We start from the raw sequence: 108,258 nt of genomic DNA on the forward strand, positions 1-108,258 counted from the left end.
GACCCGAGATGCCGCCTCCGACAACGCAGTAGCGGGCCGTCACAACGAGTGCACCAGCTCGACGGCCTGGGTGATGATGCCCGGATCGGTCGCGGGCAGCACGCCGTGGCCGAGGTTGAACACGTGGCCCGCGGCGCCGGCGTCCACCGCACGCCTGCCGTCCTCGACCACCGCGCGCACCGCGCGCTCCACCACCGGCCAGCCCGCGAGCAGCACGACCGGATCGAGGTTGCCCTGAAGCGCGATGCCGGGGTCGACGCGGGCGGCGGCATCGGCCAGCGAGGTGCGCCAGTCCACCCCGACCACACCGGGCGCTCCCCGTCCGGCGACCGCCTCGCTCATCGCGCCGAGGAGTTCGGCGGTGCCCACCCCGAAGTGCGTCATCGGCACGCCCGCGGGCGCGAGGGCGGCGAACACCCGTGCGGTGTGCGGGAGCACATAGCCGCGGTAGTCGGCGAGCGACAGCGTGCCCGCCCAGGAGTCGAAGACCTGGATCGCGTCCACGCCGGCGTCCACCTGCGCCTGCAGGAAACCGATGGTGACGTCGGTGAGCGCGGTCATCAGGGCGTGCCAGGTGTCGGGCTCACCCAGCATCATCGCCTTGGTGCGCTCGTGATGTTTGCTCGGACCGCCCTCGACCAGATAGGAGGCCAGGGTGAACGGCGCGCCGGTGAACCCGATCAGCGGCACGTCACCGAGCGCGCGCGTCAGCATCCCGATCGCGTCGGCCACCGGCGCAACCTGTTGGCGCTCGAGCGGTCTCAGGGCCGCGACGTCGGCGGCGGTGCGGATCGGGTGCTCGATCACCGGGCCGACGTCGGGCACGATGTCCAACGCGATTCCCGAGGCGCGGAGCGGAACGACGATGTCGGAGAACAGGATTGCGGCATCGACACCGTGCCTGCGCACCGGCTGCAGGGTGATCTCGGTGATCAGCTCGGCGTCGAAGCACGCCTGCATCATGGTGTTCTTCGCCCGCAGTTCGCGGTACTCCGGCAGAGACCGGCCGGCCTGCCGCATGAACCACACGGGCACGCGGTTCGGCTTGCGGCCGGCCGCGGCGGCCAGGTAGGGCGACTCGGGCAGCTCACGACGCATATTCATCGCGTCCAATGCTGCCACGCGGCGCGACGCCGGGCGTCGGGCGGATCAGCCGCGGGCGGCCTCCATGCTCTTGCGGACGCCCTTCTTCTCCACCAGCTGATCCTCCGACAGCGTGGGCGGCCACGGACGCGGGCCGATGCAGCGCGGGATGGTCTGCGGGCTGCCGCCGGGCGTCTCCGGCTTCTCCCAGTCGAACGTGACCGCGCGCCACGTCACCGGCGCGTCGAACGCGGCCTGCAGGCACTTGAACTTCGCGCGCGCGAACGACGTCCTGTCCCCCGCGAAGGCGACCTTGCGGAACGAGACGTCCTCGCCGGTGAACCGGGTGTCCTCGAACGACACGTCGACACCCTCGAGGACCGCCCCGTCGAAGGAGACGTGCCCGGCGCGGAACCGTGCGCCGGCGAAGGTGGTGGCCGGCGTGACGAACCGCGCCCCGTCGAACGACACCCGGTCGGCGTCGAACGCGGCGCCCTCGAACGACGTGGCCTCGCCACTGAACATCGCACCGTCGAAGCGCACCCGCCGGCCGCGGAACACCGCCCCGGCGAACGACGCGTCCTCGAACAGCACGCCGGTGAAGTCGAAGTCGTTGCCGGCCCATGACGCGTCGGCGTCGCGCTGCAGCCGGGCGGCGAGCACCCGCACGACCGTCTGACGGACCTCCCCGTCGTTCTGGCGGATGGCCTGCCTGCGGCTCTCCTCGATGTTCGTGGCGGGCGCGGTGGCGGTCCAGGTCGTGGTCGAGACGAGCTCGGCGAGGTGGTTGGCCCCGAACTCGGGGTCGTAGGGCAGCCGCAGGTAGCCGCACAGCACATCGATGCACTGCTGCCTGCGGGCGAACGTCGAGCTCTCGTCGGCCGCGGCGGCCAACGCGAAGACACCGGCGATACGCGTCGCCGCCTCCGCCTCACCCAGTTGCGCCGAGGCCGCGCCGAAGCGATCGGCGAAGCGGCCGCGCTCGGCGTCGAGCTGCCGACGGAAGACCAGCACCAGCAGCACCGCCACGGCGGCGCCCCCCAGGAGTGGCAGCGCGGCCCGCACCGCCGAGGCGGAGGTGTCGGCGGCACCGCTGAAGAACACCTCACCGGTGACCTTCCAGGTGAGCACCGCCGCCAACCCGGCGCCCAGGACGGCCGCCAGCACCACGGCACCGAGCAGCGGAGTGCGGGTGGAGCGCCTGCGGGAGGCGGTCAGGGTGCTGCGTAGTTCCCGCCGCAGCGTCTGCGCCGGATGGCAGATCCGCGCGACAGCCGCTCCCGCCAGCAGCGCGGCCACGACCGCGGACCCGACACGCAGCGCCCCGTACGGCAGCCCGGCGTCGCGCACCGGCGCCGCGACCGCGGACACCCCGAGCGCCCAGTGCACCGCCAAGCCCGCGGCCACCGCCACGACGGCGACCAGCACCGCGAGGACCGGCGCGGGGGTGTAGCGAACAAGCCGGCTACGCCGCCGCGGAGCGTCGGGTGGGCTCTGTCCTTCGGGTTCGACGTCGGACCGGTTCGGATTCGAGAGTTCTTCGATGGCGTCAGCAAGCCGTTCAGGCATGGTGATCATCGTCTCACCAACCGGCGGTTCCGCGGTGCACCAGTTGACGGGATCCGGGCACGACGGGGTTCATGATCGAATTCGGCGCGCCTGCCGACACGCCCGGCCGGATGGGTCTAGCGTCAAACGTCGTGACCGCAGGCGAACCGGCTCAGTTCCGTACGGCGGTGGCGGCGATGAACGCCACCACCGTGCGGTCGGAGATCGAGCTCGGTCCGATCCGGCCGCCGCAGCGGCTCGCGCCCTACAGCTACGCCCTGGGCGCCGAGGTCCGCCATCCCGACACGACGATCGTCCCCGAGCGTTCGGAGGGTGACGCGTTCGGCCGGCTGATCCTGCTGCACGACCCTGAGGGCGCAGAGGCCTGGGACGGCACGATGCGGCTGGTCGCCTACATCCAGGCCGACCTGGACTCCAGCGAGGCGGTGGACCCGCTGCTGCCCGAGGTGGCGTGGAGCTGGCTGGTGGAGGCGCTGGACTCGCGGGCCGAGCACGTGACCGCACTGGGCGGCACCGTCACCGCCACCACGTCGGTGCGCTACGGCGACATCTCCGGCCCGCCCCGCGCCCACCAGTTGGAACTGCGGGCGTCATGGACCGCCACGAACCTCGAGCTCGGCCCCCACGTCGAGGCGTTCTGCGAAGTGCTCGAGCACGCCGCCGGACTGCCGCCGACCGGGGTGACCGACCTGAGCTCCCGCACCCGCGCTTGACATGACCGAGGCGCTTCCCCCCGATCCGGACGACACCGACACGGGTCTCGACGCAGAAGAGGTCGAGCCCGAGGCGGTCCCGCTGCTGACCCCCGCCGACGGGGTGCCCGCGCTGTCGGTCAGCCGCTCCGAGATCGCCGCCGCCGCCGAACTGCTGGCCTCCGGACACGGACCGTTCGCCGTCGACGCCGAACGCGCATCGGGCTTCCGCTACTCCAACCGGGCCTACCTGGTGCAGATCCGCCGCGCCGGGGCCGGCACGGTGCTGATCGACCCGGTGAACCACGGTGATTCGCCGATCGACGTGATGGCGCCGGTGGCTTCAGCGATGGCCGGGGACGAATGGGTGCTGCACGCCGCCGACCAGGACCTGCCGTGCCTGGCCGAGATCGGGATGCGGCCGGCACGGCTCTACGACACCGAACTGGCGGGGCGGCTCGCCGGCTTCGAGCGGGTTAACCTCGCGGCGATGGTGCAGCGACTCCTCGGCCTGCACCTGATGAAAGGCCATGGCGCGGCGGACTGGTCGAAGCGGCCGCTGCCCGACGACTGGCTCAACTACGCCGCGCTGGACGTCGAGGTGCTGCTCGAACTGCGCGACGCGATCGCCGCGGTGCTCGAGGAGCAGGGCAAGACCGAGTGGGCCGCACAGGAATTCGAGCATCTGCGGACGTTCGAGGCGTCCCCCACCCGGCGTGACCGCTGGCGGCGCACGTCGGGGATCCACAAGGTGCGCAACCCGCGGGCACTGGCCGCGGTGCGCGAGCTGTGGACCACCCGTGACCACATCGCCCGCCGCCGCGACATCGCGCCCGGGCGGATTTTGCCCGACGCGGCGATCGTCAACGCCGCCACCGCCGACCCCGACACCGTCGAAAAGCTCACGGCGCTCCCGATCTTCGGCGGTTCGAAGCAACGCCGCAGCGCGCAGGTGTGGCTCGACGCGCTGAACCGGGCGCGGGAGAACACCGATCCGCCGGACGACGCCGAGACGTCGAACGGACCACCGCCATCGTCGCGCTGGGCCCGACGCAAACCCGAGGCCGCGGCCCGGTTGGAGGCCGCCCGCGCCGCGCTGTCCGCGGTGTCCGAGCGTGTCACGGTGCCGGCGGAGAACCTGATCACCCCGGAGGTGGTGCGCCGATTGTGCTGGGACTGGCAGCCCCCGGAGTCCGGCGACGTCACCGCCGCGGTCGAGGAGTTCCTCACCGAGGCACGCGTCCGCCCTTGGCAACGCGAACTCGTGGTGCCGGCGCTGGCCGACGCGCTCAGCAGCGCGGCGGCCCTGGATGACTAGTCGAGGCGCTCGCTGACCTCGGACTCCGAGACCGCCGTGCCGAGCGCCGCCACCCATCCGGTGATCTGGCGCGCGATGTTGCGATCGGTGATGCCGACGTCGGCCAGCACCTCACTGCGGGAGGCGTGTGCGAAGAACTGCTGAGGCAGCCCCACGTCGCGGCACGGCACGTCGATCTCGTCGCGGCGCAACGCGGCCGACACCGACGACCCGACGCCGCCCGCAACGCCGTTGTCCTCGAGGGTGACCACGAGCTTGTGCGCGCGGGCCAGCTCGCCGATCGCATCGGGCACCGGCAGCACCCAGCGCGGGTCCACGACGGTCACGCCGATGCCCTGGTTGCGCAGCCGCTCGGCCACCCCCAGCGCCATCGCGGCGAACGGACCGACGGCGACCAGCAGCACATCGTCGCCCATCCCGGCGGCGGGCACCGCGAGCACGTCGACCACACCCCGCCGTTCGACAGCTGGGATGTCCTCGCCCACATCGGCCTTCGGGAACCGGATGGCGGTAGGCCCGTCATTGACGTCGAGCGCCTCGCCGAGTTCCTCGCGCAGCCTGGTGGCATCGCGCGGAGCGGCGACCCGCATGCCCGGCACGACGCCGAGCAGCGACAGATCCCACATGCCGTTGTGGCTGGCGCCGTCGCTGCCGGTGACCCCGGAACGGTCGAGCACCATGGTGACCGGCAGCTTGTGCAGCGCGACGTCCATCATGATCTGGTCGAATGCGCGGTTGAGGAACGTCGAGTAGATCGCGACCACCGGATGCAGCCCGCCCATCGCGAGCCCGGCGGCCGACGTCATCGCGTGCTGCTCGGCGATGCCCACGTCGAAGAAGCGGTCCGGGAAACGGTCGCGGAACACCGACAACCCGGTCGGACCCGGCATGGCGGCGGTGATCGCCACGATGTCGCGGCGCTTGGCGCCGTAGTTGACCAGGGCCTCGGCGAACGCCGACGTCCAGCCCGGTCCGGCGACCTTGGTGGCCATCCCGGTCGCGACATCGATGACGCCGCAAGCGTGCATCTGGTCGGCCTCGTCGTTCTCGGCCGGCGGGTATCCCATGCCCTTGCGTGTGACGACGTGCACGACGACGGGCGCGTTGAACCCGCGGGCGTGCCGCAGCGCGGACTCGACGGCGTGCTCGTCGTGGCCGTCGATCGGGCCGACGTACTTCAGGCCGAGGTCGGTGAACATCACCTGCGGCGCGAGCGCGTCCTTGATGCCCGCCTTGATGCTGTGCACGCACTGGTAGCAGACCTCGCCGATGACGGGCAGCCCGCGCATCGCCTTGCGTCCGCTCTCCAGGATCCGCTCGTAGCCCGGCTGCAGACGCAGCGCGGCGAGATGATCGGCGAAGCCGCCGATGGTCGGCGCGTAGCTGCGGCCGTTGTCGTTGACGACGATCACCACCGGCCTGCGGGCGGCGGCGATGTTGTTCAGCGCCTCCCAGCACATCCCGCCGGTGAGCGCGCCGTCGCCGACGACGGCGACCACGTGCCGGTTGCGGTGGCCGGTGAGTTCGAACGCCTTTGCCAGCCCGTCGGCGTAGGACAACGCCGAACTGGCATGGCTGGACTCCACCCAGTCGTGCTCGCTCTCGCTGCGCGACGGGTAACCCGACAGCCCGTCCTTCTTGCGCAAGGTCTCGAACTCGTGGCTGCGACCGGTGAGCATCTTGTGCACGTAGGCCTGGTGGCCGGTGTCGAAGATGATCGGGTCGTGCGGCGAGTCGAAGACCCTGTGCAGGGCCAGCGTCAGTTCGACGACACCGAGATTGGGGCCGAGGTGTCCACCGGTTGCAGCGACCTTGTGGATCAGGAACTGGCGTATCTCGCCCGCCAGAGCACTGAGCTGGGACTGGGTCAGGTGCTGCAGATCAGCGGGGCCGCGGATCTGTTCAAGCATTCGACCAGTTTACGCACGGCGCACGGTGCGGGTCCTGTCGAGCCAGGACCTTCACAATCACGTCACAGTGCGCGCCGCACACCTCGGTACACTCGCCGCACGGTGTGCCGGGAAGTCTGGTCGGCACCGCGGATGCCCGCTCCGGGGCCTGCGGTTCGGTGATGTCGATGAGACGAGGTGTCGGCTGTGTCGCAGGAAATGCAGAAGGATCCGGGCGGATCGGCCCCGCCGCCGCGCTCACTGCTCGCTCGGGGGTCGTGGGCCGAGACGTCCCGGGTCGCCGACGTCCTGCGCAAGGAGACCGTGGGCGGCGCCGCCCTGCTGGTGGCGTCGGTGGTGGCGCTCGTGTGGGCGAATTCGCCGTGGTCGGCGTCGTACGCGGCGCTGCGCGACCTGCACGTCGGCACCGACCGGTTCGGCCTGCACCTGAATCTGACGCTGGGCACCTGGGCCGCCGACGGACTGCTGGCCATCTTCTTCTTTGTGGTCGGGCTCGAACTCAAGCGCGAGTTCGTCGCCGGCGACCTGCGCGACCCGCGTCGCGCCGCGCTGCCGATCGCGGCCGCCGTCGGCGGCATGGTCGTCCCGGCGGCCATCTTCGTCGCGATGACGTACTCGGTCGGTGACGGCGCCACCCGCGGCTGGGCCATCCCGACGGCCACCGACATCGCGTTCGCCGTCGCGGTGCTGGCGGTCATCTCGACGCACCTTCCCGCGGCGCTGCGCATGTTCCTGCTCACCCTGGCCGTGGTCGACGACCTGCTGGCGATCACCGTGATCGCGGTGTTCTACACCGAGGACATCAAGTTGTGGGCGCTCGCGGCGGCCGCCGTGCCGTTGCTGGTGTTCGCGGTGCTCGTGCAGCGCCGGGTCCGGTCATGGTGGCTGCTGGTGCCGCTCGGTCTCGCGACGTGGGTACTGATGCACGAGTCGGGCGTGCACGCGACCGTGGCCGGAGTGCTGCTCGGCTTCACGGTTCCGGTGGTGCGCAGCCGCGCTGCGGGTGGGCCGGACGCCGGCCCGGGCCTCGCGGAGCACTTCGAGCACCGGATCAGGCCGCTGTCGGCGGGCGTGGCGATCCCGGTGTTCGCGTTCTTCGCCGCCGGTGTCACGATCGGCGGGCTGCACGGGCTCACCGACGCATTGACCGACCCCATCGCGCTGGGCATCGTGCTCGGCCTGGTCGTCGGCAAGACCGTCGGCATCTTCGGCACCGCACGGATCCTCTCCGCCCTGACCAGGGCCTCGCTGGACAGCGCGCTGCGCTGGGTCGACGTCTTCGGCATGGCGATGCTCGCGGGCATCGGCTTCACGGTGTCGCTGTTGATCGGTGATCTCGCCTACGGCGACGACAGCGGCCGCGAGGACCACGTGAAGATCGGGGTGCTCGTCGGCTCGCTGACGGCGGCCGTGCTCGCGACGGTGGTGCTGCGGCTGCGCAACCGGCAGTACCGCGCGCTGCACGCGGAGGAGACCCGCGACGCCGACCGCGACGGCGTGCCAGACGTCTACCAGCGGCCCGAGGGCTAGGCCGCCAGCATCCGCCGCAGCGTGGCGAACTGTGCGTCGGTGAGCCGCCGCAGTCCGTCCGCCGAGAACCGGTCGTGCTGGGCGACCGTCCACTCGTCGAACAGCCGCAAGACCCCGACCGTCAGCCGGTACTGCAGATCCTCCGGCAGGTCGTCGCACACAGCGCCGCACCGGCGGCCTTCCGCCAGGGCGCGCCGCACCCAGTTCTCCACGGCCGCCAGCGCCCCGCCGACGGTGGTCTTCGCGCTGCCGGGCGCGTCGCCGTAGAAGAGCCTGCCCAGCAGCAGGAAGGCCTCGTGCTGCTCAGAAACCCGCAGGAACTCGGCGAAGACGTCGGCGACCCGTGGCCAGAACTGCGCGCCCGAGAACCCCGCCGGGTCGGGAACCGTCCACCGGGACGCCGCCTCGGTGATCAATTCCGCAGTCACGAATTCGAACAATTCGCTCTTCGACGCGAAAAGGTAGTAGAACGAGCTCTTGCCCATTCCGCAGTCGGCGATGATCCGGTTCAGCGACGCGCCCGCATAACCCGACTCGGCGAACTCCACCGCCGCCACCTGCACCAATCGTCGGCGTCGGGCAGCGGGCATGCGGGCGATCCGACCTGTCGGCATGCACCCGACAATACCGTGTACCACTCGGTCCACAGAATGGTAGCGTCGAGGTGCAGGCGAAAGGAATGTCATGGCTTTCACCCCGGTCCCCGTGGCCGTCCAGTACGACGAGGCTCGCGCCGACGACATCCGCATCCTGATCGTCGGCGCGGGCGTCGCCGGCCTCACCGCCGCCGGACTGCTGCGCCGCGCGGGACGGCACCCGGTGCTGATCGAGCGCTCGGCCGCGGCGCCGGACGCCGGCTACATGCTCGCGCTGATGCCGATGGTCGACCCGGCGATCGACGGGCTCGGAGTGCGTGACGGCTACCGGGCGGCCGGCATCGCGCTCGACCGGTACGCGGTCCGCGGCCACACGGGCCGCCCGCTGCGCGAGGACTCGCTCTCGGCGGTTCTCGACACCTTCGGGGACTACCGGGGCATCGGCCGGGGCGCGCTGCTCGAGGTGCTCAGTGCCGGCGGCTGTGCGGTCGCCTTCGGTTCGACGGTCCGCACACTGGCCGAGGGCGCGGACGGCGCGTCGGTCGGCATCGCCTCGGTCGACGGCGACCGGGAGTACGGGTTCGACCTGGTCGTCATCGCCGACGGCATCAACTCGACGACACGTGATCTGGTGCCCGGCAGCCGGCCTGCCGCCACCCTCGACACCGGGTGGGGCGGCTGGGTGGCATGGGCGGCTCCGGACCGCTCACCCGATCTCACCGAAGAGCTCTGGGGCGCGGGCTTCTTCGTCGGCTCCTACCCGGTCGCCGGCCGCATCGGCGTCTTCGTCGGCGGCGCGCGCGAGGACACCGCCGCGGGAGTCGACGCGTTCGTCGCCCGGATCCGGCGCTCACTCACCGTCACCGGCGCACGCGTCGACCACGCCCTGACCGCCCTGCGTGACGACCCCGACCCCTACTACTGGCCGCTCACCGACTGCCGGGCGCCGAACTGGACGACGGCCCACACCGTGCTGCTCGGCGACGCCGCCGCAGGATTCCTCCCGACCGCGGGCGTCGGCGCGGGCATGGCGATGGAGTCGGCGTGGCTGCTGTCGGCGCTGCTGCGGCGCGCCGACCGCTCGACGCTGGCCGGCGCGCTGGCCGCCTACGAGGCCACCCAGCGCCCGCGAGTGCTTGCCGCGCAGGACAATTCACGTCAGCTCGCGCGGCTGATGTTCAACCGCAGCCGCGGCCTGGCGGTGCTGCGGGAGGCGGCGACGCGGATGGTCAGTGTGCGGATGGCGCTGCGGCCCATCCGCAGGCTGCTCGCGCAGCGGCCCGACGTTCAGCGAGCCAGCACCGCGATGCACTCGACGTGATGGGTCAGCGGGAACGCATCGAACACCCGTAGCTGCTCGACGCGGTAGCCGTGACCGCGGTAGAGCCCGACGTCGCGCGCGAACGCCGCGGCCTCACAACCCACGTGGATCACCCGCGGCACACCCGCGGCGGCCAGCTGGTCGATCACCTCTCGGCCGGCGCCGGTGCGCGGCGGGTCGAGCACCGCCACGTCGGCCGGGCGCCGCTCGGCCGCCAGCGCCCGCCGCACCGAATCGGTGACCACCGACACCTGGCCCAGGTCGGCCAGCGCCGCACGCCCCGCCCGGGACGCACCGCGCGAGGTGTCCACGCTGAGCACCCGGCCGCTCTCCCCCACCGCGGCGGCCAGCACGGCGGCGAACACGCCCGCGCCGCCGTAGAGATCCCACGCCGTCATGCCCGGCTGCAGTGCGGCCCATTCGCCGATCAGCGCGCTGTAGTGCCGCGCGGCGTCCCGGTGGGACTGCCAGAACGCGGTGACCGGCACCCGCCACTCCCGGTCGCCGACGCGCTGCACCGCCTCGTAGCCGCCCTCGACCACCTCGGTGGCCGACCGGCCGCCGGTGCGCGGTCCGGACTGCACGACGTGGCGGGTGCCGTCGTCGTCGACCGCGACGTGCACGTGCGCCCCAGGCGGCCAGGCGCGGTCACCGAGGCCGTCGAGCATGCCGGGCGGCAACTGCGCACAGTTCAGGTCTTCGACCACGACCGAGCTGTGATATCGGTGAAAGCCCACCCGGCCCTCCGGCGAGGTGTCCAGCCGTACCCGCGTGCGCCACCCGGTGGCGGCCGGCGTGCCGACCGGCTCGGCGACCGGTTCGGTTCCCGCGCCGTCCTCGCCCCAGGTGTATCCACCCAACCGGGCCAGCTGGTTGGCGACCACCGCACCCTTCAGCCGGCGGGCCGCGTCCGGTTCGGCGAAGGCGAGGTCACAGCACCCGGCGCCGTCGACCCCGGCGATCGGGCACAGCGATGCGATCCGGTCGGCCGACGGCTCGATCACCTCGACTACGTCTGCGTGCCAATAGGATTCGCGACTACTGACCACCCGGACCCGGACCGTCTCGCCCGGCAGGGCGTAGCGCACGAACACCACGCGGCCGTCATGGCGCGCGACGCAGCTGCCGCCGTTGGCGGCCGGCCCGGCGGTCAGGACGAGTTCGCCGGGGTCCACCGGCGCGGCGGCGCTCACTCCAGGAAGCCCCTCCGGGCGTCACCGGGAGCCGACTGCGGCGCCAGCGTCTTCAGCCGCTCCGAGGAGCTCAGCTGCCATGGCACCGACGTCACCATCACGTTCGGCTCGAAGAGCAGCCTGCCCTTCAGCCGCAGGGCGCTCTGGTTGTGCAGCACCTGTTCCCACCAGTGCCCGACGACGTACTCGGGGATGAAGACGGTCACCACGGTGCGGGGCGACTCCTTGGTGACCCGTTTGACGTAGTCGAGCACCGGACGGGTGATCTCCCGGTAGGGCGAGGCGATCACCTTGAGCGGGACGTTGACGTCGCTGTCCTCCCACTTGTGCACCAGCGCACGGGTTTCGCCGTCGTCCACGCTGACGGTGATGGCCTCCAGCTGGTCGGGGCGGGTGGCCCGGGCGTAGGCCAGCGCGCGCAAGGTCGGCAGGTGCATCTTCGACACCAGCACGATCGCGTGGTTGCGGCTGGGCAGCACGATGTCGCCCTCCTCGGCCTCCTGCTCCTCGAGCTCGCGCGCCACCGTGTCGTAGTGCTTGCGGATCAGCTTCATCAGCACGAACAGGATCACCATCGCCAGGATCGCAATCCAGGCGCCGACCAGGAACTTCGTCACCACCACGATGACCAGCACGCTGCCCGTCGCGGTCAGGCCGATGCCGTTGATCACCCGGCTGCGCATCATCTTGCGCCGCACCAGCGGATCGGTCTCGGTGCGCAGCAGCCGCGTCCAGTGCCGCACCATGCCGATCTGGCTGAGCGTGAACGACACGAACACCCCGACGATGTACAGCTGGATCAGCGCGGTCACCTGGGCCTGGAACGCGACCACGAACGCTATCGCGGCCAACGCCAGGAACAGGATGCCGTTGGAGAACGCCAGCCGGTCGCCGCGGGTGTGCAGCTGGCGCGGCAGGAAACGGTCCTGGGCCAGGATCGACCCGAGCACGGGGAAGCCGTTGAACGCGGTGTTGGCGGCGAGCACCAGGATGAGCGCGGTGACCAGAGCGATCAGGAACAGCCCGATCGGGAAGTCGTGGAACACCGCGTCGGCGAGCTGGGCGATCAGCGTCTTCTGCTGATAGTCCGCAGGGGCGCCGCCGAGCTGCTCCAGCGGCCGCTCGGCCATCTGCACGCCGGTCTCCTTGGCCAGCATGATGATGCCCATGAAGAGCGTGACGGAGACGACGCCCAGCAGCAGCAGCGTCGTGGCGGCGTTGCGGGACTTGGGCTTCCGGAACGCTGGGACGCCGTTACTGATCGCCTCGACACCGGTCAGCGCCGCCGACCCTGACGAGAAGGCGCGCGCAACCAGGAACACCAGCGCGAAGCCCAGGATGTCGCCGTGTTCGGAGTGCATCTCGAAGTCCGCCGACTCAGCGCGCAGCGGTTCGCCGAACAGGTGGATCTGCACGAACCCCCAGACCAGCATGATCGCCATGCCGACCATGAAGGCGTAGGTGGGGATCGCGAAGGCGGTGCCCGATTCCCGGATGCCGCGCAGGTTGAGCGAGGCGAGGATGAGGATCGCCGCGACCGCGAACCACACCTTGTGCTGGCCGATGAACGGCACGGCCGACCCGATGTTGCTCATCGCCGACGACATCGACACCGCGACGGTCAGCACGTAGTCGACGAGCAGCGCGCTGGCGACGGTCAGGCCGGCGGTCGGGCCGAGATTCGTGGTCACCACCTCGTAATCGCCACCGCCTGACGGGTACGCGTGCACGTTCTGCCGGTAGCTCGCGATCACGATCAGCATCACGCCGGCGACGGCCAGGCCGATCCACGGCGCCATCGAGTAGGCGGTCAGGCCGGCGACCGACAGCACCAGGAAGATCTCCTCCGGCGCGTACGCCGTGGACGACAGCGCATCGGAGGCGAAGACCGGCAGCGCGATCCGCTTCGGCAGCAGCGTGTGCGACAGCCGGTCACTGCGGAACGGCCGGCCCAGCACGAGACGACGCGCCGCGGTCGAAAGCTTGGACACGAGGTCCAAGGGTAAGCCCAGTCTCGATTGGCGGTAGCGTTCGACGTGCGCGGAGTCGAAGTCCGTTTTCTCCGCCGGCGTGCTGGGTGAAAGGGACCGTCAGGTGCGTGTAGTGGTGATGGGGTGCGGCCGGGTCGGCGCGTCGTTGTCGGACAGCCTGTCGCGGATCGGCCATGACGTCGCCGTCATCGACCGCGACAGCACCGCCTTCCACCGGTTGAGCCCGGACTTCCCCGGCGAGCGGGTGCTCGGCATGGGCTTCGACCGCGAGGTGCTGCTGCGCGCGGGCATCGAGGACGCCGGCGCGTTCGCCGCGGTGTCCTCAGGCGACAACTCGAACATCATCTCGGCGCGGGTGGCCCGCGAGACGTTCGGCGTCGAGCGGGTGGTCGCGCGGATCTACGACGCCAAGCGCGCCGCGGTGTACGAGCGACTGGGCATCCCGACGGTGGCGACCGTGCCGTGGACCACCGACCGGTTGCTCAACGTGCTGACCCGGGAGACCGAGACCACCAAGTGGCGTGACCCGTCGGGCAACGTCGGGGTCGCCGAGCTCCCGTTGCACGAGGACTGGGTGGGCCGCCGGGTGACCGACCTGGAGGCCGCCACCGCGGGGCGGGTGGCGTTCCTGATCCGGTTCGGCAGCGGCCTGCTGCCCGACCCGAAGACCGTCATCCAGGCCGGCGACCAGGTGTACATCGCCGCGGTGGCCGGCCACATCGCCGAGGCGCTGGCCATCTCGGCGCTGCCGCCGAGCGAGGACAGCGAGGCACGATGAAGGTCGCGATTGCCGGTGCCGGCGCCGTCGGCCGCTCGATCGCCCGCGAGCTGCTCGAGAGCAATCACGAGGTGACGCTGCTCGAACGCAATCCCGACCACGTCGACGTCGACGCCATCCCCGCTGCGCACTGGCGGCTCGGCGACGCCTGTGAGCTCAGCGAGCTCGAATCGGTGCGCCTCGAGGAGTTCGACGTGGTGATCGCGGCGACGGGCGACGACAAGGTCAACGTCGTGGTCAGCCTGCTCGCCAAGACGGAGTTCGCGGTGCAGCGGGTGGTCGCCCGGGTCAACGATCCGCGCAATGAGTGGCTGTTCGACGAGAACTGGGGGGTCGACGTGGCGGTGTCGACGCCCCGCATGCTGGCCTCGCTGGTCGAGGAGGCCGTGGCGGTCGGTGACCTGGTGCGGCTGATGGAGTTCCGCAAGGGCCAGGCCAACCTGGTGGAGATCACGCTGCCCGACGACACGCCGTGGGGCGGCAAACCGGTCAAGCGCATGGAACTGCCGCGCAACGCCACGCTGGTGACCATCCTCCGCGGGGCTCGGGTGATCGTGCCGGAGCCCGACGAGCCGCTCGAGGGCGGTGACGAGCTGTTGTTCGTCGCGGTCGCCGAGGTCGAGGACGAGCTGCGCGACGTGCTGCTCAACCGCCCGAAGTGAGCGCCGCTCAGCGGTAGGCGGGCGGCGGCGTCACGCGGTCGTGGCAGTTCGCCGCGGCCTGCGGGGTGATCCGGTCGAAATCGACGCGATCGTTGCGGATGCCCACAGCCGATACCGCGCCCGCCACCACGAACAGCCCGGCGATCACCAGCGCGCCCTGCCGGAATCCGTCGAAATCCATTGTGCCGCCGATGATCACGCCGGTGAATGCGATGGCGATCAATCCGGAGACCCGCGACACCGCGTTGTTGACCGCCGAGCCGACACCACTCTGGGCGGGATCGACCGCGGCCAGCACGGCCGACGTCAGCGGTGACACCGTGATCGACAGGCCGAGGCCGAAGGCCACCAGTCCGGGCAGCATCTGGGTCCAGAAGTCGAACGGCTCGTGGGCGGTGGCCATCAGCACGGCCCCCGCGGCGGCCACCATTGGGCCGATCGCCATGTACAGCCGCGGGCCGTGCCGTCCCGCGAGCGCGCCGAACCGGCGGGCCAGCAGGAACGACAGCAGCGGCATCGGCAATGTGGCCAGCCCCGCCGCGGTGGCCGACAGCCCGGCCGCCTCCTGCAGGAACAGCGCGATGATGAGCGTGGTGAGCGACACGGCCGCGTAGAGGAAGACCGTCGCGAGGTTGCCGACGGCGAAGTTGCGCGCGGCGAAGATCCCCAGCGGCATCATCGGATGCGGCGTGCGGCGCTCCCACCACGGGAAGGCCAGCAGACAGACCACGCCGACGGCCAGGCTCCCCCACACCGCGGGATGGGACAGGCCGAGGCGCTGCTGCTCGATCAGGGCGAAGACCGTGCCGGTCAACCCGACCGCGGTCAGCACCGCGCCCACCACGTCGACGGACGCCGACCGGTCGGCGGTGGACACCTCGGCGGGCAGCCGGGCGGTCAGATAGAGCGTGATGGCCAGCGGGATCACGTTGACCCCGAAGATCCACCGCCAGCTCAGCGCGTCGACCAGCACACCGCCGAGCAGCGGGCCGACGACGAAGGCGGTGCCGGTCCACGCCGTCCAGGTGCCGATGGCGCGGGCCTGTGCGGCGCCGCTGAACCGGGCGTTGATCATCGCCAGCGAACTGGGCACCAGGAACGCCGCGCCGACGCCCTGCAGGCAACGGGCCGCCACCAGCAGCCAGCCGCTCGAGGCGAGCGCGCACAGCAGCGACGCGGCCGCGAAGACGACCAGGCCCCACCGCAGCACGGCGAGCCGGCCGAACTGGTCGGACACGGCGCCCGCGACCAGGATGAGCGCACCGAGTGCCAGCAGGTACCCGTCGACCACCCACTGCTCGAGGGCGAGCCCGCCCGCCGAGCCGGTTGCGAGGTCGGCGCGGATCGCCGGCAGGGCGAGGTTGACCACCGAGCCGTCGAGGAACGCCACGAAGGAGGCCAGCACCGCCACCGCGATCAGCGACCGGTCGGACCCCGTCGTCGTGGCCATGGCGTGCCCGCCGGCCGGTCAGTCGGTCCGGGCGTCTGCGGTGTCGGCGTCGTCGACGGACCCACCAGGATCGGGGGCGTCGCGCACGCCGTGTTCGGCGTGCAGGGCGCGCTGAGCCGCCCGGATGGCGAGGTAGGTGACGAGTGCGGCGACGGCCGTCAGTGGCCAGCCCATGGCGATGCGGGCGAAGCCCAGCCATCCGGTCTCGTCGGATTCGTAGAGGTGTTCCTGCACCACGAAGCGCGAGGCGAACACCAGCACCCAGAACAGGGTGGCGACGTCGAACGCCCGCACCGCCTTGCGAACGTCACGCCAGCCGCGGTCGTGGCCGTTGACCCAGCCCCAGATGTAGCCGACCACGGGCCGGCGGATGACCACCGAGAGGCCGAACACCGACGCCCAGAACAGCGACATCCAGATGCCCAGCAGGAAGTAGCCCTTGGATTCGCCCATCAAGTAGGCGATCAACGCGCAGAACGCGACGCCGAAGAAACCGGAGATCGCGGGCTGGGTGGTCTCGCGCCGCACCAGGCGCCAGATCAGGATCACGGTGGCCACGCCGAGCGCCGCGCAGATCGCGGGCACCAGACCGGCGGCCGAGGACACCGGCACGAACACCACGACGGGCAGCGACGAGTAGATCAGGCCGCTGATGCCGCCCATCTGCGCGAGCAGCGCCTGCGCACTCGTGGGCTTGCCCGGCGCGTCTCCGGGCGGGGTCAACTCCGGATCTCCGTGCTCACTTCTGGATTTCGTAGTGCGGGTTGTACAACGCCTTGACGCCGTTCTCCAGCTTGCCGATGCGGCCGTGCACCCGCAGGGTGCGGCCGGACTCGATGCCGGGGATGCGGCGCTGGCCGAGCCAGACCAGCATCACCGAGTCGGTGCCGTCGAACAGTTCCGCGCGGACGCCACCTGCACAGTTCTTCGAGTTGGCCTCGACGCTGCGCAGCGTGCCCACCATCGTCACTTCCTGACCGCGCTGACAGTCGATGACCTTCTGCGCGCCGGTGCCGGCAGCCTCATCGGAGAGTTCCTCGACGTCGAGTTGCTCGGGGTCCTCCGTCAGCCGTCGGGTGAGCCGGCGCAAATACCCTTCGGCGGTGGCCATGGTCTCTCCTGACTAATGCAGATCCACTCTGGGTCTACCCAATCCAACGCCACGGTAGACCCCTGCGTTCCCTTTTGCCATGTGGGGTGCACAGCGCCACGCCGACGTTGCGACAAGCGGTGTGAGCCGGTGCGCGACGTGCTTGACGCACCCGGCACGATCGTGGAATGGCGGTCGATCTGCGCGGGGTGACGACGGTGCTGCTGGCGGGCACCGGATCCGACGACGACTACGTCTACCGGGCGTTCTCCGCAGCCCTGCACGGGGTCGGCGCGGTCGTGGTGACGCCGCTACCTCGACCGGATCGGCTCGTCGACGGCTACCGCGAGGCACTGGACGACGCGGCGTGCTCGGGCCCGATCGCGGTCGGCGGGGTGTCCATCGGTGCGGCGGTCGCCGCCGCGTGGGCGCTGGATAACCCGGGCCTCGCGCTGGCTGTGCTCGCCGCACTGCCGCCGTGGACCGGCTCCCCCGAGACGGCGCCCGCCGCGGCCACGGCCCGTCATTCCGCGCATGTGCTGCGCCGCGACGGACTGGCCGCGGCCACCGCGCAGATGCGCGCGTCGAGCCCGGCCTGGCTGGCCGACGAGCTGACCCGGTCATGGGTGGGTCAGTGGCCGGATCTGCCCGAGGCGATGGACGAGGCGGCCCGCTACGTCGCGCCGACGTGTCCGCAACTCGAGCGGCTGGCGGCGCCGATGGGGGTGGCCGCGGCCACCGACGACCCGGTGCATCCGGTCGAGGTCGGCTTCGAGTGGGTGTCGGCGGCGCCGCGGGCGGCGTTGCGGACGGTCACCCTCGACGAGATGGGCGCCGACCCGGCGGTGCTGGGCGCGGCCTGCGTCGCCGCGCTGCTAGAAGCGTGATCTGGGCGCGCTGACGTTCGCTGGGCGATCGTTTGCGCGCCGAATTCGCGAGAGAACCTAGCCGCCGGTGATGGTGCGCAGCTGCTGCATCGCCGAGCCCTGGGCGCTGCGCCGTGCGACCGGCTCGGGCGGCGGCTGCTGCTGCTCCTCGGCCTCGGTGGCCGGAGGCTGCTGTCCGCCCGCCTGGGCGGCGGCCGCCGCGCGCAGCTGTGCGGCCATCGGCTCGGGCAGCTGGATCGGCAGCGGGGTGCGCACCGGCAGCGGTGTGTCGCCGCGACGGACCACGGTGTCGCGCAGAGCGGTGCGCGCCTCCTCGGCGAGCGCGTCCACCGACTCGGCGACCCCGTTCACGACGCAGCGGATCATCCAGCGGTAACCGTCGACCCCGATGAACCGGACGACCCCGCCGCCGGCCGCGCCGATCACCTCGCGACCCCACGGACCGTCCTGGATGCGCACGTCGGTGGAGTCCTTGCGCAGCGAATCGGCCAGCTCGCCGGCGACCTCACGCCACAGTCCCGTGGTCTTCGGCGCGGCGTACGCGGCGACGGTGAACCGCCCGTTCGGCGTGACCACCCACACCGCGCTCGGCACGCCGCCCTCGTTGAGCTCCACCTGCACCTGGCCGGCGGCGGGCATCGGGATCAGCACCGACCCGAGGTCGAGCCTTCCCTGCGCCGCGACGGCCGGATCGTCGAAGTCGTCGATGTCGAAGGGGCCCTCGAGGTCCGCCTCGGCGGCCTCGGCGGCCGCCGCGGCCTCCGAGGTCTCCTGCCCGGTGTCGCCCGTGTTCTTACGTTTACCGAATGCCATCACAAACTCGCATGTCCGCCGGAGGAACCGTGGCCGCCTTCGCCACGGGTGGTGCCTGCCAGACCGGCCTCGTCGAACGACGCCACCTCGACCAGATCGGGTAACTCCACCCGCTGCACCAGCAGTTGGGCGATCCGGTCGCCGCGGCGCACGACGATGGGGGTCTGCAGATCGGTGTTGATCAGTGCCACCTTGATCTCGCCGCGGTAGCCGGCATCGACCGTACCGGGACTGTTGACGATCGAAAGTCCCACGCGCGCAGCAAGACCCGAGCGCGGGTGCACCAGCCCGACCATCCCGTGCGGGATGGCGACGGCGACGCCGGTGGGTACGAGTGCGCGCTGGCCGGGGGCCAGTTCGACGTCCTGGGCGCTGAACAGGTCGACGCCGGCGTCGCCGTCATGGGCTCGGCTCGGCATCGGCAGGTCGGGGTCCAGGCGTACAACCGCCAGAGTGGTGGACACGACGTCACAGATTACTCTGGCCCGCGTGTCAGACACGCGCGCGACCACACAAACGGTGCGCTACCGCGAGCGGTTGTGGGTGCCGTGGTGGTGGTGGCTGCCCGGGCTCGGGCTCGGTGCGCTGATCGCGTACGAGGTGACCCTGGGCGTCCGAAGTCTGCCCGTCTGGCTGCCCTTCGCGGTGCTGCTGCCGGTCGCCGCCGCGGTGCTGGTGTGGTTCAGCAGGTCGGAGCTGCGGGTGGTGTCGCCCGGACCCGGTGCGACTCCCGAAGCCGGTCCCGAACTGTGGGTCAACGAGGCGCACCTGCCGGTCGGAGTCGTCGCCCGGTCCGCGGAGGTGCCGCGGTCGGCGAAGTCGGCGGCGCTCGGCCGCCAGCTCGACCCGGCGGCCTACGTCGTCCACCGGGCGTGGGTAGGCCCGATGGTTCTGCTGGTGCTCGACGACCCGGACGACCCGACGCCGTACTGGTTGATCAGCACGCGCCACCCGGATCGGGTGCTCGCCGCGCTGCGACAGGACTGAGACGACGTCAGGCAGCGCAGTCGCTGCAGATCATCATGCCGTTCTTCTCGCTGGCCAGCCGGCTGCGGTGATGCACGAGGAAACAACTCGAACAGGTGAACTCGTCGGCCTGCTTCGGGATGACCCGCACCGAGAGTTCCTCACCGGACAGGTCGGCGCCGGGCAATTCGAACGACTCGGCCGATTCGGACTCGTCGACGTCGACGACGGCCGACTGGGCTTCGTTGCGCCGCGCCTTCAGCTCCTCGAGCGAATCTTCGGAGACGTCGTCCGTCTCCGTGCGGCGTGGAGCGTCATAGTCGGTAGCCATCGTCCTCGTCCCCTCCATCAATCCTTGCAGCAGTGCTTTGTACCAGCGTCGAACGCATTCCCCAAACGATTCGTGCCCGCACTGCCACAGGTTCCAGTGTGATTTACATCACAATGCTCCGTCGGGAGCCCCGGCGCCGCAAGCAACCTTCGCTCCACCAGGCCTTAGAGTGCTAGACGTGGTTTCCCACATCACCGAGGGCACGGCCTTCGACAAGCACGGTCGGCCGTTCCGGCGCCGCAATTTCCTGCCCGCGATGATCACGCTGACAGCGCTGGCGGTGGTGACGATGGTGGTGTGGTCGATCGCGCTGAACCAGTCCACCGATGTCGCCCAGGCGGCGGTGTGCAACCGGCCACCCGCCCCGGCGCCCGGCGAACCCACGCCGCCACCCCTGGGCACCCAGGTGTCGACCGCCGACATGACCGACGTCGCGCCGGCCAAGCTGGCCGACACCCGGATCCGCGTCCTCAACGCCAGCGGCCAGGGCGGGCAGGCCGCCGAGGTGGCCGGCGAGCTGCGCGACCTCGGCTTCGCCCAGCCCGAGGCCGCCAACGACGCCGTCTACGCGAGCACCCGGCTGAACTGCCACGGCCAGATCCGGTTCGGGCCCTCCGGCCGGGCCGCCGCGGCGGCGGTGTGGCTGGTGGCGCCCTGTGCCGAGCTTTTCGAGGACGAGCGCCCGGACGCGGTGGTGGATCTGGCGATCGGCACCGAGTTCAGCGAGCTGAACGCCAGCGACAACATCGAGGCGGTGCTGGCCAGTCTGCGCCCGGACGCGACCGCGGCCGCCGATCCGACGCTGGTCGAGAAGATCCACAGCACCGGCTGCTGACCGGCGGCCTCAGCCCAGCCCCGCCCGGCCCAGCACATCCACCAGCTCGTCGGCCACCCCGGGCGCGGCGGCGACGACCAGGCCGGCCCCGCCCACCCCGCCGTCGGGCGGCGGCAGCGCCAGCCGGGCGCCTGCCTCGGCGGCGATCAACGCGCCCGCCGCCCAGTCCCACACGTTGACGCCGTCCTCGTAGTAGGCGTCGAGCCGGCCGTCGGCGACCATGCACAGGTCAAGGGCGCACGAACCGATCCGCCGCATGTCACGCACCAGCGGCAGCACGCGGGTCAGGATCTCGGCCTGCTCCCGCCGCCGCTGCGGGGCATAGCCGAAGCCGGTGCCCAGCAGCGCCATGGCCAGCTCGTCGGCGTCGCTGCACCGCAGGGGACGGGTCCCGGCGCCGTCGCGGACCTGCGCCCCGTGGCCGCGCGCCGCGGAGTACACCGCGCCGGCCGCCACGTCGGCGACGGCGCCCGCCACCGACTCGCCGTCGAGCTGGGCGGCGACCGACACCGCGTACGCCGGGATGCCGTAGACGAAGTTCACCGTGCCGTCGATGGGGTCGAGCACCCAGGTGATGCGTCCGGCACGGACCCCGGCGGCGCCGCCCTCCTCCTCGCCCAGCACGTGTTCACCGGGCCGCAGCACGGCCAGCCGCTCGCGCAGCAACCGCTCGGTCTCGGTGTCGACGATCGTCACCGGGTCCGTGCGGCTGCTCTTCGAACGCACCGCACCGCCGTCCGACGGGCTCGCGGCCGCCCCGAACACCTCGGCCCGGCGCCGCCGGACGAATGCCGCGGCCTCGTCGGCCAACTGGTCGGCCACCGCGCGCAGCGTCCCCGGGTCACTGTCGATTTCGGTCACTGCGCCATCGCACCACTTTCGGCGCGGAATGTCGCTGACCGGTTGCCCGACAGTCACGCGGGAGCATGGTCGAGCCGTTAGTGTGTGGGACGCGAGACGCTTGCCGGGTTCCCGCCGGCCGTGTGCTGAAGGAGCGCCCATGACCGCCACTGAGTCCCCCGTCGCCGACCCGGACGGCGGTGGCGATGCGCAGCGCCGGGGATTCGGGATCGACGTGGGCGGCAGCGGGGTCAAGGGCGGCGTGGTCGACCTCGACACCGGAGCGCTGATCGGCGAACGCTTCAAGCTGGCCACCCCGCAACCCGCCACCCCCGATGCGGTGGCCAAGACCATCGCCGCCGTCGTCCGCGAGTTCGGCTGGACCGAGAACCTGGGCGTCACCTACCCGGGCGTGGTGACCGACGGCATCGTCCGGACCGCGGCCAACGTGGACAAGGCCTGGATCGGCACGAACGCCCGCGAGGCCATCGCGGCCGAACTCGGCGGTCAGTCGATCACTGTGCTCAACGACGCCGACGCGGCCGGGCTGGCCGAGGAGCGGTTCGGCGCCGGCCGCGACAACACGGGCGTCATCGTCTTGCTGACCTTCGGCACCGGCATCGGGTCCGCGGTGATCCACAACGGCGCCCTGCTGCCGAACACCGAGTTCGGCCACCTCGAGGTGGGCGGCAAGGAAGCCGAACACCGGGCCGCGTCCTCGGTCAAGGAACGCAAGGACTGGAGTTACGAGCGGTGGTCCGAGGAGGTCACCCGGGTGCTGATCGCGATCGAGAACGCGATCTGGCCCGACCTGTTCATCGCCGGCGGCGGCATCAGCCGCAAAGCGGACAAGTGGATCCCGCTGCTGAAGAACCGCACCCCTGTGGTGGCGGCCACACTGCAGAACACCGCGGGCATCGTCGGCGCCGCGATGGCGGCGGCGGTCGACGTCACCACTACTGCCAAGTAACTTTTCGCCGGACACGCGCGGGCCTGCCGGATTTGCCGCTCGAGGCGGCGTTACCACACACTGTCGTTACAATGGTCGAGGCGGCCGCCTACCGAATAGCGGCGGGTAATCCCCAGTAGCAGATACAACGCCGCATTCGACATAGCAGACGCTTTCGGTGGCGCACGCCTGCGCAGACCGGAGTACGCACGACCGAAAGGGTGTACGTGGCAGCGACCAAGGCAAGCCCGGCAACCGACGAGCCGGTGAAGCGCACCGCCACCAAGACTCCCGCAAAGAGAGCCCCGGCGAAGACCGCCAACGGAGCGGCGCCCGCCAAGCGGGCGGCCGCCAAGGCCCCCGCCCGCGCGGCCAAGGCCGAGAACGGCGCGGCACCCAAGGCCCGGGCCGGCGCCAAGCCGGCCAAGGGACCCGCCAAGACGCGCGCGAAGAAGTCGACCGCCCCCGAGGCCGGTGCCGGCGAGGAGAGCCTCGTCGAGGACACCGACCTGGAGACCACCGACGACGTCGAGGAGCCCGGCGAGGACCTCGCGACGATCGACGAGCCCGAGATCGACCTCGACGACCTGGACACCGACGACGACGAACCCGTCGCGGTAGCCGACGCGGCGAAGACCCCCGCGGTGGCCCCCAAGGTCGAGACGGCCGCGCCCGTCGAAGAGGAAGAGATCTCCGAGCCGTCCGAGAAGGACAAGGCCTCCGGCGACTTCGTCTGGGACGAAGAGGAATCCGAGGCGCTGCGGCAGGCCCGCAAGGACGCCGAACTCACCGCCTCGGCCGACTCCGTACGCGCCTACCTCAAGCAGATCGGCAAGGTCGCGCTGCTCAACGCGGAGGAGGAGGTCGAACTCGCCAAGCGCATCGAGGCCGGCCTGTTCGCCACGCAGAAGCTGACCGAGCTCGCCGACAAGGGCGAGAAGCTGCCCGTGCAGCAGCGCCGCGACATGCAGTGGATCTGCCGTGACGGCGACCGGGCCAAGAACCACCTGCTCGAGGCGAACCTGCGCCTGGTGGTCTCGCTGGCCAAGCGCTACACCGGCCGCGGGATGGCGTTCCTGGACCTCATCCAGGAGGGCAACCTCGGCCTGATCCGCGCGGTGGAGAAGTTCGACTACACCAAGGGTTACAAGTTCTCGACCTACGCGACGTGGTGGATCCGCCAGGCCATCACCAGGGCGATGGCCGACCAGGCGCGCACCATCCGCATCCCGGTGCACATGGTCGAGGTCATCAACAAACTCGGCCGCATCCAGCGCGAGCTGCTTCAGGACCTGGGCCGCGAGCCCACGCCCGAAGAGCTGGCCAAGGAGATGGACATCACGCCGGAGAAGGTGCTGGAGATCCAGCAGTACGCGCGTGAGCCGATCTCGCTGGACCAGACCATCGGCGACGAGGGCGACAGCCAGCTCGGCGACTTCATCGAGGACTCCGAGGCCGTCGTCGCCGTCGACGCGGTGAGCTTCACGCTGCTGCAGGATCAGCTGCAGTCGGTGCTGGAGACGCTCTCCGAGCGCGAGGCGGGCGTCGTCCGGCTGCGGTTCGGGCTCACCGACGGTCAGCCCCGTACCCTCGACGAGATCGGCCAGGTCTACGGCGTGACGCGCGAGCGCATCCGCCAGATCGAGAGCAAGACGATGTCGAAGTTGCGTCACCCCAGTCGCTCTCAGGTGTTGCGCGACTACCTCGACTAGACGTCGCGCCGCCACCAACCTGGAAGCCGGGGGTGGTGGAACTGCGCTACTCGACCGCCCCACCCGTGGGCACCGACGGACCGGGGTTCTTGGGTGCGCCGTTCTCGACCAGGACCTGATCGGGGATGAGGATTCCCCCGGGCCTGCGGATCGGCGAGTCCGCGGCCGGCGGAGCGCCGCACATGCTGGTCGCTGCGTTCCAATCACCGCCGGACCTGTAGCAGCACCACTGCACGTGCTCGATGTACTCCTCGACGGTGGTGCTCGGCGGCTGATTACGTTCGCAGCTGTCGAAGTCCCCGATGTCCCACTCGCGGGGTTCGGCGCCCGCGGTCGGGATGACCGCCAGCAATCCGATTGCTGCGGCGCCGATGACCGGCGAGATCCAGCGATGTGCCCTACGACCCGTGATGTTCATGTCGACCTCCTGATGTGTTGTCTTTGTCTGTCTCCGATGATTGCGATGTCGGCACGAACCCGGAATCGACGACGAGCCACATTCCGCTGGCGATCGGTGAGGATTTGCTATCCGCGCGGACAGGACCGATGCCGGTTCCGGCGTTGAGCCGTTGTTGAGGCCCGTGCGGATACTTCCTCCCATACGAACGACCGGGAGGAAGTCCGCAATGACGCGACCAGTGACCACCTACGTGTACGCCGATGATCCGATCCTCGAGGCCGGCGTCGTCAGTCAACTCCGCCCGAGGGCCGAGATCGCGGTCGTCGACTCCGCGCGCCTGCAGGGCGCCGAGGTCGCGATCGCCGTCGCCGATGTGCTGGACGGCGCGACCGTCCGGATTGTTCACTCGCTGCGCAAAGCCGGTGTGCGGCACACCCTTCTGCTCCTGGGCGCCGTCGACGAACAGACCGTGACGACGGCGGTGCAGGCCGGTGTGAGCGGCGTGCTGCGACGCGCAGAAGCGACATCCGATGTCCTCGTGCGCACGGTGGCCGAGGTCGCTGCCGGCCGCGGCGTCCTCCCCCGAGATGTGCCCGGCCGGGTGGGCGGGATGACGCGGCAGCCGGTCATGCGGCGGTTCGACAAGCTCTCGCAGCGCGAGGCCGACGTGCTGCGCCTGATCGCCGACGGCCTCGACACCGACGAGATCGCCCGCACGCTGTGCTACAGCCAGCGCACCGTGAAGAACGTGCTGCACGGCATCACCACCCGGCTGCAGCTGCGCAACCGGTCACACGCCGTCGCCTACGCGGTGCGCGAGGGCCTGATCTGACCGGCCCCGGCCGACCGGCCGCGGCGCACGAGCGTCGGCACCCCGAGTTCCGCGCGGATCCGCGCGTGTTCGCGGCGCACATACTCGGCCGACCCCGCGTCGCCGAGTTCGGCGTGCAGGTCGGCAAGCACCAGCCAGCCGGTGTCCTGCTCGGGTTCGAGCTGCACCGAACGCTCGGCCGCGGCGAGCGCCCGGTCATGCTCACCGAGCGTCAGGTGGTCGGCGGCCAGCGCCGCGGCCACCGCGGCGGCCTTGTGCCGCAACCGGTCCCGCTCCTCCTCGATGTGCGCCATGCCGGTCAGCTCCGGTAGCAGGTCACCGGTGTACAGGTCGAGGGCCGCCCGGCGCGCCGCCATCCGGCCGGCGACGTCACCGCGCGCCGCCAGCCTGCCCGCCCTCGCCACGGTGTCGGCGAACGCCACGGCGTCGACCGCTGCGGACTCGGGCAGACACAGCCGGTAAGCCTCGCCGCGCCGGTCCACACTCACGCCGTTGTCGACCAGCAGGCGACGCGCACTCGACACTGACACCTGCAATCGGTGCGCCGCCACGGAGTGCGGCACCCCGGGCCACAGCAGGTCCTCGAGGTACTCGCAGCGGTGGTCGCGGCCCGGCGCCAGGGCCAGGATCTGCAGCACGCGACGCGCCCGCGGCCGCAGGGCGTCCAGCGCGACGGCCCGCCCGCCCGCCTCGATTCCGAACTCGCCGAAGCATCGAACAATCACGGCCGGCGCACTCGCGGCCCCGGCCGGTTCCCGGCCACGCCCCCACTCCGGCACAGGCACATCGACCGTCGTTGCCGCCGTGCTCAATTCGTTGGATTCGACGGTCTTCGCCAGCCGTGACACCTGCGCGCAGCGCCGGTACCACTGCCGCGCCTCGGCCACGCCGTACTCCTCGACGAGGGCCAGTTCGAGATGTGTGCGCAGCACCTCGTGATAGCGGAAGTGCCGGCCGCCGTCGTCGGTCGACGTGAACAGTTGCGCCGCTTCGAGTTCGGCCAGGATGCGGTGGCTGCCGGTGGCGCCGAGCAGGGCGTCGCAGACCTCGCCGGACATCCGCTTCAAAGGCGCGGTGCGGAGCAGGAATTCGCGGCGTTCGGCGGACAGCTGATCCAGGACGTTGCGCGTCAGGTAGGACCGGACGAATCGGCACCGCCCGCCGAGGTGCGCGACGGCCCGGTGCCGATCGGTGGCGCTGCGCTGCGCGGTGGCCAACTGGAACAGCCACAGCGCGGCGGCCCATCCGCCGGTGCTGCGGGCCAGGGCGGTGGCGGCGTCCGGCCGCAGGGGGCAGCCGTACACCGCGGCGAACAACTCCTCGATCTCCGATGTGCGGAACCGCAGGTCGTCACCGCCGATCTCGCCGAGCGACCCGGACACCCGCAACCGCGGGACGTTGACGTCCGGAGTGCGCCGCGACGCGCAGACGACCCGCAGACGGCGGGGCCGCAGCGCCAGGAACTGCTCCAGTGCCCGCTCGGCCGCCGAGCCGGCGATCGCGTGCACGTCGTCGAGGAACAGCACCGCACCCGGATCCGTCCACCGGTCGAGAGCCGCGAGCAGTCCGTCCGTCGTGGCCGCGTCGTCGATGTCCACCAACCCGCCGAGCGCACCGGCCAGATGTGCGACGAACCGGTTCTCGCCGGTGTCGTCCTCGGTGACGCCGTACCACCCCACGGGCACCTGCGCCGCGGCCGCCAGATGCGACAGCAAGGTGGTCTTCCCGCACCCGGCCGGCGCCACCACCATCGTGGTCGCGGCCGGTGCCGTCAGCCGGTCGCGGACCAGGCCGGCCGGCTCGGGTGCGCGCAACTTCTCCCGCAACACCGTGCACCTGCCGGTATCCGTCGTGGGCTCCACGGGCGCAGCGTATGACCGCGTCACCGGTGTGGTTCGAGTAGTCGACTACTCGACTTGCGGCCTCGCCGGTAAAGTCCGGCCATGTGCCCGAGAAGTCTTTCAAAGCCCCACCGGCACGGCTGATCGCCGCGGTCGACAAGGTACGCGCCGGCCTGCAGCGGCTGCACCGGTCCACCGTGCCGGGCAACATCGCGATGCTCGAACTGGCCACCGGCGCGTGGACGACGGCGGCGCTCTACACGGCGGCGAAACTCGGCATCCCCGATCAGCTGGCGAGTGGACCCGCCCACGCGAACGACGTCGCCAAACGGATCGGCGCCCACCCGGAGTCCGTCTACCGGCTGATGCGGGCGCTCGCCGGCAAGGGTGTGCTCACACAGCGCCGCGACGGCCGGTTCGCACTGACCCGCGTCGGCGACGCGCTGCGCTCCGACTCCGACGGCTCGCTGCGCGACATGGTGCTGTTCATCGGGCACCCGATGCGCTGGGAGGACTGGGGCAACCTGGAGCACTCCGTGCGCACCGGACAGACCGCCACCGAGATGCTGCGCGGCATGCCCGTGTGGGACTTCCTCGCCGTGAACCCGGAGTTCGCCGAGGTGTTCAACCGGGCGATGACGGCCACCAGCGGGCTGACCGACGAGGCCGCGCTGAGTTGTTACGACTTCACCGGCTCGAAGCTGGTGGTCGACGTGGGCGGCGGGCACGGCGCGCTGCTGTCGACCATCCTGCGCAGTGCGCCCGACGCCAGGGGCGTGCTCTTCGACCAGCCCTCGGTGGTGGAGAACGCAGGGCCGACACTCGCGGCGGCAGGCGTCGCCGAGCGCACCACGACGGCGGGCGGATCGTTCATGGAGTCGGTGCCCGACGGCGGCGACGTCTACGTGATGAAGAACATCATTCACGACTGGTGCGACGACGACGCCGTGCGCATCCTGCGCACCATCCGCACGTCGATCGCCGACGGCGGCAAGCTGCTCCTGCTGGAGATGGTGCTGCCGGAACGGCCGTCGTCGTTCATCGGCCTGATGCTCGACCTCGAGATGCTCGTCACCGCCGGCGGCAAGGAGCGCACCAGAGCGGAGTACGCGAATCTCCTCGCCCGGTCCGGCTTCCGCCTTCAGCGGGTCGTCGACACCGTCACCCCGCTGTCGATCATCGAGGCGGTGCCTGTGTGACGCCCGACCGCATCGCGGTCGGTTCGGGTTCGGAGTACGAGGCCGCGGTCGGCTACTCGCGGGCCGTGCGTGCCGGCCGCATGGTCGTGGTGGCGGGCACCACCGGCGTGGGTTCCGGCGCCGCGGCACAGACCAGGGATGCGCTGCGGCGGATCGCCGCGGCGCTGGCCGAGGTGGACGCGACGCTGTCCGACGTGGTGCGCACCCGGATGTACGTCACCGACATCTCGTGCTGGCGCGAGGTCGGCGCCGTGCACGCCGAATTCTTCGGCGACATCCGCCCGGTCACCACGATGGTCGAGGTGTCGGCGCTCATCGCGCCCGAACTCCTCGTCGAGGTGGAGGCCGACGCCTACATCGGCTCCACGACAGCCGGGAACACCCCGTCATCGCCCGGCGGGTAGGGCGTGACCCGCAGCACCGCCGCGACCGGCAGCGGTCCGTACAGGTGGGGGAACAGCATGCCGCCGGGGTCGGTGGGCACGCCCGGCTCCCATCGCACCTCCGCCGACAGCAGCGCGGGGTCGATGTGCAGCAGCACCAGATCGGTGCGCCCGGCGTAGAGCCGGTTGGCCGGCAGGTGCACCTGGCCCGGTGCGGACAGGTGCACGAAGCCCACCGCGTCGAGCGACGGGGGGCGGTGTTCCGCGCGATCCAGCGCGACCTGCCAGTCCGCGGCCGGGCAGAGGTGCACCAGCAAAGGCGTTCCCGCGGGTGGTTTCCGCGATGAATCTGGGTACATACGACTAGCGTGCCCTCCTGGCAACACGGGGTGACGTGAGACACGACACACCGGTGAACCCCCGGGGAACAAGGCCGGAACCGAATACGTCTGACACAGTAGAGATACGCGGTAGGGCATGATCCCGCACCGCGCCGGCTAGAAACGGAGGAGCCATGACCGCAACTCTGACCAGTCCCGAACTCACCCGGGCTGATCGCTGCGATCGCTGCGGTGCCGCCGCCCGAGTGCGCGCGAAGCTGCCTTCGGGTTCCGAGCTGCTGTTCTGTCAGCACCACGCCAACGAGCACGAGGCCAAGTTGGTCGAGCTTGCCGCGATCATCGAAGTGAGCCCGTCGGACTCGTAGGGCCACTCCGACGAGCACCGCTTATGGGCAGTAGCGCATTTCTTCGGTAATGCTGGTCTGGTCATGACTGACCAGCCGGCTCCGATCCCCCCGTCGCGTCATCACATCTGGCGAACCACCCGACGCACTTTGTCGAAGAGTTGGGACGACTCGATTTTCTCGGAGTCGGCCCAGGCGGCCTTCTGGTGCGCGCTGTCCCTGCCGCCGCTGCTGCTTGGGATGCTCGGCAGCCTGGCCTACATCGCCCCGCTGTTCGGCGCGGAGACGCTGCCCGCGATCCAGGACCAGATCATCGGGACCGCGAACAGCTTCTTCTCGCCGAACGTCGTCAACGAGATCATCGAGCCGACGGTGCGCGACATCGTCGCGGGCGCACGGGGCGAGGTGGTGTCGGTCGGCTTCGTCATCTCGCTGTGGGCCGGCTCGTCGGCGGTGTCGGCGTTCGTCGACTCGATCGTCGAGGCACACGATCAGACGCCGCTGCGACACCCGGTGCGCCAACGGTTCTACGCGCTGGGCCTCTACGTGGTGGCGCTGGTGCTGGCGATCGCGACCGCGCCGCTGCTGGCGCTCGGCCCGCAGAAGATCGCGCAGTACATCCCCGACAGCTGGGACCACGTACTGCGGTACGGGTATTGGCCGCTGCTGTTCCTGAGCCTGATGATCGCGGTGAACCTGCTCTACCGGGTGTCGCTGCCGAAACCGCTGCCGTCGCACCGGCTCCTGCTCGGGGCGGCGCTGGCCACGGTGGTGTTCTTGATCGCGACTCTGGGCCTGCGGGTGTACCTGACGTACATCACCAGCACCGGCTACACCTACGGTGCGCTCGCCACCCCGATCGCGTTCCTGCTGTTCGCGTTCTTCCTCGGATTCGCCATCATGATCGGCGCCGAACTCAACGCCGCCATCGAAGAGGAGTGGCCGGCGCCGGTGACCCACGCCCACCGGCTCCGCGGCTGGTTGGGAGAGAAGGCCGAGTCGATCAACTCCACGGCTACCGTCGCCGTCGCGAAGCCCGCGGTCACGCCGCCCGCAGCCGATCCGGGCGTGGCCGCACCGCGGCCCGCCGATTAGGTCTTGAGCTGCTCGAAGATGCGCTTGCAGTCCGGGCAGACCGGGGAACCGGGCTTGGCACTGCGGGTGACCGGGAACACCTCGCCGCACAGGGCGACGACATGGGTGCCCATGACGGCGCTCTCGGCGATCCTGTCCTTCTTCACGTAGTGGAAGAACTTCGGCCGGTCACTGTCGGTGCCGTCGTCGACCTGTTCGTCGGTCTCGGTGCGCTCGATGGTGTCGGTCTGCATGTGACCATTGTGCCTGGCAATGGATCGGTAAGAAATCCCACGAGCGCAGCGGCACCCGGCTGTGCCAGAGTGGAAGTATGAAACACGGCCAGGAGCTGGGTTTCGACGACGAGGGTCGGCCCGTGCTGATCACCCGCGCCGCACCGGCCTACGAAGACCAACACCGCGCCCGCGTGCGCAAGTACCTCTCGCTGATGGCGTTCCGGATCCCGGCGCTGATCCTCGCGGCGGTCGCCTACGACATCTGGGAGAACGGCCTGGTGTCGCTGGCCATCATCCTGGTGTCCGTGCCGCTGCCGTGGATGGCCGTCCTCATCGCCAACGACCGCCCGCCGCGCCGCGCCGAGGAACCCCGCCGCTACGCGCCCGGGCGGCGCATCCCGCTGTTCCCCACCGCCGAGCGGCCGGCGCTGGAATACCGGCCGCCCTCGGCGCCGCAACCGGATTCCGCGGAGTCCGGATACGACGTCCCGCGCTGAGCTCCCGACGCTTCCAATCCTCAGGACATTCTCAGGTCTTCACCGAAAAAGCCCTGATCAAAAGGTGTGAAGCGGCAGGGGGGCGGGAACTACTAGCGGCACTTGGGCGTTAAAGCTCATGACAGTTCTAGCCGAGCAGGAGGCCGTCATGGCAAATGCCACCTTTAGCCGCATCGAGAGCGATCTGGACGCTCAGAGCCCAGCCGCCGACCTCGTGCGCGTGTACCTCAACGGCATCGGCAAGACTGCGCTGCTGAATGCCGCGGACGAGGTGGAGTTGGCCAAACGCATCGAGGCCGGCCTGTACGCCCGGCATCTGCTCGAGACCAAGAAGCGGCTCGGCGACGCGCGCAAGCGCGACCTCGCCGCGGTGGTCCGCGACGGCGAGGCGGCCCGCAGGCACCTGCTGGAGGCCAACCTGCGACTGGTGGTGTCGCTGGCCAAGCGCTACACCGGGCGCGGCATGCCGCTGCTGGACCTGATCCAGGAGGGCAACCTCGGCCTGATCCGGGCGATGGAGAAGTTCGACTACGCCAAGGGATTCAAGTTCTCGACGTACGCCACCTGGTGGATCCGGCAGGCGATCACCCGCGGCATGGCCGATCAGAGCCGCACCATCCGGCTGCCCGTCCATCTCGTCGAGCAGGTCAACAAGCTGGCCCGGATCAAGCGTGAGATGCACCAGAACCTCGGACGTGAGGCCACCGACGAGGAACTGGCCGAGGAATCGGGCATCCCCGCCGAGAAGATCGCCGATCTGCTCGAGCACAGCCGCGACCCGGTGAGCCTGGACATGCCGGTCGGCAGCGACGAGGAGGCGCCGCTCGGTGACTTCATCGAGGACGCCGAGGCGATGTCGGCGGAGAACGCGGTGATCTCCGAACTGCTGCACACCGACATCCGGCACGTGCTGGCGACGCTCGACGAGCGTGAGCAACAGGTCATCCGGCTGCGGTTCGGGCTCGACGACGGCCAGCCCCGCACCCTCGATCAGATCGGCAAGCTGTTCGGTCTGTCACGTGAGCGGGTGCGCCAGATCGAGCGCGAGGTGATGTCCAAGCTGCGCAACGGCGAGCGCGCCGACCGGCTGCGCTCCTACGCCAGCTAGTTCGCCGGCCGGTAACCGGCCGAAATCTCGAAGACGCAGCCACGGGTCCGCCGGCAACCGGCGGACCCGTCGCTGCCCCTGCGGCGCGTGTCGGCGCGATGATGCACCGCTGCGCAGGCCCTGGGAACGGTAGACTTTCGCAGGACGGAGGGCTGCGCGAAATGAATGATCTGGTCGACACCACCGAGATGTATCTGCGGACGATCTACGACCTCGAGGAAGAGGGCGTGGTGCCCCTGCGCGCCCGTATCGCCGAGCGGCTCGATCAGAGCGGACCGACGGTCAGCCAGACGGTCTCGCGGATGGAGCGCGACGGCCTGCTCCAGGTGGCCGGTGACCGCCATCTCGAGCTCACCGACAAGGGCCGCCAGTTGGCTGTCGCCGTGATGCGCAAGCACCGGCTGGCCGAGCGGCTGCTGGTCGACGTCATCGGCCTGCCGTGGGAGGAAGTGCACGCCGAGGCGTGTCGCTGGGAGCACGTGATGAGCGAGGACGTCGAACGCCGGCTCATCCAGGTGCTGGACAATCCGACCACCTCGCCGTTCGGCAACCCGATCCCCGGCCTGTCCGAACTCGGGCTGGCCGGCTTCCCCGGCGCCGATCAGGTGAGCCTGGTCCGGCTGACCGAACTGCCGTCCGGCATGCCGGTCGCGGTCGTGGTGCGCCAGCTCACCGAGCACGTCCAGGGTGACGCCGACCTGATCGCCCGCCTCAAGGACGCCGGCGTGGTGCCCAACGCCCGCGTCACCGTCGAGGCCACCGACCACGGCGGCGTCAACATCGTGATTCCGGGCCACGAGCAGGTCGAGCTGCCCCACCACATGGCGCACGCCGTCAAGGTCGAGAAGGTCTGACACTCAGCCGCTGCGGCGGCGAAACCCGGTCCGCGGCGGTAATTGCACCCCGAGCCGATCGGCCATCCGGTATCCGGTGAGCGCGAGTTCACGGATCTGATCGGGCCGCATCCCCGATCGCAGCGCCTGATCGAGCATGCCGGCCATCCGGTGCCGGGGGTCGAGGCGCAGCGCGGCCTCGAGGGCCACACCGGCCAGCGGACCGTCTCCCCTGGCGTAGGCCGAGAAGGAAAGCAGCACCAGCGCCTCGTTCCGCCACGGCGGCGGCAGCGTCCGGGACAGCAGCACCCACAGCGTCTCCGCCAGGTCCGCGTCTTGCCCGATCGCCAACGCGTACAACGTGTCCCGTACCGACGGGTCGGTCAGGGCGCAGGCCATCGCCGCCATCTGCGTGTCGTCGGGCCGTTGGCCGTCGCCCAGGCGGCGCGCGGCGGCGATCGTGTCCTCGATCTCGCCGCGCAGCACCGCATCCGGCCGAGGGACTTGGCGGCTCTGGTCGCGGCTGCGGATCATGTCGAGCAGGGCATCGCCGCGGGCCGGGTCGGCGTCGAGCACCGCTTCGAGTTCGGCGCGGCTGCGGTACAGCCGTCGGCCGTCGAGCACCGCCGCGGCCGCCAGCGGTGACGCGGACGGGTCGTCGACGGGCCCGCCCGCGCGGCCGTCCACCGAGTGCCAGCGCCCGCCCGTGGCGACCCGGTCCACCACGTGGGCGTCGAGCAGGTCGATGCCGCGCCCGGCCAGCGCGGTGTCCAGGCGGGCGACGAGCTCGCGATGGGCGTCGTTGCACGGTTCGCAGTCGGCCCCGCAGTCGTCGACGATCACGGCGATCACCGCGTCCGGCGCCGCCGCGGCCGCGACCTTCGCCAGGTCGTCGATCGAGGCGGCGAGTCCGTCGGACAGGTCGACGCGCAGCACCGCGCCCAGGCCGCCGCGCTCCACGGTGACGAGCACCAGCGACTGCTCGGGCACGAAGCCCAGGACGGCGGGTACGGCGGCGATCAGCCTGCCGGGGTGGTTGAACCGGTAACCGAACTGCTGCGATGAGGTCATGGCCGCAACGCTCGTCGGCCGCACTGTCGGAAGCGGCCCCCGCCGGCCCCGTTCGGGGCGCCCTGGGGATGAACCGCCGACTGTGGACAGCCGCGGCCCGGTGTCTGTTCACGAAGTCTTCGGCGTCGTCGGCATGCGAGATGGTCACAACCGGCGTACACCTTTTGCCATGGGTTCGATGCTGGAGTACGACCTCGTCGTCATCGGTTCTGGTCCGGGCGGGCAGAAGGCCGCCATCGCGGCCGCCAAGCTCGGCAAGTCGGTCGCGGTCATCGAACGTGGCCGCATGCTCGGCGGAGTGTGCGTGAACACCGGCACCATCCCGTCGAAGACGCTGCGCGAGGCCGTCGTGTATCTCACTGGGATGAGCCAGCGCGAGCTGTACGGGGCCAGCTACCGGGTGAAGGAGAAGATCACCCCGGCGGACCTGCTGGCCCGCACCAGCCACGTCATCAACAAGGAGCAGGACGTGGTGCGCAGCCAGCTGATGCGCAACCGGATCGACCTGATCGAGGGGCACGGCCGGTTCATCGATCCGCACACCCTGCTCGTCGAGGAGCCGACGCGCGGCGAGAACACGAAGGTCAGCGGTGAGTACATCGTGATCGCAACCGGCACCAAGCCGGCGCGGCCCGCGGGCGTCGAGTTCGACGAACACCGGGTGCTGGACTCCGACGGCATCCTGGACCTGAAGTCGCTGCCCACCTCGATGGTGGTGGTCGGTGCGGGCGTCATCGGCATCGAGTACGCGTCGATGTTCGCCGCGCTGGGCACCAAGGTCACCGTGGTGGAGAAGCGCGACTCGATGCTGGACTTCTGCGACCCCGAGATCGTCGAGGCGCTGAAGTTCCACCTGCGCGACCTGGCCGTCACCTTCCGCTTCGGCGAGGAGGTGACCGCGGTCGACGTCGGCGCCGCAGGCACGGTGACCACCCTGGCCAGCGGCAAGCAGATCCCGGCCGAGACGGTGATGTACTCGGCGGGCAGGCAGGGCCAGACCGAACACCTCGACACGGCGATGGCCGGCATCGAGGCCGACAACCGGGGCCGCATCTTCGTCGACAGCAATTTCCAGACCGTCGTGGACCACATCTATGCGGTCGGCGACGTGATCGGCTTCCCGGCGCTGGCGGCCACGTCGATGGACCAGGGCCGGCTGGCGGCGTATCACGCCTTCGGCGAACCGGCCAAGGGGATGACCGACCTGCAGCCCATCGGCATCTACTCCATCCCGGAGGTGTCCTACGTGGGCGCCACCGAGGTGGAGCTCACCAAGAAGGCGATTCCGTACGAGGTCGGGGTGTCCAGGTATCGCGAGTTGGCCCGCGGCCAGATCGCCGGCGACTCCTACGGCATGCTCAAGCTGCTGGTGTCGACCGACGACCTGAAGATTCTGGGCGCTCACATCTTCGGCACCAGTGCCACCGAGATGGTGCACATCGGGCAAGCGGTGATGGGATGCGGCGGCACCGTCGAGTACCTGGTCGACGCCGTGTTCAACTACCCGACCTTCTCCGAGGCCTACAAGGTGGCCGCCCTCGACGTGATGAACAAGCTGCGGGCACTCAATCAGTTCCGGCGCTGAGCGCTCAGCAGCCGTCGTCGTCGGCCGCGGGCGCCGCGTCGGCGGGGCCGCCGGCCTCCGCGCGGGCCAGCAGCCGCTCGATGTGCCCGTCGAACGGCGGCGAGTACGACAGGTCCTCGTCGCAGCCGCCGCCGTCGAGCCCGCCGACCAGTCCGGTGACCACCGAACCGGCGACCCAGGGTGCGCCGCTCACCCCGTCGACCAGCCCCTCGCACGGCACGGCCGGGAACCCCTCGGCAGCCACCGCCGTCGACGCCCGGCAGCCGATGGGGCCGCCCCCGATGCCCATCTGATAGCCGGTCACCGTCACCGGCGTACCCGGTCGCGGGGCGGCGCCCAGCGCCAGTCCCCCGCCCGCCTGCTGCGCGGGCGTGTCGCCGGCGTCCCGGCTGACCCGCGCGATGGCGTAGTCGGCCAGCGGATCCTGCCCGTCCACCCAGCGCGGATCGAGGTACACCGCATCGAGGTGCCACGGCTGCTGCCCCTGCGCGGCGGCGTCGAAGCCGGGCACGAACGTGGCGTCCATGCCGTCGACCAGGCAGTGCGCGGCGGTCAGGATGAGGTCACCGCGCGCGGAGTCCAGCACCGAGGCGGTGCAGGTGTGGACCGGGCCGTCGCCGACGAAGACGGCGCCGACCCGTGGATCGGCCGACACCGGCCGGGCGACCGCCGCGGGCGCGGCCTGCGCCTCGGGCCGCTGCACCGCCGTCGACGGCCCCGTGCAGCCGGCCAGGACGGCGACCAGCAGCACCGCCGGCACTGCGGTTCTCCGCAGGGCGGCCGTGACCGGGAACCCACGCATGACCCGATGGTGCCCGACGACGCTGGCAATCCGCCGCGCGCCGGTGGTTCGGCGGGACCGGATGCGGGCATCCCGTGCGGAATGCGGTCCCGGGGCGGCCGTGTTCGAACGTATGCGGGTTCTCGGCGACTGGCGGGGTCCGCAGCACCGCGGGTAGGTGCGACATGCGATCCCACCACGGCCTACCCGCCGCGATGGGCGACACTAGTGGTCCCGGCACGAGGAGGATGTTCACATGGCTGACGAGACGAGTGGGGGTGCCGACACCCCCGAGCAGTACTACCAGCCCGAGTCCACCGGCATGTACGAGCTGGAGTTCCCGGCGCCACAGCTGTCGTCGGCCGACGGCCGCGGGCCGGTGCTGATCCACGCGCTGGAGGGGTTCTCGGACGCCGGTCACGCGATCAAGCTGGCCGCCCAGCACTTGAAGAACACGCTCGACACCGAGCTGGTGGCGTCGTTCGCCATCGACGAACTGCTCGACTACCGCTCGCGGCGGCCGCTGATGACGTTCAAGACCGACCACTTCACGCACTACGAGGAGCCCGAGCTCAACCTCTACGCGCTGCGCGACACGGCGGGCACGCCGTTCCTGCTGCTCGCCGGGATGGAGCCCGACCTGCGGTGGGAACGGTTCATCACCGCGGTGCGGCTGCTGGCCGAACACCTCGGCGTGCGGCGCGTCATCGGGCTGGGCACCATCCCGATGGCGGTGCCGCACACCCGGCCGGTCAGCCTGACCGCGCACGCCACCGACAAGGAGCTGATCGCCGACCACACGCCGTGGGTGGGTGAGGTGCAGGTGCCGGGCAGCGTGTCCAACCTGCTGGAGTTCCGGATGGCCCAGCACGGTCACGAAGCGGTGGGCTTCACCGTGCATGTGCCGCACTACCTGGCTCAGACCGCATATCCGCAGGCCGCGGAGGCGCTGCTGGCCGAGGTCTCGCGGAGTGCGTCGCTGCAGATCCCGCTGGCCGCACTGGGCGAGGCGGGCGCCGAGGTCTACGAGAAGATCAACGAGCAGGTGGAGGCCAGCGCCGAGGTCGCTCAGGTGGTGACGGCGCTGGAGCGACAGTACGATGCGTTCGTCACGGCACAGGAGAACCGGTCGCTGCTGGCGCACGACGAAGAATTGCCCAGCGGTGACGAACTCGGCGCCGAGTTCGAGCGGTTCCTCGCCCAGCAGTCCGGCGAGAAGTTCAAGGAAGACAAGTACAGAGACGGCTACGGCGACGGTTTCGGTGAGGGCGACGACCGGCGGTAGCCCCGTACCGGAGGCCGCATGTCACCACGCAAGCCCGATCTTCGTCCGGTGCGGCAGCTGACGCCGTCTTTGGAGTACCGCACGATCCACGGCTACCGGCGGGCGTTCCGCATCGCCGGATCCGGCCCGGCGATCCTGCTGATCCACGGCATCGGTGACAACTCCACCACGTGGAGCACGGTGCAGACCGCGCTGGCGCAGCGGTTCACCGTCATCGCCCCGGATCTGCTCGGGCACGGGAAGTCCGACAAGCCCCGCGCGGACTATTCGGTGGCCGCGTACGCCAACGGCATGCGCGACCTGCTGAGCGTGCTGGACATCGACCGGGTGACCGTCGTCGGCCACTCGCTGGGAGGTGGCGTCGCGATGCAGTTCGCCTACCAGTTCCCGCAGCTGGTGGAGCGACTCATCCTCGTCGGCGCGGGCGGGGTGACCGGTGACGTGAACGTGGCGCTGCGGCTCGCGTCGCTGCCGCTTGCCAGCGAGGCGCTGGCGCTGCTGCGGCTGCCGCTGGTGCTGCCCGCATTGCAGGCCGCCGGCCGCATCGCCGGCAGTGCACTCGGTTCCACCCGCGTCGGCCGCGATCTGCCGGAGATGCTGCGAATCCTGGCCGACCTGCCCGAGCCGACGGCGTCGTCGGCGTTCACCCGGACGCTGCGCGCCGTCGTCGACTGGCGTGGCCAGGTGGTCACCATGCTCGACCGCTGCTACCTCACCGAATCCGTGCCGGTGCAGCTCATCTGGGGCTCGCACGACTCGGTCATCCCGGTCGGCCACGCCGCGATGGCGCACACCGCGATGCCCGGTTCGCGCCTCGAGGTGTTCGACAAGGCCGGCCACTTCCCGTTCCACGACGACCCGGAGCGGTTCGTCGAGGTGGTCGAGCAGTTCATCGACGCCACCGAGCCCGCCGTCTACGACCAGGAGCTGCTGCGGACACTGCTGCGCAACGGGCTGCGCGAGGGCACGCTTACCGGATCGGTCGGCACCCAGGTGGCGGTGCTCGACGCGATGGGAGCCGACGAGCGCAGCGCCACCTGACAATCGGCCACCCGGCCGAGCCGAGCACGTAGCATCGGCGCATGGCTACCGACGTGACAGTGTTGCGCGTGTTCACCGACGCCGACGGCCAGTTCGGCAATCCGCTGGGCGTGGTGGACGCGAGCACCGTGGACCCCGCCGACCGGCAGCAGATGGCGACCGAACTCGGTTACAGCGAAACGATTTTCGTCGACGTTCCCGAGCCCGGCGCGACCACTGCGCACCTGCGCATCTTCACCCCCGCCACCGAACTCCCGTTCGCCGGCCACCCCACCGTCGGCGCGGCGTGGTGGCTGCGCGAGCAGGGGTCGGCATTGCGCACACTGCAGGTCCCCGCGGGCATCGTGCAGGTCGCCTACGACGGTGACCTGACCGCCGTCAGCGCGCGCTCGGACTGGGCGCCGGAATTCGCGATCCACGATCTGTCCTCGCTCGACGAACTCGCCGAGGCCGACCCGTCGGATTTCCCCGACGACACCCAGCATTACCTGTGGACGTGGACCGACCGCGACAACGGCGAAGTGCGCGCCCGGATGTTCGCGGCCGTGCTCGGGGTACCCGAAGACGAGGCGACCGGCGCCGCCGCCGTGCGACTCACCGATTACCTCAGCCGCGACCTGACGATCGTGCAGGGCAGGGGTTCGGTGATCCAGACCCGCTGGAGCCCGGAGGGATGGGTGCGCGTGGCCGGCCGTGTCGTCAGCGACGGCGCCCGGCAGCTGCCCTGACCGTCAGCCCGACGTCCGCACCCGGCGGTGCTCGCGCAGCGCCTCGATCTCGCGCTCGAAGTCGTCGGCCGACGAGAACGACCGGTACACCGAGGCGAACCGCAGGTACGCCACCTCGTCGAGTTCGCGCAGCGGGCCGAGGATCGCCAGGCCCACCTCGTTGCTCGGTATCTCCGGTGAGCCCGCCGCCCGCACTGCGTCCTCGACCTGCTGCGCCAGCAGGTTCAGCGCATCGTCGTCGACCTGACGCCCCTGGCAGGCGCGCCGTACACCCTTGATGACCTTCTCCCGGCTGAACGGCTCGGTGACGCCGCTGCGCTTGACCACCGCCAGCACCGCCGTCTCCACCGTGGTGAAGCGGCGACCACACTCGGGGCAGGAGCGCCTGCGGCGGATGGCCTGGCCCTCGTCGGTCTCGCGGGAATCGACCACCCGCGAGTCGGGATGCCGGCAGAAGGGGCAATGCATCGTCGCTCCTTCGCTCCGTCGACAGGTACGCACGTCGAACCTCTCTGAGCGTACCTGCGCGGCGCCCGGACGACTCAGCGGCGTCGCGGTCGGCGCGCCTTCACGGGGCACTGCCACTCCCCTTGCGCAGTACGGCGATTCACCGCCCACGAGGCCGGTCAGCCCACCGGGGCGATCAGCGTCTGGCCGGCGTCGACCGCCGCCGAGTCCAGCTCGTTGAGTTCACGGATGCGATCGACGACCGCCGCGACCGGCGCCTCGGGCGCGACCCGCTGCGCGACCTGCTGCAGCGACTCACCGGTCTGGACCTGCACCACCGCCAGCTCGGCCGGCACCTGCGCGGGCGTGCCGACCACCCCACCGAGCTGCGCCACCACGCCCAGCCACACCGTGATCGCCGCGGCGACCAGGGCGAGACCCACCGTCGCCAACGGGGTGATCGGCCTGCGCCGGTGCGACGCCCGCGACACGAGCACGCCCGTCCCGCGGTACTGGACGGGCCGCCCGCCGGGGCGGGTGGACTGCGGCCGCCTGCGAGCCTGCGCCGGCCGGCGCACGGGCCGGGTGACGGGTCGAATCTCACTCTGCCGGGGTTCCACGATCGTCATCTGCCTGCCCTCTCCGCCGGTGGTCGTTCGCTACTGTGTTCGAAACATACTCGCTCAGGTGTTCGATGGATAGAACATGTGATCGAACTGTTGCGAAACGATAGAGCAGCCCACCGACAAGTCCCCTGGGACGGCCGGCGGCGCCCCGGGGGGCGGCCGGGTACCGCGACACGCCTCGAACACATGTTTGATCATCGGCCGTCGGGCGACTACATTCGGCACCATGAGCGACGACAGCAGGGACATCGGCGACGGCGGCAGCGCACCGGCGAGCACCGGCGGGCGGCGCAGCTCCGACAACGCCCTCACCGAACGCCAGAGCACCATTCTCGACGTGATCCGGGCCTCGGTCACCAGCCGCGGCTACCCGCCGAGCATCCGCGAGATCGGTGACGCCGTCGGCCTGACGTCGACCTCATCGGTCGCCCATCAACTGCGCACGCTCGAGCGCAAGGGCTATCTGCGCCGCGACCCGAACCGACCGCGCGCGGTCGACGTACGGGCCTCCGACGATCACGTCACCCCGGTGGTCACCACCGATGTCGCCGGCTCCGACTCACTGCCGGAGCCGACGTACGTCCCGGTGCTGGGCCGCATCGCCGCCGGCGGTCCCATCCTGGCCGAGGAGGCCGTCGAGGACGTCTTCCCGCTGCCCCGTGAACTCGTCGGTGAGGGTTCGCTGTTCCTGCTCAAGGTGGTCGGCGAATCGATGGTCGACGCGGCCATCTGCGACGGCGACTGGGTGGTCGTGCGTCAGCAGAACGTCGCCGACAACGGCGACATCGTCGCGGCCATGATCGACGGCGAAGCAACCGTCAAGACCTTCAAGCGCACCCGCGGACAGGTCTGGCTGATGCCGCACAATCCGGCGTTCGACCCGATCCCGGGCAACGACGCGGCGGTGCTCGGCAAGGTCGTCACCGTCATCCGCAAGATCTGACGGCTCAGTCCGCTCTGACGAACCCGTTCGTGCGGGCGAATTCTTCGCTGGCGAACCAGAGTTCGGCGACCGTGTCGCCATAGTCCGGGCTGTCCGGCGACCAGTACAGCCCGGATTGGGTGTCGGCCTTGATCGGGTAGCCCTCCGGCGGCTCGTTCGAGTCGTCGAGCGGCAGATGGATCGCGGTGCGTCCGGGCGTCGGCTCGTCGATGTCGATCGCCGCGTGCCTTCCGCTCGGCGTCTCGTCCACCACCTCCACCCGCGTGGGCGTCGTGTCGACGTCGTCGGAGTTGTCCTGGACATCGAATACCGGCGCCCCCGCCGCCACTGCGGCCGCCGGCGCCGCCACGAACGACGACTCGGCCCCCGGCGGCTGCGCCACCCGCGGGTCCCACGGACTGTCCGGTCCTGCCGATTCCGGTGTGGCGCCATGCTCGCCACCTTCGTCGTGGCCCGGATACCGCGGATCGCCGTAGCGGTGCGGCTCGTCACCGTGTGGCTCGCCGTGCGCACCCTCGTCATGAAGGCGGTCGTGGTCGAGGTCGTCGTACCAACCGTCACCCGGCGCGCCGAACGGTCCGTCGTCGCCGCGCCCGTCGTCGCGCCGCCCGCGCCTGCGGCTGAGCATCACCGCGCCGGCGATCAGGCCGATCAGCACGAGGATCGGGATCAGCGCCAGCAGCCACCACGGATTCCACTGGTCCCACGGCCGCTCGAACCACCGTTTGGCGTCGGTGTCGGAGGCCTGCGAGTCGGCCGGCGTCTCGGGCTGCTGCTGTCCCGGCACCTCGAGACCGGCCAGCTGGGAGGCAAGCCCCGCCGGTTCGGTGCTGAACTTGCCCGTGCTGCGATCCCACGAGAGCGCGCCGCCGCTGAACCGCTGCGTGACGACCTCGCCGTTCTCGCTCTGGTCGGCCATCGGCGCGCCGAGGTCACCGGTCGCGCCACCGAGCTTCGACCATGCGGCGTTCATCGCTCCGCGCACGATCACCGGCCCGTAGTCCGGCGTCCAGTAGATGACCGGCTTGTCCTCGGCGGCGAAGGTGCTGACCCGGCTGTTGACGCCGAGGCCGCCGTCCGCCTCGTTGCTCGTCGGGAAGCCGAGGTCGCCCTCCGGCCCGCCGACACTCTCGTACTTGTCGAGCACCTGTCCCGACACGACGTTGGCGCCCGTGGCCGGGGTGTAGAAGATCTTGCCGCCGGCGAAGTTCTGCCCGACACCGTCGGCGCCGATCGGGTACTGCTCGCCCTCCTTGGCGCCCAGCGGGCCCAGCGGGCCGCCCGCGGCACGGCGCGCGGCGTTGATGGCCGACGTCGCGTCCTCCGGCACCTCGAGACCGGCCAGCTGCCCGGCGAGGTCTGGCGGCACGGTGGTGTAGGCCTTGGTCTTGCGGTTCCACGTCAGTTCCCCGCCGGTGAACTTCTGCGACACCTGGTCGCCGCGGTAGACCTCGTCCTCGGCGGGCACCCCGAGCGGCCCCGCGGAGCCGCCGAGCTTGTCCCACGCCGCGTTGACGGCGCCGCGGACCACCCGCGCGCCGGTGGCCGGCGTCCAGAAGATGACCGGTCTGTCAGCGGCGCTGAAGGTGGTGTTGCGGCTCTCCGGGCTGACCCGGCCGGGTTGTTCGTCGATGGTCGGGAAGCCCAGGTCGCCGTCGGCGGGCCCGCCGAGCGACTCGTACTTCTCCAGGATCGCGCCCTGGGTGAAGTGGGCCCCCGTCTGCGGGGTGAAGAACATCTTGCCCGCGGCAAAGTTCTGCGCGAAGCCCGCGCCGACCGGGTAGACGCCGCCGTCACGCGGGCCGAGTGGACCGGCCGGTCCGCCACTGGCGTCATAGGCGGCGGTGATCGCGCCGTCGGCGTCGCTCTCCGGTGTCGCCCACGCGAGAGGCGCAGGCGCGACCGCGACGGCCAGCACCGCCAGCCCCACCGCTGCGCGCCTCATCGCCGCCCTCAGCAGTGTGCGCCGCCCGCTCATCCAACCTCCCCGTGGTCCGGCAAACTTCCCCGAACGTAGCGCTTTCGCCGACGAGGCGTCGAATGACGTCGGACGAGAAAGCATCAGACCGATCTGAGGGAAAATACCCCGCAAACCGTGCCACCCGCGGCTGGTTGGCCTCCCGCGCGCGGCGCGCCGCCCCTCGTGACACCAAAACCGCAGGTGGCTAGACCCCCAGGCTGCGGCCGATGATCTCCTTCATGATCTCGGTGGTGCCGCCGTAGATCGTCTGCACGCGTGAATCCAGGTACGCCCGGGCGATCGGGTACTCCCGCATGTATCCGTAACCGCCGTGCAGTTGCAGGCACCGGTCGATCAGATGGACCTGCTTCTCGGTCGTGTACCACTTGGCCATCGCGGCCTGTTCGACGGTGAGCTTCTCGTCGAGGTGCAACCGGATGAACTCGTCGACCATGATCCGCACCGCGGTGGCCTCGGTGGCCAGTTCGGCGAGCAGAAACCGGCTGTTCTGGAAGCTGCCGACCGGCTTGCCGAAGGCCTTGCGCTCCTTCGTGTACTGCAGCGTCTGCTCGAGCACCGCCTCCATCGCGCCGGCGGCGACCACGGCGATCGAGAGACGTTCCTGCGGCAGGTTCTGCATCAGGTAGACGAAACCCTGCCCCTCCTCGCCGAGCAGATTCTCGGCGGGCACCCGAACGTCGGTGAACGACAGTTCCGCGGTGTCTTGGGCGTCCATGCCGATCTTGTCCAGGTGACGACCGCGTTCGAAGCCCGCCATGCCGCGCTCGACCACCAGCAGGGAGAAACCCAGGGCGCCCTTGTCCGGGTCGGTCTGGGCGACCACGATCACCAGGTCGGCGTGGATGCCGTTGGTGATGAAGGTCTTGGAACCGTTGAGGATCCAGGAGTCCCCGTCCTTGACCGCGCGGGTCTTGATGCCCTGAAGATCGCTGCCGGTGCCCGGTTCGGTCATCGCGATCGCGGAGATCAGCTCGCCGCTGCAGAACCCGGGCAGCCAGCGCTGCTTCTGCTCCTCGGTGCCCAACCGGAGCAGGTAGGGCGCCACCACGTCACTGTGCAGGGTGAAGCCCAGCCCGCTGTACCGGCCCGCGACGGTCTCCTCGTCGATGATGACGTTGTAGCGGAAGTCCGCGTCGCCGCCGCCGCCGTACTCCTCGGGCACCGCCATCCCGAGGAAGCCCTGCTTGCCCGCCTCCAGCCAGATGCCGCGGTCGACGATCTTGTCCTTCTCCCACTGGTCGTGGTGCGGCGCCACGTGCCGTTCCAAAAAGCCCCGGTAGGACTCCCGGAACAGGTCGTGTTCGGGTTCGAAGAGGGTGCGTTCGTACTTGACGGCCGCGGAGCTGGACGAACCCATAGGTGATACCTCCGGTACTGGGTGTCGGGGATGCGGCCAACATATACCAACCGGATGGTTGGTCGCCCGTGGCCCGGCGGTCTGGTCATAAACTCGACACCGTGCCCACCCGCCCCACCAGCCTCACCCACTGGGGCGGCTTCACCGCGGACGTCCGGGCCGGCGACATCGCCGCGGTCGCACCCCTGGCGGGCGATGCGGATCCCTCACCACTGCTCGGCAACCTGCCCGGCTCCATCCGGCACCGGTCGCGGATCGCCCATCCGGCCGTGCGCCGGGGATGGCTGCGCGACGGCCCGGGACCGACGACGCTGCGCGGCGCCGACGAGTTCGTCGCCGTCGGCTGGGAGGAGCTGACGGAGCTCCTGGCCGGTGAGCTACGCCGGGTCGTCGACACCCACGGCAACGAGGCGATCTACGGCGGCTCCTACGGCTGGGCAAGCGCGGGCCGGTTCCACCACGCGCAGAGCCAGGTGCACCGCTTCCTCAAACTGCTCGGCGGCTACACGTTCTCGCGGCACTCCTACAGCCTCGGCGCCACCGGGGTCATCATGCCGCGGGTGGTCGGCACCCACGACGACCTGTTCAAGCGGTCCACCGACTGGGAGGTGATGGTCGCCCACACCGATCTGATGGTGTGCTTCGGCGGGGTGGCACTGAAGAACACCGCGATCAACCACGGCGGCACCACCGCTCACCCCGCACGAGATGCGTTGCGCCGCATGCGGGAACGCGGTGCACAGATCGTGTCGTTCTCGCCGTTGCGCGACGACCTCGAGGGCGAGTGCGAATGGCATGCGCCGGTGCCCGGCACCGACGTGGCGATCATGCTGGCCCTGGCCTACGTGCTGGCGACCGAGAATCTGGCCGACCGCGAGTTCCTGCACCGGTACTGCACCGGCTACGACCGTTTCGAGCGCTATCTGCTCGGCGCCGACGATGCGACGCCCAAGACCCCGAAGTGGGCCTCGGCGATCTGCGGACTGCCCGCCGCCGAGCTGACCGCACTGGCCCGCCGGATGGCGGCCGCCCGCACGATGGTCACGGTCAGCTGGTCACTGCAGCGGATCCGGCACGGCGAACAGGCGCCGTGGATGGGTTTGACGCTGGCCGCCATGCTGGGCCAGATCGGCCTGCCCGGAGGCGGTTTCGGTCACGGCTACGGGTCGATGAACGAACCGGGCCTGCCGCCGCTGCGCTGCGGTCTGCCGAAGTTGCCGCAGGGTCTCAACGCGGTGCGCACGTTCATCCCGGTCGCCGCCGTCAGCGACATGCTGCTGCATCCGGGAGCCGAATTCGACTACAACGGGCTGCGGCTGACCTATCCCGACATCAAGCTGGTGTACTGGGCCGGCGGCAACCCGTTCCACCACCACCAGGACATCGGCCGGTTGCGCCGTGCGCTGGGCCGTCCCGAGACCGTCGTGGTGCACGAGCCCTATTGGACGGCGATGGCCCGACACGCCGACATCGTGATCCCGTCGACCAACGCGTTCGAACGCGACGACTACTCGGGATCGCGCAACGACCCGATGCTGATGGCGATGCCGAAACTCGCCGAACCCTACGCACAGTCCCGCGACGACTACACGACGTTCGCCGCGCTGGCCGACCGCCTCGGCTTCGGTGAACAGTTCACCGAGCGCCGCACCGCCCGCCAGTGGCTGGCCCATCTCTACGACAAGTGGTCGGCACAGCTGGATTTCGACGTGCCGTCGTTCGAGGAGTTCTGGCGGGTGGGCCGGCTCCGGTTGCCGACCGACGACGGGCTGACGCTGCTGGCGGACTTCCGTGCCGATCCGCGGGCACACCGGCTGGGCACACCGAGCGGGCTGATCGAGATCTTCTCCACCGACATCGACTCGTTCGGCTACGCCGACTGCGCGGGTCATCCGCGGTGGTACGAGCCCACCGAATGGCTGGGCGGTGACCGCGCGCGGCGCTACCCGCTGCACCTGCTGGCCAACCAGCCGGCGTCGCGGCTGCACGGCCAACTCGACGGCGGTGCCACCAGTCAGGCCGCGAAAGTGGCGGGGCGCGAGGCGATCCGGATGCACCCGGACGATGCGGCGATCCGCGGGCTGGCCGGCGGTGACGTCGCACGGGTGTTCAACGACCGCGGCTCATGCCTCGCCGGCGTCGTGGTCGACGACCGGCTGCGGCCACAGGTGGTGCAGTTGCCGACCGGGGCGTGGTACGACCCGGCCGATCCGGCCGACCCGGAATCGATGTGTGTACACGGCAATCCGAACGTGCTCACCGAAGACGTCGGGACGTCGTCACTGGCGCAGGGCTGCACCGGGGCGCACGTGCTGGTCGAGGTCGAGAAGTACCGCGGCACACCGCCACCTGTGCGGGCCCACGAGCCACCGGTGCTCCACCCGCGAGCAGACGCACAGTGATGCCCGACGCGGCGCGTCGCAGACATTTTGCGTCTGTTCGCCGATGAACTAAGCCAGTGCGGCCCGCAACTCGGCGGCCAGCCTCGTCGGGGCGTCCACGGTCAGCATATGATTCGCGCCCGGGATCGACACCGTCCGCACTCCGGTGATCAATGCCTCGGCACGGTCGAGCGCCGATCGCGGACCGGTCCGGTAGATCACCTCCCGGTCCCCGATCACCACGGTGGTGGGCGCAACGATCCGTCGGAGTTCGTCGTCGGTGAGCACCGTGGGCGGTGTGACCTCGGGCCGCAGAATGCGAGCGGACAGCAGGTTCGACACGATCAGGTCGGGCCCCGGGTGAGACATCACCTCCGGCGTACTCGACATCCACCGGATGAATCGGCGCACCCGTTCAGGTGAGCGCAACAGCCCCGAGGCGAGCATCCGCACGTAGAACTCCGCGACTATCGGCGCGAGCGTGGCGGCCGGACAGATCAGCACCAGCCGCTCGACCAGTTTCGGTTCCTGCACAGCGAGGTTCGCAGCCAGCCAGCCACCGTAGGAGAGGCCCGCCACCTTCGCGCTGTCGATCCCGAGGCCCCCGAACACCTCGGTCAGCCAGGTCATCAGGTCGGGCACACCGCGGGCCCGCCGCGACGCCACGCTCTTGTTCGCTTCGGTGATCGTGTCCACGCAATAGCAGCGGTGATCCGCGCTGAGCGCCTCGATCACCGGTGCCCACATCACGGCCGTCGCCGCGGCGCCGTGCAGCAAGACCAGCGGCGGGGCTGCTTCTGGGCCGCCGACGATGACGTGGGTGGTGCCGAAACCGGTTGACACATCTCGCTCTTCGAACGGGACCGGCCAATCGCTCAGAATCGCGTCGTACTTCGCGATGAACCGCGCGCGGGAGTCGGGCGTGCGGAACGGGTCGAGCTTCGCCATTCGCCGATGCTAACGGCGCGAACGCCTAGAAGGTCGCGAAGTCCCGCAGGCCTGCCGACAGCGCAACCGGGACCCTGGCCTTGATGCGGGTGCCCTGCTCGGTGTGCTCCGTGGCGTCCACCCTGCCGTCGGCGTGGATGCGGGCGACGAGATCGCCGCGGTCGTAGGGCACCGTGACGTCGATGACGACGTCGGTGGGTTCGACCAGTTCGGCCATCCGCGTACGCAGCCGGTCGAGCCCCTCTCCGGTGCGCGCCGAGACGAACACCGCACCGGGCAGCGCGCTGCGCAGCTGGGCCAGTATCAGCCCGCTCGCGGCGTCGACCTTGTTGACCACCAGCAGTTCCGGCGGCGGCGCCATGTCGTAGTCGGCCGCGACCTCGTTGATCACCTTGCGCACCGCGTTGACCTGGGCCAGCGGGTTCACATCGGACCCGTCGATGACGTGCACGAGCAGCTCGGCGTCGACGACCTCCTCCAGCGTCGAGCGGAACGCCTCGACGAGCTGGGTCGGCAGATGCCGCACGAAGCCGACGGTGTCGGTCAGCACGAACGGCCGTCCGTCGTCGAATTCGCCTCGGCGCGTTGTCGGTTCGAGGGTCGCGAACAGCGCGTTCTCCACCAGCACACCGGCTCCGGTGAGCGCGTTGAGCAAACTCGACTTACCGGCGTTGGTGTAGCCCACGATCGCCAGGGCCGCGACGTCGCTGCGTCGCCTGACACTGCGCTGGGTGTCGCGGATCTTCTTCATGTCCTTGATCTCGCGGCGCAGTTTCGACATCCGCTCGCGGATCCGGCGGCGATCGGTCTCGATCTTGGTCTCGCCGGGACCGCGAGTGCCGACGCCGCCGCCGCTGCCGCCCGCGCCGCCACCCTGACGGGACATCGACTCACCCCAGCCGCGCAGCCGGGGCAGCATGTACTCCATCTGCGCCAGCGACACCTGTGCCTTGCCCTCGCGGCTGGTGGCGTGCTGGGCGAAGATGTCGAGGATCAACGCGGTGCGGTCGATCACCTTGACCTTGACCGCCTTCTCCAGCGCGTTGAGCTGGGCGGGGCTCAGCTCGCCGTCGCAGATGACGGTGTCGGCGCCGGTCGCCAGGACGATCTCACGCAGTTCCTGGGCTTTGCCGGAACCGATGTAGGTGGAGGCGTCGGGTTTGTCGCGGCGCTGGATCAGTCCTTCGAGCACTTCGGAGCCGGCGGTCTCGGCCAGCGCGGCGAGTTCGGCGAGGCTGGCGTCGGCGTCGGCGGCGCTGCCCTCGGTCCACACGCCGACCAGCACCACCCGCTCCAGGCGCAGCTGGCGGTATTCGACCTCGGAGACGTCGGCGAGTTCGGTGGACAGCCCGGCGACACGGCGCAGGGAGGCGCGGTCTTCGAGGGCGAGCTCACCGGTGCTCGGGATGTCGCGGGAGTATTCGGGATACGTCATAGGCGAATCAAGGTTCGCACGGAGTCCATGTGTCATGCACCTCGATTAACGCAGATGGGAGCGCCACCATTCCTCGGCGAGCTCCCCGTCGGCCAGCAGCACCGACGGTCCGCGCAGGTAGCTGGTCGCTTCGGTGACCGTGACGGCGACGCTGCCACCGGGGATGACGACCGTCAGCCGCCCGGTCTGGGCGCCGTCGTGGGCGAGTGCGGCCACGGCGGCCGCGACGGTGCCCGTCCCGCAGGACCGGGTCTCCCCCACCCCCCGTTCGTGCACGCGCATCGACACCACGCCGTCGACCGGAGCGGTGAGCACCTCGACGTTGACGCCGTGCGGGAACTGCGCGGCGTCGAAGTGCACCGGCGCGGCGACGTCGAGTGCGGCGAGGCCGTCGGCGGTCAGGCCGGCGTCGACGCAGGCCAGATGGGGGTTACCGACGTCCACCGCCAGGCCCTCGAACACCCGGCCGCCCACGGTCGCGGTGCCCGGCCCGAGCTGGTTGGCCTTGCCCATCTCGACCGTCACGTCGGCTGACAGCCGGTCGACCTCGTGCAGCACCACCGGTCGTGGACCGGCCAGCGAGCCGACGACGAACTCGTCACGCGATTCCAGGCCGGCGGCGCGCAGGTAGTGCGCGAACACCCGGACGCCGTTGCCGCACATCTGGGCGATCGAGCCGTCGGCGTTGCGGTAGTCCATGTACCAGTCACCCTCGGCCACCCCGTCGGGCATCCGGTCGAACACGCCTGCCGCCAGCGCGGCGCCTGCCGTCGTCACGCGGAGCACGCCGTCGGCGCCGAGGCCGCGGCGCCGGTCGCAGAGCGCGGCCACCGCGGCGGGCGCCAGGTCGACCTGCGCGTCGAGGTCGGGCAGCACGACGAAGTCGTTCTGCGTGCCGTGCCCCTTGGCGAACTTCACCTGGTCAGGATACGTGCGTTCCAGCCCGCCATACGGCCAGCGCCCGGCCTACACCGTCGGTCGCCGCGCCGTCCAGCCACGTGATGCGGTGATCGCGGCGGAACCAGGAGCGCTGCCTGCGGACGTAGCGCCGGGTGCCGACGAAGGTCGGTTCGCGGGCCGCCTCGCCGTCGCCGCCGCCGTCCAGGTCGGCGATCACCTGCGCGTAGCCCAGCGCGCGGGCCGCGGTGACGCCCTCGCGCAGTCCGCGACCCAGCAGCGCGCTGACCTCCCCGACCAGGCCGTCGGCGAACATGGTGTCGGTGCGCTGCGCCAGCCGCTCGTCGAGAACCGGTGTCGGCCAATCCAACCCGACGATCGCGGTATCCCAGCGCGGCGGCGCGCCGATCGCGGGCGCCGACGCCGCGAACGGCCGGCCGGTCAGCTCCACCACCTCCAGCGCACGCACGATGCGCCGCCCGTCGGTGGGCAGGATGGCCGCGGCGGCATCGGCGTCGACGGCCGCCAGCTCCCGGTGCAGCTCGGCCACCCCGGCGTCGGCGAGCCGCTGCTCGTAGCGGGCGCGCACCGCCGGATCGGTGGCCGGGAAGGACCACTCGTCGAGCAGCGACTGGACGTAGAGCATCGACCCGCCGACGATCACCGGCACCGCGCCGCGGGCCGCGATCGCCTCGACGTCGGCGGCCGCGGCGGCCTGATACCGCGCGACGGTCGCTGTCTCGGTCACCTCGAGCACGTCGAGTTGGTGATGCGGCACCCCGCGTCGCTCGGCCACCGGCGTCTTCGCCGTGCCGATGTCCATCCCGCGGTAGAGCTGCATGGCGTCGGCGTTGACGATCTCGCCGCCGATCCGCTCCGCGACGGCCAGGGCCAGCGCCGACTTCCCGGTGCCGGTGGGCCCGATGACCGCCAGCGGCCGAGCGCTCACGGCGTCCACAGGCCGACGAAGTACCCCACTCCGTACGGCGCACCGCGGTAGAGCTCCTCTGCCGATCGCGGCGCTGGTTCGGCAAGACCCGCGAGCACCTGAAAGGCGACCCGGCCGACGACGGCGTCCGGCAGTCCGTGCAGCGCCGTGACGTCACCGCCGGCCAGTGCGTCGTCGAGCGCCTGCTGCACGGCCACCGAGTCGGGGTCGTATCCGCCGGGGGCGGGCGGGGTCAGCGTGTGCGCACCGTCGGCGACGACGAGCACACCGAATTGTTCGTCGGCGGCGTCCAGCTCGGCGTGCAACCGTCGGCCCAGCTCGGTCGCCTCGCCGGCGTCGAGGCCGGCCGCACACACCCGCACCTGCGCGGTGGCGGTGGGCTGGGCCTGCCCGCGGATCCAGCCGGCGATCAGGGCGCACAGCGGGAGGTCGACGGGCGACGCGCCGTCGCCGGGTGACAGCGCCACGCGCTCGTCGGCGCCGTATCCGGCGAACGTCCCCGCCTGTGAGGCGTCGATGACCGCGTCGTGCGGACCTGCGCCGACGGCGACCCAGCGGGCGGGCAGCGCCGCGGCGGCGGTCAGCACCGCGTCGCGCAGGCCGGTCAGCTCGGCGGCCGCGGCGCCCGCCAGCCGGGGCACCATGACCGGCGCCGAGGGCACGATCGCGATGGCGGTGAGCACGCCACCAAACTAGTGGCCGGCGGGTGTGTCGGCGCCGGCCGCCTCGCCGCGTGCCAGCGCCGCCGTGGCCACCACCATCGTCGCCGCCGCGGCGATCAGCGTGAACCAGCCGGCCTCGCCCGGCCGCAGCGCCTCGCCGAGTACGACGACACCGAGCACCGACGCCACCACCGGTTCGGTCACCGTCATGGTGGGCAGCGACGCGGTCAGCGCGCCCGCCCGGAACGACGCCTGCTGCCAGGCGGTCCCGGCCACCGCCACCAGCGCCCAGGCGTAGAGCTCGGGCATCCGCAACACCGCGAGCAGACCGTCGTCCAGGCGGTCGACCACGCCCTTGGTCAGCACGGCGAACAACCCCCACAGCGCTCCGGACACCACCGCAAGCAGCACGGCAGCCGCAGGCCCGGACCAGATCCTGGCCCCGATCACGCACAGCACCAGCGCGGGCCCGAGCACCACGGCCACCGACGTCCACACCTCGAGCGAGGCCCGGGCCTGACCGGCGGTGGGATTGCCGACGGTGACGATCACCGCGACCGCCCCTGCGAGCAGCGCCGCCCACAGCCACTCCCAGCGGGTCACCCGCCGGTGGGTGAGCCGGGCGTTGATCGGCAGAGCGAACAGCAGAGAGGTGACCAGGACTGCCTGCACCAGCAGCACCGAGCCCAGGCCGAGGGCGGCGGCCTGCAGCGCGAAACCCACCGCCGACACCCCGCTGCCCAGCCACCACTGCCGGTCCCGCAGCAGCCGCAGGAACAGGCCGGTGTGGCTGACCGGTTCGTCGGTGACCTCGTGGGCCGAACGCTGATGGACGACGTCGCCGATCGCGATGAACAGCGCGGCGCCGAGTGCCAGCAGCGCGGCGATATCCGCCTTGGCCATCGCGGTCATGCCTTCCTGCCGGGTGCGCGTGTGGCGTCGAGCCTGCCCAGGAAGGCGCGTCGGTTGCAAACCGGGAAGGCCAAGGCGCGCGCATCACGGGCGGTGACCTGTTTCAATTACGTCGGTACATGCGAGGCGCCGCGTCGCGCGGCAGTGCGCGGATCTTCCGCGCGGAGGTGCGAGGAACCGATATGACGACCAGTGAGCCCGGTGCGGGATCCGACGACGATCGACCGGCAGACAGTGAGGTGACCACACCGGCCGACACCGGTGCGGACGCAGCGACGCCTGCGGCACCGGCACCGGCCCCTGCCCCGGCACCGACGCCCCGGCCAGGCCCGAAACCGGCGCCGAGGCCCGGTGCGGCACGGCCGGCGCCCCGGCCCGGACGGCCCGCGCCGGTGGTCACCGCGCCGCCGGCCAGCGATCCGCACCGCTTCGGGCGGGTGGATCCCGACGGCACCGTGTGGCTGATCACCGCGTCCGGTGAGCGCACCATCGGCTCCTGGCAGGCCGGCGACACGGAGGCCGCGTACGCGCACTTCGGCCGGCGATTCGACGATCTGCACACCGAGGTGGCGCTGCTGGAGACCCGGCTGGCGTCCGGCACCGGCGACGCCCGCAAGATCAAGTCGGCGGCCGCGGCCCTGGCCGAGACCCTGCCGACGGCGCACGTGCTGGGCGACGTGGACGCGCTGGCCGTCCGGCTCGCGGCGATCGCCGAGCACGCCGACGAGGCGTCGCAGGCCGAGAAGGCGCGCCGCGAGGAGCACCGGGCGGCTCAGCTCGCCCGCAAGGAGGCGCTCGCCGCGGAGGCCGAGGAGCTGGGCGCCAACGCCACCCAGTGGAAGTCCGCGGGTGACCGGTTGCGCGAGATCCTCGACGAGTGGCGCACCATCAGCGGGCTCGACCGCAAGACCGACGACGCGCTGTGGAAGCGGTACTCGGCGGCCCGTGAGACGTTCAACCGGCGGCGCGGTTCGCACTTCGCCGAGCTGGATCGCGGCCGCGCGGGCGCCCGGCAGGCCAAGGAGGCGCTGTGCGAACGCGCCGAGGCGCTCGCCGAGTCCACCGACTGGGGGCCGACCAGCGGGGCGTTCCGCGATCTGCTCGCCGAGTGGAAGGCCGCCGGGCGAGCCGCCAAGGACGTCGACGACGCGCTGTGGCAGCGCTTCAAGGGCGCGCAGGACCGGTTCTTCTCCGCCCGCAACGCCGCCACGTCCGAACGCGACAACGAGTTCAAGGCCAACGCCGCGGCCAAGGAGGCGCTACTGGCCGAGGCCGAGCGGATCGACGTGACCGACGTGGATGCCGCCCGTGCGGCGATGCGCACCATCGGCGACAAGTGGGATGCGATCGGGAAGGTTCCGCGTGAGCGGAGCGCCGACCTGGAACGGCGGATGCGCGCGGTCGAGAAGAAGGTCCGCGACGCCGCGTCCAGCGGCTGGTCGGACCCCGAGGCGCAGGCCCGCGCAGATCAATTCCGCACGCGCGCAGAACAATACGAGCGGCAGGCGGAGAAGGCCGCCGCGGCGGGGCGCACCAAGGACGCCGAGCAGGCGCGGGCGAACGCCGAGCAGTGGCGGCAGTGGGCCGAGGCCGCGGTCGAGGCGCTGGGCAAGCGGCGCTAGATCGGCAGCCGCCGGTACAGGATCGGTTGCGCAGCAACGTTGTTGGCGGCGAACGTGGTGAGCACGAACCGGCGGAACGACGGGCGCAACGCCAGGTGCGGCAGGAATGTGCGGAAGTTCGGCCAGCTCGCGTGGTTGATGATGCCGTAGTCGGCGGGTTCGCCGGCCAGCGGTTCCAGCACGGTCGAGTCCGGCAGCGCGGTGTGGTCGACGAACCAGCGTGCGGTGTAGTGCCACACCGGGACGAGGCGCTGCGGGTCGTCGGCGTAGAAGAAGTTGAACAGGAACACCGAAGGCCGGCCGTGGTCGACGTCGGCGATCCGTCGCACGTTGCGGGCGGCGATCTCGTGGGTCCTGGTCGCCGTCGCCGACATCCGCTCCACAAGGTGCCGATAGCCGCTGTCGGCCCGTAGTGCGACCGCGCTCTGCGGGTCGGTCGTGCGCACCAGCACCACCACGTCGAACCTCGCCGGTGTCACCGTCGCCGCGCGCCGCCGCAGCAACTCCCTGCCCATTCCGGGGGCCACCAGCACGGCGTCGAAGAGATCGGCCTCGATGACGTCCGGCGACTGCCGCAGGGCACGCACGTCGGCGCGGATCTCGTCGAGCAGGGCGCGCTTTCGCCTGCTGTTAGGCGCCACGGGCGGTCGGTCGTCGACGGTGGCCGCCAGGAGTACATAGCCCGATCCGTTGGGCTCCTGCAGCGCAACGGGTTCCACGTCACCGCGGGGCATCACGATGGTCATCTCGACTCCTCGTCTCGTTCGAAATTTTAATTCGTCGATGATGAATATCAGGTTAGACGCGCGGCCGCTAGAATTCAACCGTGGTGAATAAGCGTCGTCCCGGCCGTCGCGCCGGCAGCTCCGACACCCGCGCGGAAATCCTGCGCGCGGCACGGGCACGATTCACCGAGGCCGGCTACGCCGCGGCCACCATGCGGGCGATCGCCACCGACGCCGGCGTGGACGCGGCCCTGATCAGCTACTTCTTCGGGTCCAAGCAGCAGCTCTTCGGCGAAGCCTTCGCGCTGCGGGCCAACCCGGTGCAGGTCATCGCCGGCGAGGTCGATGCGCCGGCCGCCGAACTGCCCCGGCGCCTGCTGAGCGCGCTGGTCACCACCTGGGACGACCCCCAGAATCGGCCCGCCCTGCTGACCATCGCGTCGGCGGGCGGCGAGGCGAAGGGGTTCGCGCTGACCCGGGGGTTCGTCGAGGAGGCGCTCGCCCGACCGGTCGCCGAGAGGTTGCAGGCACGCGGCATCGAACCGGAGGTGGCGCGAACGGCGTCGGCCACCCTGGCGACGGCGCTGGTGGGAGTGATCTACGCGCGCTACGTGCTGGAGGTCGACGCGGTGGCCCAGATGTCGGGTGCGGACTTCGTGGACGCCTACACACCTGTGGTGCGGGCGGCGCTCACCGGCTGCCTGCCGCCGGCAACCGACTGAGCGGCGCTAGGTCGCGGGAGGGCCGTCCGGATCGTCGCCGAAGTCGTCAAGCAGTCCCTTCTGCTGACCCTCGGCGGCCCGGCGGCGGCGTTCCTCCTCGGCGGCCAACTGCACCGCGGTGCGCGACCACACCACCCTGGCCCAGTGGAAAGTCAGCACGATGACGGCGATCCAGCCGATGACGAGGCCGATTCCGGGCCCGGGATACTGCTCGGCCGCGGTCTGCCTGGACCACACCGCGAGCATCCCGATCGGGCAGGCGACCGCCGAACCCGCGAGGGCGACCCACGCGACTGCCCACCGCCGGGTCAGCAGCGCGAGCATCGAGAAGCCGACCGAGAAGACCAGCGCCAGCCAGGTGAAGACCCGCGACGGCAGCGACACCCCTTCGCTGACCGCGGTATCCGCGCCCACCAGCACGTCGAAACCCTTGGCGCCACCGGTGTGCGGAAGGATGAGCGACAGCAGCACCACGAAAACCAGTACCGCCACCACGAGCGCCCGCGAGCCGGGCTCGAACTCGCGCGCCATCCGTCGTTCGACATCCTCGATGTCGCCCTTGAACTGGTCGAAGCCGTTGCCGGGACCACCCGCGGCGCTCATCGACCGCACCCGTCCGGTGTCGCCGCCTTCGGCGGGGCGCCGATGCCCGGAATGCCAAGGCCCACACCCGTGCGGGGTCGCCGCCCCTCGGCGTGGGCGTCGCCGGCACGGGTCCGGCGGTGCGCGAGCAGGCCGGCGTCGGCGATCAGGTGATGGGGCGCGGCGCCGGTGACGGTCGTGGTGACGATGTCGCCGGGCCGGATGTCGGCCCCGCCCGGGGCGAAGTGCACCAGCCGGCCGTCGCGCGAGCGCCCCGACATGCGCGCGGTGCTCGCGTCTTTACGTCCCTCACCGGTGGCGACCAGGAGTTCGACGGTGGTGCCCACCTGTGCGGCGTTCTCCTCCATCGAGATTCGCTCCTGCAACGCGATCAGCCGCTGATAGCGTTCCGACACCACGTCTTTCGGCAGCTGACCGGGCATCTCCGCGGCGGGCGTGCCCGGCCGCTTCGAATACTGGAAGGTGAACGCGCCGGCGAATCTCGCCCGGGCCACCACGTCGAGGGTCGCCGCGAAGTCCTCTTCGGTCTCCCCCGGGAATCCGACGATCAGGTCGGTGGTGATCGCCGCGTGCGGAATCGCATCGCGCACGCGGTCGATGATCCCGAGGAAGCGGTCGGCGCGGTAGGAGCGTCGCATCGCGCGCAGCACCCGGTCGGACCCGGACTGCAGCGGCATGTGCAGCGTCGGGCACACATTGGGCGTCTCGGCCATCGCCTCGATCACGTCGTCGGTGAACTCGGCCGGGTGCGGAGAGGTGAACCGCACCCGCTCCAGCCCGTCGATGTGTCCGCACTCGCGCAGCAGCTTGGCGAACGCCCCGCGGTCGCGCGGCAGCCTCGGGTCGGCGAACGAGACTCCGTAGGCGTTGACGTTCTGACCGAGCAGGGTGACCTCGAGCACGCCCTGGTCCACCAGAGAGCGCACCTCGGCCAGGATGTCGCCCGGGCTGCGATCCACCTCTTTGCCGCGCAGCGCGGGCACGATGCAGAACGTGCAGGTGTTGTTGCAGCCCACCGACACTGAAACCCATGCCGCATAGGCGGATTCGCGCGCCGCCGGAAGCGTCGACGGGAACTCCCGCAGCGACTCCTCGATCTCGACCTGCGCGACCCTGTTGTGGCGCGCGCGCTCGAGCAGCGCAGGCAGCGAACCGATGTTGTGGGTGCCGAAGACCACGTCGACCCACGGGGCCTTGCGCAGCACCGCGTCGCGGTCCTTCTGCGCCAGACAGCCGCCGACGGCGATCTGCATGTCGGGGTCGGCCTGCTTGCGCGGCGCCAGGTGACTGATGTTGCCGTAGAGCTTGTTGTCGGCGTTTTCGCGCACCGCGCAGGTGTTGAACACCACCACGTCGGCGTCGGCCCCCTCGGCCGCGCGCCGGTATCCGGCCGCCTCGAGAAGACCGGCCAGCCGTTCGGAGTCGTGCACGTTCATCTGGCAGCCGTAGGTGCGGACCTGGTAGGTACGCACAGCAGGGCCGGCGGCGCTGTCCGCCGCCGCCTCTCGCGTCACCATCGAAGTCACGCGCCCATGGTACGGGCAGCGCACCGGCGCCCGACCGTGCGGATTGATCAGTTCCCGGCATGCTGAGCGTTACCTGGGTAAGGTCTCCAGCCATGGACAGCTCCGGCCGGGAAGCGCAGGTCGCCGATCCACCTCCGCAGACCGTGCCGATGATCGCGATGGAGCAGGTCAACAAGCATTTCGGCAGCCTTCATGTACTCAAGGACATCAACCTGCGCGTCGAACGGGGCCAGGTCGTCGTGGTGATCGGTCCGTCGGGCTCGGGGAAGTCGACGCTGTGCCGCACCATCAACCGGCTGGAGACCATCGACTCGGGCAACATCGCGGTCGACGGCGAGCGGCTGCCCGACGAGGGACGCCGCCTGGCGCAGCTGCGGTCCGACGTCGGCATGGTGTTCCAGTCGTTCAACCTGTTCGCGCACAAGACGATTCTGGAGAACGTCACGCTCGCGCCGATGAAGGTGCGGCGGCTGTCCAAGGACAAGGCCCGCGCCGAGGCGATGACGCTGCTCGAGCGGGTGGGCGTGGCCAACCAGGCCGACAAGTATCCCGCCCAGCTGTCGGGCGGGCAGCAGCAGCGGGTCGCGATCGCGCGGTCACTGGCGATGACGCCCAAGGTGATGCTGTTCGACGAGCCCACCAGCGCGCTGGATCCCGAGATGATCAACGAGGTGCTGGCCGTCATGACGTCACTGGCATCCGACGGTATGACGATGCTCGTGGTGACCCACGAGATGGGATTCGCCCGGCGGGCGTCGGACCGCGTCGTCTTCATGTCCGACGGCGCCATCGTCGAGGACGCCGAACCCGCGGAGTTCTTCGACAACCCGCAGACCGACCGCGCCAAGGACTTCCTCGGCAAGATTCTCCACCACTGATTCCCGGCGAAAGGAAACCCAAGACCCATGCCGTCCCTCTCCGTGCCCTCCCGGTGGCGCGCCGCCGGTGTCGTCGCACTCGCCCTTGCCCTGCCGTTCGCAGCGACCGCATGTGGCGGCGGTGGCGGCAGCGGTGACAGCGACAAGATCGTGATCGGCACGAAGTTCGATCAGCCCGGCCTCGGGCTGCGCAACCCGGACGGCCAGCTGACCGGCTTCGACGTCGACGTCGCCACCTATGTCGCCGGTGAACTCGGCTACGCCCCGGACAAGATCGAGTGGAAGGAGTCGCCGTCGGGCCAGCGCGAGACGCTCATCCAGAACGACCAGGTCGAGTTCATCGCCGCCACCTACTCGATCACCGACGCGCGCAAGGAGAAGGTCGACTTCGCGGGGCCGTACCTGCTCACCGGGCAGAGCCTGCTGGTGCGGCAGAACAACACCGACATCACCGGGGCGGCGTCGCTGCAGAACAACAAGAAACTGTGCTCGGTGACGGGATCCACTCCGGCGCAGAAGATCAAGGACGAATACGCCGGCGTGCAGCTGCAGCAGTACGACACGTACTCGGCGTGCATCGAGGCGCTGAAGAACGGTGCCATCGATGCGGTGACCACCGACGAGGTGATCCTCGCCGGCTACGCCGCGCAGCAGCCAGGGCAGTTCAAGATCGTCGGCGACACCTTCTCCGAGGAGCGCTACGGCATCGGGCTGAAGAAGGACGACGCCGAGCTGCGCACCAAGATCAACGACGCGCTCGAGAAGATGGAGTCGAGCGGCGCCTGGAAAGAGGCGTTCGACAAGAATCTCGGGCCGGCGGGGATCACGGCGCCCGCACCGCCGAAGATCGACCGGTACTGAGCCGGAGGTCTGGCCCGGGCCGTGGACGTCTTCACCCAGTACCAGGACCAGATCTTCGCGGCGTTCTGGATCACCATCAAGCTGACGCTGTACTCGGCGATCGGCGCACTGATCCTCGGCACGGTGCTGGCCGCGATGCGGCTGGCACCGGTGCCGGTGCTCAACTGGCTGGGCACCTCCTACGTCAACGTGGTGCGCAATACGCCGCTGACGTTGATCATCCTGTTCTGCTCGTTCGGTCTGGGTAACACGCTGGGCATCACCCTGGTCGACGCCGAATCGCTGACGTCCATCGCCGACAGCGGGTTCCGGCTCGCGGTCGTCGGATTGACCGTCTACACGGCGTCGTTCGTGTGCGAGACCGTGCGCTCAGGGGTGAACACGGTGCCGCTCGGGCAGGCCGAGGCCGCGCGGTCGCTGGGGTTCTCGTTCGGCCAGAACCTCCGGTTCATCCTGTTGCCGCAGGCGTTCCGGTCGGTGATCCTGCCGCTCGGCTCGGTGCTCATCGCGCTGACCAAGAACACCACGATCGCCTCGGCGATCGGGGTGGCCGAGGCGGCGACGCTGATGAAGGTGATGACGGAGAACACTGCGGCGCTGCTCCTGGTGGGATTCATCTTCGCCGTCGGATTCGTCATCCTGACGCTGCCGATGGGCCTGGTGTTCGGTTGGCTCGGAAAGCGATTGGCGGTGCGACGCTGATGAGCTCCGCCTCGGTGTTGTTCGACGCGCCCGGTCCCCGCGCGCGGATCCGCAACATGATCGCCACGCTGGTCGCCGCGCTGATCGCGGTCGCCGTGATCGCCGTCGTGGTGTGGCAGTTCTGGAAGCAGGGGCAGTTCACCGCGGCGAAGTGGGAACCGTTCCTCACGCCGAACCTGTGGAAGACCTACCTGCTCCCGGGTATTCAGGGCACGTTGACCGCCGCGGCGCTGTCCATCGTGCTCGCCTTGATCCTGGGGTTCGTGCTCGGTGTGGGCCGGCTGTCGCTGCATCCGCTGATCAGCTGGCCGTGTGCGGTGTTCGTCGAGATCTTCCGTGCCATCCCGGTGCTGATCATGATGATCTTCAGCTTCGCCGCGTACGGCATCTACGACGTGGTGCCGTCGAAATACCAGGCACTGGCCGGCGTGGTCACCGGGCTCACCCTCTACAACGGTGCGGTGATCGCCGAGATCGTCCGCGCCGGGGTGAACGCGCTACCCAGCGGGCAGGCGGAGGCGGCGTCGGCGCTCGGCCTGCGGTGGGGCCAGACGATGCGCGCGATCCTGCTGCCGCAGGCCGTGACATCGATGCTGCCCGTGCTGGTGTCGCAGATGGTGGTGGTGCTCAAGGACACCGCGATCGGCTACCAGATCCTGTTCCTCGAGGTCGTCCGCCAGGGCACCAACATCGGGTCGGCGTACAGCAACTACATCCCGGCGCTGATGGTCGTCGCGGTGATCCTGATCGCCATCAACTTCGCGCTGTCGGCGTTTGCGACGCGGCTGGAACGCCGCATGCGCCGGTCCCATCGCGGACCCGCACCCCTGCACGCCGACGCGGTCGAACAGGAGGGCGCGCCCGGCGCCAAGGTGGTGTAGCGCAGGCGATCGTGAAGCTGTACTGAACGAGATCCCCCAGAACTAGACGTTCGCCGGGTGGTACCGCAGCTCGCCGTCGCACGGTGACAGGTAGCCGAACGAACGCCGTTGCGGCACAGCGCCGTCCGCGGCGGCGATCTCCGCATCGTCGGTCTCGAAGCCGATGATCGCCCGCCGGAATTCGACCTCGCGATAGACCTGCGCGCCGATCGCCGCGAACCACGCGTCCAGCGGGGCGCGCCACGACAGCGACAACGGGCCGCCGTCGTCGCCGAACGGAAAGCCACCGATGCGGGGATCAGTCCGCGCCAGCGCACCCACCGGGAGATACAGGTTCAGCCAGTCGGTCCCGTCACTCATCCGGATCGCCAGCCCGCCGCACACCGACACTGCACCGCCGGGCAGAGTGAGCCGCCCGTAGAGATGACCGAACCTCGACAACGACTCGACCGTCAGCGGCACCGCCGCCTGGTCGGCGGGCTCGCGGGTCCTGTCGGCGTAGCAGCCGTCGATGCCCGCAGCGCGCCACAGGGCGTCGAGCGCGGCGCCGAGTCGCGCGTCGTCGCGATGCCCGACGTCGATGGACAGTTCGTAGAACCCGCCCGCCCAGTTGTCGCCGTCGGTGAACGCACCCGGATCGGCCTCGGCGGGAGAGCCGGTCAGACCCGCCGCCGTTCCCGTTCGCCTGCCACCGCGACCTTGACCACGTCGAGTGCCATCGACTGGCTGTAACCGCGGCGGGCCAGCATTCCGACCAGCCGCCGCACCGCCTTGGCTTCCGCGTCGTCGTCGTCGAGCCGCTCGCGGCGCAGCCGGTCGCGGACCAGCTGCTCGGCCCGCTGGCGTTCGGCGCCGGCATCGACGTCGGCCAGCACCTCGTCGATCACCTCGCGGTCGACGCCCTTGGTGCGCAGCTCGGCGGCCAAGGCGCGCTTGCCCTTTCCGGCGTGCGTGTGCCGGGAGCGCACCCACTGCTCGGCGAAGTCACGGTCGTCGATCAGGCCGACCTGGGCCAGCCGGTCGAGCACCTGCGTGGTCACCTCGTCGGGATAACCCTTGCCGGCCAGCTTGGTCTCGAGCTCGGCCCGGGTCCTCGCCCGCGCGGTGAGCAGACGCAGGCACAGCGCCCGCGCCTGCTCTTCGCGCTTGGCCGGCGCGACGTCGGTGGACTCAGAAGTCAACGGGAGCCGGCAGGACGTCTTCGGCATTCACGACGGCCCCGATGCCGAGCTTCTCCTTGATCTTCTTCTCGACCTCGTTGGCGACGTCGGGGTTCTCCATCAGGAAGTTGCGGGCGTTCTCCTTGCCCTGGCCGAGCTGCTCACCCTCGTAGGTGAACCAGGAGCCGGACTTGCGGATGAAGCCGTGCTCGACACCCATGTCGATGAGCGAGCCCTCGCGGCTGATGCCCTTGCCGTAGAGGATGTCGAACTCGGCCTGCTTGAACGGCGGCGACACCTTGTTCTTGACGACCTTGACCCGGGTGCGGTTACCCACCGCGTCGGTGCCGTCCTTGAGGGTCTCGATGCGCCGGACGTCCAGCCGCACGGAGGCGTAGAACTTCAGCGCCTTTCCGCCCGTGGTGGTCTCGGGCGAGCCGAACATCACGCCGATCTTCTCGCGCAGCTGGTTGATGAAGATCGCGGTGGTCCCCGAATTGCTCAGCGCGCCGGTGATCTTCCGCAGCGCCTGGCTCATCAGGCGGGCCTGCAGGCCGACGTGGCTGTCGCCCATCTCACCCTCGATCTCGGCGCGCGGCACCAGGGCGGCCACCGAGTCGATGACCAGGATGTCCAGCGCGCCGGAGCGGATCAGCATGTCGGCGATCTCGAGCGCCTGCTCACCGGTGTCGGGCTGGGACACCAGCAGCGAATCGGTGTCGACGCCGAGCCTCTTGGCGTAGTCGGGATCCAGTGCGTGCTCGGCGTCGATGAACGCCGCGATGCCTCCTGCGGCCTGCGCGTTGGCCACCGCGTGCAGCGCGACGGTGGTCTTACCCGAGGACTCCGGGCCGTAGATCTCGACGACGCGGCCGCGGGGCAGGCCGCCGATGCCGAGCGCCACGTCCAGAGCGATCGAGCCGGTGGGGATGACCGAGATCGGCTGGCGCACCTCGTCGCCGAGTCGCATCACCGACCCCTTGCCGTGACTCTTCTCGATCTGGGCGAGGGCCAGCTCGAGGGCCTTCTCGCGATCCGGGGCTTGCGCCATGGTCTTCTCCGTCCTGTGATGTTCGGTGATCGGTGTCGATCAGTTGGCCGTGACGCTAGAGGTAGCCACCGACAAGTCGGCCTGACCAGCATCTAGCCGTCGAACACCGTCCAGAGTAGACGAACACCTGTTCGACTCAAGCGGACACGCCGGTCGCCGGCGAGCAGACATGAAATCGCACTCCGAGGGGCGCGTCGATGCGATTGTGCGTCTGCTCACCAAATCGGGTGACCGGGCCTATCGTGGGGCGGACCGGCCCGGAACGGGGCACCAGATGCACGAGATGGCGATCACCCAGAGTGTTGTCGACGCGGTGTGCGAGCACGCCGCAGGCCGCCGCGTGCACAGCGTCAGGCTCGAGGTCGGCGCCCTGTGCGCCGTCGTGCCGCACGCCATGGAGTTCTGCTTTGAACTCGCGACCCAGGGCACGGTGGCCGACGGCGCCCGGCTCGACGTCGACCTGCGCCCGGGCGTCGCACGCTGCCGGACATGCGGATCGGACTTCGAACTGGGTGACCTGATCCTGCTGTGCCCGTGCGGCAGTGCCGATGTCGAGGTCCTCGCCGGCCGGGATCTGCGAATACTCTCGATGGAAGTGAGCTGACATGTGCGCGACCTGCGGCTGCGGTGACGACGGGGCGGTGATCACGCCGGCCGGCCAGGCCCCGGCGCATCACCACCACACCCACGCTGACCACGACCACACCCACGTCCACACCGAGACCGTGTCCCTCGAACAGAAGGTGCTCGCCAAGAACGATCTGGTGGCCGCCGAGAACCGGCGGTGGCTCGCCGAGCACGACATCCTGGCGTTCAACCTCACCAGTTCACCCGGCGCGGGCAAGACCACCCTGCTCGAACGCACCATCCGGGACCTCGGCCGGGACCGGCCGATCGCCGTGATCGAGGGCGATCAGGAGACCCTCCTCGACGCCGACCGCATCCGGCGGGCCGGCGCCCGCGCCGTCCAGGTCAACACCGGCGCCGGCTGCCACCTCGACGCCGAGATGGTCCGCCGCGCACTCGAGGCGCTACACCCCGACCGCGGCACGTTGCTGTTCATCGAGAACGTCGGCAACCTGGTGTGCCCGGCCATGTTCGACCTGGGCGAGCACAGCAAAGTCCTGGTGATCTCGGTGACGGAAGGGGCCGACAAGCCCTTGAAGTACCCGCACATGTTCGCCGCCGCAGGCGTGGTGATCGTGAACAAGATCGACCTGTTGCCCTATGTCGACTTCGATGTCGACGTCTGCGCGGGCCACGCCCGCTCGATCAACCCGGGCCTGGACATCCTGGCGCTGTCGGCGACGGCGGGCGATGGTACCGCGGACTGGTATGCCTGGATCGCAGATCTGGCAAACCAGCCCAAGTTGGATATGTCACAAGATCTCGTTGACAAGACAATGTCGGCCGGAGTAGACCAAAAGATTAGCGCCGCGCAAGTGGGCCGAAGGTCGACTCCGGCGGTGTAGGGATCCCCAGCCCGGGTCCCGGAGAGCTGTGGCGATGCCCAGTGAGGCAGCAGTCAAAGCAGAAGAGGCCTTGATCCACGTTCTGTGGATCAACGCCGGATTGAGTTGTGACGGTGACTCTGTGGCGCTGACTGCCGCCACGCAACCCAGCATCGAGGAGATCGCCCTCGGCGCCCTCCCCGGGCTGCCGAAGGTCGCCGTGCACTGGCCGCTCATCGATTTCGAATGCGGGCCCAACGGTGGCGCCGACGACTTCCTCGAATGGTTCTTCAAGGCCGACCGTGGCGAATTGGAACCGTTCGTGCTGGTGGTCGAGGGATCGATTCCCAACGAGCAGCTCAAGACCGAAGGTTACTGGTGCGGCTTCGGCAACGACCCGGCGACGGGCCAGCCGATGACCACGAGCGAATGGCTGGACAGGCTCACGCCGAAGGCGACCGCGGTCGTCGCGGTGGGGACCTGCGCGACCTACGGCGGTATCCACGCGATGGCGGGCAATCCGACTGGGGCGATGGGCGTGCCGGACTATCTCGGTTGGGACTGGAAGAGCAAGGCGGGAATCCCGATCGTCTGCGTGCCCGGATGTCCGATACACCCGGACAACCTCTCCGAGACGCTGACCTACCTGCTGTACATGGCGACCGAGCAGGCGCCGATGATCCCGCTCGACGATGCGCTGCGGCCGCAGTGGCTGTTCGGTCAGACTGTCCACGAGGGGTGTGACCGGGCCGGCTACTACGAGCAGGGCGACTTCGCCGACGAGTACGGCTCGCCGAAATGCATTGTCAAGCTTGGCTGCTGGGGTCCGGTCGTCAAGTGCAACGTGCCCAAACGCGGGTGGATCAACGGTATCGGCGGGTGCCCGAACGTCGGTGGCATCTGCATCGGCTGCACGATGCCCGGTTTCCCGGACAAGTTCATGCCGTTCATGGACGAGCCGCCCGGCGGCAAGGTGTCCACGACGGCGTCGGGCCTCTACGGCTCGGTCATCCGCAGCCTGCGCCACGTCACGGGCAAAACCGTGGACAAAGAACCCAAGTGGCGCCATCCCGGCCTGAAACTCGAGACCGGAGCGACTCGCACCTGGTAGTGCCGCCGTAAAAGACCGCACTCAAGCAGGCGAGGCCATCGCGGGCACAATGCCGCCCGCGCATTGATATTCGATGAAAGCAGTGCACTCCGATGACAACGACAGTTCCCGAGCCATCCGTCGTGAAACGCGATCCCGGCCAGCTGGTCGAGATGGCGTGGGACCCCATCACCCGCATCGTCGGCAGCCTCGGCATCTACACCAAGATCGACTTCGAGAACCGCGAAGTCGTCGAGTGCCACAGCACATCGTCGATCTTCCGCGGCTACTCGATCTTCATGAAGGGCAAGGACCCCCGGGACGCGCACTTCATCACCAGCCGCATCTGCGGGATCTGCGGCGACAACCATGCCACCTGCTCGTGTTACGCGCAGAACATGGCCTACGGCGTGCAGCCGCCGCACGTCGCGGAGTGGATCGTCAACCTCGGCGAGGCCGCGGAATACATGTTCGACCACAACATCTTTCAGGAGAACCTGGTCGGGGTGGACTACTGCGAGAAGATGGTCGCCGAGACCAATCCGAGCGTGCTGGCCAAGGCCGAGAACACCCAGGCTCCGCACGCCGACATGCACGGGCACCGCACCATCGCCGACATCATGCGGGCGCTCAATCCGTTCACCGGCGAGTTCTACCGCGAGGCCCTCCAGGTCAGCCGGTGGACGCGGGAGATGTTCTGCCTCATGGAGGGCCGCCACGTGCACCCCTCCACGCTCTACCCGGGCGGTGTCGGCACGGTCGCCACCATCCAGTTGATGACCGACTACATGACCCGGTTGATGCGCTACGTGGAGTTCATGAAGAAGGTCGTGCCGATGCACGACGACCTGTTCGACTTCTTCTACGAAGCGCTGCCCGGCTACGAGCAGGTGGGTCTGCGGCGGACGCTGCTGGGCTGCTGGGGCTCGTTCCAGGATCCCGAGCACTGCAATTTCGCGTACAAGGACATGGAGAACTGGGGCCGCAAGATGTTCGTCACCCCGGGGGTGGTGGTGGACGGCAAGCTGCTCACCACCTCCCTGGTGGACATCAACCTCGGCATCCGGATCCTGCTGGGCAGTTCGTATTACGACGACTGGGAAGACCAGGAGATGTTCGTCAAGAACGATCCCCTCGGCAACCCCGTCGACCGCAGGCACCCGTGGAACCAGCACACCAATCCCAAGCCGCAGAAGCGCGACTTCGACGAGAACTACAGCTGGGTGATGTCACCGCGCTGGTACGACGGCAAGGACCATCTGGCGCTCGACACCGGCGGCGGTCCGCTGGCCCGGTTGTGGTCGACCGCGCTGGCCAACCTGGTGGACATCGGCTACGTGAAGTCGACCGGTCACAGCGTGCAGATCAACCTGCCCAAGACCGCGCTCAAGGGCCCGGTCGAGTTCGAGTGGAAGATCCCGCAGCACGGCAGCAACACGATCGAACGCAACCGCGCGAGAACGTATTTCCAGGCCTACGCCGCGGCGTCGGCCCTGCACTTCGCGGAGAAGGCGCTCACGGAGATCCGGGCCGGGCGGACCAAGACCTGGGAGAAGTTCGACGTCCCCGACGAGGGCATCGGGTGCGGGTTCACCGAGGCGGTGCGCGGCGTGCTGAGCCACCACATGGTGATCCGGGACGGCAAGATCGCGAACTACCACCCGTACCCGCCGACCCCGTGGAACGCCAATCCGCGCGACAGCTACGGCACACCGGGGCCGTACGAGGATGCGGTGCAGGGGCAGCCGATCTTCGAGGAGAACGACCGCGAACACTTCAAGGGCATCGACATCATGCGCACCGTGCGCAGTTTCGATCCGTGCCTGCCGTGCGGGGTGCACATGTACCTGGGTGAAGGAAAGAGCCTCGACCTGCTCCACTCCCCCACCCAGTCGGTCACCGGGGAATAGGCGATGCGCCCGCCGGGATCGCCAGGCGTGGGCGACACCGAGGCCGACGCACGCTGGCGCACCGCCGGTGACCGGATCCAGGTCCTGTTGGACGCCACCGCGATCGGCGGGGTGACCGCCAGGGAGCGCGCCGAGCAACTGATGCGCGAGGTCACCGACCTCTACGGGGCCGGCCTGGAGCGGATGATGACGCTGGCGGTCCGTGCGATGCCGGACCTCGCCGACGACTTCGTCGGTGACGACCTGGTGGCCAGCCTGCTGCTGGTACACGGCCTCCACCCGCACCCCGTCGAACGCCGCATCGCCGACGCACTGGACACCGTTCGGCCCTATCTGGGCTCCCACGGCGGCGACGTGCACCTGCTCGGCGTCGACGGCGAGGTGGTCCGCCTCCAGTTCTCCGGAAGCTGCAAGAGTTGCCCGTCGTCGGCGGTCACGCTGGAACTCGCCGTCGAGGACGCGGTACGGGCCGCGGCGCCGGAGATCGCATCCATCGAGGTCGTCGCCGCCGAGAAGGAACCGGTGTCGGCCGTCATCCCCGCCGAGTCACTGCTGAACCGCGTTCGGGCCGAACGGCACCCACCGGCCGACTGGCATCCGGTCCCGGACCTCGAGGCGTTGGCGGCCGGCGAGGTCGGCGGTTTCCGGGTGGCGGGCGCCACGGTGCTGGCGTGCCGGGTCGGTGACGACCTATTCGCCTACCGGGACGGGTGCGGCGCATGCGGCGATTCGCTGGCGGGCGCGGTGCTGCACCGGCGGATGGGTTCGGCGGACGTGGTGCTGCGATGCCCGCACTGCCGCGCACACTTCGACGTCGCACACGGCGGGAGATCCGTCGACGACGACCGGCCGGCCGCTCACCTCGAACCGGTGCCGATGCTGGTGCGCGACGGTGTGCTGTCGATGGCACTGCCAGCCGCCACGGCCGAGAGCGTCGCCTGATGACGGCCTACGACGTGCTGGCGCGGATCCGGGCCAACCGCACGACGCCACAGGCAGCCGGTGAACGCTGCGAGATGTGCGCCGAGCAGATCGCCGATGCCCACCAGCACGTGGTGAATGTCGCAGGCCGACAACTGCTCTGCGTCTGCCGGGGGTGTTATCTGCTGTTCACCGACACCCACGCCGAACTGCGCTTCCGCGCCGTGCCGGACCGCTACCTCGAATTCCCCGACTTCGCGCTGGACCGCCGGTCGTGGGAGGCCCTGCAGATCCCGGTGGGCCTGGCCTTCTTCTTCCGCAACTCCGACCTCGGGCGCACGGTGGCGTTCTATCCGGGACCGGCCGGAGCCACGGAGTCCGAACTGGACCTGCTGGCCTGGAACGACATCCGTGCCGCCGACCCCCGGGTGGACGCCATGGCCGACGACACCGAGGCGCTGCTGGTGCGGGTCCCCTTTCATGACGACGACGCAGACGGCGACAGCCGGCCGCCGGACTGCCATCTGTTGCCGATCGACGCCTGTTACGAATTCGTCGGCAGGCTGCGGATGCTCTGGCGGGGCTTCGACGGCGGCCGCGAGGCCCGTGACTACATGGACGACTTCTTCCGCGCCGTCGCCGACCGCAGCAAGGTGGTGGTCCGGTGACCGCTCCGACCACCGAGGTGACGTTCGAGGTGCTCGACGTGGCGCCCGAACCGTACGCGGTGACGCCGGTGCTGACCGCGCGTATCGCTGTGTCGGCGGCCGGCGACGAACCCGTGCACGCCATCGCGCTGCGCTGCCAGGTGAGGATCGACCCGCTGCGCCGTGGTTACGACGACGCCGAGGCCGCGGGCCTGACCGACCTGTTCGGGCCCCGGGAGCGGTGGGGCCGGACTCAGCACACCTTCCTGTGGCAGCACACCGCGGCGATGACCCCCGGTTTCACCGGATCCACCCGGATCGACCTGCCGCTGGAATGCACCTATGACTTCGAGGTGGTCGCCGCGAAGTATCTGCACGCACTGCGCGGCGGTGCGGTTCCGCTGCTGTTCCTGTTCAGCGGAACGGTGTTCGTGCAGGGTTCACGCGGCTTCGCCGTCCAGCAGGTGCCGTGGGACCGCGAGGACCGACACGACATGCCCGTGTCGGTGTGGCGGGACCTGGTCCGCCTGCACTACCCGAACACCGGATGGGTGCGGCTGGACCACGACACCGTCGACGCGCTGGCCGGCCACCGCTCCGCACACGGCCTGCTCTCGCTGGACGAGGCCGTCAGGAACCTGCTGTCCAGGACGCCGGTCCCGTGAGCGCCGACTGGAACCGGGCCCGCGCCGTCGCCGACGCGGTGCTCTACGAGGGATACCTGCTCTACCCGTACCGTGCGACATCACAGAAGAACCAGTCCCGCTGGCAGTTCGGCGTCCTCGGCCCACCCGGCGCCGAAGCCGCAGGGATCGGCGAGGACGACACGATCTCCGCGCAGATCCTGCTTCAGCCGGCCGAATCGCCAACCCTCACCTTCGTCGTGCGCTTCCTGCAGTTGCAGCACCGCGCCGCGATGCGCGACGCCGGCGACGGACGCGTCGAGGCCGTCGACGAACTGGTCACCGCGGCGGGTTCGTGGATCACCTGGGACGAGGCGGTGGAATGCGAGGCCCGCTTCGGCCCGTTCGGCGTCGACACCCTGTGCGCCGGGCGGACGCACCCCATCGTCGTACCGTCGGGCACCGACGTCGAGATCGTCACCGGGGGCCGGCTTCTGCGTACCCGGCGGGAACTACGCGGCGAGCTGTCCCTGTCGGCCGAGCCCGACGGCGATCTGCTCCGGGTGAGCGTGACGGTGCGGAACACGGCTTCGCCCGCGGTGGACAAGGACGCGGCGATCGCCACCTCGTTGATCGGCACCCACCTCATCGGCGAGGTCAGCGGCGGGGAGTTCGTCTCGCTGCTCGAGCCGCCGCCGGCCGCCGCGGGGGCCGTCGGCCGGTGCGCCAGGCACCGCTGCTTCCCGGTGCTCGCCGGCCCGGCCGGGGAACGCGACCTGGTGCTGGTGTCGCCGATCATCCTCTACGACCATCCCGAGATCGCCGAGCAGAGCGACGGCGCCCTGTACGACTCCTGCGAGATCGACGAGATCCTCACGCTGCGGATCATGACCATGACCGACGAGGAGAAGGCGCAGGCCCGCGCCACCGATCCGCTCGCCGCGGCGATCATCGACCGCTGCGACACCATGTCGCCGGAGGTGATGATGAACCTCCATGGCGTGCTGCGGGATCCACATGCCACGGTCGACGCCCCGGCGCTGATCCCGGAGGTCCCCGAGGGCGTCGACTGGTGGGATCCGGCGGCGGACAACGCCGTCGACCCCGGCATCGACGCGGTGCTGGTGAACGGCGTGCCGGTCAGCCGCGGCAGCCGGGTCCGGCTGCACCCGTCGCGCCGCGCCGACGCCCAGGACCTGTTCTACACCGACAAGGTCGCACGGGTCACCTCGGTGCACGAGACCGTCGACGGCGAGACCCACATCGGTGTGGTGATCGAGGACGACCCCGCCGCCGACCTGCACGAGTGGTACGGCCGCTACCTGTACTTCGCACCCGACGAAGTCCAGCCGCTTCCCGAGAGGAGTTCGACATGCAGACAGTAGGGGTGACGGCGACGGTCGTCGTGGGCCTGGTGGCACTCGCCGGCCTGGTGCTCGGCGTGCGGTCCATACCCGACGTCAAGCGGTACCTGAAGATCCGCCGGATGTGACAGGGGCGCAGGGATCACGACCAGAATCCTGATTGCCGGCATCGGCAACATCTTCCTCGGCGACGACGGTTTCGGCCCCGAGGTGGTGCGCCATGTGCCGCAGCGGCTCGCCGGACCCGACGTCGCGGTGACGGACTACGGCATCCGCGGCATGCACCTCGCCTACGACCTGCTCGACGGCTACGACGCCCTGGTGCTCATCGACGCGCTGCCCGACCGCGGCGGGCCGGGCACCCTGCACGTCATCGAGGCCGACCACGAGAGTTCCTCGGGCACTGCCCGCCTCGATGCGCACGCCATGGACCCGGCCGCCGTGTTCGCGGGTGTCTACGCGCTCGGCAGCACCCCGCCACGCACCGTGGTGATCGGCTGCGAGGTCGAGTGCGTCGAGGACGGCATCGGCCTGAGCGCCCCGGTCGCCGCGGCGGTGCCCGGGGCGGTGCGCGCGGTCGAGGACGTGGTCGCGCGCCTGCTGAGCAGCGCGGCCGTGGAGGGCTGAGCGATGTGCCTCGGAATCCCCGGTCAGGTGGTGCGGATGCTCGACGGCTACGGCGGCCAACTCGCGCTCGTCGACGTCGTCGGTGAGCATCGCAAGGTCAACATCGGCATGCTGCCCGACGACGTCTTCGCGCCGGGTGACTGGGTGATCATCCACATGGGGTTCGTCGTGGAGAGAACCGACCGGGCCGGGGCGGCCGAGGCGCTGGCCGGTCTGAAGATGATGGGCAGTGGGGATCCGCCGCCATGACCCGCCAGCGGCTGCGGATCTGTGCGCACGGCGTCGTCCAGGGCGTGGGCTTCCGCCCGTTCGTGTACACCACCGCGGCCACCCTCGGCCTGTCCGGATCGGTGCGCAATGACAGCGCGGGCGCCTTCATCGAGATCGAGGGCACCCCGGACGCCGTGTGCGCGTTCTTGAAGCGGCTGCGCGACGATCCGCCGCCGCTGGCCGTGATCGACCACCTCGAGACCCGCGATGTGCCGTGCACCGGCGGCACCGGGTTCACCATCGCCGACACGTCACGCTCGACCGGTGGCCGCACGCTCACCTCCCCCGACGTCGCGGTGTGCGCCGATTGTGTTGCCGAGCTTTGTGACCCGGCCGACCGCCGACACCGGCACCCGTTCGTCAACTGCACCAACTGCGGGCCCCGGTTCACCATCATCGGCGCGCTGCCGTACGACCGGGCGAACACCACCATGGCGGAGTTCGCGATGTGCGCCGCCTGCGCCCGCGAATACACCGATCCCGCAGACCGCCGATTCCACGCGCAACCCGTCTGCTGCCCGGATTGCGGTCCGACACTGCGTTTCCGCACCGGCAGCGGTGTGCTGGAGCGCGGCGAGGAAGGACTCCGGCTGGCCCGTCGCCTGCTGCGCGCGGGAGGCGTGCTCGCGGTCAAGGGCATCGGCGGCTACCACCTGGCGTGCGACGCCGGGAATGTGCACGCGGTCGCGGAACTGCGCAGGCGCAAGCGGCGCGGCGACAAGCCGTTCGCGGTCATGGTTCCCGACCTGGCGGGGGCAACCCTGCTCGTCGACGTCGACGAGCGCACCGCAGGCGTGCTGACCGGCGCGGCGCGACCCATCGTGCTGCGGCCACGACGCACCGAGAGCCCGGTCGCCGACGCGGTGGCGCCGCGCAACCCCGATCTCGGTGTGATGCTGGCCTATACGCCGCTGCACCTGCTGCTGTTCGGGCTGCCCGGCGACGAACCCGGCCCGCAGGTGCTGGTGATGACGTCGGGCAATCTCGGTGGTGAGCCGATCTGCTTCACCGACGACGACGCGTTCGCGCGGCTCGCCGACCTCGCCGACGGCTGGCTGATGCACGACCGCAGGATCCTGGTGCCGTGCGACGACTCGGTGGTGCGCGTCCTCGACGGTGAGGAGTTGCCCATCCGGCGGTCCCGCGGCCACGCCCCGCTCCCGGTGGCGCTGCCCGTCGCGGTACCGCCGGCACTCGCGGTGGGCGCCGACCTGAAGAACACCCTGGCCGTCGCCGACGGCCGCTATGCGTGGCTGAGCCAGCACATCGGCGACATGGACGACCTGGCGACGCTGTCCGCGTTCGACGCCGCCGAGCGGCACCTGCGCACACTGACCGGTGTCTCCCCCGGCGTGGTGATAACCGACGCCCACCCGGGATACCGGTCCACCGGCTGGGCGCACCGCAACGCCGGTGGCCGCCCCGTGCGCAAAGTGCAGCACCACCACGCGCACATCGCCGCGGTGATGGCCGAGCACGGCCTCGACGGCAGTGAGCAGGTACTCGGATTCGCGTTTGACGGAACGGGTTACGGAGACGACGGTGCGGTCTGGGGCGGCGAGGTGCTGCTGGCCGACTACAAGGGCTACCGCCGGCTCGCGGCGCTGCGCTACGTGCCGCTTGCGGGCGGCGACCTCACCGTGCGGCGGCCCTACCGGATGGCCCTGGCCCATCTCTGGGCGGCCGGGCTGCCGTGGGATCCGGACCTGCCGCCCGTGCAGGCCTGCCCTCCTGACGAACGGCGGGTTCTGCGCCACCAGTTGGAGACCGGGCTGGGTTGCGTGCCCACCTCGAGCATCGGCCGGTTGTTCGACGCGGTGGCAGCGCTGGTGGGTGTCCGGCAGACCGTCGACTACGAGGCGCAGGCCGCCATCGAGCTCGAAGGGCTGGCCCGTGGCGCCGAACCGGGCTGCGGCAGCTACCGGTTCCGCGCGGACGGTCCCGCCGTGGACCCTGCTCCGGTGCTGTCCGCGGTGATCGCCGACATGCGTGCCGGAGTTTCGGCCGGGATCGTCGCCGCCCGCTTCCACAACGCGGTGGCCGCGCTGGTGGTCCACCTGGCCGGCGTGTGCGGCGGGCCGGAGCGGACGGTCGCACTGTCCGGCGGCGTGTTCTGCAACGCCCTGCTGCTGCGCACCACGGTGACCGCGCTGCGGACGGCGGGTTTCGCCGTGCTGACCCATCGGCACGTGCCGCCCAACGACGGCGGTATCGCGCTGGGGCAGTTGATGATCGGGACGTCGGGATGACGGCGTCCCAGGGATGGCCGAGAGAGAGGATGCACCCATGTGTCTAGCGGTGCCCGGCAGGATATTGCGCGTCGAGGACCGGGATGGCGCGCTGATGTCGATGGTGGACTTCGGCGGCATCCAGAAGGACGTCTGCCTGGAGTACATCCCCGACGCCAGGGTCGGTGAGTACGTGATGGTCCACGTCGGATTCGCGATTCAGCGACTCGACGAGGAATCGGCGAAGCGCACGCTCGCCGAGTTCGAGCACCTCGGGGTGCTCAAGGAGGAGTTCGGCGACGGCTTCGAGCTGGCGGCCAGACAGGCGGGGCTGCAGAACCCGCAACACACCGACAACGGGCAGAGGTGACGTCATGAAGTATCTGGACGAGTTCAGCGATCCACAATTGGCCGGCAACCTGATCGAGGAGATCAAGGCGGTCACCACCCGGCGCTGGTCGATCATGGAAGTATGTGGCGGGCAGACACATTCGATCATTCGCCACGGCATCGACCAGCTCCTGCCCGACGAGATCGAGATGATCCACGGGCCCGGCTGCCCGGTGTGCGTCACCCCGCTGGAGATCATCGACAAGGCCATGGAGATCGCGTCCCGGCCCGGGGTGATCTTCTGCTCGTTCGGCGACATGCTGCGCGTTCCGGGCAGCGACAAGGACCTTTTCCGCGTCAAGAGCGAGGGCGGCGACGTGCGGGTGGTGTACTCGCCGCTGGACGCGCTGACGATCGCCCGCGACAACCCGGACCGGCAGGTGGTGTTCTTCGGGATCGGGTTCGAGACGACGGCGCCCGCCAACGCGATGACCGTCTATCAGGCCAAGCGCCTGGGTGTCGAGAACTTCTCGCTGCTCGTCTCGCACGTGCTGGTGCCGCCCGCGATTGCGGCCATCATGGAATCCCCCACCTGCCGGGTGCAGGCGTTCCTGGCCGCCGGTCACGTGTGCAGCGTGATGGGCACCGAGGAATACCCCTCGCTGTGTGAGAAGTACGAGATCCCGATCGTGGTCACGGGTTTCGAACCGCTGGACATCCTCGAAGGCATCCGGCGGACGGTGCTGCAGCTGGAGTCAGGGCGACACGAACTGGAGAACGCCTATCCCCGCGCCGTGCGGGCCGAGGGCAACGCCGCGGCCCGGCGCATGCTCACCGACGTGTTCGAGGTGACCGACCGGGGCTGGCGCGGCATCGGGACCATCCCGGACAGCGGGTGGCAACTCTCGCCCGGCTACCGCGACTACGACGCCGAACACCGCTTCGCCGTCACCGGTATCCACACCGCCGAGTCCGCGGTGTGCCGGTCCGGCGAGGTGCTGCAGGGACTGATCAAACCGCACGAGTGCGCGGCCTTCGGCACGCTGTGCACCCCGCGGAATCCGCTCGGCGCCACCATGGTGTCGTCCGAGGGCGCGTGCGCGGCGTACTACCTGTACCGGCGGCTCGAGGTGAGCCATGCCTGACACCCCGGGCATCGATATCGAGCAGTGGGTGTGCCCGGCCCCGCTCCGCGACGCGCCGAACATCGTGATGGGCCACGGCGGCGGCGGGGCGATGTCCGCCGAACTGATCGAGCACCTCTTCCTGCCCGCGTTCGGCTCGGCGGCCGACGCGGGCATGGGCGACTCGGCCGTCATCGAGGTCGGCGACGTCCGGCTGGCCTTCTCCACCGACTCGTTCGTGGTGAAGCCGTTGGTCTTTCCCGGCGGCACGATCGGTGACCTCGCGGTCAACGGCACGGTGAACGACCTGGCGATGTCGGGCGCGACGCCGATGGTGCTGTCGACGGCGTTCATCCTCGAGGAGGGCACCGCGCTGGACGACATCGCCCGCGTCGCCCACGCCGTCGGTACGGCCGCGCTGGCCGCCGGGGTGAAGCTGGTCACCGGTGACACCAAGGTCGTCGACACCGGCCACGGCGATGGCATCTACCTCAACACCTCGGGCATCGGGCTGATCGATCCGGGTGTCGACATCCGCCCGCAGCGTGCCGCGCCCGGTGACGTCGTGATCGTCAGCGGTGAGATCGGGGTGCACGGGGTGGCGGTGATGAGCTGCCGGGAAGGCCTCGAATTCGCCACCTCGATCGCCAGCGACACGGCGCCGCTGAACGGCCTGGTGGCCACGATGATCGGCACGGGCGCCGACCTGCACGCCCTGCGTGACCCGACGCGTGGCGGGATGTCGGCCACGCTCAACGAGATCGCCAAGGCCGCGGGCGTCGGCGTGGCACTGGAGGAGACGGCGCTGCCCGTCCCGCCCGGCGTGCGCGACGCCTGCGGGCTGCTGGGCCTCGACCCGCTGTTCGTCGCCAACGAGGGCAAGCTGGTCGCGTTCGTCGCGCCCGAGGACGCCGACCGGGTACTGGCCGCGATGCGCGCCCACCCGCTGGGCGCGAAGGCGGCGGTGATCGGCCGGTGCGTCGCGGAGCATCCCGGCATGGTGGTCGCGCGCACTGCGCTCGGCGGCACCCGGGTGGTGGATCTGCCGATCGGCGAACAGCTTCCGCGGATCTGCTGATGAGCGGCGCCGTCGATCAGCGCGTCGCGCCCGGCCATGCCACGTTCGGCCGGTTCGCCTACCCGCCGAACGAACTCGGCTACTGCGGACCGGCAGGTGTCGCGGCGCCCGACCTGGCGGCGCATGCGCGGGAATTCGACGGAGCCTGGCCGTATCTGACGGCGATCGCCGATGCGGCGGGCATCGCCGACCCGCTCGACGAGGAAGTGGTGAGCGCCTACTGGATCGGCGGGCCGCTGCTGGACCGCGTCGATCCCGGCGTCCTGCTCGCGGGTCTCCGCCAAGCCTTCCGCGGACAGGTCACCGGCCTGCTGACGGAAGTGCCGGACACCGCCGAGGTGCTGGCCCACCACAGCCTGCACGTGCTCGCGGTCTATCCGTGGGTGCGATTCCTCGACCGCGATGCCGGCACACCGGTGCGGGTGATGCAGAGCTGTCGCATCCGCTGGGGCACCGTCGAATCGGTGACCGGCGAGGACGCGGTCATCACGTCCCGGCCGCTGACGTTCCAGGCGGGGCGGCTGCGACTCGGCGATCCGCGGGCCGAGCGGGTGCGCTGGCACCGCAACGGCACGTCCCTGACCGCCGCACCCGCGCCCGGCGACGCGGTCGCGGCGCACTGGGACTGGATCTGCGGAACGCTCACCGCCGAGCAGACCGCGGCCCTCGACGCGGCGACGCGCTCCACACTCGCCGTCGTCAACACCACAAGGAGTTCCATGCCGCCACAGCGCGGAGATCGTGAGGAGAAGTCATGAACACACCGGGAAGCCCCATGTCCGCCGAGCCCCAGGAGGAGCGGGGAGCGCCAGGATCGCGCGACACCGGATCGGACCAGCCCTCGGGCGGTCCGACGGACCGGCCGTCGGGGAAGGTGGAGGGCGACGAGTCCGTGCCCGCCCACGACGAAGCGGGCAAGCCGCGGCAGACCGGCGGCGACAAGACCGAGTCGCCGCCCTCGGACGCCAAGCCGGCCGTGCCGCCGTACGAGGGCAGACAGACCGAGGCGAAGCCGGAGGGCAGCGGTGGCGACAGCCCCGAACGCACCGGCGGCGCCGTCAAACCGGTCACCGACCCCCAGTACAAGGACCCGTCGCCGAGTCACACCGCAGGCGGCGCCACCGCTTCGCCCGCCGACGAACAACCTGCCGCTCAGATGCCGGAGTCGGATCGCGGCGACGACAGGGTCGGCCCGTCACACACCGCGGGAACCGGACGGGGCGAAGACAAGCGCTGAACCCTCACCACTGATCGCGCGGCACGTCGAAGTCCGCGCACAACGCCCGCCACACGTCGCGGGGTTCTGCGCCGTCCTCGATGGCCTGCGCCGCGGTCCGGCCGCCGAGCGCTGCCAGCACATGGTCGACGAGCAGCGACTGGCCACGAACGGAGCCGAACTGTCCGTCGACCAGTTCCCGGAATTCCGTCAGGCGCACGCGACCAATTTACGCCGGAGCGGCGAGCGCCTCGTGGCACACCCGTACCGGATCGGCGACGGCGCCTGCCGACGCACCGGCCGTGCGGGCGGCCGCCGAGTAGCGCGGCGACGACAGCACCTGCCGGACCGCGGCCGTCAGCCGGTCGGCGTCCAGCGGCCGCACCAGCTCCGCACTGCCCTGGCGCACAACGCGATTGGCGATCTCCCACTGATCACCGCCACCGGGCACCACCACCATCGGCACCCCGGCCAGCAGTGTCTTGGACACCATCCCGTGCCCGCCGCCGCAGATCGCCAGGTCGGCGTGCCTCAGCAGCTCGTCCTGGCGGCCCAGCCCGACCGCCGCCCACGGCGGCACCTCGCCGTCCGGTCCGGCCAGCCGCGACACCACCACCCGCGACCCCTCGGGCAGCACGTCACCCGGCGTCAAGTGCGCCAGCGCCAGCTCGGCCAGGCCCTGGGTGCCCGTCGTCGCCGTCGAGGGCGCGACCACCACCAGCGGACCCGTCCCGGGCGGCACGTCGAGCACCCGGTCCGTCGGCTCGAAGTGCAGCGGCCCCACCACGACGGCTTCCTGCGGCCAGTCCGGCCGCGGCACCTCCAGCGCGGGAAGGGTCGCGATCAGCCGGCGCAGCGGGCCAGGATCGTCGGCCGGCAACCCGATGTCGACCCGCACCGCCGACCGCTGCTGCAGCCCCGCTCGCCACGACCGGGCGGTCAGCGCGCGCATCACCGCATCGCGCAGCCGCCCGCGCACCCCGACACCGGGCGCCAGGCCGCTGCCCAGCGGCGGCAGACCCTTCGACGGCCGGTACAGCGGATGCGGATTGAGCTCGATCCACGGCAGGCCGAGCAGTTCGGCTGCCAGTCCCCCGCACGCGGTGATCACGTCGGAGACGATCAGGTCGGGCGACAGGTCCCGCAGGCGCGGCACGTTGATGACCGCCATCCGCGCCGCCCGCTGGTGGATCTTCGCGCCGGCGTCGGTGTCGTCGTCGACGTCGATGGGGTCGAGGCCGGCCAGTTCCACCGCCTCGACGCCGGCCGCGCGGGCGGTGTCCAGCCATTCGACACCGGTGAGCAGCACCGGGCTGTCACCCGCGGCGGCGAACCGCAGGCACAGTGCCAGCGCGGGGAAGGCGTGCCCGGGGTCGGGTCCGGCAACCACGGCGACGCGCACCGCCCCACCCTGCCACAGCCGGTGACTAGGCTGGCCACCATGACGGAGACCACACCGGCGCTGGACAGCACCGCCAATGCACGCACGGTCGAGACGTTCCTGTACGCCCTGCAGGACGAGGACTTCGACGCCGCCGGGGCGGCACTCGCCGAGGGCATCGTGTGGCAGAACGTGGGCTACCCGACGATCCGCGGCCGCGACCGCATCGTGAGCCTGTTCCGCCGCGGCCAGGGACGGATGCGCTTCGAGGTCAAGATCCACCGCAACGTCGCCGAGGGTGACACGGTGCTCAACGAGCGGACCGACGTGCTGGTGTTCGGCCCGGTGCGGGTGCAGTTCTGGGTGTGCGGGGTGTTCGAGGTGCACGCCGGGCAGATCACGCTGTGGCGTGACTACTTCGACAACGTGACCTTCTTCAAGGGTGTGGCGCGGGGGCTGCTGGGCGCCGTGATCCCGGCGCTCCGTCCGACGCTGTAGGCCTCCGATGGGCAATCCCGCCACCGGTCCCCGGCCCAGCCTGCTGCAGTACATCCCGTACTGCTACGGGCGGCGACTGCCCGACGCGATGCGGATGTGGGTGGCCGAGGACCTGGCGGGTGAGGGCGCTGCCCGGCGGATGATGTTCCGGGTGTTCCTGCCCGCGGTGCTGGTGCTGGCGCCGTTCTGGCTCATCCCGACGACGCTCGACGTGCACCTGAGCATGACGCTGCCGATCCTCATCCCGTTCGTGTACTTCTCGCACGCGCTGAACAAGGTGTGGCGCAGGCACATGCTGCGCAAGCACGGCCTGGATCCGAATCTGGTCGACGTGATCGCCCGCCGCAAGAAGGCCCACGTCCACCAGGCCTACGTCGACCGGTACGGGCCCCGGACCGGGCCGCATTCGAGCCACGACATCTAGCGGCTCAGGCCCTGCGCAACCGCCCCAGCTCGTCGAACGCCTGCGCCCAGCCGTTGAGCCGATCGGTCGCGTCCACCAGCTCGTCGCGGTGGCGCCGGGCCGACAACGGCGAACTCGACATCGACCCGCTGTTGGCGGCCGACACCAGTTGCGCTGCGGCGGTGACCATCTCGTGGTACTGGCGGACACCCTGATCCATCTGCGCGGTGAAGGCGGTGATGGTGGGCGCCAGGTGGGCGCGGGCCTGCGGCGCCGAACTGACCGCCCGCTCCATCGACACCACCTCGGCCGCGGTGGCCGCCATGGTCGCCGCCGAGTGCTCGGCCGCCGCCCGGAGTTCACGCAGCGCGTCGGCCGGCAGCATCCGCCCCCGCTCGAGCACCCCGAGCAGCGACAGCAGACCCCGCTCGGCGTCGAGCAGTGCGGCCATCGGCCTGCGGGCCGCGGAGTTCCACGGCGGCAGCCGCCTGCTGCTGCGCGTTCGTTCCGGGGGCAGCGGCGTCGAGCGCAGCCACCGGTAGCGCAGCAGGCACAGCGTCGCGAGGAACGCGGCGCCCGCCGCGATCGGCGTCGGGATCAGCAGCGCCCAGGCCGGGGTGCTCCATGACGCCAGCACGACGGTCACCAGCACCCAGAACACCGCCGAGACGACGAAGAACAGGCCTAGCCTCAGCGCCCAGCGGCGCTTGCGCAGCGCCTTGGCGCGGGGATCGGCGGCGGCGTGCAGCTTCTCGGCGAGCACGTCGGAGAACTCGGCAGCGGTGTCGATGCCGCGCTGCACGCTCGAGCGCACGACGGGGTTCCGATACAACCTGGGTGTCGTCCGGGATGTCATGCGCTGATCCCTTCCAGAGCTATTGACTGAGCGGATTCTCGGGGGTGGCCTGGTTCGGGTTGGCGGCAGGGGTGGCGGGCGTCGAGCTCGCCGCGGGGCTGCCGCCGGCGGGAAGGGCGTCGCCGCGCATCGACGCGCGGATCTGCTCCAGCCGGGAGTGCCCGGCCATCTGCACGCTGGCCTGCTGCACTTCCATCATCCGGCCCTGCACGGAGTTCTGCGCGAGCTCGGCCTCACCCATCGCGGTGGCGTAGCGGCGCTCGATTTTGTCGCGGACCTCGTCCAGGCTCGGCGTGTTGCCCGGTGCTGCCAGTTCGCTCATCGACCGCAGCGAGGTGCTGACCTGCTCCTGCATCTTGGCCTGCTCCAGCTGCGACAGCAGCTTGGTGCGCTCGGAGATCTTCTGCTGCAGCATCATCGCGTTCTGCTCGACGGCCTTCTTGGCCTGGCCGGCCGCCTGCAGCGCCTGGTCGTGCAGCGTCTTGAGGTCCTCGACGCTCTGCTCACCGGTGACCAGCTGCGCGGCGAACGCCTCGGCGGCGTTGTTGTACTCGGTGGCCTTGGCGGCGTCACCGTTGGCGACGGCCTGGTCGGCCAGCGTCAGCGCCTGGCGGACGTTCACCTGCAGCTTCTCGATGTCGGCGAGCTGCCGGTTGAGCCTCATCTCCAGCTGCCGCTGATTACCGATCACCTGGGCGGCCTGCTGGGTCAGCGCCTGATGCTGGCGCTGCGCGTCCTCGATCGCCTGCTGGATCTGCACCTTCGGATCGGCGTACTCGTCGACTTTCGAGTTGAAGAGCGCCATGAGGTACTTCCACGCCTTGACGAACGGATTGGCCATGAGTTCGCTCCGCCTTAAGAGTCGTTGTTCGTGTCTTCGGTCCGGGTCGCCGTCGAGATCATCATCGCCGCGACGGGGCGCCCGCAGTTCTCCTGTGCCAACTTATCGGTTTCCCGCACGTCACCACACCCCTGCGGGCGTTTTGCGCGGTCCCGGCCGGTCTCGGACTCAGGCGACCGCCATGGAGACGACCTGCGGGATGACCACCTTGGTGCTGACGTCGATGTTGGCCGTGCCGGCCGGGGCACGGCTCGCGGCCGCGTGTTCCTGACCCGCCATCTCGTGGCCGGCGTCGGACAGCACCCGCGACAGCGGCACGTCGAGCGCCCCGCAGATGGCGCCGAGCAGCTCGCTGGAGGCCTCCTTGCGGCCGCGCTCCACTTCGGACAGGTAGCCGAGGCTGACCCGGGCGGAGTCGGACACCTCCCGCAGGGTGCGGCCCTGTGATGTCCGGGCACGGCGCAGAACCTCACCGATCACCTCGCGCAGCAATGCCGCCATGTGCCCTCCTCTTTCGCCGGAAGCGTCCTCGTCGTACCGACGTCGTCGTTTCAGACGTCATGAAGTAGAACGCCGCGGTTCGCCGGGCGGTTCCCGCATCGTCACGACGATTTGTCGCGGGCGCGGCGGATCACTGGGCTTCGACGATCACCCGCAACCGGCCGATCGCCTCGTTGACCGCCGCCACCCTGATGTCCCACCGCGAGCCGGACAGGTTCAGCTGCACCACGTCGGTATCCACCGGCCCGGCCAGGCCGAGGAAGACGGTGCCGACCGGATGCCCGCCGTGCGGTTCCGGGCCCGCCACACCCGTCAGGCCGACACCCCAGGTCGCCCCGCAGCGCTGGCGGGCCCCGACGGCCAGCGCCCTCGCCGTCGGCGCCGCGACCGGACCGACGGCCTCCAGCACCTGGGGCGGCACCCCGGCCAGCGAGATCTTGGTGTCCTCGAGGTAAGTGATCAGCCCGCCGCGCAGCACCACGCTCGCACCGGCCACCCCGGCGAGCGTGGCGGCGAGCAGTCCCGCGGTCAGCGACTCGGCGGTGGCGACGCTCTGCCTGCGCACGGTGAGGTCGGCCACCAGCGCGCGGGCGTCCTCAGTGACCAGCGGGTCGTCCACGGGAGTCCCTGATCGCCGATACGACGTAGTCCACACCGGTGAGCACGGTGAGCACGATCGCGGCCCACATGATCACCCACGCGGTGGTCAGCCACGGGCCGGGCCAGGCGTGCAGCGGCAGCACGAACAGCCCGATCGCGACGCCCTGCACCAGCGTCTTGAGCTTTCCGCCCCGGCTCGCCGGGATCACGCCGTGACGCAGCACGGCGAAGCGCAGCACCGTGACGCCGATCTCACGGGCCAGGATCACCCCCGTCACCCACCACGGCAGGTCGCCGAGCATCGACAGCCCGACCAGCGCCGAGCCGATGAGCGCCTTGTCGGCGATGGGGTCGGCCAGGGTGCCGAACTCGGTCACCATGCCGTAGCTGCGCGCCAGCGCGCCGTCGAACCGGTCGGTGATGACGGCGACGGTGAACACGGTGAAAGCCATTACCCGCCAGAAGATCTCATGACCGTCGCCGACGAACAGCGCGACCAGGAACACCGGGACGAGGGCCATCCGCACACCGGTGAGGACGTTGGCGAGGTTCGCGACACGGGCGCGCGGCACCACCGGATCGGTATGGGGTTGGCCCGGCACCGCAACAGAATATCGGTTGCCGATGCGGATACTCTCGCAGCTGTGAGCGGAGCGGACGCCCAGCAGCCCGGCGGGGTCGTGGTGCGGCGCGCCCGGACCTCCGACGTGCCCGCCATCAAGGAGCTCGTCGACGTCTACGCGGGCCGGATCCTGCTCGAGAAGAACCTCGTGACGCTCTACGAGGCGGTGCAGGAGTTCTGGGTGGCCGAGGTGGACGGTGAGCTGCTCGGCTGCGGCGCCCTGCACGTGCTGTGGGCGGACCTCGGCGAGGTGCGCACGGTGGCGGTGCACCCCAAGGTGCGGGGGCGCGGAGTGGGGCATCTGGTGGTGGACCGCCTGCTCGACGTCGCCCGCGAGCTCCGGCTGCAACGCATCTTCGTCCTCACCTTCGAGGTCGAGTTCTTCAGCAGGCACGGGTTCGCCGAGATCGAGGGCACTCCGGTCACCGCGGAGGTCTACGAGGAGATGTGCCGCTCGTATGACACCGGTGTTGCGGAATTCCTCGATCTGTCCTACGTCAAGCCGAACATCCTGGGCAACACCCGAATGCTGTTGACTCTCTAGCGATGCGCCCCGTCGTCGCGATACCCGCAATCCTGCTCGTCGTGTGCACCGCGGGCTGCGTGACCAACCGTGAGGACGATGCGCGCGACCTCGACCGCCATGTCCACGGGATGCCGGGGGTGGCCGGCACCGAGGTGCGCTACCACAACGACTTCACCAACGGGGAGAACTTCGATCTGACGGTCACCCTGGATCCCGGCATCACCGAACCGCAGGTCCGCCAGGTCGGCGGGTACTTCGTCGAGCACGCCACCGGCACCGGGCTGGCCGAGGATTCCGCCGAGATGTCGTTGCGCCTGCCCGTCGTCCCGCCGCCGCCGAAGAACTCCGGCATCCTCGACTACTCGGAGGCGTCGTTCTCGTTCGGGCGTTCGACCACCGTCAGCAATGCCGGTGCCGACGCCGTCGCGGACAGCGCCGCGGTGTGGCTGCGGACAGTGCGGTCGCCGGTGGCCGCCAGGGTCGCGTTGACGCAGCCCCGGTGGAACGGATCCGGCGACAGCCGCGGCATCACCGTGACGCTGCGCCCGGACGCCACCTCGGCGGAGGTCCTCGCGGCCCAGGCCGCCGATCCGGCACTGGCCGACGCGTCCTGGGGCATCTCGCTTCCGGCCGAGCCGTACCGGCATCCGCACACGTACTACTCGACGCCCCGGCCTCCGAGCGACGCCGACCTGCAGACCTGGCGCGAGATCAGCGCGGTGGTGGGCGGTTCGGAGGAGGCGCGGGGCAGCACGACGGTGCCGGCCGAGCGCGGCCGCCAGGCCGAGACCGACGTCGAGATCGGCCTGCCGGACGGATACGGCGCCGGAGCGGACGCCCGCCGCGTCGCCTTTGCCGTGGCCGACCTGCTGACCCGCTTCGGCCGGCCGGTCGAATTGACCGCGCAGACCGGTGAGGGCGCCGCCGAGGTGGTCGTCGGCGGGTGTTACCGGCACGACGCCGACCACGTCGCGCTGCCGCTGGAACGGGAGCTGTCCCAGCGGTACGAGACCTGCTGAGGCGCTAGTCCTCGGCGTCTCCGCCTGCCGCGTCGCTGCCGCCGCGGATGAGCGCCAGCGTTCCGGCCAGTTCGTCCGGTTTGACCAGAACGTCGCGCGCCTTGGAGCCCTCGCTGGGCCCGACGATGCCGCGGGTCTCCATCAGGTCCATCAGCCGGCCCGCCTTGGCGAACCCGACCCGCAGCTTGCGCTGCAGCATCGAGGTGGAGCCGAACTGCGAAGACACCACCAGCTCCACGGCCTGCAGGAGGACGTCCATGTCGTCGCCGATGTCGGGGTCGACGTCCTTGCGCTCACCGGCCTTCACCGCGGTGACACCCTCGGTGTACTCCGGCTCGGCCTGCTCCTTCGTCGCGGCGACGACGGCCTGGATCTCCTCGTCGGTGATGAACGCGCCCTGCAACCGGATGGGCTTGTTGGCGCCCATCGGCAGGAACAGCCCGTCGCCCATGCCGATGAGCTTCTCGGCGCCCTGCTGGTCGAGGATCACCCGGCTGTCGGTGAGCGACGAGGTGGCGAATGCCAGCCGCGACGGCACGTTGGTCTTGATCAGACCGGTGACGACGTCGACCGACGGCCGCTGGGTGGCCAGCACCAGGTGGATGCCTGCCGCGCGGGCCTTCTGGGTGATACGCACGATCGCGTCCTCGACGTCGCGCGGCGCGGTCATCATCAGGTCGGCCAGCTCGTCGACGATGGCCAGGATGTACGGGTACGGCTTGTAGACGCGCTCGCTGCCCAGCGGCGTGCTGATCTCCCCGGTGCGCACCTTCTCGTTGAAGACGTCGATGTGCCGCACCCGGGACGCCTGCATGTCCTGGTAGCGCTGCTCCATCTCCTCGACCAGCCAGGCCAGTGCCGCGGCCGCCTTCTTGGGCTCGGTGATGATCGGGGTGATGAGGTGCGGGATGCCCTCGTAGGGGGTGAGCTCCACCATCTTCGGGTCGATCAGGATCATCCTGACCTCCTCGGGCGTGGCCCGCGCCAGCAGCGACACCAGCATGGAGTTCACAAAGCTCGACTTGCCCGAGCCTGTGGAGCCCGCCACCAGCAGGTGCGGCATCTTGGCGAGGTTCGCCGAGATCATCTCGCCCTCGATGTCCTTGCCGAGGCCGATCACCAGCGGGTGGTGGTCGCGGCGGGTCTTCGGGTCGGTCAGCACGTCGGCGAGCCGGACCATCTCGCGGTCGGTGTTGGGCACCTCGATGCCCACCGCCGACTTGCCGGGGATGGGCGCCAGCATCCGCACGCTCTCGGTGGCCACCGCGTAGGCGATGTTGCGGTGCAGCGCCGTGATCTTCTCGACCTTCACGCCAGGGCCCAGTTCCACCTCGTAGCGGGTGACGGTCGGCCCGCGCGTGCACCCGGTGACGGCCGCGTCGACCTTGAACTGGTCGAGCACCGAGCTGATCGCGTCGATCATCTGGTCGTTGGCCGAACTGCGGCGCTTGGGCGGATCACCGGCGATGAGCAGGTCGAGCGGCGGCAGCACGTACGGGCCCTCGACCACGCGGTCGAGTGTCAGCGTGTCGGTGTCGGGCTGGTCCGCCTTCTTCTCCGCAGCCGGCTTCTTGCGCTTCGGCTTGGCGGCCGGTTCGGGCACCGTCGGCGCATCGCCGGCGTCCTGCGGATCGAGCGGGTAGTTCTCCATCGGGGTTCCCGATGGCCACGCCTGCGGTTCGTCGCCGAGGTAGCCGGCCGGATCGTCGTAGTAGCCGTCGGAGAAGTCCTCGGCCGCGGCGTCTTCCGGCTCGTCGTCGTAGTCGTCGTACTCGTCGTACTCGTCGTCGTGGAACTGACGGGTCCCGAACATCGCACGCACCGTGGCGGGCACCTCGCGGATCGTGGTGCCGGTGATCAGCAGCACCCCGAACAGCACGCCGATGAACAGCAGCGGCGCGGCGATCCAGGCGGTCAGCCCGTCGGACAGCGGCCCGCCGATCGCGAACCCGACGAAGCCGGCGGCGTGCCGGCGGTCCGTCGGCGCCTGAGGCGAACCGGCCCACAGGTGCCACAGCCCCAGGGCGGGCAGCGCGATCATCGTCGCGCCGAGGATCAGCCGGGGCCGGGCCTCCGGGTCGGGTTCGCTGCGCATCAACGTCACCGCGATGGCGACGAGCAGCACGGGCACCAGCACCACTGCCGAGCCGACGAGGGTCCGCAGGACGGTGTCGATCCATTCGCCGACCGGGCGGGCGGCGTCGAACCACGAGCCCGCGGCGATCACCACGGCCACGCCGAGCAGCGCCAGCGCGATGCCGTCGCGGCGGTGGCCCGGCTCGATCTCGCGGGCCCGGCCGACCGACCGTGCCGTCGACCCCGCACCCCGGGCGACCATCAGCCATCCGGCGCGTGCGCCCCGGCCGACGGCGGCCCCGGCGGTGGCCAGAGGGGAGGCGTGTCCCCGAGGGGCGGGCCTGCGGCGGGCGGGCGCCGACTTCCGTGGTCGCGCCGTGCTCCGCGTACCCGCCTTTGACCTGCCGGAACGCGCTCCGGATCGGGCAACGGTCTTACTTGCCATGCCCCTCAGCCTAGTCGCAACAACCCCACTATCACCATCTGCCACACGGGTCACAGATTGGTTGCAAAGACCTCGACATGCCTCGCATCGCCGCCGGGCCTGCTGATTAAGGTGGACACCTGTCCGGTCACCATGCTGGACCGCCACCCGCCGCCCCGCCCCACGAGGAGTCATCTGCCCATGCCCGTCACCGTCGTCGCCACCATGCAGGTCAAGCCCGAATCCGTGGACACCGTGCGGGAGATCATGAAGCGCACCGTCGCCGAGGTGCATCACGAGCCGGGCTGCGACCTGTACTCGCTGCACGAGACGAACGGCACCTTCATCTTCGTCGAGCAGTGGGCCGACGGAGACGCGCTGGCGGCGCACGGCCAGGCGCCCGCGGTGACGCAGATGTTCGCCGAGGTCGGTGAGCACCTCGCCGGAGCTCCAGACATCAAGGTGGCGCAGGCCGTGGTGGCGGGCGACCCGGCCAAGGGCTCGCTGCGGCCCTGATGGCTGTCGACAAACCGCTCGCGGGCAGGGTCGCGTTCATCACCGGAGCCGCCCGCGGCCAGGGCCGTGCGCACGCCGTCCGGCTGGCGTCCGAGGGCGCCGACGTGATCGCTGTCGACATCTGTGACCAGATCGCGTCGGTCCCCTACCCGCTGGCGACCGCCGACGACCTGGCCGCCACGGTGAAGCTGGTCGAGGACACCGGCGCGCGGATCGTCGCGACGCAGGCCGACGTCCGGGACCGCGCGGCACTCAAGGCCGCGCTGACCGAGGGCGTCGAGGCGATGGGTGGACGGCTCGACATCGTGGTGGCCAACGCCGGCATCGCGCCGATGGCCGGCGAGGACGCCTGGCAGGACGTCATCGACGTCAACCTGACCGGCGTCTTCCACACCGTGGAGCTCGCGGCGCGACCGATGGTCAAGGCGGGCAACGGGGGGGCGATGGTGCTGACCAGCTCGGTGGCGGGCCTGGTCGGCCTTGCGTCGCCGATGGCCGGCTCCGTCGGTTATGCCGCCGCAAAGCACGGCATCGTGGGCATCATGCGCGTGTACGCCAATCTGCTTGCGTCGCACAGCATCCGGGTAAACTCGGTGCACCCGGCGGGGGTCGACACACCGATGATCGACAACGAGTTCACCCGCAGCTGGCTCGAGGGTCTGGCACAGGAGAGCAAGGGCGGCCCCGACATGGGCAATGCCTTGCCGGTGCAGACACTGCAGGCCGAGGACATCGCCGCGGCGGTGGCCTGGCTGGTGTCCGACGAGGCGCGCTACATCACCGGCGTGACGCTGCCGGTCGACGCGGGGTTCGTCAACAAACGTTGACGCGGCCCAGATGAGAGCGCTCTCATCTGGGTCTCACCGCCGGTCCATCCGGCCCCGCGATGCTGGTCGCCGTGCGTACCTTGCTCATCGCGACCGTGGTGCTGGCGGTCGCCGGCGGGATCGGCCTGGCCACCACCGCGGCGCTGTCACCGGCGTCCGACTCCGCGCCGCTGCAGCCGATCACGGTGCAGACCCCGGTGCAACGCCTCCCGCCGAGCGCACCTCCGGCGGCGCCGCCCAGCGCACCCCCACCACCCGCGCTGCCCGCTCCGGCCGGCCGCGGTCCGGTCCAGCCCGACGGAGCGCCTGCGCCGCCACCGCCGGTCACCTGGTCCGACGACGGTGACGACGACCAGGGCTGGGATGACGACGGCGACGGAGGGGATGACGACGCCGATGACTGAGCGGCGCGCCGGTCCGGCGCCCGTGCTTCGCGGGCGAGGGCAGGATGGGGCGCACAGCATTCGCGACGAGGACATGGATGACGGCACACGAGACGACGGCGCGTTCTGCCCGGTGGCGCAGGTTGGTGCCGTCGACGGCACGCACCCGCATCATCGGCTGGATGCTGCTGCTGGTGCTGGCGGCGTTGGGCGTGGTGACGTTCGTGACCTGGCGGCTGCTCATCTCGGGGATCAACGCGCGGATGGATGAGGCGCTGCGCTTCGAGGTCGACGAGTTCACCGAACTCACCGAACCGGGCGTCAACCCGCGCACCGGCGCACCGTTCCGCACGGTCGACGAGGTGATCAGCGAGGCGATCGCGTACAACATCGCCCGGCCCAACGAGAAGTTCCTCGGTTACGTCGACGGCGCCTACCGGACGCAGAGCCGGCAGGAGCCGGGCGCCGCCGAGGTGTTGGCCGCCGACTCCGCGTTCGCCGAGCGGGTGGCGGCCGTGACCGCACCGGCTCAGGGCCGCTACCAGCATCCCGGTGCCGGCGAGGTGCGCTACCTCGCCATCCCGGTGCAGCTGGACGGCGACACCGCCCGGGGCGTCATCGTCGCCGCCTATCTGGCCGACGCAGAACGTGAGCAGGCCGACGACGCGGCCCGGCTCATGCTGCTGGTCGGGTCCGTGACGCTGCTCGGCGCGGCCGGCGCGGCCTGGGTGCTCGCCGGCCGGATCCTGCGGCCGCTGCGCGACGTGGTCGAGACCGCACACACCATCACCGACACCGACCTGTCGATGCGCATCCCGTCCCGCGGGTCCGGCGACCGCGACGAGATGGAGGCCGTGGTCGGCACGCTGAACGGCATGCTGGACCGCGTCGAATCCGGGGTGGCCGCCCAGCGGAGGTTCATCGACGACGCCGGCCACGAACTGCGCACGCCGATCACCATCGTGCGCGGGCACCTCGAGGTTCTCGACCGCGACGACCCCGCCGACGTCGCCGCCACGGTGGCGCTCGTCGACGACGAACTGATGCGGATGAACCGGATGGTGTCCGACCTGCTGCTGCTCGCCCATTCGGAACAGCCCACGTTCCTGCGGCCGGAGTTCGTCGACGTCGGCGACCTCACCCGCGACGTCCTCGACAAGGTCGCCGCCCTCGCCGACCGCGACTTCGTCCTGGAGACCGCCGCGCCCGTCGTCGCCTCGCTGGACCCGCAGCGCATCACGCAGGCACTGGTGGCACTCGCCGACAACGCCTGCCGGTTCACCACGGCCGGTGACCGCATCGCGATCGGCTCCCAGCTGTCCGGCGGCTGGCTGCGGTTCTGGGTGGCGGACTCCGGTCCCGGTGTCGGCGAGGCCGACCGCGCCCGGATATTCGACAGGTTCGCCCGCGGCGGCGAGGGCCGCCAGCCCTCCGACGGTGCGGGCCTCGGCCTGTCGATCGTGCGCGCGATCGCCGTCTCGCACGGCGGTGACGTCCTGCTCGACAGCGTGCCCGGGCGGGGCGCCACCTTCACCGTCGCGATCCCGGCCCTCATGGAGCAGCCGTGGCCCGCATACTGATCGCCGAAGACGAGCCGCGGATCGCATCGTTCGTACAGAAGGGGTTGGCCGCCAACGGTTTCGCCGTCACCGTCGTCGGTGACGGCCCGTCGGCCCAGGACCATGCCATGACCGGCGAATTCGACCTGATGGTGCTCGACATCGGCCTGCCCGGCATGGACGGCTTCGCGGTACTGAGCAAGCTGCGCGCGCAGCGCAACACCATCCCGGTGATCGTGCTGACCGCGCGCACCAGCGTGCAGGACACCGTGGCGGGCCTGGAGGGCGGCGCCGACGACTACATGCCGAAACCCTTCAGGTTCGAGGAGTTGCTGGCGCGGGTGCGGTTACGGCTCACCTCCGAGCGCGCACCGGAGCTGACCGTGTTGTCCTGTGGCGGCCTCATCCTGGACCTGCGGACGCGCCGCGCCCGGGTGGGCGGCCGGACCGTCGACCTGTCGGCCCGCGAATTCGCGCTGGCCGAGACCTTCCTGCGCCACCCGGGTCAGGTGCTCACCCGCGAGCAGTTGCTCAGTCACGTCTGGGGTTACGACTACGACCCCGGCTCCAACGTCGTCGACGTCTACGTCCGATACCTGCGCCGCAAGCTCGGCGCGCAGCGGTTCGTGACCCTGCGGGGCATGGGATACCGGCTCGACGACATCGCCTGAGCCGGCCGCCCGCCACCGTGATCGGTGACGGGCGTCGGCGACAGCTCAGTCGTCGTCCCCGTCGTCATCCCAGCCGTCGTCGTCCCAGCCGTCGTCGTCCCAGCCGTCGTCATCCCACCCGACGCCGACCCAGCCGTCGTCGTGTCCGATCTGCACCGACGGGACGGGAATGTGCGGGCGGATCAGATCGTCGAGATCGTCGTCCGCCGCTGCCGTACCGGCCCCGGCCAGTCCGAGGCCGGCGAATGCCGCGGCAACAACGGCCGTCTTCCAGGGTGCAATGCGCTTCATGGTGGCTCCTTCTCGCTCTGCGGTTGTCCCGACGACACGATCCTGCGGCCCGAAGATGAGCTGACCGGGAGCCGTCGATGAGCGAGTTCTCATCCACACGCCGCCCGTTCCCGCAGCACAGCGGGTTCACCGACAAGCAGAAACCTTCACCAATGAAGGAATTTCCTCCATAAGTGCAGAAATTTCCTTCACACATGTAGCTTCCGCTGGTACGTTGCGTTCATGGCCACCGCCGTGAAGACACGTCGACGCAGCCGGGCAGCCCACCTGGGCCCGGAGCGCCGCCGGCCGCAGGTCCTCGACGCCGCCCTGGCCATCACGTTCGAGCAGGGCGTCAGCGAGGTCACCATCGGCGCTGTCGCACAACGCCTCAACGTCACCCGCCCGGTGGTCTACGCGTGCTTCGCCGACCGGATCCAGCTCATCTCGGCACTGCTGGAGCGCGAGACCGCCGTCCTGCGCGACGCACTGGTCGAGGCGCTGCACTCCGCCCGCGGCGATACCCCCGAGGCCGCATTCACCACCGGCTTCCAGTCGCTGCTGCGGGTGGTGCAGGCGCGGCCGCAATCGTGGCGCTTCGTCTTCTTCGCCACCCCGGATCCGGCCGTGGCAAGCAGATTCGCCCGCGTGCGTGCGCAACTGGGCGACGCGACGTCGGCCTGGCTTCGGCCGGTGCTGGAGAAGTGGTGGTCGATGGCCGACGCCGACACCAAACTGCCCGTCCTGGTCGAGCTGCTGATGTCCTCCTCCGAGGCGGCCGTCCGGTCACTGCTCGACGACGCAAACCCCTGGAGTGCAGACGATCTCGGCGAGCTCTACGGCCGGATAATGTGCCACGCCTTCGCCGCCGCATAGCGCCTACCGGCACCTCTCCACCCACCACTGAAGGGAAGTTCCATGTCCACAACCAGTCTCGAGCGCACCGCACGCCGTCGCAGACCCCGGTCCGGGCCCGCTGCCGTCCTCCGGGCAGTCACCACCGAGAGCAGGGGCGCCGTGACCGCTCATGAGGACTACGGGTTCTTCGGGCCCGACTCGGTGACTTGGAAGGTGTGGGGGTATCCGACATCGCTGACGGTCGGGTTCCAGCGCGCCGTCGTGGTCGAAGAGCTCGACCCGAATCTCGTCGCCGCGGTCGACACGACCCACGACATCTACAAGCGCCCGCGCACCCGCTACGACCGCACGCTGCACTACTTCGCGCTGGTCGCGTTCGGCGGAACCCGTGAAACCGCTACCGCCTCGGACATTCTGGTGAAGATCCACTCGAAGGCGATCGGCACCGAACCCTACGGCGGCGGACGATACGACGCGAACGACCCCGCCTCCCAGCTGTGGATCCACCTAACCGCCTGGCACTCGATCCTCTACGCCTACGAGAAGTACGGTCCCGGCCCACTGCCGGCCGAGGAGGAGGCCCGCTACTGGGAGGAATGCGCGGTCGCCGCCGAACTGCAGACCTGCTCGCCCGAGGACGTGCCGCGCACCCGCGACGGGGTGCGCCGCTATTTCGAGCAGATGCGACCGCAGCTGGCGGGCAGCGAGATCGCCGTTCAGGCGATGAACCACCTGCTCGACGCCAAGGTGATGCTGCCGCCGATGCCCAGGGCCGCGCGCCCGGTGGCGCGGGTGGTCGCCGAGGTGCTGCGGGCCGGCACCATCGCCACCATGCCGCAGTGGATGCGCGAGATGAGCGGCATCCGCCAGCCCAGGATCGTCGACGTCGCGGTCCGGCCCGTGCTGTGGACGGCCTTCCGGGCGATGACCGTGAGTCCGCGCGCCGAACTCGCCATGCTCAAGGTGCTCTCGCCGATGACACATCCCGTCGTGGCGCCCGTCAAACTCGGTGTGCCCCCGGCCCAGCGGGAGACACTCACGCCCGCCGAGGCGCGGACGCGCTACGGCTTCGAACCACCCGCCGTCGCGCACCGCGAGCTGCGGGACCGCCAGGCCAAGCGCGTGTTCGGGCAGCACATCGCGCCCAGCGACGAAGGCCTCATCGAGTCCGAGCCCATCCTGGGTTCCCTGTCCTGAGCATGCGACTGGTCAGGGCGATGCGCGACCGGGTCACGTTGGCCCTCGTCGCGGCGGCGATGATCGGTGTGGGATTCCTTGGGCTGTACTGGTCGACGTCGCTCGACGACTTCGACCAGTGGGGATTTCGCATCACGTGCGGTACCGGCTTCGCCGCCGACTACAGCCAGGCCGGCACCGCGGACGCCGCCGCCGCGGAAACTCAACAGACACCACCGGATTACGTCGGACAGTGCCGTTCGGCGATCTGGATTCGCCGCGGCTGGACCGCGTCGCTGATGTCGATCGGCGTCGCCCTGTCCGTCGCGCTGCTGCTCAACGGCAGGGAACGCGTCGACGACAGAGCGGCTCACCAGTGATCCGAGGAGGAACCGCGGCGCGGACCCTCAGATCTCGATGACCGTCGGGACGATCATCGGCTGACGGCGGTAGGTCTCCCCCACCCACTTGCCGACGGTGCGGCGCACCGCCTGGGCGATGCGCCCGGGATCGGTGACCGTGTCGGCGGCCAGCGACTCCAACTCGGCCTCCACCTTGCGCGCGACCGGTTCGAGCGCCTTGGGATCTTCGGAGAAGCCGCGTGAGATCAGGTGCGCGGGACCGGCGGGCCGGCCGGTGCCACGGTGCACCACCACGGTCACCGCGATGAAACCCGATGACAGGATGAGCCGTTCGCCGAGCGTGGCGTCGCCGACGTCGCCGGTGATCAGGCCGTCGACGAACATCTTGCCGACCGGGACCGCTCCGGCGATGCTCGCCTTGCCTGCCACCAGGTCGACGCTGACGCCGTTCTCGGCGATCACCACGTTGTCCTCCGGCACGCCGCTCGTCGCCGCCAGCTTGGCGTTGGCCCGCAGGTGCCGCCAGGTGCCGTGCACCGGCATCACGTTGCGCGGTCGCACGCCGTTGTAGAGGAACATCAGCTCGCCGGCGTAGGCGTGACCCGTGACATGCACGCGCGCCTGGGCATTGGTGACCACCCGGGCGCCGATCTTCGCCAGCGCGTCGATGACGCCGTACACGGCTTCCTCGTTGCCGGGGATGAGTGACGACGACAGGATGATCAGGTCGCCTGCGGTGAGGGTGATGCTGCGATGCTCGCCACGTGACATCCGGGACAGGGCGGCCATCGGCTCGCCCTGGGTGCCGGTGGTGATGAGCACCACCCGGTCGGGCGGCATCATCTCGGCCGCGCCGATGTCGATGACGTCGTCGGTGCCGACCTTGAGGTAGCCGAGTTCGCGCGCGATACCCATGTTGCGCACCATCGACCGGCCGACGAACGATACCCGCCGGCCCAATGCCACTGCGGCGTCGATGATCTGCTGCACGCGGTCGACGTTGGAGGCGAAGCACGCGACGATCACCCGGCCCTCGGCGCCGCGGATCAGCCGGTGCATCGTGGGGCCGATCTCGCTCTCCGACGGGCTGACACCGGGGTGTTCGGCGTTGGTCGAATCGCACAGGAACAGGTCGACGCCTGCGTCGCCCAGCCGCGACATCCCGGGCAGGTCGGTCGGGACGCCGTCCAGCGGCATCTGGTCGAGCTTGATGTCACCGGTGTGCAGGACGGTTCCGGCGCCGGTGTGCAGGGCCACCGCCAGGCAGCCGGGGATGGAGTGGTTGACGGTGAAGTACTGGCACTCGAAGACTCCGTGAGTGCTGCGCCCGCCCGCCGCGACCTCCACGAACTTCGGCTTGAGGCGGTGTTCGCGGCACTTCTCCGCCACCAGCGCGAGGGTGAACTTCGAGCCCACCACCGGGATGTCGGGACGCAGCTTGAGCAGGAACGGGATGGCGCCGATGTGGTCCTCGTGCGCGTGGGTGAGCACCAGGGCCTCGACGTCGTCGAGCCGTCCCTCGACGTGCCGCAGGTCCGGCAGGATGAGGTCGACGCCCGGCTCGTCGTGGGTGGGGAACAGCACCCCGCAGTCGATGATGAGCAGCCGGCCGAGGTGCTCGAAGACCGTCATGTTGCGGCCGATCTCGCTGATGCCGCCGAGTGCGGTGACCCGCAGCCCACCCGGTGCCAGCGGACGCGGTGGCCTCAGTTCGGCGGTGTCCATCACCGTGCCGTCCTGGCGGCGGTCATCGCAGTACCGCTGCTGCGCGCATGTCTCTGGCCAGCTCCTCGACCTCGGTGGGGGCGGCCGCGAGCTGCGGAAGTCGCGGATCGCCGGTCTCGAAGCCCTGCAGGCGCAGTCCCTCCTTGGCCATCGTCACCCCGCCGAGGCGGGCCTGCGCGTCGGCCAGCGGCGCCAGGGTGCCGTTGATCTTGCGTGCGGTCGCGACGTCGCCGGAGTGGAACGCGGACAGCATGTCGCGGATCTGCCCGGCGGCCACGTGCCCCCAGACGCTGATCACCCCGACGGCGCCCATCGCCAGCCACGGCAGGTTCAGCGCGTCGTCTCCCGAGTAGTACGCCAGCCCCGTCTCGGCGATGATCCGCCCGCCGCCGTGCAGATCGCCCTTGGCGTCCTTGATCGCGACGACGTTCGGATGTTCGGCCAGCGTACGGATGGTCGGCCATTCGATGGGGATCACCGAGCGCGGCGGGATGTCGTAGAGGATCAGCGGCAGCGGGGTCGCATCGGCGATCGCGGTGAAGTGCGCGAGCAGGCCGGACTGCGAGGGCCGCGAGTAGTACGGCGTCACCACCAGCAGGCCGTGGGCGCCCTCCGCCTGGCAGGCCCTGGCCAGGTTCATGCTGTGGGCGGTGTCGTAGGTGCCCGCGCCGGCGATCACCCGGGCCCGGTCTCCGACCGCTTCGAGAACGGCGCTCAGCAGTGTCAGCTTCTCGCCGTCGGTGGTGGTCGGCGACTCGCCGGTGGTCCCGGAGAGCACCAGCCCGTCGCAGCCCGCGTCGACCAGGTGGGTGGCCAACCGGGCGGCGGTGGCGGTGTCCAGGGAGCCGTCCGGCTTGAACGGAGTGACCATCGCGGTCAGCACGGTGCCCAGTCGGGCCGTCACGTCGAATCCGCCGGTGCTCACGGACACCTAGATTACCCGCTGGTGTTCACGCTTCCGTAGCCAGCGGCGAGGTGGCCACCTCGGTGCCGTCGGCGAGCGTCGCGATGTCGAAGTCGCCGAACACCGCGGGGGCGACGTCGACCAGCTGGCGCAGGCAGGCGATGGCGAGCCGGCGGATCTCGACGTCGGCGTGCTCACTGGCCCGCATCGCGATGAAGTGCCGCCACGCGCGGTAGTTGCCGGTGACGACGATGCGGGTCTCGGTCGCGTTGGGCAGCACCGCGCGGGCCGCCTGCCGGGCCTGCTTGCGGCGCAGCACGGCCGACCGGTCACCGGACTGGTCGCCGATGAGCTTCGCCTCCAGCCGGGCCAGCAGGTCGGTGTAGGTGGCCCGGTTCGCGTCGGCCGCCTCGGTGAAGATCCGGACCAGCTCCGGGTCGTCCTCCATGCCCGGCGGGATCACCACCTGCGAGTCGTGTTCGGGGACGTACCGCTGCGACAGCTGCGAGTAGGAGAAGTGCCGGTGCCGGATCAGCTCGTGGGTGCACGACCGGGAAATGCCGCTGATGTAGAAGGACACCGAGGCGTGTTCGAGCACCGAGAAGTGTCCGACGTCGATGATGTGCCGCAGGTAGGAGGCGTTGGTGGCGGTGCGGGGGTTGGGCTTGGACCAGCTCTGGTAGCAGGCCCGGCCGGCGAACTCGACCAGCGCCTCGCCGCCGTCGGCGTCCGTGCTCCACGGGACGTCCGGCGGCGCTACGAAGTCGGTCTTCGCGATCAGTTGCACGCGCAGCGGCGCGGTCTCGGCCACGGGCTCACCTTAGTGCGACGGCCGCAGGATTCGTGACTGGTGGCCCGCCGGAGCCGCCTTACGCTGGACGGACCGATGAGCCACTACGCCGATCTGCCCGAGTTGGCTGACCTCTACCTCGAGGACAGCTACGTGCTGGGCATCACCGAACACGTCGGTCGGATGGTGTTCACGCTGACCGCCGTACTCACCCCCGCGCATCCCGCCTATCACAATCCGCTTCCCGGCGAGCAGTACTGCTACGCCCACGGCGCGCTGGAATTCACCGACGTGACGGGCGTCGATTGGCTGGAGCGCTCGACGCAGCGCTACGTCGACGCGACCGGCGAGACCGACCTCGGGAACATCGACAGCCTGACGTCGGCCGACGGCACGTACGAGGTCGCGGGTGACTGGGGACGGGTCCGGGTCCGGTGCGCCGGCCCGCCGCGGTTCACCCTGCGGGACGCGCTGTGACGCCGAAGGAGTACGACGTGGTGCGGCTGCGCAGGGCGTTGCCGGAGCACGGTGTCGAGGCCGGCCGCGAGGGGACGGTGGTGATCGCCCACGGTCGCGGTCTGGCCGACGCAACCGCGGCGTTCGAGGTGGAGTTCTGCGACGGGCTCGACAGCGTCGTGGTGACGCTTGTCGCCGACGACGTGGACGTGGTGTGGCGGCAGATGTCCGGGGAGGAGATGGCGGTGGTGACGGCCGTCGTCGCGGCACTGCCCGGGTTCGCGGGGCTGCTCGACGGGCTCGCCGGGGCGTTCGTCCGTCGTTCGACCGACTGGATCCTCGACATCCGGTCCCGCACCGATGTGCCGGAGGTCGACGTGCCGGACGGTCCGGTCCCGGTGCGGGCGTTCGTTCCGAACGGGGCCGAGTACCGGGGCGAGATCCTCGTCTGGGTGCAGGGCGGCCGGCTGTCGGGCCTCGAATACGCCTGGGTGACCGACGATGTGCCCACGCGGTGGCCGCGCCCGGACGAGATCGAGGTCGTCGGCCCGTGAACGGCGAATTCGAGTTCCTCACCCGCGATCAGGCCGGGTTGCTCGTCGAGATTCTGAGCCGCCGCAATCCGGAGTTGGCCGACAGGATCCGCACGGCGCCTGCGCTGTCGCGACCGGATGCCGTCGAGATCGTGAACACCCTCAGCGAGGAGTTCGTCCATCATCTCGACCAGGACTGGGAGCCGACGGACTACGGGCGGACGGTCAGCGAGATCCTCTCTCGCGTCAATGCGCAACAGATCGCGGAATGGCCGAAGTAGACGGCTCGTCCCGGCATCGGCATTGCAGAATGAGGACCACCGTGACCCATGTGCGCTATCCCGAGATGCGACAAGAGGTCGTCAACGCGTTGACGTCACTGTCCGATCCGGCGTATCAGCGACGGGTGTGGATCGGGCGGGACTATCCGCGGGAGGGCTTCTTCGACGATCTGACCCTGACCGTCAACGTCCTCTACGACATGGTGCTACCCGACCCGAGTGTCCGGCTGGGAACGGTCCTGGCCGATGCACGCGAGGTCGACACGCTGCGCCTGCTCGAGCGGGTGCTCGGGCCGCTGATCGCCGATCTGGGCGATGCCCCGGATGCCTGTTACCTCTCCGACCCGCGCTGGGGCGGCGTCGTGGATGCCGCCCGATCGGCGTTGACCGCGATGAAACGTGCACCGTGATCACGGATCTCGGCCTACGCGGCAGAACCGTCACCTCGCTTCACGTCGAGTACGCCCTGTATCTGCGGCTGTCGGACCGGTACAACGTCACGGTGGAATCACCGTTCCGCTTTCACCTGCCCGACCGCAGCGTCGAACTGTCGCCGGAGGCCGACCCGGACAAGGTGCGTGCGCTGCTGGGTCGTCACGTAGGCCACACCATCATCGATGCCCGGGTGTCCGAAGCAGGCGCGCTGACAATCGGTTTCGACGACTCGACCCGGCTGGCGGTCGAGCCCGATCCGGCCTACGAAGCGTGGAACGTCAGCGGTCCGGCCGGATTCCTGACCGTGTGTATGCCCGGCGGCGAACTCGCGATCTGGAACGGCTCCTGACTCACCTCGGCGCCGGCGTGCCGACAGCGGCCCGTAACGGGTCGGCCAGATCCCCGCGCTCCCCGACCGCCACGTCGGCCAGTCCCAGCCAGTCCGCCATCCGGCGCAGCTCGACGGCCAGAGCGGCGGCCACCTCCGCCGGGCGCTCCCCCGGCTCGGTGAACGCCCCCACCACATGCAGGGCATCGGCTGCCCGTCCGGCCTTCAGGTCAACCCGGCCCACCAGGCGGCCGTCGAGCAGGAACGGCCACACGTAGTAGCCAAACTGCCGCTTGTGTTGCGGCACATAGATCTCGATGCGGTAGTGGAACCCGAACAGGCGCTCCATCCGCGGCCGGAAGAAGATCAGCGGATCGAACGGGCAGAGCAGCGCGGTGCCCCGGTCTCGGCGCGGCACACTCTGGCCCGCTCGCAGATATGCCGGCGCGGCCCACCCGTCGACCTCGACGGCCTCGAGCTGTCCCGCGTCGAGGAGATCGGCGAGCGCCGGCTTCACCTGTCTGGCCGAGAGCCGGAAGTAGTCGCGGATGTCGGCTTCGGTGGCCACCCCGAGCGCCGTCGACGCGCGCAGCGCCAGTTCGCGGATCGCCTCGTCGTCATCGACCTCCCGCGCCAGCACGTCCGGCGGCAGCACCCGCTCGGACAGGTCGTAGTGCCTGGCGAATCCCACCCGGGTCGCCGTGGTCAGCACCCCGGACGACCACAGCGCCTCGGCCACCCACTTGGTCTCGCTGCGGTCCCACCACGGACCCTTGCGCCCCCGCGGCTCCGCCTCCAGGTACGCCTCGATCTGGCCGGCCGTCGACGGACCGAGCTCGGCCACGGCCGCGACGACGTCCTCGGCGAGCTTGGGGTTCTTCCGGACGATCTCGGTGCCCCAGCGGCCGTGGACGTATTCGCGCATCCGCCACCGCATCAGCGGCCAGTCGTCGACGGCCATGAGCGCCGCCTCGTGGGCCCAGTACTCGACCAGCAGCCGGGGCGAGCGCGCACTGTGGCGCCAGGCGGCCGCATCGAGCACGTCCCGGTCGTACCCGCCGAGACGGCTGAACACCGGCGCGTAGTGCGCACGCACCGTCACCGACACCGAGTCGAGCTGCAGCACCTGGATCCGCCCGATGAGGCGCCGCAGGTGCGCGCGGGTCACGGGGCCGCGCGGCGCCGGCTCGCCGAAGCCCTGTGCCGACACGGCGATGCGACGGGCCTGCGCTGCGCTGAGCGAGACGACCATCAGGTGATCGTGCCCTAACGCACCGACAGGATGCGATCGAAGATCAGCGCGGTCACGTTGTCGATCGGTGTGCTCTCGCCGGTGCTCTTGGCCCGCAGTGCCGCGCCCTCCCATGCGTCGACGATCAGCTCGGCCGCGGCACCCGCGTCGATGTCCCCGGCGAACTCACCGGACTGCTGCCCGTCGCGGATCGCGGCGGCCAGCACGCTGCGCCACCGTTCCAGCGCGCCGACCGCGGCGGCGGTGACCGCGGGCGCGTCGGCGGGCGCCTCGGCGGCGAAGTTGCCGTACATGCAGCCGCGCCGGTAGCCGTGCGCGGCGAGGTCCTGCCTCAGGTGTTCGAGGTGGTTTCGGACACGTTGCTTCGCAGGCACATCGGGTTGGTCGAGCAGTGAGAGCCGCCGCTGTTCGCCGTACCGGGCGAGCACCTCGAGGGCGAGCGCCTCCTTGCTCGGGAAGTGGTTGTAGAAGGACCCTTTCGGCGCGTGCGCGGCTGCAGCGATCGCCGCCACCCCGGTGGCGGTGTACCCACCGGCGTGCAACGCGGCGAAGCCGGCGTCCAGGAGAGCCTCGCGGAGGCTGGGTTTGGGCACGGGCTACCTCCAGCCGGTCCGCACGTCGTCGATGTCGATGGACACGGTGACGACGTCTTCGACCGGCCTGCCGTCGTCGCCGCGCGGGTGGACGATGCGCGTGACGGGCAGCACGATGCCGTCGAATTCGCGGTGGTCGTCCATGTAGTGCGCCGCGGGGCTCCCGCCGGCGATGTCGACCTGGTAGTCGCGCCGGCGCAACAACCCGTCGGCGTCGACGTAGAGAACCTGGTCGGAGCTGTGTGTGGCGATGTCGTCGGGATACCGGACGGCCAGCCGTCGCCAGGTCTCACCGCGTTCGTGCCAGGTGCCGAGTTCCTCGGTCTGCACGCCCGGAAAGGTCAGCTGGTAGGGCTCGGTCAGATACGTCCACATGGCGTATCCCGAGAAGTACGCGAGTTGGGCGGGTGACCACGGCGTCTCGAGAGTGTGACCGGTGAAGGACGAACGAGGGTCGCGCAACTCCTCCACCTGCTGGTGCGCGTCGTCATCGTGTTCGATCACCACCAGGCCCGGGGTGAAGTGCGACCGGAATCCCGGTGTCGGTAGCGGTCGGTGCCATGTGTGCTGCTCCTGCACCCGGATCTGCACCGTCGAGTCGTCGAGGATGCCGCCGACGCTCTTGAGCGGCCACAGCACGCCGCCGACGATCTGGTGGATTCCGAGCGTGTCGAGCCGCTGCCACCGGTCGGCTCCGCCGTAGGCGGCGAGGACCTCGTCGAGAAGTTTCATTGCAGTCTCCCTTCTGTGCGGTGACCGAAGAAAACGACCGGTCGTCTTACGCCTAACACGGCGGTGCGGCGCCGCATTCCTGCCGCGGGACGCGCTCAGTGTGCGGGGACTCAGGATCGGCGGTAGCTGAAGAATCGGTATCGCAGGCCAGCGGCACTGGTCAGCCACTCCCCCGCGGTCCCCACCCAGTCGCCGTTGAGGACCGGCGCCACCGCGTCGGCGTCCTCCCGCGGCAGGTCGATCTCCACCTCGGTGACCTCGCACCGCGTGGCCAACGGCATCGCGAGCGTGTAGATCTGGGCGCCGCCGATCACCCAGGTGTCGTCGTCGATCGCCTCGTCGAGATCGCCGGCCACCGTGGCGCCGTCGGCCGCGAAGTCCGCCTGCCGGGTGATGACGACGTTCTTGCGTCCCGGCAGCGGCCGCACCTTGGCCGGCAGCGACTCCCAGGTCAGCCGGCCCATCACCACGGTGTGGCCCATGGTGAGTTCCTTGAACCGGGCCTGGTCCTCGGGCAGCCGCCACGGGATGCCGCCGTCCCGGCCGATGATCCCCGATGTGGACTGAGCCCAGATGAGGCCCAGACTCATACCGCCACCGGGGCCTTGATCGCCGGGTGGGGATCGTAGTTCAGGATCGAGATGTCGTCGTAGGTGTAGTCGAAGATCGAGTCACGCTGCGCCAGAAGGAGTTGCGGGTAGGGCCGGGGCTCCCGGCTCAGCTGCAGCGTCACCTGCTCGACGTGGTTGTCGTAGATGTGGCAGTCACCGCCGGTCCAGATGAACTCCCCGACGCCGAGCCCGGCCTGGGCCGCCATCATGTGCGTCAGCAGCGCGTAGCTCGCGATGTTGAACGGCACTCCGAGGAACAGGTCGGCGCTGCGCTGATAGAGCTGGCACGACAGCCGTCCGTCGGCGACGTAGAACTGGAAGAACGCGTGACACGGCGGCAACGCCATCTGGGGGATCTCCCCGACGTTCCAGGCCGAGACGATGATGCGCCGGGAATCCGGGTCGGTCCGCAGCAGGTCGAGCGCCGCGGTGATCTGGTCGATGTGCTCCCCCGACGGCGTCGGCCACGACCGCCACTGGACCCCGTAGACCGGGCCCAGATCGCCTGTCGGCGAGGCCCACTCGTTCCAGATCGTGACGCCGCGCTCCTGCAGCCACCGGACGTTGGAGTCACCGCGCAGGAACCACAGCAATTCGTAGACGATCGACTTGGTGTGCACCTTCTTGGTGGTGATCAGGGGGAATCCGGCGGCCAGGTCGTAGCGCAGCTGATGGCCGAACAGGCTGCGGGTGCCGGTGCCGGTGCGGTCGGATTTCGGCGTTCCCTCCGAGAGCACCAGACGCAGCAGATCCTCGTACGGCGTCTCGATCGGCACGTCGCTCAGCTTACGTCCACCCCTGGCGAGTAGAAACGAAGCCATGCCGAGTATCAACGCCACGATCGACACGCCCGACGGCGCCTGCCCCGTCACGCTGCACACGCCGAACGGCACCGGCCCCTGGTCGGGTGTGGTGATGTTCTCCGACGCCGGCGGCGTGCGCCCGACGTTCCAGGAGATGGCCGCCCGGCTGGCGGGCTTCGGCCACGCCGTGCTGCTGCCCGACGTCTACTACCGCGACGGCGACTGGGAGCCGTTCGACATGGGCACGGTGTTCACCGACGAGGCGGCACGCAAGCGGCTGTTCGGGATGATCAGTTCCGTGACCCCCGAGCGCGTCGCGGGTGACGCGGGCGCGTTCTTCGACTTCCTCGCCGGCCGCCCGGAGGTGCGCGGCGACCGGTTCGGCGTGTGCGGCTACTGCATGGGCGGGCGGATCGCGGTGACGCTGGCCGGGTTGCTGCCCGACCGCATCGCCGCGGCCGGGTCCTTCCACGGCGGCGGCCTGGTGATCGACGGCGACGACGCCAGCCCGCACCTGCTCGCCGACCGGATGACCGCGACGATCTATGTCGCCGGCGCCGAGAACGACAGATCCTTCACGACAGAGCACGCCGAGACGCTGGAGAAGGCGCTCACCGCGGCCGGCGTCACGCACACCGTCGAGATCTACCCGGCCGGGCACGGGTTCGCCGTGCCGGACAACGTGCCCTATGACGAGGAAGCCGCCGAGCGGCACTGGATCGCCCTGCAGGAGCTGTTCGAGACCGCCCTGCCCAGTTGACGCCACTCTCGGAGCGGGCGCTGAACCGGGCCACGCTGTCCCGTCAGCTGCTGCTGCAGCGCTCGTCGATGAGCGCGCTCGAGGCCCTCGAGCACCTCGTCGGTATGCAGGCCCAGGCGCCGTTCCCGCCCTACTACGGGCTCTGGAGCCGGCTCGAGCACTTCACCGCCGACGAACTGTCCGGGCTGCTGCTCGACCGTCGGGCCGCGCGAATCGTGCTGATGCGCGGCACGATTCACCTCGTCAGCGCGGCCGACGCCCACCGGCTCCGTCCCCTGGTGCAACCGCTGCTGGACCGCATGCTGCGCGGGATGCACGGCGCCGCCCTCGGCGACGTCGACGTGGACGCCGTCGCCGCCACGGCCGCCGAGATCCTCGAGACCGAGGCGCTCACACCGGCCGAGTTGGGTGCCCGGCTCGCCGAGCGGTGGCCGGACTGCCCTCTGCGGGCGCTCACCGAGATCGGTCGCAGCCTGGTGCCGCTGGTGCAGGTGCCGCCGCGGGCGCTGTGGCAGCGCAGCGGGCAGGTGCGGCTGACCACCGCGGTGGGCTGGCTCGGCCCGGCGACCGACACGCTGTCGATGGACGACCTCGTGCTGCGGTACCTCGGCGCCTTCGGGCCGGCTTCGGTGGCCGACATGCAGACATGGAGCGGGCTCACCCGGCTCGGTGAGGTGTTCGACCGGCACTCCGACCGGCTGGTCCGGCTGCAGACCGACAGCGGCCGGCGGGTCTACGACCTGCCCGACGCACCGCGGCCCGATCCCGACGAGACGGCGCCGGTGCGGTTGGTCGCGGCGTTCGACAATCTGGTGCTCTCGCACGCCGACCGCACGCGGGTGATCAGCGACGCGCACCGCAAGCGGCTGTTCGCCGGCGGCAACGGCGTGTTCCCCGGCACCGTGCTGGTCGACGGATTCGTGGCGGGCACCTGGGAGCTCGAGGGGCGCGCGGCGGCCACGTCGATGCGGGTGACGCCCTACACCGAGCTCGCGGACACCACGTCGGCCGAGATCGAGGCCGAGGGAATCCGGTTGCTGCGCAGCGCTTTCGACGCCGATGAACCGAGGGTCAGCTTTTTTGGCGGTGGCGCTTGAACAGCGCACGCAGCAGGCCGCGCGCGGCATAGATGCCGGCGGCGATGCACAGCACGATCATCGCCAGGAACATCACCAGCCAGTTCGGCCGGTCGTGCTTGACGTTCCACCAGATCACCGTGAACAGGACTGCGCAGATGAAGACGAAGATGTCGCGCCAGTCGCCCTGATACGACATTGCGGCCGTTCGCATCTGCTGGCTGCGGTCGTTGGCGGCGATCAGGTCCGCGATGCGCTGGTCGATGCTGCGCTTGAGTCCGGCCCGGAGTTCGGGCTGGTCATCCGGGATCCGCTCGAGCAGATCCAGATCCTTGACGATCAGGCCCCGAACGTCAGGCCCCTTGATGTTGCCGGCGACCATGCCGAGCAGGGCGCCTCCTGCCAGCGGCGCCGCTCCGAGCGCGAGTTCGGCGATTCCCGGCATGGGTCCTCCTGGTGGTGGGTGGACGTCAGTTCATCAGGGTGGCTGCCAATGTGCCACCGAGTTCATACGCGCGTTCGCGAACGCCGGAATCGACCGGCCCGGCGACCTCGAGCACGTCGGCGGCCTTGGCCAGGGCCAGACCGGTCGCCAGCTTCTCCACCGCGGCGGCGGCGCCGACGGTGTCGTTGTTGCCGTGCACCCACAGTCCGTAGGGGCGGCCCGCGACGTGGTCGAGGCTCGGGTAGTAGACCGTGTCGAAGAAGTGCTTGAGCGCCCCGGACATGTAGCCGAAGTTCGCGGTGGTGCCGAACAGATAGCCGTCGGCGCCGAGCATGTCGGGCAGCGTGGCGGCGAGCGCCGGCCGCACCTCGACGTCGACACCGTCGATGTCGGGGTCACGCGCGCCCTCGAGCACCGCCTCCAGCAGTTCGCGCGTCGCCGGCGACGGGGTGTGGTGCACGACGAGCAGGGTCCTGCTCACGTCCGCTCCTCCAATTCGACGGCCTTGCGCATGGTCTCGCGGGCCCGGCTGCGGTCGCCGGCATAGTCGTAGGCCCTGGCCAGCCGGTACCAGCGGACCCAGTTGTCCGGCTCGGCCTCGACTTCCGCGCGCACCGTCTGGAACAGCGCGTCGGCGGCCTCACGTTCGACGCGCCCCGACGCCATCCGCGGTAGTCCGCTGACGTCGAGTTCCATGCCGCGCTCGCGTGCCGTCCGCGCCAGCCGCTGATGCGCGAGGCCGGCCCGCAGCGTGCTCACCATGACCCAGATGCCGATCAACGGCAGCGCCAGCAGCGCCACCCCGAGGCCGATGGCCGCCGCCTCGCCGGAGGTGATGAAGGCCATGGCGATGCGGCCGAGCAGGATGAAGTAGACGACGAGCGCCACGCACATGAAGCCGATGAGCACCTGGATGCGCAGG

At 70.3% G+C, this 108,258-nt stretch carries 123 protein-coding genes (2 of these 123 cut by a window edge); 67 read left to right on the forward strand and 56 right to left on the reverse strand.

Features of this window, described 5'->3' with window-relative positions:
- The 3 genes in view from O6P37_RS22310 to O6P37_RS22320 are tightly spaced (at most 45 nt apart) and all read right to left on the reverse strand, a layout consistent with a single transcriptional unit that may run on beyond the window.
- Positions 1-43 carry the start of a protoporphyrinogen oxidase gene (locus tag O6P37_RS22310; RefSeq protein ID WP_269896135.1) on the reverse strand. Its footprint begins 1,322 nt before the window's first position, so the window shows 43 of its 1,365 coding nt (coding positions 1-43); its start codon is at positions 41-43; the stop codon falls past the left edge of the window.
- Entirely contained in the window at positions 40-1,104 is a 1,065-nt protein-coding gene (gene hemE / locus O6P37_RS22315) for a uroporphyrinogen decarboxylase (RefSeq protein ID WP_269896136.1), read from the reverse strand. Before hemE ends, O6P37_RS22310 begins: the two co-directional genes overlap by 4 nt.
- Positions 1,105-1,149: 45 nt before the next feature.
- Positions 1,150-2,652: a pentapeptide repeat-containing protein gene (locus O6P37_RS22320; RefSeq protein WP_269896137.1), complete on the reverse strand. Its 1,503-nt coding sequence runs from the start codon at positions 2,650-2,652 to the stop codon at positions 1,150-1,152.
- 110 nt (positions 2,653-2,762) lie between these two features.
- Here O6P37_RS22320 and O6P37_RS22325 point away from each other — a divergent pair, with 110 nt between their 5' ends.
- Complete coding sequence (locus O6P37_RS22325) at positions 2,763-3,365, forward strand: DUF3000 domain-containing protein (protein ID WP_264016321.1); 603 nt, start codon at positions 2,763-2,765, stop codon at positions 3,363-3,365.
- A 1-nt stretch (position 3,366) separates the two neighbouring features.
- Positions 3,367-4,662: a ribonuclease D gene (locus tag O6P37_RS22330; RefSeq protein ID WP_269896138.1), complete on the forward strand. Its 1,296-nt coding sequence runs from the start codon at positions 3,367-3,369 to the stop codon at positions 4,660-4,662.
- Here O6P37_RS22330 and dxs read toward each other — a convergent pair.
- The gene (dxs, locus tag O6P37_RS22335; protein WP_269896139.1) at positions 4,659-6,572 is read right to left on the reverse strand and encodes a 1-deoxy-D-xylulose-5-phosphate synthase; all 1,914 of its coding nucleotides are present in this window, start codon (positions 6,570-6,572) and stop codon (positions 4,659-4,661) included. The two genes, O6P37_RS22330 and dxs, sit on opposite strands and share 4 nt — an antisense overlap.
- A 198-nt stretch (positions 6,573-6,770) precedes the next feature.
- On the opposite strand from dxs, the gene nhaA reads away from it, so the two are divergent.
- Positions 6,771-8,102, forward strand: a complete 1,332-nt coding sequence (gene nhaA, locus O6P37_RS22340; RefSeq protein ID WP_269896255.1) for a Na+/H+ antiporter NhaA — start codon at positions 6,771-6,773, stop codon at positions 8,100-8,102.
- Here the strand turns inward: nhaA and O6P37_RS22345 are convergent.
- The gene (locus O6P37_RS22345; RefSeq protein ID WP_269896140.1) at positions 8,099-8,716 is read right to left on the reverse strand and encodes a TetR/AcrR family transcriptional regulator; all 618 of its coding nucleotides are present in this window, start codon (positions 8,714-8,716) and stop codon (positions 8,099-8,101) included. The genes nhaA and O6P37_RS22345 overlap by 4 nt on opposite strands.
- Before the next feature lie 70 nt (positions 8,717-8,786).
- Between O6P37_RS22345 and O6P37_RS22350 the strand changes: the two genes are divergently transcribed.
- Complete coding sequence (locus tag O6P37_RS22350) at positions 8,787-10,019, forward strand: FAD-dependent oxidoreductase (RefSeq protein WP_269896141.1); 1,233 nt, start codon at positions 8,787-8,789, stop codon at positions 10,017-10,019.
- Here O6P37_RS22350 and O6P37_RS22355 read toward each other — a convergent pair.
- Positions 9,986-11,212, reverse strand: a complete 1,227-nt coding sequence (locus O6P37_RS22355; protein WP_269896142.1) for a class I SAM-dependent RNA methyltransferase — start codon at positions 11,210-11,212, stop codon at positions 9,986-9,988. The genes O6P37_RS22350 and O6P37_RS22355 overlap by 34 nt on opposite strands.
- Positions 11,209-13,203, reverse strand: coding sequence for an APC family permease (locus tag O6P37_RS22360; RefSeq protein WP_269896143.1), 1,995 nt, complete (start codon positions 13,201-13,203; stop codon positions 11,209-11,211). Before O6P37_RS22360 ends, O6P37_RS22355 begins: the two co-directional genes overlap by 4 nt.
- A 103-nt stretch (positions 13,204-13,306) precedes the next feature.
- On the opposite strand from O6P37_RS22360, the gene O6P37_RS22365 reads away from it, so the two are divergent.
- Both O6P37_RS22365 and O6P37_RS22370 read left to right on the forward strand, forming a co-directional pair.
- Positions 13,307-13,981: a potassium channel family protein gene (locus O6P37_RS22365; RefSeq protein WP_269896144.1), complete on the forward strand. Its 675-nt coding sequence runs from the start codon at positions 13,307-13,309 to the stop codon at positions 13,979-13,981.
- Positions 13,978-14,643, forward strand: a complete 666-nt coding sequence (locus O6P37_RS22370) for a potassium channel family protein (protein WP_269896145.1) — start codon at positions 13,978-13,980, stop codon at positions 14,641-14,643. The genes O6P37_RS22365 and O6P37_RS22370 overlap by 4 nt, the downstream gene beginning before the upstream one ends.
- Before the next feature lie 7 nt (positions 14,644-14,650).
- Here the strand turns inward: O6P37_RS22370 and O6P37_RS22375 are convergent, their stop codons facing one another.
- From O6P37_RS22375 to O6P37_RS22385, 3 genes are read right to left on the reverse strand one after another with little or no spacing between them, the layout of a single operon-like run.
- Positions 14,651-16,093 carry an MFS transporter gene (locus O6P37_RS22375; protein WP_269896146.1) on the reverse strand — a complete coding sequence of 481 codons (1,443 nt, stop codon included), beginning with the start codon at positions 16,091-16,093 and terminating at the stop codon, positions 14,651-14,653.
- Positions 16,094-16,111: 18 nt separating this feature from the next.
- The gene (locus O6P37_RS22380; RefSeq protein ID WP_408633228.1) at positions 16,112-16,816 is read right to left on the reverse strand and encodes a DUF3159 domain-containing protein; all 705 of its coding nucleotides are present in this window, start codon (positions 16,814-16,816) and stop codon (positions 16,112-16,114) included.
- A gap of 16 nt (positions 16,817-16,832) precedes the next feature.
- Positions 16,833-17,204, reverse strand: a complete 372-nt coding sequence (locus O6P37_RS22385; protein ID WP_269896147.1) for an OB-fold nucleic acid binding domain-containing protein — start codon at positions 17,202-17,204, stop codon at positions 16,833-16,835.
- Positions 17,205-17,371: 167 nt separating this feature from the next.
- On the opposite strand from O6P37_RS22385, the gene O6P37_RS22390 reads away from it, so the two are divergent.
- Positions 17,372-18,070 carry an alpha/beta hydrolase gene (locus O6P37_RS22390; protein WP_269896148.1) on the forward strand — a complete coding sequence of 233 codons (699 nt, stop codon included), beginning with the start codon at positions 17,372-17,374 and terminating at the stop codon, positions 18,068-18,070.
- Positions 18,071-18,127: 57 nt separating this feature from the next.
- Here O6P37_RS22390 and O6P37_RS22395 read toward each other — a convergent pair whose 3' ends face one another.
- Both O6P37_RS22395 and dut read right to left on the reverse strand, forming a co-directional pair.
- On the reverse strand, positions 18,128-18,883 hold the full coding sequence (locus O6P37_RS22395; RefSeq protein WP_269896149.1) for a DUF3710 domain-containing protein: 756 nt from the start codon (positions 18,881-18,883) through the stop codon (positions 18,128-18,130).
- Positions 18,883-19,347: a dUTP diphosphatase gene (gene dut, locus O6P37_RS22400; protein WP_269896150.1), complete on the reverse strand. Its 465-nt coding sequence runs from the start codon at positions 19,345-19,347 to the stop codon at positions 18,883-18,885. Before dut ends, O6P37_RS22395 begins: the two co-directional genes overlap by 1 nt.
- A gap of 25 nt (positions 19,348-19,372) precedes the next feature.
- On the opposite strand from dut, the gene O6P37_RS22405 reads away from it, so the two are divergent.
- Entirely contained in the window at positions 19,373-19,870 is a 498-nt protein-coding gene (locus tag O6P37_RS22405) for a DUF3093 domain-containing protein (protein WP_269896151.1), read from the forward strand.
- A 7-nt stretch (positions 19,871-19,877) separates the two neighbouring features.
- On the opposite strand, the gene O6P37_RS22410 is transcribed toward O6P37_RS22405, so the two are convergent.
- A complete protein-coding gene (locus O6P37_RS22410; RefSeq protein WP_090344025.1) occupies positions 19,878-20,180 on the reverse strand; it encodes a DUF4193 domain-containing protein in 303 nt (100 codons plus the stop codon).
- Positions 20,181-20,358: 178 nt separating this feature from the next.
- On the opposite strand from O6P37_RS22410, the gene cei reads away from it, so the two are divergent.
- On the forward strand, positions 20,359-21,015 hold the full coding sequence (gene cei / locus O6P37_RS22415; RefSeq protein ID WP_269896152.1) for an envelope integrity protein Cei: 657 nt from the start codon (positions 20,359-20,361) through the stop codon (positions 21,013-21,015).
- Between the two features lie 9 nt (positions 21,016-21,024).
- Here the strand turns inward: cei and O6P37_RS22420 are convergent, their stop codons facing one another.
- Positions 21,025-21,876: an inositol monophosphatase family protein gene (locus O6P37_RS22420; RefSeq protein WP_264015298.1), complete on the reverse strand. Its 852-nt coding sequence runs from the start codon at positions 21,874-21,876 to the stop codon at positions 21,025-21,027.
- Positions 21,877-22,015: 139 nt separating this feature from the next.
- Here O6P37_RS22420 and ppgK point away from each other — a divergent pair, with 139 nt between their 5' ends.
- The gene (gene ppgK / locus O6P37_RS22425; RefSeq protein ID WP_269896153.1) at positions 22,016-22,825 is read left to right on the forward strand and encodes a polyphosphate--glucose phosphotransferase; all 810 of its coding nucleotides are present in this window, start codon (positions 22,016-22,018) and stop codon (positions 22,823-22,825) included.
- Between the two features lie 206 nt (positions 22,826-23,031).
- A complete protein-coding gene (locus O6P37_RS22430; RefSeq protein ID WP_269896154.1) occupies positions 23,032-24,516 on the forward strand; it encodes an RNA polymerase sigma factor in 1,485 nt (494 codons plus the stop codon).
- Between the two features lie 46 nt (positions 24,517-24,562).
- Here the strand turns inward: O6P37_RS22430 and O6P37_RS22435 are convergent, their stop codons facing one another.
- A complete protein-coding gene (locus O6P37_RS22435) occupies positions 24,563-24,934 on the reverse strand; it encodes a hypothetical protein (protein ID WP_269896155.1) in 372 nt (123 codons plus the stop codon).
- A gap of 208 nt (positions 24,935-25,142) precedes the next feature.
- Here O6P37_RS22435 and O6P37_RS22440 point away from each other — a divergent pair, with 208 nt between their 5' ends.
- Positions 25,143-25,748, forward strand: coding sequence for a helix-turn-helix transcriptional regulator (locus tag O6P37_RS22440; RefSeq protein WP_269896156.1), 606 nt, complete (start codon positions 25,143-25,145; stop codon positions 25,746-25,748).
- On the opposite strand, the gene O6P37_RS22445 is transcribed toward O6P37_RS22440, so the two are convergent.
- Entirely contained in the window at positions 25,721-27,610 is a 1,890-nt protein-coding gene (locus tag O6P37_RS22445; protein WP_269896157.1) for a BTAD domain-containing putative transcriptional regulator, read from the reverse strand. The genes O6P37_RS22440 and O6P37_RS22445 overlap by 28 nt on opposite strands.
- 83 nt (positions 27,611-27,693) lie before the next feature.
- Here O6P37_RS22445 and O6P37_RS22450 point away from each other — a divergent pair, with 83 nt between their 5' ends.
- Positions 27,694-28,788: a methyltransferase gene (locus tag O6P37_RS22450; RefSeq protein WP_269896158.1), complete on the forward strand. Its 1,095-nt coding sequence runs from the start codon at positions 27,694-27,696 to the stop codon at positions 28,786-28,788.
- Positions 28,785-29,192: a Rid family hydrolase gene (locus O6P37_RS22455; RefSeq protein ID WP_269896159.1), complete on the forward strand. Its 408-nt coding sequence runs from the start codon at positions 28,785-28,787 to the stop codon at positions 29,190-29,192. The genes O6P37_RS22450 and O6P37_RS22455 overlap by 4 nt, the downstream gene beginning before the upstream one ends.
- Here O6P37_RS22455 and O6P37_RS22460 read toward each other — a convergent pair.
- Positions 29,141-29,530, reverse strand: coding sequence for a DUF952 domain-containing protein (locus O6P37_RS22460; protein WP_269896160.1), 390 nt, complete (start codon positions 29,528-29,530; stop codon positions 29,141-29,143). The genes O6P37_RS22455 and O6P37_RS22460 overlap by 52 nt on opposite strands.
- Before the next feature lie 155 nt (positions 29,531-29,685).
- On the opposite strand from O6P37_RS22460, the gene O6P37_RS22465 reads away from it, so the two are divergent.
- On the forward strand, positions 29,686-29,877 hold the full coding sequence (locus O6P37_RS22465) for a DUF7455 domain-containing protein (RefSeq protein WP_264015306.1): 192 nt from the start codon (positions 29,686-29,688) through the stop codon (positions 29,875-29,877).
- Positions 29,878-29,940: 63 nt separating this feature from the next.
- Positions 29,941-30,951, forward strand: a complete 1,011-nt coding sequence (locus O6P37_RS22470; protein WP_269896161.1) for a YihY/virulence factor BrkB family protein — start codon at positions 29,941-29,943, stop codon at positions 30,949-30,951.
- Here O6P37_RS22470 and O6P37_RS22475 read toward each other — a convergent pair.
- Positions 30,948-31,184: a DUF3039 domain-containing protein gene (locus tag O6P37_RS22475; protein WP_269896162.1), complete on the reverse strand. Its 237-nt coding sequence runs from the start codon at positions 31,182-31,184 to the stop codon at positions 30,948-30,950. The two genes, O6P37_RS22470 and O6P37_RS22475, sit on opposite strands and share 4 nt — an antisense overlap.
- A gap of 77 nt (positions 31,185-31,261) precedes the next feature.
- Here O6P37_RS22475 and O6P37_RS22480 point away from each other — a divergent pair, with 77 nt between their 5' ends.
- The 3 genes from O6P37_RS22480 to O6P37_RS22490 all read left to right on the forward strand — a co-directional run bounded on the left by O6P37_RS22480 (position 31,262) and on the right by O6P37_RS22490 (position 33,625).
- Entirely contained in the window at positions 31,262-31,663 is a 402-nt protein-coding gene (locus tag O6P37_RS22480) for a DUF3099 domain-containing protein (RefSeq protein ID WP_269896163.1), read from the forward strand.
- 118 nt (positions 31,664-31,781) lie between these two features.
- The gene (locus tag O6P37_RS22485) at positions 31,782-32,771 is read left to right on the forward strand and encodes a sigma-70 family RNA polymerase sigma factor (protein WP_269896164.1); all 990 of its coding nucleotides are present in this window, start codon (positions 31,782-31,784) and stop codon (positions 32,769-32,771) included.
- Positions 32,772-32,932: 161 nt separating this feature from the next.
- On the forward strand, positions 32,933-33,625 hold the full coding sequence (locus O6P37_RS22490; RefSeq protein ID WP_264015311.1) for a metal-dependent transcriptional regulator: 693 nt from the start codon (positions 32,933-32,935) through the stop codon (positions 33,623-33,625).
- Between the two features lie 3 nt (positions 33,626-33,628).
- Here O6P37_RS22490 and O6P37_RS22495 read toward each other — a convergent pair whose 3' ends face one another.
- Complete coding sequence (locus O6P37_RS22495; protein ID WP_269896165.1) at positions 33,629-34,675, reverse strand: DUF4192 domain-containing protein; 1,047 nt, start codon at positions 34,673-34,675, stop codon at positions 33,629-33,631.
- 178 nt (positions 34,676-34,853) lie between these two features.
- On the opposite strand from O6P37_RS22495, the gene sthA reads away from it, so the two are divergent.
- A complete protein-coding gene (sthA, locus tag O6P37_RS22500; RefSeq protein ID WP_269896257.1) occupies positions 34,854-36,260 on the forward strand; it encodes a Si-specific NAD(P)(+) transhydrogenase in 1,407 nt (468 codons plus the stop codon).
- A 4-nt stretch (positions 36,261-36,264) separates the two neighbouring features.
- Here sthA and O6P37_RS22505 read toward each other — a convergent pair whose 3' ends face one another.
- A complete protein-coding gene (locus tag O6P37_RS22505; RefSeq protein WP_269896166.1) occupies positions 36,265-37,062 on the reverse strand; it encodes a trypsin-like serine peptidase in 798 nt (265 codons plus the stop codon).
- Between the two features lie 235 nt (positions 37,063-37,297).
- Here O6P37_RS22505 and O6P37_RS22510 point away from each other — a divergent pair, with 235 nt between their 5' ends.
- The 3 genes from O6P37_RS22510 to O6P37_RS22520 are packed head-to-tail and all read left to right on the forward strand — an operon-like array spanning position 37,298 to position 40,095.
- Positions 37,298-38,326: a proteasome assembly chaperone family protein gene (locus O6P37_RS22510; RefSeq protein ID WP_408633229.1), complete on the forward strand. Its 1,029-nt coding sequence runs from the start codon at positions 37,298-37,300 to the stop codon at positions 38,324-38,326.
- Positions 38,327-38,344: 18 nt separating this feature from the next.
- Entirely contained in the window at positions 38,345-39,367 is a 1,023-nt protein-coding gene (locus O6P37_RS22515; protein WP_269896167.1) for an alpha/beta fold hydrolase, read from the forward strand.
- Positions 39,368-39,408: 41 nt separating this feature from the next.
- Positions 39,409-40,095, forward strand: a complete 687-nt coding sequence (locus tag O6P37_RS22520; RefSeq protein ID WP_269896168.1) for a PhzF family phenazine biosynthesis protein — start codon at positions 39,409-39,411, stop codon at positions 40,093-40,095.
- A gap of 3 nt (positions 40,096-40,098) precedes the next feature.
- Here O6P37_RS22520 and nrdR read toward each other — a convergent pair whose 3' ends face one another.
- The gene (nrdR, locus tag O6P37_RS22525) at positions 40,099-40,563 is read right to left on the reverse strand and encodes a transcriptional regulator NrdR (protein ID WP_264015317.1); all 465 of its coding nucleotides are present in this window, start codon (positions 40,561-40,563) and stop codon (positions 40,099-40,101) included.
- A gap of 158 nt (positions 40,564-40,721) precedes the next feature.
- Positions 40,722-41,171: a LysM peptidoglycan-binding domain-containing protein gene (locus O6P37_RS22530; protein ID WP_264015319.1), complete on the reverse strand. Its 450-nt coding sequence runs from the start codon at positions 41,169-41,171 to the stop codon at positions 40,722-40,724.
- Between the two features lie 223 nt (positions 41,172-41,394).
- On the opposite strand from O6P37_RS22530, the gene lexA reads away from it, so the two are divergent.
- On the forward strand, positions 41,395-42,111 hold the full coding sequence (gene lexA / locus O6P37_RS22535) for a transcriptional repressor LexA (RefSeq protein WP_269896169.1): 717 nt from the start codon (positions 41,395-41,397) through the stop codon (positions 42,109-42,111).
- A gap of 4 nt (positions 42,112-42,115) precedes the next feature.
- On the opposite strand, the gene O6P37_RS22540 is transcribed toward lexA, so the two are convergent.
- Both O6P37_RS22540 and O6P37_RS22545 read right to left on the reverse strand, forming a co-directional pair.
- Positions 42,116-44,089 carry an LGFP repeat-containing protein gene (locus O6P37_RS22540; RefSeq protein WP_269896170.1) on the reverse strand — a complete coding sequence of 658 codons (1,974 nt, stop codon included), beginning with the start codon at positions 44,087-44,089 and terminating at the stop codon, positions 42,116-42,118.
- Positions 44,090-44,276: 187 nt separating this feature from the next.
- Positions 44,277-45,449: an acyl-CoA dehydrogenase family protein gene (locus O6P37_RS22545; protein ID WP_269896171.1), complete on the reverse strand. Its 1,173-nt coding sequence runs from the start codon at positions 45,447-45,449 to the stop codon at positions 44,277-44,279.
- A gap of 101 nt (positions 45,450-45,550) precedes the next feature.
- On the opposite strand from O6P37_RS22545, the gene O6P37_RS22550 reads away from it, so the two are divergent.
- The gene (locus O6P37_RS22550; RefSeq protein ID WP_269896172.1) at positions 45,551-47,851 is read left to right on the forward strand and encodes a molybdopterin guanine dinucleotide-containing S/N-oxide reductase; all 2,301 of its coding nucleotides are present in this window, start codon (positions 45,551-45,553) and stop codon (positions 47,849-47,851) included.
- 48 nt (positions 47,852-47,899) lie between these two features.
- Here the strand turns inward: O6P37_RS22550 and O6P37_RS22555 are convergent, their stop codons facing one another.
- From O6P37_RS22555 to O6P37_RS22580, 6 genes are read right to left on the reverse strand one after another with little or no spacing between them, the layout of a single operon-like run.
- Positions 47,900-48,778, reverse strand: coding sequence for an alpha/beta fold hydrolase (locus tag O6P37_RS22555; RefSeq protein WP_269896173.1), 879 nt, complete (start codon positions 48,776-48,778; stop codon positions 47,900-47,902).
- A gap of 25 nt (positions 48,779-48,803) precedes the next feature.
- The gene (gene hflX, locus O6P37_RS22560; protein WP_269896174.1) at positions 48,804-50,213 is read right to left on the reverse strand and encodes a GTPase HflX; all 1,410 of its coding nucleotides are present in this window, start codon (positions 50,211-50,213) and stop codon (positions 48,804-48,806) included.
- Positions 50,214-50,258: 45 nt separating this feature from the next.
- Entirely contained in the window at positions 50,259-51,131 is an 873-nt protein-coding gene (dapF, locus tag O6P37_RS22565; RefSeq protein WP_269896175.1) for a diaminopimelate epimerase, read from the reverse strand.
- A 4-nt stretch (positions 51,132-51,135) separates the two neighbouring features.
- The gene (gene miaA / locus O6P37_RS22570) at positions 51,136-52,059 is read right to left on the reverse strand and encodes a tRNA (adenosine(37)-N6)-dimethylallyltransferase MiaA (protein ID WP_269896176.1); all 924 of its coding nucleotides are present in this window, start codon (positions 52,057-52,059) and stop codon (positions 51,136-51,138) included.
- On the reverse strand, positions 52,056-52,742 hold the full coding sequence (locus tag O6P37_RS22575; protein WP_269896177.1) for a class III extradiol ring-cleavage dioxygenase family protein: 687 nt from the start codon (positions 52,740-52,742) through the stop codon (positions 52,056-52,058). The genes miaA and O6P37_RS22575 overlap by 4 nt, the downstream gene beginning before the upstream one ends.
- 9 nt (positions 52,743-52,751) lie before the next feature.
- Positions 52,752-53,624 (reverse strand): DMT family transporter, encoded by an 873-nt coding sequence (locus O6P37_RS22580; RefSeq protein ID WP_269896178.1) that lies wholly within the window; start codon positions 53,622-53,624, stop codon positions 52,752-52,754.
- A 191-nt stretch (positions 53,625-53,815) separates the two neighbouring features.
- Between O6P37_RS22580 and O6P37_RS22585 the strand changes: the two genes are divergently transcribed.
- Entirely contained in the window at positions 53,816-55,255 is a 1,440-nt protein-coding gene (locus O6P37_RS22585; protein WP_269896179.1) for a DUF349 domain-containing protein, read from the forward strand.
- Here O6P37_RS22585 and O6P37_RS22590 read toward each other — a convergent pair.
- A complete protein-coding gene (locus tag O6P37_RS22590; RefSeq protein ID WP_269896180.1) occupies positions 55,252-56,001 on the reverse strand; it encodes a hypothetical protein in 750 nt (249 codons plus the stop codon). The two genes, O6P37_RS22585 and O6P37_RS22590, sit on opposite strands and share 4 nt — an antisense overlap.
- Before the next feature lie 80 nt (positions 56,002-56,081).
- On the opposite strand from O6P37_RS22590, the gene O6P37_RS22595 reads away from it, so the two are divergent.
- A complete protein-coding gene (locus O6P37_RS22595) occupies positions 56,082-56,702 on the forward strand; it encodes a TetR/AcrR family transcriptional regulator (protein ID WP_269896181.1) in 621 nt (206 codons plus the stop codon).
- Between the two features lie 6 nt (positions 56,703-56,708).
- Here the strand turns inward: O6P37_RS22595 and O6P37_RS22600 are convergent, their stop codons facing one another.
- Together O6P37_RS22600 and miaB are read right to left on the reverse strand one after the other, a co-directional pair.
- Entirely contained in the window at positions 56,709-57,305 is a 597-nt protein-coding gene (locus tag O6P37_RS22600) for an Rv2732c family membrane protein (RefSeq protein WP_269896182.1), read from the reverse strand.
- Positions 57,302-58,822: a tRNA (N6-isopentenyl adenosine(37)-C2)-methylthiotransferase MiaB gene (gene miaB / locus O6P37_RS22605; protein ID WP_269896259.1), complete on the reverse strand. Its 1,521-nt coding sequence runs from the start codon at positions 58,820-58,822 to the stop codon at positions 57,302-57,304. The genes O6P37_RS22600 and miaB overlap by 4 nt, the downstream gene beginning before the upstream one ends.
- Positions 58,823-58,980: 158 nt before the next feature.
- Between miaB and O6P37_RS22610 the strand changes: the two genes are divergently transcribed.
- The 4 genes from O6P37_RS22610 to O6P37_RS22625 are packed head-to-tail and all read left to right on the forward strand — an operon-like array spanning position 58,981 to position 62,153.
- A complete protein-coding gene (locus O6P37_RS22610) occupies positions 58,981-59,709 on the forward strand; it encodes an amino acid ABC transporter ATP-binding protein (RefSeq protein ID WP_269896260.1) in 729 nt (242 codons plus the stop codon).
- Positions 59,710-59,736: 27 nt separating this feature from the next.
- Positions 59,737-60,570, forward strand: a complete 834-nt coding sequence (locus tag O6P37_RS22615; RefSeq protein ID WP_269896183.1) for a glutamate ABC transporter substrate-binding protein — start codon at positions 59,737-59,739, stop codon at positions 60,568-60,570.
- A gap of 21 nt (positions 60,571-60,591) precedes the next feature.
- Positions 60,592-61,272: an amino acid ABC transporter permease gene (locus O6P37_RS22620; protein WP_264011345.1), complete on the forward strand. Its 681-nt coding sequence runs from the start codon at positions 60,592-60,594 to the stop codon at positions 61,270-61,272.
- Positions 61,272-62,153: an amino acid ABC transporter permease gene (locus tag O6P37_RS22625; protein WP_269896184.1), complete on the forward strand. Its 882-nt coding sequence runs from the start codon at positions 61,272-61,274 to the stop codon at positions 62,151-62,153. The genes O6P37_RS22620 and O6P37_RS22625 overlap by 1 nt, the downstream gene beginning before the upstream one ends.
- A 42-nt stretch (positions 62,154-62,195) precedes the next feature.
- On the opposite strand, the gene O6P37_RS22630 is transcribed toward O6P37_RS22625, so the two are convergent.
- The 3 genes from O6P37_RS22630 to recA form a co-directional block, all read right to left on the reverse strand.
- Positions 62,196-62,615, reverse strand: coding sequence for a hypothetical protein (locus O6P37_RS22630; RefSeq protein WP_269896185.1), 420 nt, complete (start codon positions 62,613-62,615; stop codon positions 62,196-62,198).
- A gap of 197 nt (positions 62,616-62,812) precedes the next feature.
- Entirely contained in the window at positions 62,813-63,361 is a 549-nt protein-coding gene (gene recX, locus O6P37_RS22635) for a recombination regulator RecX (RefSeq protein WP_269896186.1), read from the reverse strand.
- A complete protein-coding gene (gene recA / locus O6P37_RS22640) occupies positions 63,324-64,364 on the reverse strand; it encodes a recombinase RecA (protein ID WP_269896187.1) in 1,041 nt (346 codons plus the stop codon). The genes recX and recA overlap by 38 nt, the downstream gene beginning before the upstream one ends.
- Before the next feature lie 274 nt (positions 64,365-64,638).
- Between recA and O6P37_RS22645 the strand changes: the two genes are divergently transcribed.
- The 17 genes from O6P37_RS22645 to O6P37_RS22720 all read left to right on the forward strand — a co-directional run bounded on the left by O6P37_RS22645 (position 64,639) and on the right by O6P37_RS22720 (position 79,264).
- A complete protein-coding gene (locus tag O6P37_RS22645; protein WP_264011352.1) occupies positions 64,639-64,968 on the forward strand; it encodes a hydrogenase maturation nickel metallochaperone HypA/HybF in 330 nt (109 codons plus the stop codon).
- A 1-nt stretch (position 64,969) separates the two neighbouring features.
- Positions 64,970-65,836, forward strand: a complete 867-nt coding sequence (hypB, locus tag O6P37_RS22650; RefSeq protein WP_269896188.1) for a hydrogenase nickel incorporation protein HypB — start codon at positions 64,970-64,972, stop codon at positions 65,834-65,836.
- Between the two features lie 34 nt (positions 65,837-65,870).
- Positions 65,871-66,926: an NADH-quinone oxidoreductase subunit B family protein gene (locus tag O6P37_RS22655; RefSeq protein WP_264011354.1), complete on the forward strand. Its 1,056-nt coding sequence runs from the start codon at positions 65,871-65,873 to the stop codon at positions 66,924-66,926.
- Positions 66,927-67,018: 92 nt separating this feature from the next.
- Entirely contained in the window at positions 67,019-68,815 is a 1,797-nt protein-coding gene (locus O6P37_RS22660) for a nickel-dependent hydrogenase large subunit (protein ID WP_269896189.1), read from the forward strand.
- A 3-nt stretch (positions 68,816-68,818) separates the two neighbouring features.
- Complete coding sequence (locus O6P37_RS22665; RefSeq protein WP_269896190.1) at positions 68,819-69,757, forward strand: NifU family protein; 939 nt, start codon at positions 68,819-68,821, stop codon at positions 69,755-69,757.
- A complete protein-coding gene (locus O6P37_RS22670) occupies positions 69,757-70,404 on the forward strand; it encodes a DUF5947 family protein (RefSeq protein ID WP_269896191.1) in 648 nt (215 codons plus the stop codon). Before O6P37_RS22665 ends, O6P37_RS22670 begins: the two co-directional genes overlap by 1 nt.
- Positions 70,401-71,048: a DUF6084 family protein gene (locus tag O6P37_RS22675; protein WP_269896192.1), complete on the forward strand. Its 648-nt coding sequence runs from the start codon at positions 70,401-70,403 to the stop codon at positions 71,046-71,048. The genes O6P37_RS22670 and O6P37_RS22675 overlap by 4 nt, the downstream gene beginning before the upstream one ends.
- Positions 71,045-72,391 carry a hypothetical protein gene (locus tag O6P37_RS22680; RefSeq protein WP_269896193.1) on the forward strand — a complete coding sequence of 449 codons (1,347 nt, stop codon included), beginning with the start codon at positions 71,045-71,047 and terminating at the stop codon, positions 72,389-72,391. The genes O6P37_RS22675 and O6P37_RS22680 overlap by 4 nt, the downstream gene beginning before the upstream one ends.
- Complete coding sequence (locus O6P37_RS28580; protein WP_408633230.1) at positions 72,379-72,498, forward strand: DUF6893 family small protein; 120 nt, start codon at positions 72,379-72,381, stop codon at positions 72,496-72,498. The genes O6P37_RS22680 and O6P37_RS28580 overlap by 13 nt, the downstream gene beginning before the upstream one ends.
- A gap of 13 nt (positions 72,499-72,511) precedes the next feature.
- Positions 72,512-72,997: a hydrogenase maturation protease gene (locus O6P37_RS22685; RefSeq protein ID WP_269896261.1), complete on the forward strand. Its 486-nt coding sequence runs from the start codon at positions 72,512-72,514 to the stop codon at positions 72,995-72,997.
- A 3-nt stretch (positions 72,998-73,000) separates the two neighbouring features.
- Positions 73,001-73,246, forward strand: a complete 246-nt coding sequence (locus tag O6P37_RS22690) for a HypC/HybG/HupF family hydrogenase formation chaperone (RefSeq protein WP_264011360.1) — start codon at positions 73,001-73,003, stop codon at positions 73,244-73,246.
- Complete coding sequence (gene hypF / locus O6P37_RS22695; protein WP_269896194.1) at positions 73,243-75,516, forward strand: carbamoyltransferase HypF; 2,274 nt, start codon at positions 73,243-73,245, stop codon at positions 75,514-75,516. Before O6P37_RS22690 ends, hypF begins: the two co-directional genes overlap by 4 nt.
- A gap of 37 nt (positions 75,517-75,553) precedes the next feature.
- Positions 75,554-75,865, forward strand: coding sequence for a HypC/HybG/HupF family hydrogenase formation chaperone (locus O6P37_RS22700; RefSeq protein ID WP_264011362.1), 312 nt, complete (start codon positions 75,554-75,556; stop codon positions 75,863-75,865).
- A gap of 4 nt (positions 75,866-75,869) precedes the next feature.
- The gene (gene hypD / locus O6P37_RS22705; RefSeq protein ID WP_269896195.1) at positions 75,870-76,970 is read left to right on the forward strand and encodes a hydrogenase formation protein HypD; all 1,101 of its coding nucleotides are present in this window, start codon (positions 75,870-75,872) and stop codon (positions 76,968-76,970) included.
- On the forward strand, positions 76,963-78,027 hold the full coding sequence (hypE, locus tag O6P37_RS22710; RefSeq protein WP_269896196.1) for a hydrogenase expression/formation protein HypE: 1,065 nt from the start codon (positions 76,963-76,965) through the stop codon (positions 78,025-78,027). Before hypD ends, hypE begins: the two co-directional genes overlap by 8 nt.
- Positions 78,027-78,785 carry a DUF6390 family protein gene (locus tag O6P37_RS22715; protein ID WP_269896197.1) on the forward strand — a complete coding sequence of 253 codons (759 nt, stop codon included), beginning with the start codon at positions 78,027-78,029 and terminating at the stop codon, positions 78,783-78,785. Before hypE ends, O6P37_RS22715 begins: the two co-directional genes overlap by 1 nt.
- Complete coding sequence (locus O6P37_RS22720; protein WP_269896198.1) at positions 78,782-79,264, forward strand: hypothetical protein; 483 nt, start codon at positions 78,782-78,784, stop codon at positions 79,262-79,264. The genes O6P37_RS22715 and O6P37_RS22720 overlap by 4 nt, the downstream gene beginning before the upstream one ends.
- Before the next feature lie 4 nt (positions 79,265-79,268).
- Here the strand turns inward: O6P37_RS22720 and O6P37_RS22725 are convergent, their stop codons facing one another.
- Both O6P37_RS22725 and O6P37_RS22730 read right to left on the reverse strand, forming a co-directional pair.
- Entirely contained in the window at positions 79,269-79,463 is a 195-nt protein-coding gene (locus O6P37_RS22725; RefSeq protein WP_264011366.1) for a DUF3046 domain-containing protein, read from the reverse strand.
- A 9-nt stretch (positions 79,464-79,472) separates the two neighbouring features.
- On the reverse strand, positions 79,473-80,645 hold the full coding sequence (locus tag O6P37_RS22730) for a glycosyltransferase (RefSeq protein WP_269896199.1): 1,173 nt from the start codon (positions 80,643-80,645) through the stop codon (positions 79,473-79,475).
- 39 nt (positions 80,646-80,684) lie between these two features.
- Here O6P37_RS22730 and O6P37_RS22735 point away from each other — a divergent pair, with 39 nt between their 5' ends.
- Positions 80,685-81,122 (forward strand): limonene-1,2-epoxide hydrolase family protein, encoded by a 438-nt coding sequence (locus O6P37_RS22735; protein ID WP_269896200.1) that lies wholly within the window; start codon positions 80,685-80,687, stop codon positions 81,120-81,122.
- A gap of 7 nt (positions 81,123-81,129) precedes the next feature.
- Complete coding sequence (locus tag O6P37_RS22740) at positions 81,130-81,546, forward strand: DUF5313 domain-containing protein (RefSeq protein WP_269896201.1); 417 nt, start codon at positions 81,130-81,132, stop codon at positions 81,544-81,546.
- Between the two features lie 4 nt (positions 81,547-81,550).
- On the opposite strand, the gene pspM is transcribed toward O6P37_RS22740, so the two are convergent.
- From pspM to pgsA, 5 genes are all read right to left on the reverse strand, one after another.
- Positions 81,551-82,381, reverse strand: a complete 831-nt coding sequence (gene pspM / locus O6P37_RS22745; RefSeq protein WP_269896202.1) for a phage shock envelope stress response protein PspM — start codon at positions 82,379-82,381, stop codon at positions 81,551-81,553.
- A gap of 19 nt (positions 82,382-82,400) precedes the next feature.
- Positions 82,401-83,222 carry a phage shock protein PspA gene (pspA, locus tag O6P37_RS22750; protein ID WP_264011372.1) on the reverse strand — a complete coding sequence of 274 codons (822 nt, stop codon included), beginning with the start codon at positions 83,220-83,222 and terminating at the stop codon, positions 82,401-82,403.
- Between the two features lie 168 nt (positions 83,223-83,390).
- Positions 83,391-83,723, reverse strand: a complete 333-nt coding sequence (gene clgR, locus O6P37_RS22755; protein WP_264011373.1) for a transcriptional regulator ClgR — start codon at positions 83,721-83,723, stop codon at positions 83,391-83,393.
- Between the two features lie 130 nt (positions 83,724-83,853).
- Positions 83,854-84,342, reverse strand: coding sequence for a CinA family protein (locus tag O6P37_RS22760; protein WP_269896203.1), 489 nt, complete (start codon positions 84,340-84,342; stop codon positions 83,854-83,856).
- Positions 84,320-84,925, reverse strand: coding sequence for a CDP-diacylglycerol--glycerol-3-phosphate 3-phosphatidyltransferase (gene pgsA / locus O6P37_RS22765; protein ID WP_269896204.1), 606 nt, complete (start codon positions 84,923-84,925; stop codon positions 84,320-84,322). The genes O6P37_RS22760 and pgsA overlap by 23 nt, the downstream gene beginning before the upstream one ends.
- An 81-nt stretch (positions 84,926-85,006) precedes the next feature.
- Between pgsA and O6P37_RS22770 the strand changes: the two genes are divergently transcribed.
- Both O6P37_RS22770 and O6P37_RS22775 read left to right on the forward strand, forming a co-directional pair.
- Complete coding sequence (locus O6P37_RS22770; protein WP_408633234.1) at positions 85,007-85,489, forward strand: amino-acid N-acetyltransferase; 483 nt, start codon at positions 85,007-85,009, stop codon at positions 85,487-85,489.
- A gap of 2 nt (positions 85,490-85,491) precedes the next feature.
- Positions 85,492-86,490: a hypothetical protein gene (locus tag O6P37_RS22775; RefSeq protein ID WP_269896205.1), complete on the forward strand. Its 999-nt coding sequence runs from the start codon at positions 85,492-85,494 to the stop codon at positions 86,488-86,490.
- A gap of 4 nt (positions 86,491-86,494) precedes the next feature.
- Here O6P37_RS22775 and O6P37_RS22780 read toward each other — a convergent pair whose 3' ends face one another.
- Complete coding sequence (locus O6P37_RS22780; protein ID WP_408633231.1) at positions 86,495-89,011, reverse strand: DNA translocase FtsK; 2,517 nt, start codon at positions 89,009-89,011, stop codon at positions 86,495-86,497.
- Between the two features lie 180 nt (positions 89,012-89,191).
- Here O6P37_RS22780 and O6P37_RS22785 point away from each other — a divergent pair, with 180 nt between their 5' ends.
- The 5 genes from O6P37_RS22785 (at position 89,192) to O6P37_RS22805 (ending at position 92,946) form a co-directional block, all read left to right on the forward strand.
- Positions 89,192-89,506 carry a putative quinol monooxygenase gene (locus O6P37_RS22785; protein WP_269896207.1) on the forward strand — a complete coding sequence of 105 codons (315 nt, stop codon included), beginning with the start codon at positions 89,192-89,194 and terminating at the stop codon, positions 89,504-89,506.
- A complete protein-coding gene (locus O6P37_RS22790; RefSeq protein WP_269896208.1) occupies positions 89,506-90,333 on the forward strand; it encodes a mycofactocin-coupled SDR family oxidoreductase in 828 nt (275 codons plus the stop codon). The genes O6P37_RS22785 and O6P37_RS22790 overlap by 1 nt, the downstream gene beginning before the upstream one ends.
- A 71-nt stretch (positions 90,334-90,404) precedes the next feature.
- Positions 90,405-90,737, forward strand: a complete 333-nt coding sequence (locus O6P37_RS22795) for a hypothetical protein (protein WP_269896209.1) — start codon at positions 90,405-90,407, stop codon at positions 90,735-90,737.
- A gap of 77 nt (positions 90,738-90,814) precedes the next feature.
- Positions 90,815-92,296, forward strand: coding sequence for a sensor histidine kinase (locus O6P37_RS22800; protein ID WP_269896210.1), 1,482 nt, complete (start codon positions 90,815-90,817; stop codon positions 92,294-92,296).
- Positions 92,281-92,946 (forward strand): response regulator transcription factor, encoded by a 666-nt coding sequence (locus tag O6P37_RS22805; RefSeq protein ID WP_269896211.1) that lies wholly within the window; start codon positions 92,281-92,283, stop codon positions 92,944-92,946. Before O6P37_RS22800 ends, O6P37_RS22805 begins: the two co-directional genes overlap by 16 nt.
- A 45-nt stretch (positions 92,947-92,991) precedes the next feature.
- On the opposite strand, the gene O6P37_RS22810 is transcribed toward O6P37_RS22805, so the two are convergent.
- Positions 92,992-93,237: a hypothetical protein gene (locus tag O6P37_RS22810; RefSeq protein WP_269896212.1), complete on the reverse strand. Its 246-nt coding sequence runs from the start codon at positions 93,235-93,237 to the stop codon at positions 92,992-92,994.
- 222 nt (positions 93,238-93,459) lie between these two features.
- Here O6P37_RS22810 and O6P37_RS22815 point away from each other — a divergent pair, with 222 nt between their 5' ends.
- The 3 genes from O6P37_RS22815 (at position 93,460) to O6P37_RS22825 (ending at position 95,630) form a co-directional block, all read left to right on the forward strand.
- The gene (locus O6P37_RS22815; protein WP_269896213.1) at positions 93,460-94,092 is read left to right on the forward strand and encodes a TetR/AcrR family transcriptional regulator; all 633 of its coding nucleotides are present in this window, start codon (positions 93,460-93,462) and stop codon (positions 94,090-94,092) included.
- A 141-nt stretch (positions 94,093-94,233) separates the two neighbouring features.
- On the forward strand, positions 94,234-95,271 hold the full coding sequence (locus O6P37_RS22820) for an oxygenase MpaB family protein (protein WP_269896214.1): 1,038 nt from the start codon (positions 94,234-94,236) through the stop codon (positions 95,269-95,271).
- A gap of 2 nt (positions 95,272-95,273) precedes the next feature.
- Positions 95,274-95,630: a hypothetical protein gene (locus O6P37_RS22825; protein ID WP_269896215.1), complete on the forward strand. Its 357-nt coding sequence runs from the start codon at positions 95,274-95,276 to the stop codon at positions 95,628-95,630.
- Between the two features lie 27 nt (positions 95,631-95,657).
- Here the strand turns inward: O6P37_RS22825 and O6P37_RS22830 are convergent, their stop codons facing one another.
- From O6P37_RS22830 to thyX, 3 genes are read right to left on the reverse strand one after another with little or no spacing between them, the layout of a single operon-like run.
- Positions 95,658-97,337, reverse strand: coding sequence for a ribonuclease J (locus O6P37_RS22830; RefSeq protein ID WP_269896216.1), 1,680 nt, complete (start codon positions 97,335-97,337; stop codon positions 95,658-95,660).
- Between the two features lie 22 nt (positions 97,338-97,359).
- Positions 97,360-98,262, reverse strand: coding sequence for a 4-hydroxy-tetrahydrodipicolinate synthase (gene dapA / locus O6P37_RS22835; RefSeq protein ID WP_269896217.1), 903 nt, complete (start codon positions 98,260-98,262; stop codon positions 97,360-97,362).
- A 25-nt stretch (positions 98,263-98,287) separates the two neighbouring features.
- Positions 98,288-99,052 carry an FAD-dependent thymidylate synthase gene (gene thyX, locus O6P37_RS22840; RefSeq protein ID WP_264013476.1) on the reverse strand — a complete coding sequence of 255 codons (765 nt, stop codon included), beginning with the start codon at positions 99,050-99,052 and terminating at the stop codon, positions 98,288-98,290.
- A 75-nt stretch (positions 99,053-99,127) separates the two neighbouring features.
- Here thyX and O6P37_RS22845 point away from each other — a divergent pair, with 75 nt between their 5' ends.
- The 5 genes from O6P37_RS22845 to O6P37_RS22865 are packed head-to-tail and all read left to right on the forward strand — an operon-like array spanning position 99,128 to position 101,085.
- Complete coding sequence (locus tag O6P37_RS22845; RefSeq protein ID WP_269896218.1) at positions 99,128-99,508, forward strand: hypothetical protein; 381 nt, start codon at positions 99,128-99,130, stop codon at positions 99,506-99,508.
- On the forward strand, positions 99,505-100,041 hold the full coding sequence (locus O6P37_RS22850; RefSeq protein ID WP_269896219.1) for a DUF4926 domain-containing protein: 537 nt from the start codon (positions 99,505-99,507) through the stop codon (positions 100,039-100,041). Before O6P37_RS22845 ends, O6P37_RS22850 begins: the two co-directional genes overlap by 4 nt.
- On the forward strand, positions 100,038-100,301 hold the full coding sequence (locus tag O6P37_RS22855) for a hypothetical protein (RefSeq protein WP_269896220.1): 264 nt from the start codon (positions 100,038-100,040) through the stop codon (positions 100,299-100,301). The genes O6P37_RS22850 and O6P37_RS22855 overlap by 4 nt, the downstream gene beginning before the upstream one ends.
- A 29-nt stretch (positions 100,302-100,330) precedes the next feature.
- The gene (locus O6P37_RS22860) at positions 100,331-100,711 is read left to right on the forward strand and encodes an SCO4402 family protein (protein WP_269896221.1); all 381 of its coding nucleotides are present in this window, start codon (positions 100,331-100,333) and stop codon (positions 100,709-100,711) included.
- The gene (locus O6P37_RS22865; protein ID WP_269896222.1) at positions 100,708-101,085 is read left to right on the forward strand and encodes a DUF6188 family protein; all 378 of its coding nucleotides are present in this window, start codon (positions 100,708-100,710) and stop codon (positions 101,083-101,085) included. The genes O6P37_RS22860 and O6P37_RS22865 overlap by 4 nt, the downstream gene beginning before the upstream one ends.
- A gap of 1 nt (position 101,086) precedes the next feature.
- On the opposite strand, the gene O6P37_RS22870 is transcribed toward O6P37_RS22865, so the two are convergent.
- The 5 genes from O6P37_RS22870 to O6P37_RS22890 all read right to left on the reverse strand — a co-directional run bounded on the left by O6P37_RS22870 (position 101,087) and on the right by O6P37_RS22890 (position 105,028).
- On the reverse strand, positions 101,087-102,316 hold the full coding sequence (locus tag O6P37_RS22870; protein WP_269896223.1) for a winged helix-turn-helix domain-containing protein: 1,230 nt from the start codon (positions 102,314-102,316) through the stop codon (positions 101,087-101,089).
- A gap of 14 nt (positions 102,317-102,330) precedes the next feature.
- Positions 102,331-102,909, reverse strand: a complete 579-nt coding sequence (locus O6P37_RS22875; protein ID WP_269896224.1) for a TetR/AcrR family transcriptional regulator — start codon at positions 102,907-102,909, stop codon at positions 102,331-102,333.
- Between the two features lie 3 nt (positions 102,910-102,912).
- Positions 102,913-103,641, reverse strand: a complete 729-nt coding sequence (locus tag O6P37_RS22880; RefSeq protein WP_269896225.1) for a hypothetical protein — start codon at positions 103,639-103,641, stop codon at positions 102,913-102,915.
- A 110-nt stretch (positions 103,642-103,751) separates the two neighbouring features.
- The gene (locus tag O6P37_RS22885) at positions 103,752-104,231 is read right to left on the reverse strand and encodes a dihydrofolate reductase (protein WP_269896226.1); all 480 of its coding nucleotides are present in this window, start codon (positions 104,229-104,231) and stop codon (positions 103,752-103,754) included.
- On the reverse strand, positions 104,228-105,028 hold the full coding sequence (locus tag O6P37_RS22890) for a thymidylate synthase (protein WP_264013484.1): 801 nt from the start codon (positions 105,026-105,028) through the stop codon (positions 104,228-104,230). The genes O6P37_RS22885 and O6P37_RS22890 overlap by 4 nt, the downstream gene beginning before the upstream one ends.
- Before the next feature lie 43 nt (positions 105,029-105,071).
- On the opposite strand from O6P37_RS22890, the gene O6P37_RS22895 reads away from it, so the two are divergent.
- The gene (locus tag O6P37_RS22895) at positions 105,072-105,815 is read left to right on the forward strand and encodes a dienelactone hydrolase family protein (protein ID WP_269896227.1); all 744 of its coding nucleotides are present in this window, start codon (positions 105,072-105,074) and stop codon (positions 105,813-105,815) included.
- On the forward strand, positions 105,812-106,912 hold the full coding sequence (locus tag O6P37_RS22900; RefSeq protein ID WP_269896228.1) for a winged helix DNA-binding domain-containing protein: 1,101 nt from the start codon (positions 105,812-105,814) through the stop codon (positions 106,910-106,912). Before O6P37_RS22895 ends, O6P37_RS22900 begins: the two co-directional genes overlap by 4 nt.
- Here the strand turns inward: O6P37_RS22900 and O6P37_RS22905 are convergent.
- The 3 genes in view from O6P37_RS22905 to O6P37_RS22915 are tightly spaced (at most 25 nt apart) and all read right to left on the reverse strand, a layout consistent with a single transcriptional unit that may run on beyond the window.
- Positions 106,887-107,336, reverse strand: coding sequence for a hypothetical protein (locus O6P37_RS22905; RefSeq protein WP_269896229.1), 450 nt, complete (start codon positions 107,334-107,336; stop codon positions 106,887-106,889). The genes O6P37_RS22900 and O6P37_RS22905 overlap by 26 nt on opposite strands.
- A gap of 25 nt (positions 107,337-107,361) precedes the next feature.
- Positions 107,362-107,817, reverse strand: a complete 456-nt coding sequence (locus tag O6P37_RS22910; protein WP_269896230.1) for a flavodoxin family protein — start codon at positions 107,815-107,817, stop codon at positions 107,362-107,364.
- Positions 107,814-108,258, reverse strand: the 3' portion of a protein-coding gene (locus tag O6P37_RS22915; protein WP_269896231.1) for a tetratricopeptide repeat protein. Its footprint extends 20 nt past the window's final position; the window shows 445 of its 465 coding nt (coding positions 21-465); the start codon falls outside the window, past its right edge; it ends in the stop codon at positions 107,814-107,816. Before O6P37_RS22915 ends, O6P37_RS22910 begins: the two co-directional genes overlap by 4 nt.

The organism is Mycobacterium hippophais (assembly GCF_027529605.1).
In the GTDB taxonomy this organism is placed as follows: Bacteria; Actinomycetota; Actinomycetes; order Mycobacteriales; family Mycobacteriaceae; genus Mycobacterium; species Mycobacterium arseniciresistens.

What these genes read in the sequence shown, in the direction of transcription:
- hemE (WP_269896136.1), bottom strand. Translation starts at nt 1,104, where the DNA reads ATGAATATGCGTCGTGAGCTGCCCGAGTCGCCCTACCTGGCCGCCGCG.
- O6P37_RS22320 (WP_269896137.1), bottom strand. Translation starts at nt 2,652, where the DNA reads ATGCCTGAACGGCTTGCTGACGCCATCGAAGAACTCTCGAATCCGAAC.
- O6P37_RS22325 (WP_264016321.1), top strand. Translation starts at nt 2,763, where the DNA reads ATGGGTCTAGCGTCAAACGTCGTGACCGCAGGCGAACCGGCTCAGTTC.
- O6P37_RS22330 (WP_269896138.1), top strand. Translation starts at nt 3,367, where the DNA reads ATGACCGAGGCGCTTCCCCCCGATCCGGACGACACCGACACGGGTCTC.
- dxs (WP_269896139.1), bottom strand. Translation starts at nt 6,572, where the DNA reads ATGCTTGAACAGATCCGCGGCCCCGCTGATCTGCAGCACCTGACCCAG.
- nhaA (WP_269896255.1), top strand. Translation starts at nt 6,771, where the DNA reads ATGCAGAAGGATCCGGGCGGATCGGCCCCGCCGCCGCGCTCACTGCTC.
- O6P37_RS22345 (WP_269896140.1), bottom strand. Translation starts at nt 8,716, where the DNA reads ATGCCGACAGGTCGGATCGCCCGCATGCCCGCTGCCCGACGCCGACGA.
- O6P37_RS22350 (WP_269896141.1), top strand. Translation starts at nt 8,787, where the DNA reads ATGGCTTTCACCCCGGTCCCCGTGGCCGTCCAGTACGACGAGGCTCGC.
- O6P37_RS22370 (WP_269896145.1), top strand. Translation starts at nt 13,978, where the DNA reads ATGAAGGTCGCGATTGCCGGTGCCGGCGCCGTCGGCCGCTCGATCGCC.
- O6P37_RS22375 (WP_269896146.1), bottom strand. Translation starts at nt 16,093, where the DNA reads ATGGCCACGACGACGGGGTCCGACCGGTCGCTGATCGCGGTGGCGGTG.
- O6P37_RS22385 (WP_269896147.1), bottom strand. Translation starts at nt 17,204, where the DNA reads ATGGCCACCGCCGAAGGGTATTTGCGCCGGCTCACCCGACGGCTGACG.
- O6P37_RS22390 (WP_269896148.1), top strand. Translation starts at nt 17,372, where the DNA reads ATGGCGGTCGATCTGCGCGGGGTGACGACGGTGCTGCTGGCGGGCACC.
- O6P37_RS22395 (WP_269896149.1), bottom strand. Translation starts at nt 18,883, where the DNA reads ATGGCATTCGGTAAACGTAAGAACACGGGCGACACCGGGCAGGAGACC.
- O6P37_RS22410 (WP_090344025.1), bottom strand. Translation starts at nt 20,180, where the DNA reads ATGGCTACCGACTATGACGCTCCACGCCGCACGGAGACGGACGACGTC.
- ppgK (WP_269896153.1), top strand. Translation starts at nt 22,016, where the DNA reads ATGACCGCCACTGAGTCCCCCGTCGCCGACCCGGACGGCGGTGGCGAT.
- O6P37_RS22435 (WP_269896155.1), bottom strand. Translation starts at nt 24,934, where the DNA reads ATGAACATCACGGGTCGTAGGGCACATCGCTGGATCTCGCCGGTCATC.
- O6P37_RS22440 (WP_269896156.1), top strand. Translation starts at nt 25,143, where the DNA reads ATGACGCGACCAGTGACCACCTACGTGTACGCCGATGATCCGATCCTC.
- O6P37_RS22460 (WP_269896160.1), bottom strand. Translation starts at nt 29,530, where the DNA reads ATGTACCCAGATTCATCGCGGAAACCACCCGCGGGAACGCCTTTGCTG.
- O6P37_RS22465 (WP_264015306.1), top strand. Translation starts at nt 29,686, where the DNA reads ATGACCGCAACTCTGACCAGTCCCGAACTCACCCGGGCTGATCGCTGC.
- O6P37_RS22470 (WP_269896161.1), top strand. Translation starts at nt 29,941, where the DNA reads ATGACTGACCAGCCGGCTCCGATCCCCCCGTCGCGTCATCACATCTGG.
- O6P37_RS22475 (WP_269896162.1), bottom strand. Translation starts at nt 31,184, where the DNA reads ATGCAGACCGACACCATCGAGCGCACCGAGACCGACGAACAGGTCGAC.
- O6P37_RS22480 (WP_269896163.1), top strand. Translation starts at nt 31,262, where the DNA reads ATGAAACACGGCCAGGAGCTGGGTTTCGACGACGAGGGTCGGCCCGTG.
- O6P37_RS22485 (WP_269896164.1), top strand. Translation starts at nt 31,782, where the DNA reads ATGACAGTTCTAGCCGAGCAGGAGGCCGTCATGGCAAATGCCACCTTT.
- O6P37_RS22490 (WP_264015311.1), top strand. Translation starts at nt 32,933, where the DNA reads ATGAATGATCTGGTCGACACCACCGAGATGTATCTGCGGACGATCTAC.
- O6P37_RS22495 (WP_269896165.1), bottom strand. Translation starts at nt 34,675, where the DNA reads ATGACCTCATCGCAGCAGTTCGGTTACCGGTTCAACCACCCCGGCAGG.
- sthA (WP_269896257.1), top strand. Translation starts at nt 34,854, where the DNA reads ATGCTGGAGTACGACCTCGTCGTCATCGGTTCTGGTCCGGGCGGGCAG.
- O6P37_RS22505 (WP_269896166.1), bottom strand. Translation starts at nt 37,062, where the DNA reads ATGCGTGGGTTCCCGGTCACGGCCGCCCTGCGGAGAACCGCAGTGCCG.
- O6P37_RS22510 (WP_408633229.1), top strand. Translation starts at nt 37,298, where the DNA reads ATGGCTGACGAGACGAGTGGGGGTGCCGACACCCCCGAGCAGTACTAC.
- O6P37_RS22515 (WP_269896167.1), top strand. Translation starts at nt 38,345, where the DNA reads ATGTCACCACGCAAGCCCGATCTTCGTCCGGTGCGGCAGCTGACGCCG.
- O6P37_RS22520 (WP_269896168.1), top strand. Translation starts at nt 39,409, where the DNA reads ATGGCTACCGACGTGACAGTGTTGCGCGTGTTCACCGACGCCGACGGC.
- nrdR (WP_264015317.1), bottom strand. Translation starts at nt 40,563, where the DNA reads ATGCATTGCCCCTTCTGCCGGCATCCCGACTCGCGGGTGGTCGATTCC.
- O6P37_RS22530 (WP_264015319.1), bottom strand. Translation starts at nt 41,171, where the DNA reads ATGACGATCGTGGAACCCCGGCAGAGTGAGATTCGACCCGTCACCCGG.
- lexA (WP_269896169.1), top strand. Translation starts at nt 41,395, where the DNA reads ATGAGCGACGACAGCAGGGACATCGGCGACGGCGGCAGCGCACCGGCG.
- O6P37_RS22540 (WP_269896170.1), bottom strand. Translation starts at nt 44,089, where the DNA reads ATGAGCGGGCGGCGCACACTGCTGAGGGCGGCGATGAGGCGCGCAGCG.
- O6P37_RS22545 (WP_269896171.1), bottom strand. Translation starts at nt 45,449, where the DNA reads ATGGGTTCGTCCAGCTCCGCGGCCGTCAAGTACGAACGCACCCTCTTC.
- O6P37_RS22555 (WP_269896173.1), bottom strand. Translation starts at nt 48,778, where the DNA reads ATGGCGAAGCTCGACCCGTTCCGCACGCCCGACTCCCGCGCGCGGTTC.
- hflX (WP_269896174.1), bottom strand. Translation starts at nt 50,213, where the DNA reads ATGACGTATCCCGAATACTCCCGCGACATCCCGAGCACCGGTGAGCTC.
- O6P37_RS22580 (WP_269896178.1), bottom strand. Translation starts at nt 53,624, where the DNA reads ATGGCCAAGGCGGATATCGCCGCGCTGCTGGCACTCGGCGCCGCGCTG.
- O6P37_RS22585 (WP_269896179.1), top strand. Translation starts at nt 53,816, where the DNA reads ATGACGACCAGTGAGCCCGGTGCGGGATCCGACGACGATCGACCGGCA.
- O6P37_RS22590 (WP_269896180.1), bottom strand. Translation starts at nt 56,001, where the DNA reads ATGACCATCGTGATGCCCCGCGGTGACGTGGAACCCGTTGCGCTGCAG.
- O6P37_RS22600 (WP_269896182.1), bottom strand. Translation starts at nt 57,305, where the DNA reads ATGAGCGCCGCGGGTGGTCCCGGCAACGGCTTCGACCAGTTCAAGGGC.
- miaB (WP_269896259.1), bottom strand. Translation starts at nt 58,822, where the DNA reads ATGGTGACGCGAGAGGCGGCGGCGGACAGCGCCGCCGGCCCTGCTGTG.
- O6P37_RS22610 (WP_269896260.1), top strand. Translation starts at nt 58,981, where the DNA reads ATGATCGCGATGGAGCAGGTCAACAAGCATTTCGGCAGCCTTCATGTA.
- O6P37_RS22615 (WP_269896183.1), top strand. Translation starts at nt 59,737, where the DNA reads ATGCCGTCCCTCTCCGTGCCCTCCCGGTGGCGCGCCGCCGGTGTCGTC.
- O6P37_RS22625 (WP_269896184.1), top strand. Translation starts at nt 61,272, where the DNA reads ATGAGCTCCGCCTCGGTGTTGTTCGACGCGCCCGGTCCCCGCGCGCGG.
- recX (WP_269896186.1), bottom strand. Translation starts at nt 63,361, where the DNA reads ATGCCGAAGACGTCCTGCCGGCTCCCGTTGACTTCTGAGTCCACCGAC.
- recA (WP_269896187.1), bottom strand. Translation starts at nt 64,364, where the DNA reads ATGGCGCAAGCCCCGGATCGCGAGAAGGCCCTCGAGCTGGCCCTCGCC.
- O6P37_RS22645 (WP_264011352.1), top strand. Translation starts at nt 64,639, where the DNA reads ATGCACGAGATGGCGATCACCCAGAGTGTTGTCGACGCGGTGTGCGAG.
- hypB (WP_269896188.1), top strand. Translation starts at nt 64,970, where the DNA reads ATGTGCGCGACCTGCGGCTGCGGTGACGACGGGGCGGTGATCACGCCG.
- O6P37_RS22655 (WP_264011354.1), top strand. Translation starts at nt 65,871, where the DNA reads ATGCCCAGTGAGGCAGCAGTCAAAGCAGAAGAGGCCTTGATCCACGTT.
- O6P37_RS22660 (WP_269896189.1), top strand. Translation starts at nt 67,019, where the DNA reads ATGACAACGACAGTTCCCGAGCCATCCGTCGTGAAACGCGATCCCGGC.
- O6P37_RS22665 (WP_269896190.1), top strand. Translation starts at nt 68,819, where the DNA reads ATGCGCCCGCCGGGATCGCCAGGCGTGGGCGACACCGAGGCCGACGCA.
- O6P37_RS22670 (WP_269896191.1), top strand. Translation starts at nt 69,757, where the DNA reads ATGACGGCCTACGACGTGCTGGCGCGGATCCGGGCCAACCGCACGACG.
- O6P37_RS28580 (WP_408633230.1), top strand. Translation starts at nt 72,379, where the DNA reads ATGCAGACAGTAGGGGTGACGGCGACGGTCGTCGTGGGCCTGGTGGCA.
- O6P37_RS22690 (WP_264011360.1), top strand. Translation starts at nt 73,001, where the DNA reads ATGTGCCTCGGAATCCCCGGTCAGGTGGTGCGGATGCTCGACGGCTAC.
- hypF (WP_269896194.1), top strand. Translation starts at nt 73,243, where the DNA reads ATGACCCGCCAGCGGCTGCGGATCTGTGCGCACGGCGTCGTCCAGGGC.
- O6P37_RS22700 (WP_264011362.1), top strand. Translation starts at nt 75,554, where the DNA reads ATGTGTCTAGCGGTGCCCGGCAGGATATTGCGCGTCGAGGACCGGGAT.
- hypD (WP_269896195.1), top strand. Translation starts at nt 75,870, where the DNA reads ATGAAGTATCTGGACGAGTTCAGCGATCCACAATTGGCCGGCAACCTG.
- hypE (WP_269896196.1), top strand. Translation starts at nt 76,963, where the DNA reads ATGCCTGACACCCCGGGCATCGATATCGAGCAGTGGGTGTGCCCGGCC.
- O6P37_RS22715 (WP_269896197.1), top strand. Translation starts at nt 78,027, where the DNA reads ATGAGCGGCGCCGTCGATCAGCGCGTCGCGCCCGGCCATGCCACGTTC.
- O6P37_RS22720 (WP_269896198.1), top strand. Translation starts at nt 78,782, where the DNA reads ATGAACACACCGGGAAGCCCCATGTCCGCCGAGCCCCAGGAGGAGCGG.
- O6P37_RS22735 (WP_269896200.1), top strand. Translation starts at nt 80,685, where the DNA reads ATGACGGAGACCACACCGGCGCTGGACAGCACCGCCAATGCACGCACG.
- O6P37_RS22740 (WP_269896201.1), top strand. Translation starts at nt 81,130, where the DNA reads ATGGGCAATCCCGCCACCGGTCCCCGGCCCAGCCTGCTGCAGTACATC.
- pspM (WP_269896202.1), bottom strand. Translation starts at nt 82,381, where the DNA reads ATGACATCCCGGACGACACCCAGGTTGTATCGGAACCCCGTCGTGCGC.
- pspA (WP_264011372.1), bottom strand. Translation starts at nt 83,222, where the DNA reads ATGGCCAATCCGTTCGTCAAGGCGTGGAAGTACCTCATGGCGCTCTTC.
- clgR (WP_264011373.1), bottom strand. Translation starts at nt 83,723, where the DNA reads ATGGCGGCATTGCTGCGCGAGGTGATCGGTGAGGTTCTGCGCCGTGCC.
- O6P37_RS22775 (WP_269896205.1), top strand. Translation starts at nt 85,492, where the DNA reads ATGCGCCCCGTCGTCGCGATACCCGCAATCCTGCTCGTCGTGTGCACC.
- O6P37_RS22780 (WP_408633231.1), bottom strand. Translation starts at nt 89,011, where the DNA reads ATGGCAAGTAAGACCGTTGCCCGATCCGGAGCGCGTTCCGGCAGGTCA.
- O6P37_RS22785 (WP_269896207.1), top strand. Translation starts at nt 89,192, where the DNA reads ATGCCCGTCACCGTCGTCGCCACCATGCAGGTCAAGCCCGAATCCGTG.
- O6P37_RS22790 (WP_269896208.1), top strand. Translation starts at nt 89,506, where the DNA reads ATGGCTGTCGACAAACCGCTCGCGGGCAGGGTCGCGTTCATCACCGGA.
- O6P37_RS22800 (WP_269896210.1), top strand. Translation starts at nt 90,815, where the DNA reads ATGACGGCACACGAGACGACGGCGCGTTCTGCCCGGTGGCGCAGGTTG.
- O6P37_RS22810 (WP_269896212.1), bottom strand. Translation starts at nt 93,237, where the DNA reads ATGAAGCGCATTGCACCCTGGAAGACGGCCGTTGTTGCCGCGGCATTC.
- O6P37_RS22815 (WP_269896213.1), top strand. Translation starts at nt 93,460, where the DNA reads ATGGCCACCGCCGTGAAGACACGTCGACGCAGCCGGGCAGCCCACCTG.
- O6P37_RS22825 (WP_269896215.1), top strand. Translation starts at nt 95,274, where the DNA reads ATGCGACTGGTCAGGGCGATGCGCGACCGGGTCACGTTGGCCCTCGTC.
- O6P37_RS22830 (WP_269896216.1), bottom strand. Translation starts at nt 97,337, where the DNA reads ATGGACACCGCCGAACTGAGGCCACCGCGTCCGCTGGCACCGGGTGGG.
- O6P37_RS22845 (WP_269896218.1), top strand. Translation starts at nt 99,128, where the DNA reads ATGAGCCACTACGCCGATCTGCCCGAGTTGGCTGACCTCTACCTCGAG.
- O6P37_RS22860 (WP_269896221.1), top strand. Translation starts at nt 100,331, where the DNA reads ATGAGGACCACCGTGACCCATGTGCGCTATCCCGAGATGCGACAAGAG.
- O6P37_RS22870 (WP_269896223.1), bottom strand. Translation starts at nt 102,316, where the DNA reads ATGGTCGTCTCGCTCAGCGCAGCGCAGGCCCGTCGCATCGCCGTGTCG.
- O6P37_RS22880 (WP_269896225.1), bottom strand. Translation starts at nt 103,641, where the DNA reads ATGAAACTTCTCGACGAGGTCCTCGCCGCCTACGGCGGAGCCGACCGG.
- O6P37_RS22885 (WP_269896226.1), bottom strand. Translation starts at nt 104,231, where the DNA reads ATGAGTCTGGGCCTCATCTGGGCTCAGTCCACATCGGGGATCATCGGC.
- O6P37_RS22895 (WP_269896227.1), top strand. Translation starts at nt 105,072, where the DNA reads ATGCCGAGTATCAACGCCACGATCGACACGCCCGACGGCGCCTGCCCC.
- O6P37_RS22905 (WP_269896229.1), bottom strand. Translation starts at nt 107,336, where the DNA reads ATGCCGGGAATCGCCGAACTCGCGCTCGGAGCGGCGCCGCTGGCAGGA.